Below are 115,343 nucleotides of genomic sequence, written 5' to 3'. Positions count from 1 at the left end.
GCCCAGAAGGCTTGTTCCGTTTCTTTTTCTTCGGAGCTTTGGGTTCCGCGGCCTTGACCGCCCCCCCCCCTTGCTTGCGCTTCGGCAGGACGAGCTTTCCGTCATCGAACAGCAGAACATGGCCTTGGGTGAGGAGCCAAAACAGATCCACCAGCCATTCTTTTGGCGGTTCAGGAGTTCCTTCGGGCAACAACGCTGCCCACAAGGCAGCCAATTTGGCATCCGGATTCTCGTCGAGATATCGAACCATGGCCGCCGGACGCTCCGAGAGCCCCTCGTAAGTTGAGAGCGGATGGGGCCGGGCGGGACCGCAGAACAGCTTGCCCTTCGTTTTGAAGATGGCCAGGTGATCCGACTCCAGCGCTCGGCACAGGGCAGGAATCATCATGGCCGGATGCTTCCGCGCGTGGCTGCCAGCGATGCGGACAGCGGCGAGAATCCCAATCGACAGCGCCTTGGCATCGATGTCTCCAGGTACTTCAGCTTTGAAGGTCTCTTGAAAAAACTCGTCGAAACGGTTCTGGGAAAAATCCCGATCCATCTCGGAACGGTCAAAGGTCCATGCGTCTTCATCGCTTCCCTTGACCCGCCAGCGAGTCCGTTTTTTCATGCTTTCGAGCCACTCGTTGACGGCTTCTTCGCCCCGCTCCGTCCTCACCCTCGAGGCATACCGATCAAAGGGCATGTTGGAAAAACGCTCCCGATGCAGTCGACGCAAGTTGGCCTGATAGGAGTGGAAGTTCGGCGGACCAAGCCACTCCCCGGAGAACCCGCAGCGGGCCACAACCTGGAAATTGCCAGCCGGTGCTTCGCATTCGATCTCCTCACTCTCGTAAATTTCATCAAATAGAGACGACGAGAGAAAATGAGCCACCGCCTCCTCCTTGGTCAGAAACAGCGATGCGTCCCGCTTCCCCCGGAACATCGGCGATTTCGACTCCTCCATGGCAACCTCCAAAACGTAGCTGCCCCGATGGTTCAAAAACAACTTCGCGACATCGAACAAGGAATAGACCCGGGCCCGATGCTGGATCTCCTTCACCATGCGATGGGCCGCTTCGATTGCCGGTTGCAGCGAAACCTTCACGCCAGGTGCTGGATCGGGGAGTTCGCGGCGGCCTTCCGTCGCATCCCGCCGTCCACCAAATCGACCGCCACGACGATCCTCTCCACGACGATCCTCTCCACGACGGTCATCGGATCGACGTTCGCCCCCGCGACCACCGCCGCCCCCGCCGCCTTGGCGACCTTGACCGCCTTCCCGACGACGACCTCCGGGCGCTCCCGGACCTTGGCCACCACGGCCCCGTCGGGAAAATTCCTCTTCGCCACGATGATTATCGTACTTCTTCGCCGGTGCGTTGTCCCGGGCCCATGCGGGTCCGAGCGAAAACGCTGACAGCAGGTCGTCCTGCTCCTTGGATGGGTCGCTCACGAGCGCGACTCTAGCGATCCCTGCGGGAATGACAAACTTGTCGTGAAAGGAATCTTAACTCTGTTTCTGCGGAATTCACCCGATCTCCAAGAGGTCGATGATCCGATCCACCGCCCCGGCGTGCTGCGCCAGGACCCGCTGGCCCGCTACGGCGCACCGAGATTGCAACCCCGGATCGTCCAACAAGCTCGCAAGCACCCCGATAAGCCCTTCTTCATCAACACGAAAAGCCCCTCCCGCATCCACCATCCGGCTGACCAAGGGTTCAAAATTCTCCATGTGAGGCCCGACCACCACGGGCTTGCCGGCTTCAATGGCCTCGGCAGGATTCTGCCCACCGATGGACCGAAAACTTTTTCCCATCACAACGACTTCCGCGGCTTGGATCCAGTCCCTCAGCTCACCGGTGCTATCGACCACCAGAACCCATTTGCCTGGTTCAACGGGAACTTGGAAACGACTGCGCAACACCCCCTGCCCTCCCGCTTTGGCCAAGTCCTGTAGGACTTCCTCCCTGCGCTCGGCATGCCGCGGCACCACCACGGGAAACCCTCCCGCTTCGAACACCGCATTCGCCAACACCACCTCTTCGCCGGCATGGGTGCTCGCCGCCAGCACGGGAGGTTTTCCCCCAGCCAGAGCCTCGATCATCTCCCCAAATTCCTCTCGGCCGGCTCTTCCCTGCTGGCGACCGGGATCAAATTTCAAACTCCCCGTGACCGAGACTCGATCTGCCGAAACCCCCAGATGCTGCCAGATTTCGGCATCGCTCGCCTCTTGGACAGCCACGGCATCAAGGTGCCGGAACACCGGGCGCACCCAATCCGCAAGCTTCCGAAAGCGGCGGCGCGATCGGGGCGACATCCGAGCATTCACCAATCGGACGGGAATGTTGCGACAAGCACAGGAGCGCATCAAATGAGGCCACATTTCGCCTTCCACCAAGACGACCTGCGACGGTTCAAAACGCTTCAAGTACCGTTCCACTAAGATCCGGAAATCGACCGGTTGATACACCACGCGCACCCCCTCCGGCGCCTGAGCCTCGGCCACTTGGCGACCGGTCGCCGTCGCTACCGCCAACACGAAGCGCTTTCCTGGCCGGCGATTTTGCCACGCTCGGATCAATTTCAATGCCAGCATGGTCTCCCCCACGCTCACGGCATGGACATGGACTTGGCCACAAGGCTCAAACTCCAAATCTTCGCGATACTTCCCGAAGCGTTCTCCCAGGCCACTCGTCCAACCCCCACGGCGGATCATTTTCAGCACCCATGCCGGTCCCGCCGCCAGCACATACACCGGCAACAAGCACCGGTAAATCATCAGCGGCCACTCCATTGGGGCGCGAACCTAAATTCCCGCTTTCCGCCCGTAAAGGAGGATGGCGCTACTTCCATAAACACGACGCTCCAACAGCTCCAATCCCTCGGAGACCGGAGGCTCAGAGTCCGCCGATTGCTCGACAACCCACCAACCTTCTTCAGAAATCAAGAATGGAGCAAAGGGCTTTCCCAGCAGCTCGGCGAGATGATCACGATCGAGCTTCGATTTGGCATACGGAGGATCGGCAAAAACCAAATCGAACCCTCCTGCGGACCGTTTCGCCCATGGATGCACATCCGAGGCCGTCACCAGACCACCTGAGAGACGGGTTTTCTCAAGGTTGCTGCGAATCACCCCCACCGCCTTGCGGTTCTGTTCCACAAATTCACAACTCGCCGCTCCACGACTCAAGGCCTCGAGACCGAGCGCCCCTGAGCCGGCAAACAAATCGGCCACCCGTGCTCCTTCGACTTTTTCCCCCAGAATGGAGAACAAAGCCTGACGAACAAAGTCCGTCGTCGGGCGGGTCACCTCGCCCGGCACCCGAATCGCCATCCTCCCTGCTGTTCCGGAGATAATTCTCATGGTTTCCTCACGAATCAGCGAGGGGCTTGAAGCTCCTCCTGCTTCAAGATTCCTGCCTCCCCGAGCGGGAAGCGGATCACGATGCTGTTATCATACAAAGGAGTTCCTTCGGCGGACACCTCTTGAATGCGATACACCAACATCCCATAGACTCCGTCGGCAGTCTGACCGATCGCGAAATTTTCCTTGGTTTTGCCCAAGCTCGTTTCCTCCTGAAAACGCCATTCATGGCCGGTCCACGCTCCCAGAATCGAATCTTTTTCCGCCGCCACATCCTCCAAACGCTCCAGCTCCCCATTGGGAGAGACCATCACATCCTTTTTCGGATCATACTTCAGCGTGGAAATCGGAAATGCCCCTCCTGCGGTGGTGATCTTCCACATCCCATCGTCCGTGGTGGTCAATCGCAGGACAATCGGCTCCACCGCCCGGAATTCGCGAGTCGCCCAAATCGCCAAATACTCTTCGTATTCCTTCTTCGTCAGGCCCAAATTTTCGTGATAGGGCAGCGGCACTCCCGGGGCTGACTTCTTTGAATGCTCGGCGAACCACTCTGGGTTCTTTCGGGCCGCGGTCTCCACGATGTCCAGGTACTTGTCGAGCTCCTTGGGAGGCACCACGGCAATCGTTGCTCCCTTCACCAATTTCCCTTCAGGGAGCACACGGAGAACTTCCGGCACCTCGGCGGCTTGAGCGAATGCGCTGGCGCAGAGAACGGCGAAAACGGCGGGAAACGATCGGTTCATGGGCAGGGGCGGGAAGCTGCGCTTTCCCGCTCGGAAACTCAAGGGTCAATCCCGGGACATGGTGGCGTTCTCACCCTTGCAGCGCGCCCCATGCGGTGCATGCTGCGGCCGGCCCATGGACATCAACGCGCTCGGTATCGCCATCCTTCTCATTCTGTTTCTGCTGTGGAATCTCGACTTCGTCGTGACCCTACTCAATCTCCGAGCCCTGCGCCCGGAAGTTCCGGCAGAGTTCGAAGGCATCATCCCTGCCTCCGAACACCAGAAATCCCTCGCCTACGCCCGCGCCAGCGCCCGATTCGGGCTGGTGGAGTCGCTCGTTTCCCTCTCCACCCTACTCGTTTTCTGGCTGATTGGAGGCTTTGGATGGCTTGATTCTCTGTGCCGGAGTTGGTTGGGCGATGGCATTCCTGCAGGTTTGCTGTTTCTTGCTCTGCTCTTCATCGGAAACCATCTGCTTCACCTGCCGCTTTCAATCTACTCCACTTTTGTTTTGGAGGAACGCTTCGGTTTCAATCGCACCACCCCTCGATTGTTCATCACCGATGAGATCAAGAACCTCCTTCTGAGTGCCGCTCTGGGTCTGCCTCTGCTTGCCGGATTGCTGTGGATCTTCCAAAATGTTCCCCAGGCTTGGCTCTGGGCTTGGCTCCTTTTCACCACCGTCCAGCTTCTGCTGACTTGGGCAGCCCCTACCTGGATCCTGCCCCTTTACAATCGCTTCACCCCCATGGAGGAAGGACCCACCCGTTCCGCCATCGAATCGATGGCCGAGAAATGCGGATTCCCTCTCGGCGAAATCTCGGTGATGGACGGGTCCAAGCGATCCACAAAAGCCAATGCCTATTTCACGGGTTTCGGCAAAACCAAGAAAATCGCACTCTACGACACCCTCGTTGAAGAACAAACCCGCGATGAATTGGTCGCCGTACTCGCTCACGAAATTGGCCATTTCAAATGCCGTCACATCATCAAACGGATCGCCATGGCAGTGATGCAAACCGCGGTTCTTTTCTTCCTCCTAGGACGCGTCATTGATTCTCAATCCCCCTTTGCTCGAGAGCTCTTCGACGCCTTCTTTGTTCCCGAAATCTCCGCGCACGTTGGACTCGTCCTCTTTGCCATCCTCTTCTCACCCGTCAGCCGCATTCTTTCAGTGCTCGGCAATCGATCCTCACGCCAACACGAGTTTGAAGCCGACGCCTATGCCGCCCAGGTGACCGGCCAACCGGAGGCTCTCATCTCTGCGTTGAAAAAGCTCTCCGTGAAGAACCTTTCCAACCTCACCCCCCACCCTGCGCGGGTCTTTCTCGATCACTCCCACCCACCCGTGCTCATTCGCATCGCCGCCCTCCGATCCCTCTGATACATCCTCATCATGTTCTCCGCTGATCCCTCTCGTTACGACGGTCGCATGCCCTACCGCCGCTGTGGCAAGTCCGGCCTGCTGCTTCCCGAAATCTCGCTCGGTTGCTGGCACAACTTTGGCCATTTCGACGATCAACACGAAGCACGCGCCATTCTTCGCCGGGCCTTCGATCGCGGCATCACCCACTTCGATCTCGCGAACAACTACGGTCCCCCATACGGCAGCGCCGAGGAAAACGTTGGCCGCTTCCTCGCGGAAGACTTCGCCTGCCATCGCGACGAACTCGTCATCTCTTCCAAAGCGGGCCACGACATGTGGCAGGGCCCCTATGGTGAATGGGGATCACGCAAGCACCTCCTGTCTTCTCTCGACCAATCCTTGCGCCGACTGCGACTCGATTACGTCGACATCTTCTACTCTCATCGGCCTGACCCCAAAACGCCCCTGGAGGAAACCATGTCCGCCCTTGCCACCGCCGTGCAACAAGGCAAAGCGCTCTACGTTGGACTTTCCAAATACCCACTCAAAAGACTCAAGCGCGCCGTCTCGATCCTCAAGGACATGGGCGTGCGTTGCCTGATCTATCAGCCCCCCTATTCCATCCTCAATCGATGGCCGGAAACCGAGGGAATTCACGAATGGCTTCACGACAAGGGTATCGGCTCCATCGTTTTCAGCCCGCTCGCCCAAGGCATGCTTACGGGCAAATACCTCGCCGGGATTCCTGAGGGATCCCGAGCCGCTCGGGAAGAAGGATTCCTCCAAACCGACCAGGTCGCACAGCAGCACGACAAACTGCACGCCTTGCACGCCGTTGCCACTGAGGCCGGCATGCCTCTTCACCATCTCGCCCTGCGTTGGGCCCTCCAACAACGGGGAGTGACCTCTGCCCTTATCGGAGCTCGCACGGTCGCGCAACTCGACGATTCTCTCGACGCCCTCCACACACCCGAAATCTCCGCCGACCTCCTGGCCCGCATCAACGAGATCTCGCCTGCTTGAGCGAAGCCCCCGAGCACCCGCCCGTAGGGAAGACCTTCCGCTTTCCCGACGGCTACTACGCCTGCCGGATCGATTGGGCTGGATCCCCGCCCAAATCCCCATTCGCCATCCTCACCGCCTGGAATCCTATGGACTCCAGGCGGAGCGATTCCTGGAACCGAATGGCGGACCGCCACCTGCACCACCTTCTCGTCCGTGCAGGAGCCGAACCGGTCCGCGCCACCACCTGCGCCATGGACGGCAGCCATGCAGAGCCCGGATGGGCTGTCGCCCTACCCCTCGACACCGTCCTGAGGATCGCGCGTCGATTTCACCAACGGGCCATTTGGTGGAGCGATGCCTGCCAACTTCACCTCGTTGCCTGCTCCGATGGCCATCGGGAAACCGTTGGCCCTGCACTCCCTGGCAACTGATTTCAGCCGACAAACCGCTGCACTATCGGCATTCGCCTTCCCATTCCAAAGGCTTTCGAAGTAACTCGAATCCCCGGCGCAGCCTGTTGGCGCTTCCACTCATTGAGGTCGACCCGGCGTTGAATCCATCGCACCAACGACTCTTCATATCCGGCCTCCACAATCTCGTCGACGGAGCACTGCCGCTCGACATACATCTCCAAAATCGCGTCCAGCACCTCATATTCCGGCAATGTGTCCTGGTCCTTTTGATCGGGTCTCAGCTCGGCGCTCGGCGGCTTGTCAATCGTGCTCCACGGGATCACCTCCCGCTCACGATTGAGCCACCGGCACACCTCATACACCCGGGTTTTCGGGAGATCTGAAATGACCGCCAAGCCTCCGCACATGTCTCCATAGATCGTGCAATATCCGACGGCCAGTTCGCTCTTGTTTCCCGTCGTTAGCAGCAAATGCCCCATTTTGTTGGAGAGTGCCATGAGCAACAATCCACGGATTCGCGCTTGCATGTTCTCCTCCGTCACATCCTCCGCCAAACCCTCAAACAACGGTGCCATCGTGGCCTTCACCTCCTTGAAAATCGCGGAGATTTCCACGCGGTCGCAACGAATCCCAAGGTTCTTCGCCAACACCATCGAATCCTCAACACTCCCTCCAGAAGAATAGGGGCTGGGAAGGGTCAGCCCATGAACCTGCTCCCCACCTAGAGCCTCCGCCGCGACGGCCGCCGTAAGTGCCGAGTCGATCCCGCCACTCAGTCCCAGACAAACGCTCGAGAAACCCGTCTTCCGAACGTAGTCTCGCAGTCCAAGCACCAAGGCACGCCACAACTCAGCGGCGCTTTCCCGGTCGACCTCCACCGGAGTCATCGGTGCCTCCAAATCGACCACCTGCGTCATTTCCTCGAACCCGCGCCCCTCGAACACCACCCCACGATCCGGCAAGGCCACCAAGGAATGACCGTCGAAAACCAACTGATCATTCGCGCCCACACTGTTGCAGTAAACCACAGGAACTCCCGCCGCGGTCGCCACCTCACGGATCATCCGGCTTCGCACTTCCGGTTTCCCAAGGTGAAACGGAGACGCTGAAAGATTCAAAAGAATGTCCACCCCACCATCCACCAACTCCCGGACCGGGTCGCGATCATACAGGGGGCGTTGCAGGTAGGCATCCGTCCAGATGTCCTCACAAATCGTCACCCCCAACCGTCGGCCTTTCCACTCGATCGCCTGACAACGCTCCGCCGGCTCAAAATACCGCCACTCATCGAACACATCATAGGTGGGCAGAAGCGTCTTCCAGATCCTCGCCTGAACCTCCCCATCGGAAAGCAGCGCCGCCGCATTGCGAAAGGGCTTCCCCGGATCGGCCGGATCGTTGTGGTCAATGTACCCCACCAACAACGGCACCTCCCCAATCTCGCTGGCAAGATAGTCGAGAGCCTGCAGGCACTTGGGGACAAAAGAAGATTTTAGAACCAAGTCGCGAGGAGGGTAGCCCACCAGACTCATCTCCGGGGTGATCACCAGTTCCGCGCCCTCGTCCAAACAGGCCCGGTAAGCCTCCAAAAGGCGCTTCGCGTTGCCGGGAAAGTCTCCGACCGTGGCGTTGATTTGGGCAATACCGATTTTCATAAGTCCAGGAGGCGCGAGATCCCACACCGCCAAGGCCCATCTGAAAAACCCAAAATCGGGCCGAATTCAAATGCCCCCAAGTGAATCGGACGTCTGCTCCCGTTGCGTGGTCGGAGAAACCTCCGAACTCCCGAAACTCACGACCGAACCAATTCCCGCCCCGTGTCCCCCCCCCAATCGGGACTCAAATGTCGCCACCGGAAACGTATGCACTTCCCGCCGGCGAATCAGCCATCGCGCGATGCCTCCGGCGAAGATCGCCAACACCAGGGTCACAGCAGGCACCCCATACTCCCGAATCCACGCCTCTGCATGCACGCGCCACATCGGAACCGCAGGCACCCCTTCAATCTTCGGCGGCTCGGGGGCTTCAGTGGACGATGACGGCATCGATTCGGTAGGGGCCGCCAAGCCGACCGCTTGCTCGACCCAAAAAATCCGGATCGCCGCTTGGACGCAGAAAGCTTCCAATTGTTCCGCCGCATTCCCTTTTCCTTCTGCAGCGCGAATGCATTGGACCAAAAGCCGGTTGGCGTCGGACGGCCTCACCTTTTCCGTGAGATCAGGGCTAAACTCCAGCATAGCCCGATTCGGGGCCCCATAGAAATACAAAGCCACCAATGCAGGTTTGCCTTTCGAGGCAAATCGCTCTCCAAGCTCCTCCAATCGCACCCCGTCAGGCAATGCCTGATCCTCTTGAAACAGCAGCACGTGGAAATCGATTTTTGAATCCTCCGCGTGATATCGCAGAAATTTCTCCCGTTCCGCCCGTTCGTCCGGTCGCAGAATCTCCTGAGGATCCAAAAGGAAATCCGGGCCCGGATCGCCAAAATAAGCGTCCTGCATCTCGGCCGGCACGGGCCGACTCCCTTCTTCCGCCTCCACCAATTGGTCTTGCGCGCAGGCGATGCCGACCATCACCCCCACCATCCACCACCAGCTCTTCATGCCACGCCTCCTTTCCTCACTCGGCTCAAACGCTTGGCCCGGCGAGCTCGCCGAATCAGCACCCGAGTGGTTTCTTCCATCACCCGAAGAATCCCCGCTTCATAAAGACCCTCCACCCAATAGGCGTGGGCCCGGCTCATCGCCATGAAGGTGTCCTCCTCCCCCAAATGCCCATCCAAACGGTACCCCCAAGTCATTCCGGCCTGACGGGTGTCGGGATCGATCGCTAACAAAATCCCCCCTTCACGCGGTCGGCCAGCCTGCAGATCCGTGACCTCCGCCCGATTCAAAACCCAAAACCCATATTGCCTAAAATCGCCGCCCCCTGGCGGACGACCGGTATGCACCGCAAACCAAAGCTGCGGGAACTTCCGCTCAAATCGATCCATCGCCCGCTGCACCTGATCCCTCGCCGCACGCGTCATCAGACCACCGCCATCATCCAGCCGCGCCATGCGAGGCCCCTCCGAACCATACCATTCATCCGCCACAGCGAGCGAAAACGCACAATGGGGACACACCTCCGCTCCCCGGTGAATGACCTGTACACAGCGCGGACACTTCATGAAAAATCTTTCCAAGCCATGCTATCGCTTGGCTTCGGAAAGGATCAAATCCCAATTGTCGCTGCCAGCCCTACAGCGCGATTTCACGCCGACCTTTCCTGCAATTTCGCCCTTTCGCAAATCCTCGACCTGAAGCACGCTCCCGGCGATGCCACGCGTCTTCGTCCTTCTCCTGAGCTTCCTTCTCGGCTCCCGAATCCCGGCCACCGCCGCGGCTCCCTCGGGCGACGACGGAGTCAGGGTTTCCGTCCTCGGTTATCATGATTTTTCCGAGACCGAACCGGAAACGGAAATGCGCATTCGGACCTCCAAATTCCGCCAGCAAATGCAGACACTTCAGGATCTCGGCATCCCCGTGATTCCGATGTCCGACTTCATCGCTTGGCGCCAAGGGGAGAAATCCATCCCCAAGCAGTGCGCCGTCATCACCATCGATGACGGCTGGAAAGCCGTCTACACCGACGCCTACCCCATCCTCAAAGAATTCCAGTATCCCTTCACCCTCTTCCTCTACAAAAACTACATCGATGGCGGCAGCAAAGCGCTGACCACCTCGATGGTCGAAGAGATGCAGAAAAACGGCGCGGAACTTGGCTCCCACTCCGTCACCCACCCCTACCCCGCCACCGTCAAATCCCATCGCAAAAAGGGACCTGCGGACTACGAGGCGTTCCTCCGCACGGAGTTCGGAGAATCCAAGCATTTCCTCGACGAACACTTCCACACCGAGGTCACCACCTACGCCTATCCGGGCGGCTTCCACACTCAGGAAATGTACCCGATCGCTCACGAACTGGGCTATCGCTACCTCTTCACGGTGCTCCCGGGTAAAGTCACTCGCGATAGCGATGACCTGCAACTTCCCCGCTACGTCGTTCTTGGAACTCACGATCCCATCTTCGATCTGGCCACCCGCTTTGGTGCCGGCGGGGTCGCCGGATCCTCGGTCAGTCTCGCCACGTCCAAGCCCCTCCCCTATCCCGTCAGCCCCGAACCCGGCGCCATGATCGAGGAGCGCTTGCCAACCATCGCCGCCGACCTCTCCGATGCTGGCGATATCGATCCCTCCAGCCTGCACATGGAAATCAGTGGTTTTGGAACGGTCCCCGCCGTTTTTGACCCCTCCACATCGAAGTTGAGCTGGAAAATCAATCGCCCCCTCCGCCGGGAAGCCTGCCAGGTCCATGTCTCGTGGAAGAGGAAAGATGGAACCACCCCGGAAGAACCCCTGCGTTGGGCCTTCCGCATCGATCCCGAAGGCTCTTACATGCCGCTCCACTGATATCGCGCCCCTTTCTTGTCACCCAACTTTCTCTCCTGACTCTTCATGTTCGCTTCGCTCTCCGATTCCCTCGACAAGACCTTCCGCAACCTCCGTGGGGTTGGGAAAATCTCTGAAAAGAACATCACCGATGCTCTCAAAGAAATTCGCCTGGCCCTGTTGGAGGCCGATGTCGAGTTCACCGTGGCCAAAACCTTCATCGAGCACGTCAAAGAAAAGGCCATGGGCACCGAGGTGCTCAAAGCCGTCAAACCCGGAGAACAAATCGTCAAAATCTTCCACGACGAACTTGCCGAACTTCTCGGGGGCGACCAAGTGCCGCTGAATCTTGAAGCACCTGCACGCATCCTTCTTTGCGGCCTGAATGGTGCCGGTAAAACCACCACCGCTGCCAAGCTCGCGGGACGCCTCAAGCGCGAAGGTCGCAAACCGCTTCTCGTCGCCTGTGACCTCTATCGGCCCGCCGCCATCGATCAGCTCGCCACCGTCGGCGGACAAGTCGGCGTCCCGGTCTATACCCCGGATACCAGCGAATCGGATGTCGTCAAAGTGGCTCAGGACGCCCTCTCCTGGGCCTCCAACCAAACCCACGACGTCCTGATCTTTGACACCGCTGGCCGCCAGGAGATCGACGAACGCCTCGTCCAAGAACTTCAGCGCCTCCACAGCTTCCTCACGCCCGGAGAAACCTTGTTGGTGGCCGACGCCGCCACCGGCCAAGGAGCCGTGTCTGTGGCCCGCCACTTCGATGAGGCCGTTTCCATCTCGGGAATCATCCTCACCAAGCTGGATTCCGACGCCCGAGGCGGAGCCGCGCTCTCCATGCGGGCCGTCACCGGAAAGCCCATCAAATACGTCGGCGAAGGCGAGAAACTGGATCAACTCTTCGAATTCCACCCCGACCGCATGGCAGACCGCATCCTCGGCATGGGGGACGTGGTCGGCATGGTCGAGCAAGTCGCTGCCCGCATCGACGAGAAAGATGCCATGAAATCGATGGAGCGACTGGCCTCCGGAAAATTCGATTTCTACGACTTCCTCGACCAGATGAAGATGATCTCCAAGCTGGGCGACATGAAAGGCCTGATGGGCCTCCTCCCCGGCTTCAACAAGATCAAGAAACAGCTTCCCGATGCGGCATTCGACCCCAAACGCATGAAGCGCACCGAGGCCATCGTTCTCTCGATGACTCCCGACGAACGTCGCCGTCCTGAAATCATCAAAGCCTCTCGCCGCCGTCGCATTGCCGCCGGATCCGGAGTCGACATCATCGAAGTCAATCGTCTCCTGAAACAGTTTGGGGAGATGCGCAAGATGATGCGCTCCCCAGGAAAAATGCAGAAAATGATGGGCGGCCTCGGAGGTGGCATGCCTGGAATGGGCAAAGGCAAAGCCGGCAAGGGTGGATTCCCGGGCATGGGTGGATTTCCCGGTCTCGGCAAAGGCGGCATGCCCGATATGAGCCAGCTCGGCGATCTCGGCGACATCGACAGCCTCCTCAAAGGTCTCCCTCCCAAGAAGCGCTAAGCCGATTCGGCCCAGACGCCCTCAGCGGCGCGCCCTCCGCTTCTGGCATCGACGATGAAGTCGACGCCATTTCGGACGAACACACCGTGACAAAAGCCATCGGAGCCGCCCTACCAGAAGGCGGCACCAGTCGGGTTTTTTCAAGGGTTTCAAAATCGATTCCCCGCAGAAAAAGAAATCCCTGTTCTCTGGGGAATCTTCTGAAAAACAAAAACCTACGGCGACGACGAGACTTTTCTTCTTCTCCCCCTCCCGCCACCCCGCTCTCTCCATCGGACACCGTCTCACCCGGGAAATCCCCACCTCGAAATCAACCCGACGGCTCGCCTAGTCCCAATGGGAGATCGCGAGCCTAAAAAAACGGGAGGCGCGGTGATCCCCCCTAGGTCTCACCGCGCCCCCCAACACACCAACCGAAGGCATCGAGGCGGCGCTCCCCCAAGCGCGATGTTGCCTCGGCTAAATTGGCGGTTATCTCCAAGGGTTGTCCCTCCCTTGTCGACAGGTAGGGGCTAGCATGCTTTCGGTGAGATTTACGTAACGTCATCACGTAATCCCCGCGCTCCCTTAGGGTCTCGTCTCCTTGACTGAAATTTTATGAAATCCTGACAATCAAACGCTCAGAGAAGCCTCCATACGATTTCCCCGCCTTTCAGTTTGAAAAAAATTTTCCATCGCGGCGTCCCGCGGCCTGCTTTTTCTCATCCCTGAACGGTTTCGTTCCACTTCGCCTATTCCGACCCGTTCATCAAAAGGTATCCGCCTCACCCGCAAGATACGCTTCCATGGACCGAGCGAGTTCCACCCCTTTGGGACTCAAACGGAACGAACAAAAGCGCCGATCCCCTTGAGGTTCGGTACGCGCGCCTAGCCCGAGCGCCTCCATCCGATTAGCAATATGCGTCACCAAGGTCTTCGAAACTTCGACCCGCCGAGCAAGGTCGCTAAGCGCTGAAATATGGCGATCCGTCTTGGCGAGGACCAGAAACACCTGAATCGCACTGACCGATAGCTCCAACCCGCGCAGAGCCTGCAGTACCCGTCCAAAACGCTCTAAAGAATGAAACGCCACCGTCGGCAATCTTGGTGTTTTTCTCGATCTTCTCATCCTCTCTTGAGATGGCTGAAGGCTTTGCAAAACTCTTGATCAAGCGAGCCATCCCTACCCTCACGGGCCGGTCCTTGAAATCGGCTTCGCCACCTGTCCGTCTTGGACGTTTCTCCGATCACCCATCTTGGGGAAAACATAACGATCGCATTTCGCATAAAACTCAACCGTCTCGAGTCCTGACCGATCACCTGCAATGCCCCCCTGTTTACACAAAGAACACCCATCCAACATAAGCAATCATCATGCCCAAAGACACCGAAAGAATGACAAACGCATCTCAAACCCACTCGATGATTTCCCCCCATCATCGACTCACCTCCTCGCCCTAACTCAAAGTCGTCAAAATGATCACATTCCCAATTGCACTTCGGTATCTTCAAAATTTCCAAAGCGCGATGAATTCGTCGACCGATCGGCCTTCGAGGAACAACCCCTGGGTTCTTGAGGCCATATCCTCCGTCCTTAGCGTGCCCGCTCAAAGAAGCCCACCTCGTCGGCCTGACGGGACCTCCGAAACCACCTCGACCTCTTCCTACGAAAAAGATCCCTCCCCACTCACCTCGCAAGCTTGCTCCACGCCGACCCCTGGCACCCCAGACCGTCCACAGTACGGTCCTCTTCACGGTCGGTTGGGTGAGTTCTAAAAATTCGTGGTTTTGGGTCGCCTGAAAATGTCGATCCCGGCTTCGCTGAGCCGACAAGACGATCAGTCACTCTTCGATCTGCGAACAAGGTGAGTCACAACTGGCATCTTCGCGTCCATAAAAAAGAAGCACCGACCAAAGAGCGCCTTCATTCCGAAATCGTCGAATCGATTGGGGCCGTCCGGAGTCATCAGCACCTCGTCCGTCGCCAAGGCATTCAGGTGATTCTGGCGAATGATCTCGAAGTGCTTTTGAGTGACCTCTTCCAACACAACAGAATACGCGGGATGATTGTAGGAAATCAGAAGGTTCCCATCATCCATGGGAAGAGGATTCATATCGGGATGAAACCCGAAGATCTCTGAAACAATCTCAAGCGCGGCTTTTGCAGCGGCATCCTCCGAAAGGCCCTCGGGAATCACCACGCAGGTTCCATGCTTCAACACAACAAAGTCCTGTTTGCCATCGGTGTAATATCGAAATCGATCCATGATGGTATCGATGGGGAGGACAATATCAGGCTCCCAAGAAGGGACCGGAGGCATCGGCTTCATTGATTTCTCTGAATGCGAAGTGAGCGGATAGGATTCCAAAAGTGGACTCCCATGTTGAAATGGGAGGCGCCATCGGGCCTTCACCCCATCAAAAGCGGAAAGGTTCGAGCTGGCAGAGGCTTTTTGGTGCTTTTGTCTTCGGACCCCCCGGCCCATTGACGCAGCGCCTCTGCCAGCCCTTCACCCTTACACCCACGCCGTCCCTGGCGCGGTGTAAATCTGTTGGAAAGGAGTTGGTACATCGGATCGATATCCCTCATCAGCAATGCTCCGAGTTCGGATATCACAGGAATCACCCCGGCGACCCTCCACCCCATCAAGACCCTTTCGATGCGGCAGCTCACGACCTCCAGTCCCGCTCAAAATCCCAAGAGATTCCTGGTGAGATCGAAGGAGAACTTTGTCTTCGATCGATCGAGGAAATTTCCCAAGAACGGGTTGAAGACACAAGCGGTCACACAACGCAACCGTGAAGCTGGCGCTAATCGACAATGGTAATAAGGGGGAGAATGTTGGGGAGAGAACCTCGGCATGGGTCACATTGACCGCCCCCGAAGGACTGCCCGGACCTTGTCTCCTACCCCGTTGCTGGTCAAGGGGAAAGACAGGTAAAAGTTCGAATACCCCCCAAATGGGGGGTGTTTTAGACGGCTGAGGAACCCTCGATTTTGGCGACTCCTTCCTCGGCACTTTGCTTGCCCAATCCTTCGAGATACGTTGATTCAGGCCCCGTTCCTATGCTTCTCGCATTCCACAAACCCTTCGATGTGCTGAGCCAATTCACCCCGGAGAATCCTGGTCAGCGCACCTTGGCAGAGTTCGGGTTTCCACGTGGGGTCTGGCCCATCGGCCGGTTGGATCGGGATTCCGAAGGGCTCCTGATTTTGAGCGACGAAAAACCCCTGGTGGATCGTCTTCTTCATCCCCGTTCCAAGCAGCCCAAAACGTACTTCGCCCAGGTGGAAGGCATCCCCGAACCGCTCGCATTGCAGCGTCTGACGGACGGCTCCCTGACCATTCAGGGCCATCGTTGTGCTCCGGCAAAAGCTCATCTGCTCGATCCGCAACCCGATATCGCTGCCCGAGTCCCTCCCATTCGTGTCCGTCGAGAAATCCCCGATTGCTGGATTTCCCTCACCCTGATCGAAGGCAAAAACCGGCAAGTCCGCCGCATGACCGCTGCCGTTGGACACCCCACCCTTCGCCTGATCCGCATGGCGATCGGATCACTCCATCTTCACAACCTCCCGCAAGGGCAATGGAGAGAAATCACGGGAGATGACCGATCTCGCCTGCTGCGCGGCCGCTAACTCCACCCATCACAGCTTCACCTTGAAAAAGTCCATCATCACCTGCCGGTAGACGGACCGCTTAAAGCCAGGCACCCAATCGAGATCAAATTCATCCGGCCAAATCCATCGATGGCGGCCAAACTCACGGGGCCTCTGCTGAGTATCCACCTCCGGCGCACCGGGATTCAGTTCGCAAAGGAAATAGGTTTGTTCCTGACCATCGAAGCCGTGCTTCTTCAGCTTCTTTTCCCGAACCTCCGGAGGATAGAGATAACGGTAGCCGCCCTTCGAATCGAGAATCCGATAGGTCTCCGGTTTCAGTCCGATTTCCTCGCGAATTTCCCGTCGAAAGCCATCGATCAAGGCCTCTCCATCATCCACTCCTCCTTGGGGAAATTGCCAGGCTCCAGGCATCTGCCAGCGTTCACAAATCAGCAGGTCCCCTTGGGAACGCACCATCAAACCGGCTACGTTGGGACGAAATCGCTTCATCGACAAACGATTGCGGAGACCGCTCCGAGCATCAACCCTTGATTGTTTTCACGAAAACTTGCGAAGAAGCTGGCCATCATTTCCCGTAAAGTATCGATCCCATCCATGAAAAAATTGCCACTCTTGCTGCTCTTTGGGTTTTTGCTCCAAGCTCTGTGCGCGCAAACGCCTAGCAATTCCGACACCAACGGCGACGAAACTACCGACTCGTCCTCAAGTGAGAATGCCAACGCGGTCGACGCGGTCGGGGACCAAGGATTCTGGGAAGCAAGCCTGCCGGGAGGCACCTACGTCGTGGCCCTCAACCGAATCTGCTCCGTCAGCATGCAGGAATACCTGCTCGACGGGAATCTGGTGGTCAACGAACTCAACATCGACACCACCGGAAGAGCCATCGCCCGATTCTATTTCATTCAACCGCTGGCCGAAGCCACTCAACTCAGCGGAGTCACCCGCGCCGTCGAACGAGGTCGCGAAATGATCGACCGCGCATCAGGAAAGGTCGGCATAGAAGCCCACAACATGGCCCAGAAAACCTACCCCTCCACCACGCATGCCGGCATGATCGAATACCGGGTACTCGACCGCGCCGACCTCGATGTAATATTCCAAAGCGCCCTGCGTGCTTGGAAATCGGGAAAGGGGCGAAAAGTCACCGTGCAGTGACTCATCGAGACGGCTTGGTCGCTTCCTGGCTCTCCTCCCGAATCCTCTCAAATAGGCTTTTCCCGACGTCAAAAAGATCGGCGCCGTCGCGGAGAATCTTCGTGGCTTCTTCAATCGGGTCTCCTTCCCCATCGATGGCCCGCTGGGCACGCTTGAGAAGATCGTTCCCCTGCTGCAGCAACTCGGGATGCTCCGCCAGACCTTGCAGCATTTCGGGCGACACAGCATCACGCGTGAACTTCAACACCCGCTCCCCAGTCTCTGGCAATTGCTCAAACATGCGCAGTCCCGCTGCCGCAATCAACCGAGCCGTGAGATCCTCGTGAGGATCATCGGTCGTTCCCGACAATTGCACGGTCGTCCACAATAGACCCCGCTCACCCGCTCGAAACACCTGTGTCTCAGCACCGGGGATCAAGGCCAAAGTTCCGGGGGTCAAGCCGAGCCGGATCTGCCCACGAAGCGCGCGATGGGGCCCGATCACCACATCGCCGGTCACCCGAATCAGGCCTTCGCTGGAGAGGACCAGATGCTTGAGGGATAAGGTTTCATCCATTTTGAGGAAATCGGTCGATGCTTCGCTGAGATTCAGCCTCCGGAACCGTGGATTTCCCCCATAGGCCCCGAGCGCATCCAGGATCGGAAGCCCAGTCAACACGCCGTTCTGCAAATTCACTCGCCCCTCCACAACCTCGCGTTCGGGCCCCCGCTTGAATTTCATATGAGCCTCAAACTCTCCGTCCAAACGCTTCTTCCAGTCCTCCGGAAGCACCTCCGATAGGTCGCCATCCCGCAGATCTCCATCAAAGGCATGCTCCCCAGTAGCGAGATTGGATTCGCCGCTCAACGTCAGCATCGCTCGCTGAAACAGACGAAAAACCGCCTCATTCAAATACACCCTGTCTTCCTGATAGCGCAGCTGTGCTTGCTCCAAATGCCAGCTCGGCACCTTTTCCCAAGGGAAACTCAGCACCCCTCCGGTTCCTGTTGCTTCGTAGGCCCCGCGGGACGAGGTGGGCTGAATCCGCCATCGGGTGCCCTCCAAAGTGAATGCGCCTTCCGGCCGAATCACGCGGAGGATCGACTCGTCCACGATCAACTCCGTCAAATCCACCTCATTCGGAGTCAGGCCATCATACCATCGGGGCGATTTTTTGGGAGTCTCCCCTCCCGGCACTCCGCCTTCACGAGAATGTTGAGCTTCCTTTTTGGCACCCGGCTCCACTTCTACGAGCAGCCTCCCCACTCGTCCGTCGCGCAATTCCACCACCCCATCGCGAAGCTTCGATAAGCCGATGTCCAGAGACATCCGGTCCGCCTCCACTCGCTTCACGATCTCACTCCCTGCAGCCGAAAACGACGGAGTCCGCACGGTCGTGCCCTCCCAGCGAAACGGTCCGAAGGTCGCCTCGGCCTTCAGACCCTTTCCCGCCTCTCGTTCCAACATATGGCGAAATTCCTCGCCGTGCAGCCAATGCCGCAGCCCGATCCAAGCCGCCAGCATGCCGACCAAAGCTACCGAACCCACCACCAACAAGGCTTTGATCCACCCGGGCTGTGCCCTCTCCGTTCGCTTTCTCGCCCGACGACTCATCCTCCGCAGCATGCCTGGAAACCGCCCTTCCGCAAGCCGCTTGCACCCGGCGAACGACTGCCTAAAGTCGCGCCATGCAAGAGGAAATCACGCTCCAACGCGAAGTCGACGCCATCCAGATCCCCAGCGGCGACACCATCACCCTTCCCGCCGGCACTCCGGTTTACATCACCCAACGGCTGGGCGGCACCTTCACGGTCGCCACTTCCGCAGGCCTCGCTCGGATTTCCTCGAAGGATGCGGATGCCATGGGCATCGATCTCGAAGCGGAGAAAGAAAAGGTCGCTGCGGCCGAAGCCCTCAAGGATGCCCCCATCGAGGATCAAGTCTGGGCCCAACTCAAGAGCGTCTACGACCCTGAGATTCCAGTCGATATCGTCAACCTCGGTCTGGTTTACGATTGCTCGATCACCGAAGAAGACGGTCAGACCGTCGTCGGCGTCAAAATGACGCTCACCGCTCCCGGTTGCGGCATGGGTCCCGTCATTGCCGCCGATGCCCAGGCGAAAATCATGACCATTGAAGGGGTCGATGATGCCCGCGTTGAACTCGTCTGGGATCCCGCCTGGAACCAGGACATGATTTCCGAAGAAGGGAAAATGAAGCTCGGGATGATTTGACCTCCTTGCAATTCGGCTGCGGGGCATCAGGCTGCCCGTCCGCATGAAGTCACCCCGCCGCGCAGCCGTTTCCATTCTCCGAGCCTGGGCCAAGGGCCACGTCTATGCCGAGAGCCTGATCGAAAGACACGCCTCTCGCAACAACCTATCGGCCTCGGATCGAGGACTCCTGAATGCCATCGTTCTCGGCGTCCTCCGCCACCGCAGGTTGCTCGACCATTGGATCGGTGAGCTGAGAAAAGGGAAACTCGACCACGAGACGCGCGACATCTTGCGCGTCGGGCTCTGCCAACTGCTCATCCTGCAACTTCCCGACCACGCCGCGGTGTTTGAAACCGTCAACCTCGGCAAATCTCCTGTCCGGGGCCTGATCAATGCGGTCATGCGCAAAGCAGCAGCGACCAAAAAATCGCTCCTCGATCTTTCCGAGCTGCCCCCAGCCATCGCGCACTCTCATCCCGATTGGCTCTACAACCGATGGCGCAAAGCCTTCGGCCCTGAGGCCACCCTCGAGTTGATGGCATTCAACAACCTGCCAGCGCCCACCGTTGCGCGCATCAACCCCCTCGCCCCGGAAGCGACAGACCCGCCCGCAGGCTCCAACGAGTCCCTCCCCGCAGGGTATTTTCAGATCGATGGACCGATCCCCACCGAATGGCTCACCAAGGGCACGATTTACATCACCGATCCCGCCACCCGCCACGGCATCGAGCTCCTCGCTCCGCAGCCCGGGGAACAGATTCTCGATGCCTGTGCCGCCCCCGGAGGCAAAGCCTTCCTGATCGCCGCGGCAGGGGGTTCCGGCCAGGGACTGACCTGCACCGACTCCAACGAAAAGCGATTGCCTCGTCTCCGAGAAAACCTTTCACGGCTCCACATCACTCCCGATTCCATTCAAGCCCACGACTGGACTCAACCTGCTCCAACAAAATGGCACGGTGCTTTTGACGCGATCCTTCTGGACGTCCCATGCTCGAATACCGGCGTGTTTCGCCGTCGTGTCGACGTGCGATGGCGGCTCCGTCCTCAGGACATCACCGACCTCACCCGGATCCAGCAATCCATTCTTGAGCAGGCTCTCCCTTGCCTGAAGCCCGGCGGTCGCCTCGTCTACTCGACCTGTTCCATCGAAGCGGAAGAAAATGACGAGCTTCTCCAGCAATTCGTCGAACTCCATCCCGATTGGCAGATCACAGAAACCCGGCAGGCCCTCCCTCAAATCGACGGCACCGATGGGGCTTTTGCCGCTGTCCTGCGCCGCCGTAGCTCGTTTGATTGAGGGATCGCTTGTCATCCCCGTCCCTGCTTTTGGAAACGTTCTCTGATAAAAAATCCCAGCTCCTGATGGGGACATTCGCGAAAATTTTTTGTCACTCGTCTCATCGAACTTTTCTCCAATTCCACTGATTTTCAGTGGATCGCTTCCCATCGTGGGCGCCTTCGCCCGATTCTCTGTGGCTTCCCGATTCTGACTTCTCCCATTCTGGCAGGAATGGCGTTATCACTGCTTGCAGATGGCGCAATTCGCCCAGGAAAATCAACATCGGGCGAAGGATCAACCCAATCACTTCAGCATGAAAACCCTTGGAATTTCGCTGCTCTTTGCAGCTTCTCTGCCCGCCTTTGCCCAAAAAATGGGCGATCCCGTCACCATCGATGCCTTTGGCAAATCCGACTGGGTGCAAGGAGAAGCTCCCGCCACCTGGGAACCCGGCAAACTTTACATCATCGAGTGCTGGGCCACTTGGTGCGGGCCCTGTGTCGCCGCGATCCCACACGTCGATGAACTCTACGACAAATACTACGATCAAGGCCTGCGAGTCATCGGCATGAACGTCTGGGAAGACGGAAAATCGAAGGTCGTCGACTTTGTCAAAGATAAGGGAGAGGGCATGTCCTATCCCGTCGCTTACGTGGGCAAAGGCGGCACCTTCGAAGAAACTTGGCTGAAACCCGCGGAAGTTCGCGGTATTCCTCACGCTTTTGTCGTGCAGGACGGAAAAGTCCTCTTCACCTGCCATCCCATGCAACTGAGCGAGGAAGTCATCGAGAACCTCCTCAAAGGAGGCGAGGTCGCTGAGACCACCGTCACCAACCTGATGGAATCTCGCCGCAAACAGGAAGCCACTGGCAAGGTCCTGCAAAGCATCATGCAAGCCTCCGCCCAAAAGGATGCCCCTGCCCTGCATGACGCCTTGGAAGAACTCCGGAAGATTGACCCCAATCATGGGTTCCTCGCCACTTTCGGTGTCGACTACCAACTGCTCACCGAGGACTGGGATGGCGCTGCTTCTGCCCTTTCCAAGGACGCGGAAAAGGAACAACCCGCCATTTCCATGATGTCGATCGCCAAGCGCTTGGTGGAACTCCCGGAGTCGCCGAATTCTCTCCGCTCCACCGTGGCCGAGCTGTTCACCAAGCAGCTGGAGGCCAAAACCGTCCACCCTCTCCAATACACCGTGCTTTCCAAACTGGAATGGGCGATGGGTGAAAAAGATGCCGCCAAGGCAAGCGCTCAAAAAGCACTCGACTGGACTCACACCCCGGAAGGCGCCGAGATTCCCTCCGAGCCCTTCGAAAAACTCACCAAGTCGCTGGATGAAGGGGTGATGCCGAGCGACGACCAGATGCAGGCTTGGTTCCAGGAAGCCACGGCCAAACGTCAGCCTACCGCCAACGGCTGAGTTCCCTCCCCTCAACTTCACCCCCATCCGGAATGTCCCATCGGCATTCCGGATTTTTTATGTCTGCGGGATGCATGCATCCCATCGAATCCAACATCCCTTCGCTTGCCCTAACGCATCGAACTTGTCATGAAATCAAGGGTGAAAGTCCCTTTTCAGGTCCTTGCCTTCCTTGTCTCGGTCTTGAACCTCCTTCTCCCGGCTCACGCCCAATCCGGTGGAAATCCTCGCACTTCGCCACCCGCCACCTTAGAATTCTGGAATCGAGAGCTGGTCACCTTTCGCGCCACTCTCGCAGGTCTCACCCCTGAGGAGCGCCTCGATACCACTCTCAAGAACCTTCGCGATCTCCCCGAATTCTCTCCCTACCAACCCATCATCCATCACCCCATTGAAGCAGGAAGTCTCAGGGGAGTGGCGTTCGAGATTGATGGCCATCGGCTCTTTGTCCTCGTCCCCGCAGACCTCGATCCTACGACCGGGCGCACCCTCGAGCAGGAGGCCGAACTCGTGCATGACCAGCTCGAGAGTCTCCGCCAAGCCTGGCTCGCCCAGCGCAGTCCGCAGGTCCTCCTGCGTGGCGTGCTCATCGCCATCCTTTCCACAGCGGTATTTGCAGGAGTGCTCATCCTCCTCCGAAAACTTGGCAAATGGCTGAAGCGACTCTTTGTCCAACGCGCCATCCGACTTCGTCAGCTCAAGCGGGCCCACCTCGATCTCCGCCCGGTGCTCTTGATTCTTGTCCGCCGATTGGTGGGCCTGATTGTGGCCTTCCTCGGCTTTTCCGCCACCTACCTGTGGATCACGGAAATTCTTAGCCTCTTCCCCTTCACCGCGCCCTGGTCCATCGTCTTGGGAAACCAGCTGGTGCTGCTCTTCGGATCGCTCGCCATGAAAACCGTGGGCGCACTTCCGTCCATCCTCGTGGTCATTGTGCTCTTCTTTCTGACCCGTGGAACCGTCCGCATCGTCGATCAAATGCTGGCCAGCTTCGAAGCCACCGAAGAAGAAGGCCAGTTCCTCGGCAAAGACACCGCCCGCGCCACCCGCCGCATCGCCGGACTCGCCATCTGGATCGCCGGACTGATCATCGCCTATCCCTACATTCCCGGATCGGATAGTCCTGCCTTCAAAGGCATTGGAGTTCTTCTCGGACTGATGATGTCCGTCGGTTCAAGCGGCTTCGTCAATCAACTCATGAGCGGCTTTGTCGTGCTCTATTCCGGGGCCGTTCGCTCCGGCGAATATGTTCGTATCAATGACCTCGAAGGTACCGTCATCGACATCGGTCTCCTCTCCACCAAACTCCTCACCCCGAAACGGGAATACATCACCGTTCCTAACGCTGTCATCATCTCCAAGGAGACGCATAACTATTCGCGAATCGAAGGAGAGTCCACCGATCGGTGCGAATACGCCACCAGTGTCACCATTGGCTACGACGCCCCCTGGCGCCAAATCCACCAACTCCTTCTCAACGCCGCGACCCACACCCCAGGCATCCGCCATTCCCCAGCACCACGGGTCTTTCAAACGGCGCTCTCCGACTATTACGTCGAATATGAACTGCGCTTCGTCCCCGCCGAACCCAGCCGGAAGGGATTGATTCTCTCCGACTTGCACCAACGCATTCAGGATCAGTTCAGCACCGCCGGAGTCCAAATCATGTCTCCGCACTTCGTCTCCCAACCGGCAGATCCCGTCCTTCCCCTACCGTGGCCTCCCAAATCCCCCGAAACCGCGGCACCGGCTTCCGACGACACCTGCCAACCTGATTCAACATCCGAAGTCCAACCCTCTTCATCTCTTAATGAGACTCATTCCAGCGATCCCGATGTTTGAGGTTTCATGAAAATATTTTGATGTGGGATATCCGACCCAGACTTCCCTTTATCCTTCATCGGCAACCCTTTACAAAACATCATTCCGCATGATTCCGGAATGAACTATCCGAATTGCATTGCGCCACCTCAAAATTTCTTAGATATTTTTAACGGATGTTTTGATTTCCATCCGATTCATTTGATTCTCAGAAACTAAGAAACTTCAAATATGAGAAAAATGGCTCAAAATTACCGTTGGTATGCCTACCTCGGATGTGCGCTCCTCGGAGTGGCCTCCGCTCAGGAAAAAACCCCGAACATTCTGGTGATTTGGGGAGACGACATCGGTTGGCAAAACGTGAGCGCCTATGGCATGGGGACCATGGGCTACACCACGCCTCGACTGGATTCGATCGGAATGGAAGGCATTCGCTTCACCGACCACTACGCTCAACCTTCTTGCACAGCGGGCCGTGCGGCCTTCATCACCGGGCAGTATCCGATCCGTTCCGGGATGACGACCGTGGGGCAACCGGGTGACGCTCTCGGTTTGCAGGCTGCTTCGCCTTGCCTCGCAGAAGTTCTCAAAGGCGCAGGCTACGCCACCGGCCACTTCGGGAAAAATCATTTGGGTGACCGCAACGAACACCTCCCCACCGCGCATGGTTTTGACGAGTTTTTCGGCAACCTCTACCACCTCAACACTCAGGAAGAAGCGGAACAGCGGGACTACCAGAACTTCGGCAAAACCTTCTCTGGATCACTCGAAGCCTACGAGGAACGCTTTGGAACCCGGGGAGTGATTCATTCCTTCGCAACCGATACCGAGGATCCCACCGATCAGCCAAGATTCGGCAAAGTCGGAAAACAGAAGATCGAAGACACAGGTCCTCTCACCCAGGAGCGCATGAAGAACTTCGACGCGGAGGAAGTGATTCCTAAAGCCGAAGATTTCATGCTCAAGGCCAAAGATGACGGAAAGCCGTTCTTCGTTTGGCTCAATACCACTCGCATGCACCTCTACACTCGTCTGGACGAGAAGTGGAAATACGCCGCCGAGAACGTCTCATCAGAAGCCGATATCCACGGCTCTGGCATGCTACAACACGACCATGACATCGGCCTGGTGCTCGATTTCCTCAAAGAGAACGGGCTCGATGAAAACACCATCGTGTGGTATTCCACCGACAATGGACCGGAGCACTCTTCCTGGCCCCACGGAGCGACCACGCCCTTCCGCGGAGAGAAAATGACCACCTATGAAGGTGGAGTCCGCGTCATCTCCATGCTGCGTTGGCCAGGAGTCATCAAGGCGGGCCAAGTTCTCAATGGCATCCAAGCGCATCAGGACATGTTCACCAGTCTGGCCGCGGCGGCCGGAGTGGAGGACGTGGCTGAAAAGATGAAAGAGGAAAAGCATCAGATGATCGATGGCCTCAACAACCTCCCCTGGTGGGAAGGAGAGGCCGAATCGTCTGCCCGCAACTCCCTCTTTTACTATTACGAGTCCAAGCTGACGGCGGTCCGCATGGGTCCCTGGAAGTTCCACTTTTCCACCAAAGAGAACTACTACGACAATCTGGTCCCCCGCACCGCGCCACTCGTCTTCAATCTGCGCATGGATCCATTCGAATCCTACTCCAGCACGGATGCCTACGGGCATCTCATGCAAAAGGTATCCTGGCTGATGCAACCCATGGGAGTGCTGATGCAGGAACACCTGAAATCACTGGCCGAATATCCCCCCGTCCAGGGCGGGAAGTCCTTCGACATGTCGAACGTCGTCCAGGAGTTCATCAACAAGAGCGCTCAGTAGCGCCCTTGGATCCGCCCAACCCCTCTTCGTTCCATAACACCGATGGGACGAAGAGCGAGTTTCCATCCAGGAGCGATGGTGGCCCGTGAACCCACCATTCGCACGGCCCCTCATTTCAACTTCCGGCCACACCATGATTCCTTCTGGACGCGAATCTTCGATCGTCCGCCCGCAGTCCTTTTCTTTGGAGTGCGACAATCTACCCGAATACTCCTACCGACTTCGCGGACCTTGGGAGCTGGTTCATGAGCAACTCAGCCCTGGGGATGCAGGAGCGCGAGCGAATGGCATCATCTGGGGCAAAAATGCCATCTATCACGAGTTTGTTGAAAGTGACATCCGATTCTTAGGACAACTTCACCCCGGATCTCTTGTGTTGGCGATTCCTGACGATGCGTCCCGATTGGGGAGCTACTGGGGAAAGCCCTGCCCGTCATCGTCTTTGGTGTATTTCGACTCACACAGAGAAATCGATATTTCATTGAAGAACTTATCCGGATCGATGGTCGTGCTCAACGAAGAAGAGTTCATGATTGCACTCGATCAAGCTGGGGGACTGGAATCCCTCAAACTTAAGGGCCACCATTATCTTCAGCTCCTGCCTCAACGGCTCAGCCACCTCAGGAATCTGTGGGCGGGCATGGCCGAAACCTCCCTGGCACCTTCCGATTTTTCGATCTCTCAATACGTCGCGGAAAGTCTGGCCCAATGCGCTCCGATCTCATCAGGGCGCACCATCCGCTCCCGCAAACGGACTTCTACGATCAAGGAACTCGTTGATCTTTGGGAAAGAGGCGAAATGCCCCTCTCCCTTCGCGAATCATCTCTCCAGTTGGGAATCAACCAACGAACCTTGAGCAATTGGTTCAAAATGGAAACAGGTCTCCCTCCCCACCAATACCTCCTTCGTCGTCGCCTCAACCTTGCCTATTCGCAACTTCTTCAGGCGACCCCTTTGGAGACTTCCGTCGCGGACATTGCCTTCTCTATCGGGTTCACCGAGTTGGGTCGATTTGCTGGCCGCTTTCGCCAGCTCTTCGGCTGCTTGCCCTCTCAGGTCCTTCGCCAAATCCCTCCGCCGGGCTCTCATTGGGTCCAACTCGGAAACGCTGCCTAAGCTCACGCTCATCGACGTCAACACCATGAAATCAAAACCCTTGCTTCACATCACCGGTTGGATCCTTCTTTCGCTGGCGGCTCAGGCACCGGCTCAGGACTCACTCCTGGATCGCCCCCAACTCGGAGGAAATCTCTTGGGTCTCCGGGACCTACTGGGGGCCCATGGCACGGAACTCCGCCTGGAATCCACCCAGTTTTATTACGGTGACCTCGCCGGCTCGGGTCCGGAGAAGTTGGAGCTTGGAGGAAAGACCGATGTGTTTTTTGCCATGGATGGCCAAAAGGCAGGCTTGTGGCCCGGATTGTTTCTCAATGTCCACGGGGAGTATCGCTACGGTGATGCTTCCGCCGCCGCCGGCACTCTCACCCCGGTGAATGCTGCCATGCTTTCTCCGCGGGACCAGGATGACGTTTTCGGCTTCACCCATGTCGTCCTCACTCAGGCCTTCAGTGAGTCGGTGCTACTTTCGGTCGGAAAATTCAACACGGTCGACCTTGCGGACCGGACTTTCCTCGGTGGCCGAGGAGTCGAAGGGTTCATGAACACCTCCTTCGTCGCTCCACCGATCGCTGGCCGCACCATTCCCGTATCGACCTTGGGCGCGATCCTGAGCGTGCTAGACGAAGGCAAACCGCTCTTCAACCTCGGGATCCTCGACTCTCGATCGTCTGGAACCGACTCCGGGCTCGATGGACTGGACGACGAGGAACTCACGATCATTGCAGATTACACCTTTTACACTCAATGGGGAGGACACACCGGCACGCATACCTTCTCCGGAAGCTATTCCACCCTCAATGCTTACTCGTTTGATGCGTCAGACTATCTCCGGCCACCCACCGGCGGCCCGATCATTGCCTTCCAACAAAGTGATTCCTGGCAACTCACCTATCTCTTCGAACAGTATCTCTGCGAGTGGGGGGACGAATCAAAAAACGGCTGGGGGATTTTCGGAATGCTCGCCTGGTCCGACGGCAATCCCAATCCATTCGAATACAGCGCCGTGCTGGGCCTCGGAGCCAATGGCGTTTGCGCCGCAAGACCTCATGACCGCTTTGGCGTCGGGCTTTTCTGGAACGGCGTAAGCCGGGCCTTAAAAAGCACCGTTCGCCCCCTCACCCGCATCGACGACGAATATGGAGTCGAGCTTTTCTACGACGCTGCCGTGACCCCATGGCTCCATTTCGGGGCCGATGTTCAGTTCGTCCACCCCGTCCTCTCGGGCAATGACGACGCGATTTTCGCAGGCCTCCGTAGCCGGGTGATTTTCTAACGTCATTCATCTCATCCTTCGCTCACACCTATGAAAACGTCCCTTATCCTTTCGCTTCCGTTGATCGTCGCTCCCTCGCTTCATGCGCAGGACGCCGATCTTGCCAAGCAACTCGCCAATCCGGTCAGCTCTCTGATCAGCCTCCCGTTCCAAGGCAATCTCGACTTCGGCATCGGCCCTGGAGCCGGACAGAAGTTCACCACCAACATCCAGCCGGTAATTCCATTCGCCCTCAACGATGATTGGAACCTCATCTCGCGGACCATCCTTCCCGTGGTCGACGTCGAGGGCACCCAGTTGGGCGGATTGGGAGATGAATTCGGTCTCGGCGACGTCGTTCAATCCTTCTTCGTCTCTCCCCAATCGAGCGACCCGATCTGGGGTCTGGGCCCCGTGCTTCTCCTGCCCACCGCAACCGATTCGGTTCTCGGGGGCGAAAAGTGGGGAGCGGGCCCCACCGGCGTCATGCTCAAGCAACAAGGCAGTTGGACCTACGGCACTTTGGTCAATCACCTTTGGGATTTCGCCGGAGACGATTCCCGATCCTCCGTCAATGCCACCTTCATCCAACCCTTCGTCAGCTACATCACTGACTCCAAGACCACCTACACGATCAACGTGGAATCCACCTACGACTGGACCTCTCATCAATGGTCCGTGCCCGTCAACTTCGTCGTCAACCAGCTCTTCACTGCCGGGGGGCAACCTTTTCAGCTCTTTGGCGGCGTCCGCTATTACGTGGAGAAACCCACCCAAGGCCCGGATTGGGGCCTCCGCTTCGGAGTGACTTTTCTTTTCCCGAAATAGACACGGGGCATTCCGGATTGATCCCGTGCCGGGAGTGGTTGAAACTCCCGCCCATGAAATCCTGTCTCGGCATGCTGATCTCGCTGGCGCTCCTGATCGCCATCCTCGGCACCTTGGGCGGCATCTTCTACCTGAGCTACAACATCGAATTCAGCCGCCAGGAATCACCCCGCTGAGTCGATACCCCGCCGCGCCCTCGTCGATTCTAGCCAGCACTTTGCACCGCTTGGCAAACCGCTGGAAAAATCTGCTTCTTCCGGCTCACCACCCCAGGGGCATCGTACAAGGTCGCGTCTACCCGCTCGAAGGGAAGACTACCGATCATCCGCTCATTCCCCGCCGCGAGAATCAGGCTATGATGCTTCGCAATGTCCGTCACCGCGAGCACCGCGAGATCGTAGTCATTTTCGTCCACCAAATCGCGAAGGCCCTTTTCCAACTCGTCGCGACGCCGCTTGAAGGCCTGCAAACCCAGCTCTTCAATCTGCGCAATCGTCACTTTCGCTCCGCTCTCGTCGAACTCCTTCCGGTCGGTATTCAGGACCTCATCCAGCGTTCCTGAACTCAAAAGGGAACCCACCGCAAAGAAGTCCTTCGTGAACTGTTCCGGATCGATCCCTGCGATGTTCCCCAGCCATTCGAGCATCTCCCGATCCAGCGATGTCGTCGTGGGAGACGTCAGGCACAATGTATCGGAAATGATCCCCGCACACAGACACATCGCCGTGCCGGGCTTCGGCTCAAGATCCCGGTGGACGAATTTCCGCGCCACCAGCGTGCAGGTCGACCCCACCGGCTCATTCAGGAATCGAATCGGCTCCCGAGACACCAGATCTCCCGCCAACCGGTGGTGATCCGTCACCTCCACCACATGGGCCTCATCGACACCGCGGACCGCCTGAGCAAACTCATTGTGATCGACCAATGCCACGCGGACGCGGGGAGGGTCGACCAGATCCGACTTCGAAATCACCCCCACCATGTCCCCGTCTTCACCAATCACGGGAAACAGCTCTTGGTCGAGCGCGGCCAGCGACTTCCTCAGGGGGGACACCGGCTCGCCTTCTCGGATGGTCGCAAACTGAGTCTCCATCACCTGAGTCACCGTCCGGGAGCACCGAATCAATGTCGTCGTACTGGCCGTATCCTGGGGGCAGCGAAGCACCACCACACCGCGGCTTTTGGCCAATTTCAGCAGCTCGGGGTCCACCGTATTTCCCCCGGTGACGATCAACATGCGCGCGCCGTGCTCGATCGCATAGTGCTGAACGACCGGTCGATCGCCGCAGATCACCAGAAACCGAGAAACCGTTCCCTCCTGGGTGGCAGTCTTGAGACGGGTATTGACCGTCGACTGCGACGACGCGCCGACCAACATGATCAAGTCTTCCCCCACACTGCTATCGGGAATCGGCGCACCCACTGACTCCGCTTGAAGCGTGGCGGCGATCTTTGAAATCGAAACATGGACCGTGCGCACCACCATATTGGAGCCATCTCCCGGCAGCAGCAATTCAAGCAAATCCAGATATCGAAGCATCCCCACGACTTCGTGACCTTTCTCGGCGTCCACCACCGGAACACAACGCACCCCATGCGACAACATGCTGCGATAAGCACGCAGGAAAGTATCATCTTCATGTGCCGCCACGACTTCCCGCCGGCAGATCATCCCGGCAGTGATTCTTACATCCGTGACCAGCTCCGGTTGCTCCACTCCGGCCTGCTCCAACACCCAGGCCGTCCGCTGAGGAACCACCCCGCAGCGAGCTGCCACCGCTTCCGGCGTCCCCGTCTCCCTCAACAACTCCGCCTGACCGATCGCCGAACAAATGGCGTCGGTGTCCGGATTGCGGTGACCGATGACGTAGAAGGGAATGCGTGGGGGTTCGTCCTGCATGAATGACAATGACAGTTAGATCTCGAAGGATGGCGGGCAAGCTCGCTGTGAGAAAAGATGATGTCTTATCAGCGCCTTTCTCACCCACCTCTGCAAGAAGCGCTCCTTACATGCGCTCGGGGCAACGGATGCCAAGCAGTCCCAATCCATGCTCCAAGACTCGTGAAGCCAGTTCGCAAAGAGCCAATCGACTATCGCGAACCGATGGCTCGGCCTTGAGCACCGGGCAGGCCTCGAAGAAAGAATGGAACGCACGTGCCAACTCCAGCAGATAGTTGGCCAGAAGGTTCGGACGATGGTCATCCAGAAGCGTCGGAACCACCTCACCATACCGGGCGAGCAGGCGGGCCAAATGAATCTCCGCCTCCTCTTTGAGTTGCAGAGATGCCGATTCCGCGGCGAACGGACCTTCCAGCTTGCGGAAAATCGAGCGAATCCGGACGAAGCTGTATTGCAGATACGGCGCGGTATCCCCCTGAAGGGCCAGCATTCGATCCCAAGAAAACACATAGTCCGTGAGACGATGCTGCGATAACTCGGCAAATTTCACGGCACCAATCCCCACAATTTCCGCCACTTCCTCACGAATGGCTTCGTCGAGTTCCGGATTTTTCTCGGCAATCACCCGCCCGGCTCTTTCGACCGCTTCTTCCAGCACATCCGCGAGCTGCACGTTGTCTCCCGACCGCGTCTTCATCAACTTGCGGTCTTCTCCGAGGATCGATCCAAAGGCGATATGATGAAATCCCGCAGATTTCCCCCAACGCCGGCAAATGTCAAAAATCTGGCGGAAGTGCAGCTGCTGAGGCGTTCCTACGACATACCAGATTTCGTCCGCCTTCCAGACGTTGATTCGGTGCTCGACGGTCGCCAGGTCCGTGGTGGCGTAGAGAAACCCTCCATCCGCCTTGCGAATGATCGCCGGGTTATCCTGCCAACCTTCCTTTTTCTGGATGCGAAAGGGGTCCTGCTCATCCGGCAGATCTCCGCCAGAAAACACACACACAGCCCCATCACTGACCCGCGCCAGATCCTGACTGAGGAAATCCTCCACAAGACCAGGCAGACGCTCGTTGTAGTAGCTCTCACCCAACCAGTGGTCGAAGCTGACGTCCAGCCGGCCATAGATTTTTTGAAGCCCTTGCTTCGATAGATCCACGCAACGATGCCAGATGGCCAGATTCTCCTCATCCCCTGCCTGAAGCTTCACCAGCTCGGCCTTGCAGACCTCCAAAACCTCAGGGACTTCCTTGGTCTCTGCATTCACCGAGCGATACACCCGCACCAGTTCCGTGACCGGATCTGCGGCCAACGCCGCCTCATCGAGCCGGGTCTTCCACCCATGCAGAATCATCCCGAACTGTGTCCCCCAATCGCCAATGTGATTGTCGGTGATCACCTCAAATCCGAGGAATCGAGCGATCCGCGAAAGAGCGTCGCCGAGAATCGTCGAGCGAATATGCCCCACGTGCATCGGCTTGGCCACATTGGGTGCCGAGAAGTCGATCACCACACGGCGACCTTCCCCCGTCGCAGGAACCCCCAAGCGGTCATCCTTCAACAGCACGGCGGAATGCGCAGAGAAGGTTTCCGGTGAAACCCGGATATTGATGAATCCAGGCCCCGCGATGTCGGCGGTTCCGATCGATCCGAGATCAAGAGCCTCAAGGACCTGAGTCGCCAGCGCACGGGGATTGGTGCGGCGATTCTTCGCCTGCATCATGGCGGCATTGCACTGGTAGTCGCCGAAGCGGAGATCTGCCGCCGCCACCACTGGGGTCGCGACTTTTTCCCCGAGGACGGACTCAAACGCATCCGCGAGCGCGGACTCGATCTGGCTCAACAAAGTCATGCGGAAAGTCACGCCGGGTTCCCGGACGGCTTTCCAGCCAAAATATCAAGAATCTCAGTTCGGCTCGGTGCCGCGGCCAGCTGCTTGCGGATCTCGCAGTTGGTGAACATCTTGGCAATGGCCGCCAAGGTCCGCAGATGGAGCTGGTAGTCCTTTTTCGGGACAATGAACAAAATCACGAAATGGACCGGCCCATTGTCGAGAGATTCGAAGTCGATTCCCTCCTTGGAGCGGCCGAACACCGCCACCACGTCGCTGACCTTTTCCGAAAACGCGTGAGGGATGGCCACCCCCGAGCCGATCCCGGTGCTGACCTGCTCTTCCCGCGCACACAAGGCGGCCAGCATCTCGTCGCGCAGTCCGCGATCCAGTTGCCCTAAGGAGACGAGGTGATCCACCAACTCAGCAATCGCCGGAAGGTGCTCGTCCGATTGCATATCCAGAATGACCAAATCGGGGGTCAGGAGAGAGGCGAGCTTCATGCGGGATTGCGGAATCTCCAAGGAAACGCGGAACCGACCGCGCTCGGGCCGGCGTGCTTACCCCCCTCTCCAAATCCTTGCAAGCGGGTTTTCCACGTAGGCGACCCCAACCTACGCCACACCATTGGCACTTGCGAGGGGCTTTCGGTCGCGCATAACCTCGCTCGCCGTATGATTCGCCTCTTCACCCGCCTCCCCCTCCTCGCAGCAGGGCTCTTGCTCTGTCAATGTGCCGGCACCATCGGCACCGGAAACATGGGTGGCCCCACCACAGAGGAGCGCCAAGCCGCCATTTCTTCGGAGGCCAAAGGGGACTACTTCGTGGGCCGTCGCTACTACGTTCAGAAAACTCGCTTCTGGGGTTACCTCCGTCGTCCCCGTGAATCCTGGGACCGCGCCCAGCTGGTGCTGCTGAGGGAAGACAAGAAACACGCTCCCGATCGACTCCCGGAAAATGGCCCCTCAGGGCAACGCTACGGCTTCGACCAAAACTACGAATACAAGATTCGTGGCTATTACACCGGCAAAAAAGCCTACGACCCCAACAGCAACCAGATTCTTCCGGAGTTCATGCTGACGGGTTACGAGCTCATCCAACGCCAGCCCGGGTGGCTCTTCCGACCCGATGACCGCTACGACTCGGCCCGCATCACTCTTTATCCTCGGTAAAGCTCTCCTGTGAAGCATGAGGTCGGCGCTCGCCGCCCCTCCCCTCTTCGGAGCCGTTCCGACATCCTGGTGACAGATTCACCGGATCCCTTGACGCCCCTTGGGCAAGCTCACCGCTCGGCCTACTCAGACGAAGGATGACCCATCTCCAAGCGAGGGAGCATCGAAACGTGAATTCGCTCCATCCGACTCCCCTTCCCGCCACCGACAAGTGGTCTTCACCAAAAAAGCCCGCCCTCCGTGGACCGAAGAGCGGGCGATGGAAAAGTGAACCGCCCTCAGGGAAGGCGGAATCAAAGAATCAACCGGAGTAGGACGATTCCACGCGCTCCGCGACGTCGCGATAGCCGTAGTCGACTTCGTAGATCTCCTTGAAGCAGGCAATCGCCTCGGTCTTGTTGCCCATTTCATCGTGGAGCAGGCCCTTTTCGTAGAGCACTTCCTTCTTGGTGTTGTCCATCTGGACAAGATCCTCGAGGGCCGATTCCAGCTGCTTGACACCCATGTCGAGCATGCCCTTGGCCTTGAAAGTACGCCCCAGCAGGAGCAACACCTTCGATTGAATGTGCGGGTTCCGCTTGGCTTGTTGGAGCTGCGGAATCGCACCACTGAAGTCTCCCGAATCGTAAAGCGCCTTGCCCAGTTCGTAGCGCAGAATCGGGTCGGTCGGGTTCTGCTCCACACGACGGGTCGCATCGGCAACCGCCTCGGCGATGCGCGCCTTGCGACGCTCTTCGAGGATGGCCTTCACTTCCGGATCGTCGGGGTTTTCCTGCACCCGGCGTTCCAAATCGGCCATCTCGAGCTCCTTGGTCTTGTCGCTCATCGCATCTGCCTTGGACCGCAAAGCCACGTCCCCGTTCGAAAGAGCAAAGGCCCACTCGTAGAAGCTTTGAGCATTGGCCCAGTCCTCAAGACGCTCGTAGACGCTCGCCAATTCCTTCACTACCGCCAGATTGTTCTGATCCGCGGCGTACTTCACTGCGAGGTCATCGCGGCGCTCTTCCAGCTGCTCGCGAGTCAAGCCCGTCCGGGATGCCTTTTCCATCTCCTCGAACTCGGCCTTGTTGCGCATGAGGTCCTTCATGCTCGTGCCCTCACCCCACTTTTGCTTCTCCATCGAAGCGCGGGCCGTCGCGTCCTTCTCGCCTTTGATCGCCACCGAATCCGTCGGGTCGTGCTTGATGATGTCCCGATACACCTCCGCGGCATTCATGCTCCGGCTGTGGCTCAAATAGAAATCCGCCAGCTTGTGAAGATACTTCGTCTGCTCGGGATAACCACGGCGGATCGTTTCCAGCGCGAAGGCCGCACTATCCACCCAACCCAGAGCCACAAACGCACTGAACAGCACATCGTTCACCTCCGGATTGTAGGGATCGTTCTCCAGTTCCCCTTCAATCACGGGAAGGGCCGACAGGGGGTCCTTCTTCACCGCCGAGGTGAGCTTCATGGTTCCCAGGCCGCCGCCTGACTTCATGCCGAATAGCCCGGCCTTCTTCTTCGCCCCACCCGTGGCTGCCGCCTCACACTTCCGGAGCAGTTGACGGCCTTCGAGGAATCCCGGGGCATCTTTGACCACCGAAAGCAGAAGCTTTACGGCATACCCGGGATTGCTCTTTTGCACGGCGGCCTGCGCCTTTTCGTAAAGGGATTTAACGGATGGATCGAGCTGCTCTACGGTGATTTCGGACATGGTGGGATTTTTGAAAAAGTGAGACTCCTCCCTCCCTCACGGGAGAGCGTGGACGGAAAATGCGAGTTGCAGGGCCGGTTGGCAAGCCCCCGGTTCGGCCCGGAACGGGAACCATCCCCCTGATTTCAGGGCCTCCCACCCCCCATTCTTACCGCCGTCCCCTCCCCACTCCCTCCGGAGAGCCCCTCGCAAATCGCCCCTTCCCCGCCGCCGCTCACCTTCCTCGCTCCTTGGTCTCGGCCTTCTGTCAGCTCCCCTGATCCCTTCAAACGGACACCTCATTCCAACGACTTTTCAACAAATTGTGAATAACTCGAAGCCTTCAAAACAACTGTTCTTCCCAACCAGGAATCTTCTTTAGTGCTCAAAAACTTCATTCAAACGAATGATCACAATCTTTCGCCACTCTCTTGATTTTCGTTTTTTATAAAAATTTTTACAGATTTCGCCATCACCAAGGTTCAAACTAGCAATTCCTTCAAACCAACCCTGGCTTGAGTGTGGATAATTTTTGTTTTCCTCAGGTTATTCACAGCGTTCTCTTTGAATGAATCCGTCGAACTCATCGGCCTTCCATCCCTTGAAACCAACGTTTCAACCGCTCCCAACTTTCCCTTGAAGGACCTCTCGCCAGGCCAACCTACGGCGATCAAAACCGATCGCCGTCGAAGGACAAAATAACCGATTCCCCGATCCAAGCTTGTCGGCCTGCCCCCCTCCCTGTCGGCATTCCCGTAATCGACTCCGTAGTCATTTTCGCGACACCGCGCCCCACCCCTCACCGTTTCCCGCGATTAGGCGACAGCGACTCTCCCCTTTCGACCACCTCGTTCCTCCTGAGAAGCTCCCTCGGACTCGTCGCTACGAACTCCTCCCTGCCCCTTTTCTTGAAGAGACGACCTCCCCAACCGTGCGCGCGGTCACGAACTTCAATTCAGCCACCCCTCGACCCACCTTGCTGCACGCCGGCAACCATTCGGATGATGCACCAAACTCCCTGCGAGAGCTCCCACCGCACTCCCCAAAATCGTCTCGATCAGCCGCGACCACAGCAACGCGTGAATCGGCAATCCTCCCGACGCGAACTCAGAAAATCCGATCGCCAGTGGAGTGATGAGCACCACTGCCAACCCGTAGTGGCGGGGAACCAGATACTCCACGATCATCATCAAGACGGTCACCATCACTGCGAGGGTCATCGGATCCCCGAAATGAGGGAGCCACCACCAAGACACACCCACTCCCACGACCGTGCCGAGAATCCGGTGAAAATGCCGATGCCAAACGGCTCGAAAAGTCGCTCCTTGGAGAATGGCGATGCAGGAAACAGCGGCCCAGTAGGGATTCCCGAATTTCAGAATCATGGCCAGCGCCACGGAAGACGCCACCGCTCCTCCCAAAATCGATGCCTCCACCATCAGGGCCGGAAGATTGGGGTCGGGGCCAGGAGTTCCCTCGGGAGCAGGCCGCTGCGGGGGGGCCCCATTTGACAAAACCCTCGCCAGCAACCATGCCCAAACAGCCCCAAGAGCCACCCATCCGGTTTTTATCGGAAGTGCCGCCCCATCCCATGGAATATGCCCCGCGACCGCAGTCGTGAGCACAAAGAAGAAACTGGCCGGTGGAGCCACCGCAAACCGCCTGCATATCACCACCGCCGCCAACGTGACCCCGCCGAGCACCGCCACACTCACCACCGGATGGATGGCCCCCAGAGCACCGAGTGCGAAGCACAAAACCAAGCCACCGCCACACGCCGCCAATCGCCTCAGCCGCTCCGACTTCGATCGATAGCTGCGTGGAAGATAGAGCAGGGACATGCCTCCACTCGCCACCAACATCCCCACCGGGGGATTTCTCAATAATGCCGCCACACAAAGCGGAACCCCCACCGCCATCCCTGCCAGCAGAGGAATCTGCCAAGGAGGAGCCGGACGAGGACTCGCGATATCATCCGATGCGGCCTGCGGGTTCATGCCGCGGAGGGATGTCCGATTTTTTCCCGTAGAACAAGACCCGGTTCCCTGCACCTTCCCCCTTGCCAGCCCCAACAAGCTTCGTAGCCTAACGTCCATGCCCGCGAGGTGTTTCGTTCTTCTCTCCGCCCTTCTCCTTTTTCCGGCCACACTCTTCGGCCAAGCAAGGATCCCCGACAAACCCGCTGGCGCCCCTTCGGAAATCTACCGCTCGGTCGTTCGCATTGAAGCTGCCGTTCAGGTTCCCGACTACTCGGCACCCTGGAACAGCGGGCGCTTCGGTGGCGGCATCGGCACCGGCTTCATCATTGGCAAAAACCAGATTCTCACCAACGCGCACGTCGTCTCGAATGCCCGCCGCCTTTTGGTAACCGTCCATGGCAGTCCGGAAAAATACCCCGCCAAAGTCGACTTCATCGCCCACGACTGCGACCTCGCCCTGCTCTCCGTCGAGGATTTCTCCGATTTCGACGACTTCCCCGTCTTCAAAATCGGCGGAGTTCCCGAACTGGAGAGCCAAGTGCGCGTCATCGGCTACCCCATCGGTGGAGATCGCCTCTCCGTGACTCGCGGCGTGGTTTCTCGAATCGACTACTCCTCTTACTCCCACTCCCGCGCCGACCAGCACCTCGTCATTCAAATTGACGCCGCGATCAACCCAGGCAACTCGGGCGGTCCCGTTCTGCAAGACGGACGCGTCATCGGTGTCGCCTTCCAAGGCCGTCGTGATGCCGACAATACCGGCTACATCATCCCGACTCCGGTCATCAATCGCTTCCTCACCGATATCAAGGACGGCTCTTACGATCACTACGTCGATCTCGCCATCTCAACCTTCCCCCTCTTCAACCCCGCCATGCGGAAGGCCCTGCAACTTCCCGCGGATGGACAGGGAGTTCTGATCAGCAACGTCATCTCGCACGGAACCTGCGACGGATTCCTCAAAGCAGGTGACCTCCTCGTTTCCATCGATGGCCACCCCATCGACAGTGCCGGGCAAATCCTCATTGATGGTGCCAAGGTCGAGTTTTCAGAGATCGTCGAGCGCAAGTTTGCAGGTGACACTGTCCAACTTCGCTACCGCTCCGATGGGGTTTGGCATGATCAGGATATCCCCCTGAAAAATCTGCCGCAGAACCAAATGTACGCCATCCAATACGAGAAGCAGCCCCGCTACATCGTCTTTGGAGGGCTGGTCTTCCAGCCTCTCGATACCAACCTTTTCGCTTCCGAAAGCTTCAATGACCTCCACGTGCGCGCCCTCTATCAGGACTACCTGTCGAAGGGGATTTTCCTCGAGCGTCCCGATATTGTGATCATGACCCGCCTTCTCGCCGATCCGATCAACAGCCGCCTCGATGAGTTCCAGGGCATGGCCGTCGACAAGATCAATGGCACGACCGTAACCACCCTTGACCAAGCTCAGGAGCTGCTGTCCCAGACTCCCGAAAAAGGCTTTCATGTCATCGAATTCCTCGGTGGCAAACGTCCGCTCGTGCTGCCTGCCGATCAGGTGGCCGATGCCAATGACCGCGTCCAACGGACCTACGAAATCGATCAACTTGTGAACCTCAAGGAATGAGAGCCCGCCACCTGATTTGCTATTCCCTCGCCGGCAGCTTTGTCTTCACCGGTTGCGATCGAACGGCCCCTGCCCCGAGCGAAACTCCACCTGTGGTGGTCATTCCGGAGGCCCCCGTGCCAGCGGCGGATCTCACCCACTCCGTGGTGCGGGTGAACACCACCTACCAGGCTTGGAATCCAGGCCAGCCATGGGAAAAGCTCGAGCCACGCCAACGCCGCTCCCTCGGTGCGGTCCTGAAGAACCATCAGGTTCTCACCACCGCAGAAATGGTCGCCGACTCGACCTTCATCGAGCTCGAGAGTTCAGACGGACGCAAACTCACCCCCGCCACCGTGACGGCCGTGGACTACGAGGCCAATCTTGCCCTGCTCGCGCTCGACGACGACGAGTTCTCGGCCGATTTGGAGCCGCTCGATCTCGCCGACGATTCGAAAATCGGCGATGAACTCGACATCGTGCAAATTGAGAACAGCGGACTTCCGCTGATCACCCATGGTTTGATCCAGAGCATGGATGTCGTTTCGAACTTCCTGCCCGGCCAGTATTTCCTGACCTATGAACTGAAGGCCTCGATGCAAACCGCGGCCAGCAGCTTCACATTGCCCGCGCTTAAGGATGGGAAGCTGGCAGGATTGCTCACGAGCTACAGCTCTTCCGATCAACTCAGCGACATCACCGCCACCGAAATCGTCCGCCATTTCCTCGCCGACGCGGCCGATGGAGACTATGTCGGCTTCCCCTCTCTCGGGATCAGCACCGCGGCCCTCGATGACGACAAATTTCGAGACTGGTTGGGCCTCGATCCCCAAACGGGAGGTATTTATATCTCTGGAGTGCTCAAAGGGGGCGCTGCCGAAGCTGCCGGCGTCCAAGTCGGCGACGTGGTCACCTCCATTGCCGGCTTCGAAGTCGACCCCACCGGATACATTCAACACCCGATATACGGTCGGCTTTTCTGGTCGCACCTCGTTCGCGGAGCTCAACCAGTCGGGGCGACACTCCCTCTGGAAGTCATCCGCAACGGCGAGAAGCAAACGCTTGAGGCCACATTGACCCGTCGTGAATCGTCTCTGGTCCCTCTCCACACCTTCGGTGAAGCACCTCGCTTCGTCGTCAAAGGCGGACTGGTCTTCCAAGAACTGACCCGAGACCTCCTTCGCTCCTTCGGAAAAGAGTGGCGCGACAATGCTCCGCTGAACCTGCTCGAGGCCTACGACAACCCCGAGGCGTTTGAGGATCGCATGGACCATGTCGTTTTCTTGGCCGGTGTCATTCCCACCCCTGCCACCATCGGCTATGAATCCCTCCGCAATCTGATCGTCACGGAAGTCAACGAACAGCCGATCCGGGACATGAAATCGCTCGCCCAGGCCTTCGAAACCGTTCCTGCAAACGGCCTCCATACGATCCGTTTCGACGACCAGGAAGTTCCCATCGAACTCGATGAGTCCGTCTCCACGGTGGTCGACGGCCAACTGTTGCAGCGCGGACTCAGCCGCCTTTCCCGATTGGAGTGAATCGGCTCTTCACCGGCTCAAGTCGCCTTGGCGGAGCAACTTGAAGCCGGCCTTATTCAGCAATTCCATGGCGAAGTCCGTGTCCTCAACGTGCATCGCCAGCAGTGTATTGCCCTTGTCAGACGGCATCAGAGCATAAGCGAAATCGATGTTGGTTTCTCCGACCATCATCGTATCAAGCACTTGCAGCAGACCCGGCCCACACTCTTTCAGAGCCACCACCACCAACGGGGAAGTCGTAAACGGAATCCCCTTTTCGATGAAGATCTGAGTCGCGGTGTCGGGATCCGTCACCACCAACCGCGCAATCGTCGCATCGCGGGAATCCTGAACGCTGATTCCCACGACCTCGATCGCATTGTTGCGCAGCAATTTCACCAAGGCAGCCAAGGCCCCGGCACGGTTTTGGAGCATCACCGAGAACTGGGTAACCAGCTCGTCGGGCTCTAACATCTCTGGATCCATGATTTTTTGATCGCTTCTACGTTGGCCTTAACCCCGCGGACCCACCAAGGGCACCGTCGTCATTTCACCCGTCTGAAGATTCTCTAGGATCAACTGATTCGGGCGGACGTCGTCCACCACGAATTCATCCCCCTGCTCGGTTTGAAACCGCTGTCCCCGGCGTGCGACGTAATAACGTCCCCCCGCAGCATCTTCCACCAAGGCGACCGGCTCATGAGACAGCGCCGGCAGCCCAACGATCAAGTCTCGCCGCATGCCATTCCCCCCATCCTCCACCTCCACCAGCGAAACCTCCATGGGCTGCCCCTGATGCTCCTTTCCACTCTGCATCCGACGCTCGATCTTCACCACCTTGAGACGTGTTCCAGGAATCCCGTCCCCTTCGCGAACTTCATGGCGTGACCCCCCGACGATTTGAATCTCTGCCTGCCCGTCCTTTACAGATTCCAACCTCATCGGCAATTCACGCTGCCGATAGGACCGCATCACCAACGGGGCTTCCTTTGCCTTCGGCTCTTCAGACGCAGCGGTCCTGACGGCTCCCTCTCCCCCAGGACCGGCAGCCAACCCGGATACGGAGCCTGACGTCGGGAATCGAACCACCGCACCCTCCAGCTCGACCACCTCAGAGGAACCGACCGGAGAGCCAGATGCCACCATCGCATCCCGGGCTTCCTCCCCGGTAGGTCCATCACCACGGATTCCACTGGCAATGGAGATTTCTTCCCCGTCGACCCGCGAACCCTGAGCGGCCGCTACATCGGGGGCCACGGCAGCCGCCAATTCCTCTGAAAGCTCTGCGGTATCGGTCAATTCAAAGTCCTCCTCCTGCGGAGCACCTTCCAAACGAGCCGCTACCTCTTCGTAGCCCGCTTCTCGCGCCAACTCTGCCGCGGTGAAACCATCGGTATTCATCGTCAGGCGATTGGCTCCAATCGAAAGCAACATATCCACCGCTTCGACGCGCCCATGCTGAGCGGCCAGCATCAACGGAGTCCTGCCATCCTCCAATCGGGCATAAACACTCGCACCATAATTGGTCAGCTCATCGATCACTTCAGCCTGCCCCATGATCGACGCCGCCAGCAAGGCATCGTCCAAATCTTCCCGGACATACGGCGCCAATAGCGAAACCAAATCTTTTCTCCCTTCCCTCACGGCTAACATCAACGGCTTGTACTGCTCAGCGTCCTTGGCTCGCGGATCGGCACCTTGCTGCAATAGATAGCGCACCATTTCCGGACTCGATTGGAGCACCGCTTCCATCAGAGGAGTTCGGCCTTTCTCGTCGACTGCATCCATCTCCAACCCCCGATTCAACAGCTCATTTGCCGCCTTGATCGCACCCGTTCCTGCTGCGGCATGCAGGGCAGTGCGCCCCGTCGAATCTCTCACCTGAGGATCCATCCCACCAGCGATCATCGAGCTCATCGCGCTGAGATCATCACTTTCCACTGCCCGGAAAAACGCCTCTTGAGACATTTCGTAGCCGGCGGCCTTCACCTGCTCCCGCTCCCCGGAACCCGGCTCTTGTTTGCATGCGGGAAGACCTAGGGTGCCGACCCCCACCATTCCCGCCATTAGCCATTGCTTCGGATTCATGGCGGCCCAGATACTACGGAAATCTTAGATTTTCAATCGCCAAGCTCTCCCGCGCGGAAATGCACCGGAAAAAAGCGAGAGGCGGCCCGCAATGGGCCGCCTCTGCGGGAATCAAAAAGGAGGAGGTCGGAATCTCTTAACGCCGGAATCCTGAGCCAGGACGCCCCAACAACCGGCGGGAGCGATCGCGGCTCGCATCTTCCTCAACGACGGGAACGACCACCGCCTGGCCACTGCCATTCTTCCCTTGGACTTCGACCACGGGCGCTTGCTGAATCACCGCCGGACCCGCGCTGAAATCCCGAGCTTCCTGAGCGACGTCGTAACGGGCGTCGTTGTCGGCCTGCAGGTCGTAGAGGTCATCCGAGTCCTTCACAATCTGAGGTTGGATGAACACCAAAAGCTCCGAGCGGGCTTCCGTCTTCGACGAAGACGAGAACAGGCGACCAATCCCTGGGATATCACTGAGCAGTGGAATGCCGCTCACCGAATCCCGAAGAGTGGAGCTGATCAATCCGCCCAACGCAATCGTCGATCCATTGGGAACCGTGACCGAGGTCAGCACCTGGCGGCTCAAAATATCTGGAATCTCCAAAACTTGCTCTCCCGAGGGAATTTGACGATTCTCTCCGACTTCTTCGTTCACCAAAGAGATTTCCAAGGTGATCTCGTTGTCCGAGTTCACCAACGGCACGACCTCAAGAGTGAGGTAGACGTTCTGGTATTCGATGTTCGTCGAAGTTCCCGTGGTGCCACTGTTGTAGGTGCTCGTGGGAATCGCGATGCGCTGACCCGAAGAAATCAAACCCTTGCGATTGTTGGCCGTGAAAATCGTCGGCCGTGAAATCACTTTGAAATTTGAGTCCGTTTGCAGGGCACTCAGCACGACGTTGAAGTTATTTCCGAAACGACCGTAAACACCCAATCCAGCGGACGACGCGAGGCTTCCAGGATCGAATCCAGTGCCGTCGAGAAGCAGCTCAGGAAAATCGCCACTTCCACCCCGTGCCGCAAAGTCCCCCTTACCGGAGAGATTCTGAAGATAATCGATCCCCAATTCGAAACCGTCGGTCAGCGTCAACTGGCCAAAGACGGCGGAGATCATCACCTGATCGGCCTTCACGTCGATCTCATCCAACAGATTGTTGATGATCTCCACGCTCGCTGGCGGACCCTGCACCAGCAGGGAGTTGGTGATGTTGTCGGCCACCAAAAGAGTCCGTCCCACCAAACGCGCTTCAGGGGCGCTATTGATATCCGGATCATCCAAGGCATTTCCACCGGCCATCGACGAACCCGTCGAGCCACCACCGAAGCTGCTACCGCTGCCACCCGTGCTGCTGCTGCCAAAGTTGCTGCGGCTATTTGAAGCAGAGGTGCTAGAGGAATTCCGGCTGGATCGAGACGAACCGCCACCGCCAAAATTGGCACCGCTCGCACTCGCACCACTCGCACTGCCATCAGAAGAGCCTGAGAAAGCCCGCATCAGAGCCGGTTCGGCAATGTTCAAGAAGTCCGAAACCGTCACAAAGCGCAGCTTCCGCCGGAGGTAGTTCCGTTCGTCCGTCTTGACGTCGAATTCAGCAATCAGTCCCTCAATGAAAACGATATCGACCGGACGCCCCATGGCAAAAATCCGGTTGGTCCGGCTGTCGGGAACAATCTGGATCGGTACCTCTTCAGCAGCGCTGCTCACACCACCAGCCGCAGCTGCGGCTGTCGGCGTATTGCCGGGAACAGCACCACCAGGCAAACCATTGGCTGCCGCATTATTGGCGGTATTGCCTCCCCCACTGCGGTTCACCCCCGTAGAGCGTTGCTGCTGCTGCTGGGTGTTGAGAATCTCATTCAGCGTCTCCGCCAATTCGGTGACATCCGCATACTGAACCGAAATGAATCGGGTAGCGACAGTGCTGGAAACGTCGATTTCCTTCTGCAACTCAATCAGTCGGCGAATGAGCGATGTTTTCTCAGTGATCACCACGGCTCCCGCATTCGGGATGGGAGTGATCGAACCGTAAGCCCCAAATTGTCCGACAATCGTCGTGAACACACGCTGAATCTCGTCTGGCTTGATCACCTTCAGATTCATCACGTAGGAAACCACCCGATCATCTTCCGGGAGATCCATCGGGTCCAAAACCACCTCCACGCCCTCGCCCTTGGCATTGACACCACCGGCAGCCGTCACCAGCACATCGTGATTCTCCAAGCCCGGATTCGGATCCGGCACAAAGACGAAACCACTTAACAAGGCCGCCTTCTTGAGCAGCAACGAAGCCTCCCGATACGTCATGGGGGCCCGCTGGATGAAGCGGAATTCTGCCGCTGCCGCTTCCGGGCTCACCGTGACGCGGCGACCCGTAAAGCGCCGGTAAAGCTCCGCCAAATCATCGCCATTCAATTTGGCCTGAATGATGTCCTCGTTGATCACCGTCTCCGGGTCGACGGGGCCGGGAGGAGGCGCCATATCGACCGTCAATTCTCCGGGAGCCGCGCTCTCGCCCGGCTGTGGGCGGTTGTTAGGATTCAAACCCGGTGGAAGCCCCGGGTTCTGAGCCAGAATGGGAGTCGCGCCAGCAAGAAGCAAAAGGGCGTAGCGATTTAGTTGCATGAATCAGGGAGATCGATCGGAGGATCGTTTGGGCAGGGATTTCGAAAGGAGAAGATAAGGGAGGCGATCACTTCTTGGGTGGAACGACCACTCGCGGCCGAGGCCGACGACGTTGCTCGTTGTTCGCGTTGTTATCGTTGTTCTGGGCCGCCGGGACGGGATTGTTGTTCTGAGCAGCAGGCTGCGGAGCCGCCGGTGCCGCTTTCAAAGAGAGCTGCGAATCATCGAACGAAATGCTCCCCGTCTGAGCTCCACGCTTCAACCGAACCGTGGTTTCTTTCCAACTGGTGTCCGACCATTTGACATCAAGCACTTCGAATTCGGACTTCACCCCAGGCCGGAGCAGTTGCTTCTTCTCGGGATCCTTGGAATTCAGGAGCACCACGAAATAACCATCCTCCAGCTTGGTCACTCCCCCCAAGGAATAGTCCTCGAATGGATTGACCGCCACCGGGCCCGCTTCAGGAGGGGGCTTGGAGGTGAATGGCGAATCCGTCCACAAGGTCCGGTAGCGATTGACGCTCGGTTCTTTCGGTGGCGCTGCCAACAGGGGCACAGCACTCAGGATTAGGAAAAAAATCGCTTTCATGGCACTTTCGGTTGGAACCATTCCTCCACTTGCACGACGGCATCGATGAGCGTGTCATCTTCGCGATTCGGGCTCAGACGGAGGGCGGTGATGGCACGGAAATCCTTGGGGCTCTGCAGCTCGGTCAACCAGCGATAGAGAGCCTCTTCTTTGCCCGAAACGCTGATCTGGAATCGGGCCCGTTCGAAAAAGGCCCCGTCAGTCCGATTGTCGAGGATCTTGGGGCGAGTCAAAGTCAGGCCCGCAGCCGCAGCGCGTCCCGTCACGAACTTCTCCAATTCGGAGGGCACCAACTCGGCTTCTTTGGGATCTTTTTGGTTCTTCTCGAGCCATTCGATCTCCCCTTGAACCGCATTCGATTGTTCGCGGGCGAACTGAGCAATTTCCAGCGTTTGCTCATGCTGCTGGATCTGCTTCACCACCTTCTTCTGCGTCGTTTCAAAATACTTGAACGCCCCTAAGTTGGCGACGCCGAACAGGGCGACACCCAAGCCAATGAGGAGTTTCTTTTCGCGGTCGTTCATGCTGCGGTCTGGAGGAGGAAAACCCGCTCAACACGGGAGTTGTCGGTCAAAAGGTTCACTCGGCGGTAGGAATGGCGGAGAAGCTGAAATCCCAGCTGCCATTCTTGTTGGCAGGCGGTTCCGTGCTCCATTCAAGCCAGCTGCGAAGCGTCGGATTGCGCTTCAAATTCAGGGAGAAGACATTGATCGGCGACGATTGGGGCGCAGAACCGATCAACCGGAACGAATCCTCGGCCAAATTCAGATCCGCCGTTTTGAGACGCAGGCCCGAGTTCGGAGGAATGGCCTGTTTGATCTCTAACATCACCTCCAGCAAACTGTGAGTATCGTCCACCAAGGGACCCAACTCGTCCCACCGAGACTGATGCTCCTGAAAAACTCCCGACTCGCCTGCCACTGCTGCTGCTTCCTGAGCTAGCTGGTTGCGCTTGCTCACACTTTGCCAGAGCTCAAAACCCTTCCAACCCACGAATCCGAGATAGGCGATCCCCAACACCGCGACCCCGGCCAGAATTTGATTTCGCTTTTGACGCTCACGCCGGGCAGCCCGCACGTCAGCAGGAAGCAACTTGCTGGGAGGTTCCGGAAAATCCGGATCGGGACGCCGCTCGACAATCGTTTGGGAGAAAATCCCCTCCAGGGCGCCCGCAACCCCCAGCTCCGCGGCCGGAGGCCACACTCGACAAACATCCGGCATCACCTTCAGCCCCTGAATGTTCAGCTGGCTCACCGCCAGCCGAATTTCCCGCAATACCGCCTCATTCGGTTCGTCTCCACTTGCTGAGGTGGCCTGGCAGTAAATCAACTTTCCGCCTTTGTACAAAGCGAACACCCACCGTCCCAATTCCTTCCACAAGCACACCTCATTGCCCGAGACGGCGTAAGCCCGCGGCGAAAGATCGAACTCCTTTGGAGTCCTTGCCGGAAGCTCCCCATCACGGGGATTCTGGATCACCACCTGCACGAGCACCGTGCTGTCGACCTCCCGCTCCACCACAAACGTGTCACTCAGTTGCCCCGCCATCGGGTCCGGGCGAATCCCCAGCCGCTCGGCGTGCATCACGGCGAGGTCCTCAAACAACTCATCCTCGGTACTGGCGGCGCGGAACGGCATCGCTTGCAGCTCGCGGACCGGAAACAGCATCGCCAGCTCACCGCTAGGGATGTTTTCCAGCTCTCCAGCCAACAGCGGACCATCATCGCCCGACGCCCGCTCATAGCGACCCTCGGCATTCTTTTTCCAAACTTCCCAGCCCTTGGAGCCAGGCAGCAGCAGTGAGTATTCGATCGGTTTGCTCAAGGGACTACTTCCTCAGTTCGTTCCAAAACCGCCGGTTGACCGGTACGGTTGCGGACAATGACAGTTATTTTGCGACGGGCACTGGTGGCCACGCCGATGCTTTCAATACGAGTGGTGGTGTCGTTGACAGTGAATCGCCCCGCGACTTCTGGCCGCAAGCTGCTGTCCACGCCAAGCAGCGACAGCGCTTGCTCCGCCGATTGAAATGGCTGGTCGTCGTCGGTATCCCGAATGCCATCGGGTCCACGAACCGTCTCAGGAATCAGCTCCGCTTCCGAGACCGTGACATCCGCTGCCACAGCGATCAATTCGGCGGACGCCTCGTTCAAATCCAGCGGTCCCCCGCTCCAAATGCAAAACCAATCCCGCCAATTCGGATTGTAGGCTTCGACCATCTCCATCCCCTTCACGAGGCGCATTTCGTCCAAATTGTAGAACAAGCGATTGAAAGGCTGATTGATTCGCCCCTCCGCCGAATACCACTGCTCTTCCGCCCCGTTCAGCGACATCTCATCGTTTTCGTCGATCCAATCTGTCAGGCAATCGACCAAAATTCCGGCATCTTCCACCGTGATTCCCCAGTCGATGAACATCGACTTGAGGAGATTCTCATCCTTCTGGGCAAGCAGGTAATTGATGTTGAATTTCCCGCCCTCTGACCGCAGTTGCACTTCAAAGCCCTCCTCCGTTTCTTCGGAATACTGGTGCAGAATCGGGTCCGTGCGCTCGATCGCCGGATTGCAACCCAAAGCAATCCCCATTTCCGCGAGTTGCTTCGCGCGGAATCCATGAATGCTCGAGTTGGAGACATCGAGATCGAATGCCACCACTCGAATCGCCGCCACGGTCGCAAATGAAAGCAAGGCGATGAGCCAGATCACCGCCAACAGCGCGACACCCCGTGGTTGAATACTGCGAGAATTCATCGGACTACGTTATTGTCACGGGATTGAGTCTGCTGCAGTTGTCGCATCACCACTTCAGGATTTTGCTTTGGGGTCACCCAGAAGATGTGGGTGATCGGTTCCGAAACCGAGCTGGCCATGAACGTCAACTTCATCTGCAGAGGTAAGCGCCCCTCCAAATCCCAATCATATCCCCACTCCATGGTGCGACCGTCGAGAACCTCCCATTCAAAAATGTAGACGTCCTCCAACAGAACGATCTCAGCAAAAGGCTCGTCGTCGCCTGGCAACGCCGTTTCGTCCTCTTCCGTCGTTTCCTCCAAAATCGGGTTCTCATAGTAGCGCAGCACGATGTCGAGCAACCCATCCCGGCGACGGACCGTTGACAACTGGATTGCCTTCGCTACCTGCTCTCCCCCACCCCAGGTGAAGGTCGAGGGAACATTCTGCAAGGTCAGATCCGAAAGGTACTGCGCCCCGGAATCCTGACTCACCAACTCCATCCGAGTGTTGCCCGGAAGTTGCGAAAATTGCCGGGAAAGCATCTCAAAAAATGCCGTTTCGACACTCACCTCGTTCTGGCGATCCACCACCGCCCGGCCCAATGCGATGTTCTGTGTGGCAACTGACATCACCATGCCGACCAAAATCGCCAAGAGCCCAATTGCCAACACCAGTTCCAACAAGGTGAAACCCGAACGATTCGATGGCGTGCGAGAAAAATGACGGTTCATGGCTGGTACATCCTCGAATAGCGCCAAGTGTCGGCCGATTCCTCCTGCCACTCGCCATTTTCAAACCAGTGCGCCGTCACCACGATGCGGTACATTTCCTGCAAAGATTGCCCGTCTTGGTTCACCAAATCCTCCAAGGGGATCACCACCGTATCCACCTCCACCTGCGCACCCCCAATTTCCTCGTCCAAAACCGCCGTTTCCGTACCTTCTTCCAAGGTCGGCAACGACAAGGTCGCGGTCAACGCGCTGTCGAGAATCCGATTGATCTGCATCCGCCGCTGGGAAAGCTGTGCCGCATCGGAAGTCCGGGCCAATGCCACCGCGAATGCCGTCGCCACCATCCCGAAAATACCCAGCGCCAGGACCACCTCGAGCATGAGGAAGCCTGATGGGCGTTTCGGTGGGCAGGGACGTTTCATCGGATTTCGCTTTCAGATTCCGCAACCGCGGCAGTCAGTGGATGGAAAAGGACGGCAATCCAATTCCCGTTCTGTGTTTCCAGGCGGACGCCCAGCGGCTCACAAATACCTTGAGGATCAAAGCGCCAGATCTGCCGATCCTGTCTTTCGACCGGTTGCCACGTCCCCGTCGCCCAACGGCGGACGAGAACCATCAGATCATCGTCCACCACGAAGCTCGAAGTCACTGGGGCGATCTCGCCTTCCCTTTCAACCGCGGCCTGAAGGTAATAGTCGCGGTCGTTGGGATCCATCAAGGCTTCAGCATAGGGCAGCAGATTCACCTGATGGGCCGTAAACTCCAGAGCATAAGGCTTCTGCTGAAGTGTCGCTAGCGATCGAGCCCGCTTGGCCAGCACTTCGACTTCGCCCACGGCGTTGTTCAGACGGGCCTCATCGCGGTTGAAATACATCATCCCTGCGGCCCCGCCGATGATCATCACCGACAGGGCGAGCACGATGATGATCTCCAGCAGCGTGAAACCGCCCGGGCGGCGATCACTCGTCCTTCTGACTGCTGATGTCATCCTCGGTGTCCTGCTGCATGTCCGGACCCTTGCTGATGATCTCGAACATCGTGTTGTCGACCGTGCCAGGGAACTTGTATCCATACGGCTCACCCCACGGATCCGTCGGCACGCGGTCCATCAGCTTGGTCCAGCGTTTCGGCACCGGAGTGCTCGAGGGCTTGTTGACCAAGGCATCAATGCCTTGTTGGGTGGTCGGAAAACGCCCGTTGTTCGTTTGATACATCCGCAGCGCGGAGCCCACGGCATTGAAGTCCGCGCTCACTTGGGTGCGCTTCGCACCATCACCCACCTTGCCCATGACCGTGATGGCGCCACCGATGATCACAGCGATGATGCCAAGAACGATGACCATTTCGAGGAGCGAGAAGCCGGCAGCCCGGCGATGGCGGGGAGTTTCGGGAAGTTTCATGAATTCTTAGAACGTGGAAGTCGCGAGGACCCTTATGTCGGAATCAAACCCGCGGGAATCCAAACTTGTCGCAAAAATGTTCCCAATTTTGGCGAAAAAATCCCCCTGCATTCGAACGATTTCCGTCGATTCCCTTGGCAGAAGCCCAATCCGCCGCTAACTCCCGCCATCATGAACAAGGTCCTGATCATCGGCGCCGGTGGCGTCGGCAATGTCGTCGCCCACAAATGCGCCATGGTTCCCGAGGTCTTCGGTGAAATCACGCTCGCCTCCCGCACGGTTTCCAAGTGCGAAGCGATCGCAGCCGACGTGAAAATGCGCACCGGCCGGGAAATTGCCACGGCTCAGGTCGATGCCGATAACGTCGCCGAAACCGCCGAACTGATTCGCCGGACTGGAGCACGGCTCCTGATCAATGTCGCCCTGCCCTATCAGGATCTCACCCTGATGGAAGCCTGCTTGGAAGCGGGTTGCGACTACCTTGACACTGCCAACTACGAACCCAAGGACGTCGCCAAGTTCGAATACTCCTGGCAATGGAATCTTCAGGAGCGGTTCCTCTCGGCAGGTCGCTCCGCCCTGCTTGGCTCCGGCTTCGACCCCGGCGTCACCAATGTTTTCACCGCCTGGGCCCTGAAGCACCATTTCGATGAAATTCACACACTGGACATCATCGACGTCAATGGCGGCAACCACGGCCACGCTTTCGCCACCAACTTCAACCCGGAAATCAACATCCGTGAAGTCACCGCCGAATGCCGCCACTGGGAAAACGGAACGTTTGTCGAAACCTCCCCCATGTCCCTGCATCAGTCGTTCACCTGCCCGGAAGAAGTTGGCACCTACGAAATCTACCGGATGTACCACGAGGAACTCGAATCCCTCGTGAAACACATCCCTACCCTGCGCCGGGCTCAATTCTGGATGAGCTTCTCCCCCAACTACCTCAAGCACCTGGAAGTCTTGCAGAATGTGGGCATGACCCGCATCGACCCCGTCATCTATCAGGGGCAGGAAATCATTCCTCTTCAGTTCCTCAAAGCCGTGCTCCCCAACCCTGGCGACCTCGGAGAGCGCACCAAGGGCCGCACCTGCATCGGCAACGTGATCACCGGCGTCAAAGACGGCCAACCGAAAGCCGTCTATATCTACAACATCTGCGATCACGAGAAGTGCTTCGAAGAAGTCGGGAGCCAGGCCATCTCTTACACCACCGGAGTCCCTGCAATGATCGGTGCCAAGCAAATGCTCGAAGGCTCGTGGCGCAAAGATGGCGTTTGGAACATGGAGCAGCACGACCCGGACGCCTTCATGGCGGACCTGAATGCCCACGGGCTCCCCTGGACCTGCGTCGAGTTGACCCCCGATCAAGCGGCCGCATTCCAAGTGGCCTGAGTCGATCCCCCACTCCGCCCCAAAGCCCCTCGAATCTCCTCAAGCGTCAGCATCTCCGGGTGCTGACGCTTCTTTTGTGACCCGTCGGTCGCTCGGGAGTCCCTCTTCCGAGCCTTACCCCACTGCCTCAATTACCTGCCGGACCACCTTCGCCGCCTCGCGAAAGGATTCCTGCTCCAGCTCATTGAGATCCGGACGGATGACTCTCTCGATCCCCTGTTTCCCCACCACCACCGGCAGACTCAAACACACCCCTTCCACTCCGAGGAAACCATCGATCTTCACACTCAAGGGCATCGTCCTCCGCTCGTTCATCAACATCGACTCCAAAACATACGCCGCGGCCAGGGCAATCGCATAGCAGGTGTTGCCCTTCTTCCGGAAAACCTCGATTCCAAGCCCCTTCGCTCTTTCGCACAGCGCTCGACGTTCTGCCGTGTCCTCGATCCGCTCTCCGCCGGATTGCGCGACGCTCATCGCGGGAAACTGACGCTCGCCATGTTCCCCGAGAATATAGGCACGCAAGTCGTCGGGATGAATCGACAACATCCCTGAAAGCAACTCACGGAACCGAATGGAATCCACCAAAGTGCCGGTGCCCATCACTCGCTCCGGCGGAAAACCGGTCAATTCCATTGCCAACCACGTCAGCGGATCCACCGGATTGGTCACCATCAATAGCTTCGCCTCCGGAGCGACCTCGGCGACACGCGGAAGCAACTCCTTCATCAGAAGGACATTGCCACGCGCCATTTCATTGCGATCCGTGATCCCAGGTGGCACCGGAACCGAGGCGCACATCACCACAACTTCGCTGCCTGCGACATCCTCCACGTCACCGGCATCCACACGCACTGGCACCTGCAAAAATGCCTGGGCATGCATCATGTCGAGGGCCTCTCCCTCTGCTTTCTCACGGTTTCTTCCCACCAACACGATCTCGCGAGCAATCCTCCGCAACATCAGGGTATAGGCCAACGTCATCCCGACCGCACCGGGACCTATGATCGACACTTTCATTCGTCAGCGCTGCAGCTCCCGCTCCCTCGGCAAAAACAAATACACGAGGCTTCCAAGCAGGCTGAGTGCCACGATCAGCACGATCCCGATCAGTCGATTCTGATCCGACAAATAACGATTCCGGATGCAGTGAATCAGCGACCACAGCCAAAGTCCCCAACCGACAACACCGACCAGCAGCAAGATCACCACCAAAAATATCGGAGCCCCCTCCATCGAAGAACTAGCATTCATGGTGAAAGGCTTAACTTTTGCTCACTCCATCGTCGATTCCATTTCGAGACCCAATTTCTCATCAACCTCGATCCGTCACCCTTCCGCGGAAACGCTCAACCCAATGACCGAGCGAGCCTCTCCATCAACTTTGGGTAGTTCACTTTCGATTGATGCCGCCGATCCATTGGTAACTCAGGGAACGAGAGGACCCGGTCACATCCCAACTCACGAGCTCGCACCTCCATGGCCGAATCAACCTCCCCTTCCACCACCAAAATCACCTGATTCTGCCACGCCACCGCGGCCGTTCTCTTCCGCGGATAGACTTCCCTCAACGCTGCCTCAATCTCTAACGGATACCGATTCCCCATCCGTGCGGCGCAACGGCCCACGAGCCAAAGACAGCCCCTCTCGTCCAACCAACCGGCATCCCCCGTTCGATGCCAAATGGTTTCGCCCACTCGAACCTTGGTCTCTTCATCACCCCTGCCATCCAAGTAGCCTTTCAAAACCTGCGGGCCTGTCACCAGAATCTCGCCACGCTCTCCGAGTTTTAATTTCATTGCTGAAAATGCCTCAGGGCACAGCGCGTGGAGGGACTCTCCCCATCGATCCGGTAAAATCGCCACCTCCAACACCGGTCGCCCGACCGGTAGCCCGCCTCCACCAGCCACCTGTTCCCGACAGGCTTCCGTCCATCCCCCACACGTCCACTCTGCAACCGGCTCGGCTTCCGTCGAACCATAGATCGCCGTGACGCCCATTTCGGAACGAGCCGCCTTCAGGCGATCGACCAAGTCAGAAAACACCGGACCTCCCCCGGTAAATATCTTCTCCAACTCCGGAAAGCCTGGCCCTCGCAACAATGCCTCAAAAAACGCAGGCGACCCCGTCGCCCGAGTCACCCTCCATTGCTGACACTGCCGTCGAATCCGCCGCGCATTCGCCTCCCCTGGCCTCCCCAAGTCCGCATCTGCCACGACGCTCGTCACTCCGCTCGCCAAATTCGCCAACGCAAATACCGGCAAGGTGACCAAATCCCTTTCGCCCGACCTCAGTTGCAACGCCTCACTCAGCGCCGCGTGCTGTGCCAACAGAAACCCGTGGGTGCGCACCGCCCCTTTTGGCAGCCCCGTGCTGCCACTGGTAAACGTGATCAACGCAGGATGCTCAGCACCCACATCCAAGATCTCGGCTTCCCCGCCAACCCTCATCGCCTCGACCGATCGCGGCCACCAACCTTCTGGATGAAATGCTTTAGGGATGCTTCGAAGAAGCCGCGAACGCCAACGCAACGCATGTCCTTTGCGGCTGCCAAAGAATCCGACCGGCTCCACCCGACGAGCCACTTGATCAAGAAACTCTCGCCCTCCGGACGGATCTGCGAAAACCACCACCACGCCAGCTCGAAAGCACCCCAGTAAAAAAGCATACAAGGAAATGGAAACCGGATGAAACACCATCACCCGGTCTCCCGGCTTCAAACCATTCATAACGAGCCTCGCGGCCACCCCCTCGCTCAATCGGCGAAGTTCACCAAAGCTCACCCACTTCCCAGATCCTTCCACCAAGGCAGGAGCCTCCGGCTGAAGAGAACCCTGCAGCTCCAAATGATCGACGAGATTCATAGCACTTTCGACATCAGCACGTAGCCACGCATCCTCTGTCCCCCAAACCGATCGGTGATTCTCAGGGACGGGTTAGTCTCTCGTTGGAGAGCATGAATCCCATGCCGGAACCCTGCATCCATCGCCGATTGTTGAACTCGATCCACGAGAAGGCTGCCCAAACCTGCCCATCTCTTGTCAGGCAAAACCGCCAGAGTTTTCACAATGAAATCGGCTTCCTCCCCTCGTTGCTGGGCTGCCACATCAGGAACCCCAAAAACAAACCCACAGAGCTCGTCTCCATTCCCCGCCACCCAAACAAACTCCGACTGGATGACCTCACGCAGCGGAGCATACATCCCCACAAACGATTCCCGATCCAACGGTGTGTAGAGAAAATTTTTCGAGAACGAACTGATGCACACCTGATAGATCCCTCCCAACTCTTCTTCAAACCGAGCCATCGCTAGGGGGCGAAGTTGCACCCCCTCTGCAGTCAATCGCCTCTCCAGTGCTTTCAGATTCGGACGCATTTCGCCGAGCTGAATTCGCGACGACGAATAGCGCGAAAGCACGTCAAAACCTGCCTTGGCCCACCACACCGGCCATTCAGGAGGATTGCATGGCTCCATGAAAAACGCGGGGCGCTCCCTCCGATCTGTCACCCAGCGATGCCGACGCCAGGTATTCCCATCCATCGGCCCTACAGCCATCGCACATCCCATTTCTCTCAACCGAGCGCAGCCTTTCTCCAGCACCCATCCCGCCGCCGCTTCATCCCTCGCCTCAAAGCCCCCCAAACATCCGACCCGCCCTCCCATGCCTTCCGGCGCCTGCTCATACCAGAGCCCCACGCGAGCCCGCCCACCCTCCACCGCCCAAATCTCGTCAGCGGTCGTTCCCCGTGTCTCCATTGGTTCAATTTTCATGATAAAACTAGACTCCTAGTATTATAGCAGAAGACCCCAAAGCCATCACTCCACGAGCGATGGCCCACCCGGGGGCATCCCACCCACATTCCTTCGTCGATTGCGCACAGATCCACGCGCCCATCGCACCGCCCGCCAAGCCGATGGCCACCGCCGTCAGCGACAAGAATCCATCACTGCAAACAACAGGAACCCCCAGAACCACCAGCACTTTCAGCAATCCCGCCAAGGGAGCCACTCCCTTTCGGCCCAAATGCCGCCGTGTTCCCACATGCATCATCACCAAATAAGCCGCAGCGCCTGCACCGCATCCCAGCCACGCCACCTCTCGCCCGATCCACGGCTTTGCAGCAGCCCAGGGCAGCATCGCCAAGGCAGCGCCAAACACCGATTCACGCCCATGTCTGAGCACCCCTCCAAGTTGACGATGCCCTGTCGTGAACAGGTGAATCGCAAAAAGGCCCATCGCCACTCCGAGAAAGCCCATCCCTCCCAACAACGCCAATCCATACCCCAATAGGGCACTCGCCATCAGGGCTCCTCCATCCAGCGTCGAGAAACGCCCTACCAACAAGATCACCAATAGCATCAGCACCACAACACCACAGCGAACCATCACTTCATTCACTTCCAATCCCAGAAAGCGCTGCATGAGGAAGAAGACCCACAGAGGCAACACTGCGTTGTCCAATCCTCGATCTGACAATCCCTCGGCCATGGTGGCCAACAAACCCACCGCCACCGCCATCCACACCACTTGATCCAATCCGGCGGATCTCGCCATCATCGCAGGAACACCCACGCACCCGATCGACAGCACCCAGAAAACGGCAGAACCTTCGACGCTCTTCCAGCCCCGACCCACTCCGTAGCGGCTCCTCCCCCAACGGCTCCCCGCCACCGCTCCCGCCGCATCAGCCAAAGTCAACACCAGCACCGGTGCCGCAAAGAGCTCCACCCGATCCCCAGCCAAAACAAACACCAACGCCACCGCAGGAGCGAAACACAACTCCCCCCACGACGCACGAGTCACACCATGCAGAGCGCCGCCCACCTCCTTCCGAAAACGTGGCACCCATCTCACCACGGCCAAACCCAAGGTCGCCCCACAAGCCAGCGCCCCAACCGGCCAGGCCTCACGAAATAGCAGGGGAAAAGTGAGGCATACCAACCCCATCACCATGTGAATGGACTTTCTCGCCACCTCCGCATCCCACCCCCATCTCCGTGCCTGCTTAGACACCATCCACATGCCCCCCGCCAAGATCCCGGTCACCACCGCCATCCCCACCCAAGGATTCATCCCCGCACCTCCTCCACGATCAGACGATTGTAAAAAAACGCACGATCCTCCCTCCATAAAGTTTCGCCGAGCGCTTCACAGGTTTCAACTCGGTGCATCAACGCCTCTGGACAGGACCTTGGAACCAGCATGTTCCAATAGGCGATCCTCGCCCCGGGTGCCGCCACCCCAAGCAAGCCTTCGTATAACTTCGCGGAGTTGGCCTCGCTCATGTACTCGAAAATATCGCTCAGATTGAAGGCATCCCACCGGTCCTCATTTCGCTCCAACCAGGACTCCAAGCTTCCTTCGTGAATCTCCATTCTTCCCTCACGCAGAGCTCCTCCGATCCGTTCGAAATTTCCCTCCTCCAACGCGATCGGCCATGCACCTTCAAACTCCCCGGTGAGAATCCACCGCAGATACGGATTCACCGCCGGATCCAATTCAACCAACGCATGACGGGTTCTCTCTAGAATTCGGGCCGCTACCGATCCTTCCACATATTTGAAAAACTCGGGATCCCGGCCGAGGAAGCCCATCAACCGCCGCGAAAAAAACAGTTGGAAGATCCAACGCCAACGCCGGTTGTTCCAAATCTCTTGGTAGAACACCTCCCTCTCTTTCCGATCTCGAGATTGCAACAATGCCAACACTCTCCCCCGAGAGTGCGCGAGTGGGAGGACCCGATCCCGGAAAACCTTGAAGTAGTTCTCAAATCTTCCAACCCCCACCGCTCCCACCTCCCACCAATCGCTCTGCCGCTCCCAGAATTGGACGACCGCAGGTGAAAGCTCCCCGCGAATTTTCCTCCAAATTTCTCGACGTCGGCGAGACCTGCGCACCCCGAGCAACTCGCCAAATGCCTCGTAGTCCAAATGCAAATACCCCGCCTTCCGTAGTTCAATGGCTGCCACTTGGGCCGGATTCATTTCCACCACATCCACCCTCTCTGCACCGGCAGCCAACAGGGCAAAACTATTGTCACCCGCCGAGCCAATGCTCACACAACGTCGCCCGCGGGGATCCAGAGCCTTCACCAACACCGCGGCATCTTCCCAACACTGCCCATACCGCAACCGCTCGAAGGCAGCTCTTTGCTCGATTTCGCTCTTCATGACTCCTTCCTAATCTTGGTGACCAGCCCCGTACCTCCGTCCATTTCGACCACATCACCCGTCTCGATCCAGCCCATCACTCCCGACAAACCGACGACACAGGGCAGCCCTAACTCTCGAGAAACGATGGCCGAATGGGAAAGAACGCTGCCCCTTTCCACCAGCAACCCTGCCGCCTGGGGAAAAAGCACCACCCAACCCGGATCCGTCTGACGTGCCACCAAAATCTCCCCCTCCTCCAATCGAGCATTTCTGGGCTCATCCACCACCCGAACCCGCCCCTGCACGCGCCCCGCACAGGCGCCCGTTCCTTGCAAGCTGGTTCCCTCCGGACTCTGCAAGAGACGTCGACTTTCGTAGTTCACATAGCGATGGAGGGGACCTCTCGTTTCAAATCGGTCCGGAGGAGCTTCACCCCGTAGGCACCGTTCATACTCCGATTTCCTCGCAGCGACCCATTCGGACAAACACCCCATGCTCCGCGTGCCCTCCCACACCGCCATCAACTCCTCGATCTCCAAGTGGAACACATCGGTCGGCTCGCCCAACTGCCCATCCGCATGCAAGCGCTTGCCGAGCTCTCTCACGATCTTCCTGACCCGGCCGAACAAGCGGGTCCGCTCGAAACGCAGATTCTCCCGATCACGAACTCTCGCACGCGTCTCACCCACCACCTGGTTCCACCACCAGCCACCCCCTTCCAGCTTGAGCCCATCCTTCTCAACCTCCCCACCACCGTTCTGATAGCGCTGTGCCATGGCGCCGATCGAAGCCAGCAAGCTCCCAGGATCATCCTCAAGTGTCGGGCTCTCCAGCTTCAACTCTTCCAGGCACCGATCCCCAAAATCGACTTCATAGGCATCCCACATCCGCCGCAATGGCGGATGCTTCCGAAGCCAGGATCGCTTTTCTCTCCAGTCACGCTCTGGATCGACCAAACACTCGGTCAACCCTTCCACCTTGGCCGCCATTTCCCCCATCTCCCGAATCCTTCTCGGGGGCTCAGCCGAAATGATCTCCCCACAGTCAGCGATCCATCGATTCGCCACTTCAACTCCCCCTCGGCTCTCCGCCATCTTTCGCAACACACCATTGGCCAACATTGCGAGAAAATCATTCACGAGCGGCGCATCCCACCGCTTCAGCAAACTCCCCTCCAGCTTGCGATAAGCTGCAACCAATTCCTCGCCACTCATCCTTTCGAACGGAACCGGAGGAGGCAGCAGCGCCTCATCCAGGCGTTGACGGAATTCCGCCACCCGACGCTTCAAGGTCATGCGGCTCTTCACCAAACCCGCCAAGGTCCTCACCAACGCCATCGCATCCCGCCATTTCCCTTCTCGTCCCTCGTCGGCAATTCGGGCCGTCACCTCCTCCGGCAACGCCTCTTTCACCCCCATCATCTGCTCCATGAAGGATCGGTTGAGCGAAAAACCAGGCAACATCGCCAGCACTCGATACCAACTAAGCAACTGATAGTACACCCGCCCTTCCACCATCCCAAGCATCTGAGGAAAAACTTCATCCGCTCGACTCATCCGTCTTCGCGGCACACGCATCAGGCCGCAGAATTCTCGATAGACATGCTCGTAGATCTTGCGTGCAAACGAAAAGGTAAGGGCGGTCGTGACCCCGCCATAGCTCTCCGCAATGTTACTATTGTCCCAGATCCGCAAGGAATCGCCGGGGTCCGGCAATGCGGACAGGGTGGTGATCGCTCGCGACTGCAACAACCAGAGCTTCCCATCCCCATCGATGGCCCATTCGATATCCTGTGGGCGCCCTGCCCACGCTTCGCATTTTTGCACCAGGTCCAAAATCCGATCGGCTTCCCCTTCGGAAATCAAACTCCCACCCGGCTCCCAGTGCCCTCGCCATTTCCAAAACTCGCCATCGACCACTCCCGAGACAAGGGCTTCCGCCGTTCCCTCAACAGCCGAAACGACCACCGTATCCCGTCGGCCCGACACGGGGTCGGCACTGAACGCCACGCCAGCCACTCGAGCATCAATCATCCTTTGCACCAGCACGGTCGCCTCCAAAGCGCCTTCGAAGCCCCGCTCTGCTTGATAACTTCGCACGTGCTCTCTCCCCGCCGACGCACGAACCGCTTCCACCTTGGAAGGCACGTCCTCAAGTTCGACTCGCAAATAGCTTTCCAGCTGCCCGGCAAAGGAACTCGACTCACCATCTTCCCCCCAAGCGGACGAGCGAACGGCATACTGCGAACCGTTGAGTTCTCGAACTTCAGCCAAATGGACTCGTTCTCCTGGTAGGACTGCCAGCCACGCGGGCACAGGAAATCCAGACTTCTCCAGACTCCACAATGCCGCCCCCTTGCCTCCTAACATGCGTATTTCCCTGGATTCCTTCATCTTCCAACTCCTACCTTCAACCACCATGGCACCACTCCCATCACCAGATAGAGAACCAGAGTCCAAAGGGCAGAAACCCTCTCAATCCAGCTCCCATTCAAAGACCTGTTTTGAAACCTCCAGCCGACCCCATACGACAGAACACCCACGCTTCCCAGTGCCAGCCACGTCGGTCCTGCAAAACCAATTTTCGCCGCAGCCCAACCCGCAAAGATCGCCGTCATTCCTTGGCTCACCCACCAGGCTCTCACCCCCCACCGCATTCCCCAAAGTCGCGAGTAGGTTTCGACTCCCTCCTCTTCTGCCGCCGGTTGGCGAAGCTTGCGTCCCAGCTCAATGACCAAGCCGTTGCAAAAGCTCGCTGCCAAAAATGGCCCCAGTCCTCCGGGCTTCTCACCAGCCGGAATCCAATCACAGGCCGTGGCAAAGAAATCCACCAGCGGCATGATCCCCATATGAGTCAACAAATACACCACGGGACGTGCCTTCAGCCACTTTCGAGCAAAGAACTCCACACTCATCCCTCCCAGATAAGCCCAACCCCCACCTAACACCCAAAGCAGCCCTGGTTCCCAAGCCACCGCCAGCCCGCATTGCACCACCGCTGCCGCCGCAAATCCCCACCCCAATTCCCTCAGTGTGATCAGCCCCCTGGGAACCGGGCGGTAGGGCCGCCATCGAGCATCCTCCTCCGCGTCCTTGAACTCGTCCGCAATCCTTAGCTGCAAGAAGAATAGGAAACACACACCAAATGCGACCCCAAATGATGGCGCACGGGGCACCCCGTCCCTCAGCAATGCCGAGTACGAGACCGCACAGGCACTGAACACCGCAATCAGCAGACCATGCGCCACCACGGGAAAGCGCTCTTTCTGATAGGTCCACCAACGCATGGGCCCAGAAATAACCCAACTCAAAGCATTCTGGTAATTGTTGTTTTTTCTTAAATCATCGATTTCATCAATCATCAATTCATCGCTCTCGCGCCAGCTTCTGGTGGGCTCTTGAAAAATGGCCGGCAGCCAGCGCTCCAATGATCGATAGCTCGCCTGCCAACATCAGCCCAGCGGCCACCTCAGCCAGGGCGCGGGCTTTTCCCGCTCCCGCCAATCCCATCAGCTCCAAGCAAGCTTTCTGCGTCGGCAGGCCAGTTCCGCCTCCCACCGTTCCCACCATCAATCCCGGCAAAGTCACTGAGGCATAAAGCGAGCCGTCGTCCTCCTTTCGTTCAAATCGCGTCACCCCCGTCGCCGATTCTGCCACGCAGGCCACATCTTGTCCGGTCGCCAAATACAAGGCTGCCAGCCCGTTGGCGAAATGTCCCTGCACGCCAAAGCTCCCACTCAGAACACCCCCCATCGCTGAGACCCTCCAATAATGCTCCATTTCCTCTGGCGTGGTGTGCAAACGCTTTTCGATCAGCTCCGCAGACAGCCTCACCTCGGCCGTCACTTTTTTCCCCCGGGTCGTGGTGAACGACTTTGCCGAAGCCTTTTTGTCCCCGGACAAATTTCCTTCCACCCACATCCGCTCCGGCCTCACAGGACTTTCCCTCTTGATCATCTCGCAGATCGCCTGCGTCGCCAAGGTCACCATGTTTTGGCCGGAGGCGTCTCCAGTCGAGAACTCAAAAGTGAGATAGACGTGGTTCCCCTCGAAGTTCACCCCCATATCCAACAGTTCCCCATGCCGCGTTGTCCCCCCAGCGATGTGCTTGAAGCGATCCACCTGCTCCACGGCCCAAGCCACAAACCGTCCAGCCAAAGCCATGGTTTCGAAAGCAAAGGCAGGGGACCGCCCCACCGACTCATAAATGACCATCGCCGTGCATCCCCCTGCTTCACTCATGAGGGCGCACCCCCGATGATACGACGCCACCAAGGCGGCTTCGGTCGTGGCTAAAGGAATGATGTAGTCCCCTTCGGCGGACAAACCCCGCACCCTCAGAGGACCGGCATAGCCCAACGGCAATCGGATCTCTCCCAAGCAGTTCTCGATGTTTCCCTGATAGATCGAGGGATCCCCATCACCCAAAAGGATCTCACGAACCGCTTCAGGATTGCCGAGTTTTCGCCACAACTTCAGCGCCCGATCTCGATCCACTTTGGCACTTGCAGGAGCCAATCGGAGAGATGCTTCAGGATTCGCCGACAACTTTCGCTCCAAAGCCTCAGGGTCCCGACCCGCCATCAAGATTTCGATCTGCCGCTTCGACAGCGAATACTTCCCAGACATGCCCTACCCTCGAAGATCTCCCTTCGATTGACCACGTTTTCCTTTGGGCTTTTCGGTGAGTCAGTCGATGAGAGATCCGCTCGAGTTGATGAAGAAGAGAGAACATGACGCCCCTCTTCGGACTGCGGGGGCACGACCCCGCTTTCACACCCGCGCACGCACCGCCCCCACACCTCGCCCAGAGCCGACATGTCGGCTCCCAAGCCAATCCTCGAGCGCTCCCCACCTCTCCCCAAAAGCGCCGACATGTCGGCGCACTCCTCTACTCCCTCTTCGGACTGCGGGGGCATGACCCCGCTTTCACACCCGCGCGCGAACCGCCGCCACACCTCGCCCGGAGCCGACATGTCGGCTCCCAAGCCAATCCTCGAGCGCTCCCCACCTCTCCCAAAAAGCGCCGACATGTCGGCGCACTCCTTTCCTCCCTCTTCGGACTGCGGGGGCATGACCCCGCTTTCACGACTGCGCACGAACCGCCCCCACACCTCGCCCGGAGCCGACATGTCGGCTCCCAAGCCAATCCTCGAGCGCTCCCCACCTCTCCCCAAAAGCGCCGACATGTCGGCGCTCTCCTCTACTCCCTCTTCGGACTACGGCGACACAACCCCACTTTCACCCAGATCGAGTAGGATCCGCAGGCAAATACTCCGATTTCTCCACTTCCAACCCATTGGCGCGGAGCACCGCCTTCAATTGATCCAGCGAATACTGAGTCGGATCAAAGCGAACATCGAGCACGCCCTCTTTCCAATCCATCTCCTCGACCTTTCGAGCAGGATCACGACTGAGAAAATCTCGGAGCCAATCCGCATTTTCCGAAGTCAGCCCAGAAACTTCAAACCGCACCAAAGTCGCGAGCTGGGCGCTCGATTTCTCGTTTGAAGCCACTTCCTCAACCCTGACCGAATCCAGCACTGGAGGAGATTTCTCCCGACATCCCCAACCCGTGCCAGCGATCGCGCTCAGAAGCGCCACTTCCCATCGATGCCCCTGCTTCATTTTCATTTCTTGCCGCAAGTCCATCGTTGAGGCATGTGACAACTTTGAAACGATTTTCATCCGCTGCAAAGATTCCTGAATTCGCATCGTTTCAAATCCCTGAAACCCAGTTCGCCGACGCCCCAACCCAGGCGCCTCGGCGAAAACTCAACCCATCCCCATGCCCAGAAACCCGCAATGTTTGGTGGCCACGACGCTGCTTGCCCTGGTGTCGGCGACCTCCGCCGCGAGCTTGTACCACCGTTACTCCTTCGCCGAAGACGCATCCGATGCGGTCGGCGATGCCCACGGCACTCTTCAGGGAGGTGTGAACGTGGCGGAGGGAAAAGCCCATTTTTCCGGCACCCGCGGAGAAACCATCGACCTCATAGGACAGATCGACATTGGAAGCCGTTTCGGCACCACCGGTGTTTCTCTGGAAGCTTGGTTCACCGATCAGAATTCAGCACGCTATGCGAAACTGTTCGGTTTTGGCGACACATCCGAGGGCGGATTTCTCGGCTACACCTTCTCGCACGCTCCGATCAGCGACACCAAAATCGAGACTCCTTCCACCACGGCCGAGGCGAACGTGACATTTCTCCGTCCTGCACTCGATGTCCCCCATCATGCGGTAGTCACGGTCTCTCCGAGCGGCGAGGTGAATGCATGGATCGATGGAGAAAAAGTCGTGGATCAGCACACCCCGACGGAGCGATTGCCTCTCACAAGCGTCGCTGCAGGAAGCGACCAGTTGGGCAACTCCATCTGGCCTGACCGAAGTCTCAATGGAAGTTTGGATGAATTCCGAATTTGGTCGGGAGAACTCACCGGAGCAGAGGTGTTGGCCCACCTTGAAGCAGGTCCCGATGATTCATCGCTGGTGACCGACCAGGATGAAGATGGACTCCCTGACGTGTGGGAAGCCCGCCATGGTCTCGATCCAAGCCGAACCGACGATCCCGATGGAGCGACCGGCGACCCCGATGGCGATGGGCTCAACAATGCCGGTGAGCTTCAATGGCAGACCGATCCTCAGAACCCTGATACCGACAACGATGGTCAGTCCGATGGCGAAGAGGTGGCAGCAGGAAGTGATCCGCTCGATCCCGACAGTCTCCCCCCCAGTCCTCTCGACCTCCGCTATCGGTTCTCCTTCGACGACACCCTCGATTCTGTGGGCCATGCCCAAGGATTGCTGATCGGGAATGCCGAAATCAGCGGTGGCCAGTTGCACCTTCATGGAGAACCGGGCGAGTTCTTCGACCTGGGGAATCAGATCCAACCAGGGATCCAATTCGCCGAGACTGGCCTGACAGTGGAAGCATGGTACGTGGATGAGCAATCTCCTCTCTATGCCAAAATCTTCGGTTTTGGGGGCGCGGGCGAAAATCAATTTTTCGGGTTCACCCATGCCCACGGATCGGCCGACAGCACTCTCGTCGACCTCCCCAGCATCAACGGCACCGGCAACGCCCGGATCGATCGCGCGCTCACCGGAGTCACCCATCATCTGGTTGTCTCCCTGGCCCCCTCCGGACTCACCCGAGTCTGGATCGACGGCGAACCCAGGGTGGCCGACCATTTCAATGATGCCACCCTCCCGATCTCAAGTATCGGACAAGGATTCGACCGAATCGGCAACTCCGCTTGGCCCGACCCCAGCCACCGAGGCACCATCGATGAAGTTCGCATCTGGTCGGGAGAGTTCACCGAAGATGATGTCGCCGCGAGCTATCAAGCGGGACCCAAGCGGGTGGGTGCGCTGCCTGACGAAGACCAGGACGGAATGCCCGATGCTTGGGAAATCGCTCATGAACTTGATCCGCAAGACGCCACCGGGGACAACGGAGCGGATGCGGATCTCGACGAAGATCAGCTCACCAACTACCAGGAATACCTCTATCAAACGGATCCTCGAAATCCTGACTCAGATGAGGATGGCCTCCCCGATGGGATGGAAATCCTCATCGGCACCCACCCCCTCCATCCTGACAGCGACGGAGACTCGCTACCGGACGGTGTCGAGACCCGCACAGGAGAGTTTGTAAGCCCCGAAGATCGCGGCACGGATCCACTCAAAACCGATACCGACGGCGATGGATTTTCGGACGCGGACGAAGACCCAAGCCAAGGAGGCACGGACCCCAACAGAGCGGACAGCGATGACGATGGCTACGACGACCTCGTCGAGATTCGCGGTGGATCAATCCCCACCGATCCTACCAGCCAACCTTCGTCTGGACTGGGTCGCTCCGAAGCCTTTGCAGCCTTCGCCGGCGGTCGCTTCCCGGAAAGCGCCCCCGGGACCGGCTCGACATTCACGGTGGAAGAGGCCTTTCCCGAGCTGCCGAATTTGACGGACCCGATGTTCATGACGCCCCTCCCGGGCACGGATCGATTGCTGGTCATTCAGAAACGAGGCGACATTCGAGTTCTCGACGCCTCCCCCACTGCCAACAGCTTCGAGACCTTCCTCGATATCCGTTCCCGGGTTTTCACGGTTTCCGACTGTGGCATGACCGGGATGGCCTTTCACCCTCAGTTCTCCGATCCGGATCACCCACAACGTTATGTCTATATCACCTACAAATGGAATCCGCGGGCGGCAGTGGTCGACGGAGGTGCGGGCGTAAGTGGAGGCAACAACAACTGGGCTTATTGGAGACTCTCCCGCTTCGAAGTGCCCCCCGGCTCCGAGGCTGCCAACCCCGAGTCGGAGCTTGTGCTCGTGCAACAATTCGATCGCCAAATGTATCACGACTCCGGCTGCCTCCTCTTTGGGCAAGATGGCTATCTGTATTTCGCAATCGGCGATGAAGGGGGAGCCGACGATGAGTTCAATGTAACTCAGAAGATCGATGAGCGATTGTTCTCCGGAATCTTCCGGATCGATGTGGACCCCGAATCAGCCCTTTCCCATCCCATCCGTCGCCAGCCACTTCAGCACAATGACCAACCCTCCGGATGGCCGGACAGCTTCACCGCCCACTATTCGATTCCGAATGATAATCCTTTTGTCGACCCGGCACCCATCGACGGAGTGGCCAACGTCCTGGAAGAATATTTCGCACTCGGATTGCGCCAGCCCTACCGCTTTTCCCAAGACCAGGAAACGGGGCTGATTTGGATTGGCGAATCGGGTCAGAATGCCCGCGAAGAAATCGACTTATTGGCTCCTGGTGCCAACTACCAATGGCCCTTCCGAGAAGGCAACATTGCCGGCCCCAAAGCCCGCCCCGATACCATCGTGGGTATCGAGAAAGAGCCCATCATCGCCTACGACCGGACACAGGGAGGCTGTCTCATCGGCGGTTATGTGTATCATGGTGATCGCCTTCCCGAATTGCGGGGGAAATACTTAGCGGTCGACAACGTCAGTGCTGCCATTTGGGCAGTCGATCCTCCCAGCGAGTCCGCTGCCGCAGAAATCACCTCATTGGGTGTGATGCGTCCGGGCTCTGTCTACAGTGGCTCTTCATCCTGCGCACTGGATGCTCAGGGAGAATTCTATTTCCTCAAACTTCAAGGCGATGGAGGCGGCCGCATCTGGCAATTGGCCGTCGAAGACACCACTCCTGAACCACCCGCACTGCTTTCACAAACGGGCCTCTTCAGCGACCTCGCCACCCTCACCCCTGCACCCGGGTTTCTACCCTACGATTTGGTAGCTCCGCTGTGGTCCGACGGTGCCCACAAACGCCGCTGGATTGCCGTGCCGAACGATGGGATCCACGACTCCCCTACGGAGCGAATCACCTTCAACGCCCACGGGAATTGGCAATTCCCAGCTGGAACCATCACCATCAAACACTTCGAGCTGCCCATCGACGAAAGCCATCCGGATCTCACCATCCGCCTGGAGACCCGGGTGATCGTCGCAACGGAAGACGGGGGCAAATATGCCGTCACCTACCGCTGGAATGCAGAACAAACCGACGCGGAACTCCTGACCGAATCCCAAACGCACACCTTCCTGATCCAGGAAGCGGAAGGAGGATCACACGAACAAACCTGGTACTATCCGAGCCGTACCGATTGCCTAGCCTGCCACACCGAGCCCGCGGGACAAGCGCTCGGCATCCGCACCCAGCATTTCAATCACGACATCGTCTACCCAGGCAGCACCCGGCCAGCCAATCAACTGGCCACCTTCAGCGCGCTCGGCATTCTCGATCAAACCCTGACGACCGAAGAAATCGCTCAATATGTTCAATCCCGTGCTCTGGACGATTCCACGGCACCCCTTGCACTCCGCGTGCGCTCTTATCTCGATTCGAATTGCTCGCACTGCCACCAACCGAACGGAGGCATTCCGGGTTTTGACGCCCGCCTGACCACTCCGCTCTCTGAGCAGGGCTTGATCCATGGGGAACCAGGGCAGTTTGGAGCCCTTGGTCCCGATTCACGTTACATCGTCCCGGGAGACGTGCCGCTTTCCATCATTCACCACCGCATGAATGCCGTTGGGAATGGAGCCGCCATGCCGCCTCTTGCCAAAGGATTGCGAGACGATCCCGCCGTGCAGTGGGTCGCCTCGTGGATTCAGGGTCTCGATCCCGCCGATTTCATCGAAACCGAGGGCCAACGGCCCATCCGGACAGAGCTCGCAGGACCATCTGGTTTGATCAACGGTCCCTTTGACATCACTCTCGCCACCGATCAGGAAATCACGGGCCTCCAAACCGAGAATTTTGAAGCCGTCGGAGCCCCCTTGAGCGACTTGCGGGGCGAGAGGGATCACTACCGAGTCCGTGTGGTCCCCCAAGAAGAAGGCCACATCAGCATCCGGCTCCCCGCCAATGCGCTCATCCCACCGGGAGACCCCGGCCTTGGCAGCCTCGAGTCTGAAACCGTCGAAGTCACCTACCTGCGCGCCGACGACGGCTACCTTGAGTGGGCCCGTCAGCAGTCTCTTTCAGGGGAAGCCGCGCTTCCCGAAACCGCTTCCATCGGACAGCTCGCCAACCTGCTCCGCTACCAATTCAATTTGCCAGCTGACCGACCGGATCTCCCCACCTACATCCCGGGCAGCACCAACTCGGGGACAGGTCCGTCGGGGCTTCCCTCATTCCGTCGGCTGGGTCCCGAAGAAGGGGGACGGCTCGAAGTCACCTATCTGAGGCGACGCGATGCCCGCGACGCTGGATATCAGTTCGACGTTCAATTCACCGATTCCCTCGAAGGTTCGTGGCTGAATTCGACCTCCACTGAGCAAGTCACCTTCCTCGATTCCATATGGGAACAAGTGGTGGTCCAAGACACCGGCAGTGCCTCCAGCCACCGGTTTGGTCGACTCCGCATCCTCTATTCCCCCTCAGATTGATCCTCTTGCCCTCCAGCATGACCCAAAAAAGAGCCTCTTCCCGGCCAAGGGAAGAGGCCCCCGGTTTCCCGAGTGGAAATCCACATCGAAAACCGGCCATGTTCTGAATCAACCGGGCCGAGAAACCCGCCAAGTTCCCGCAGGGCACCTGATCCCTGACGGCCAACCTCGGCCATCCTGGAAGGATCTGGTCCGATGCAAATCCAGGCTTGGCGACCTTCTCGTCACAGTTTGACTCCGGCAACGCTCTGCCGTTTCGTTCATTCGGGTCGTCCCTTCCCTCACGGAGTCCATCTTCGGTGTTGGATGAGCCGCCAAGCCCGTTCAACCTCGCGCCGTGGCCAGCTACGTCATCTCCATCGCAGCCCTGAAACGCAACTCCGCCCTGCTTCGTGAAGTCAAGGAGGCTGCCGGTTGCCGGCTGGTCATTGCGCTCAAAGGCTTTTCCTGTTGGAAAGCATTTCCTTACCTCCGCGACGATCTCGATGGCTGCTGCGCTTCCGGTCTTTGGGAGGCCCAACTTGCGCACGATCACTTTGGCAAAGCCGTCGTCACCTATTCCCCCGGCTATACCCCTGAGGAGATCGCAGCACTGCTGGAATTCACCACTCATCTGGACTTCAACTCCCTGTCCCAGTGGTTCCGGTTTCGAGAAATGGTCATGGCGCACCCCCGCTTTCGATCAGGCGAACTTCATTGCGGCCTGCGCGTGAACCCGCAGCATTCGACGGGCTCCACCCCACTCTACGACCCCTGCGTGGCAGGCTCCCGACTGGGAACAACGGCCGATCAGTTGGCGGGCGCGGATCTCACGGGGCTTAGCGGCCTCCATTTTCACACCCTCTGCGAACAGGGATCCGAGGACCTCGAAACGACGCTTGCCGCGGTCGATGAAAAATTTGGCCACCTCCTGCGCTCACCCCAATTCACCTACCTTAACATGGGGGGCGGGCACTGGATCACCAAGCCATTCTACGACCGCGACCGCCTCATTCGTCTCGTTCGCGAAGCTCGCGAGAAATATCAAGTCGAGGTCTGGCTTGAACCCGGAGAAGCCATTGCGATCCACACGGGCGTGCTCCGCGCAGAGGTGATCGATGATTTCGAAAGTGCCGGGCATCGACTGGCCATCCTTGATGTTTCAGGCACCGCGCACATGCCCGACGTCCTAGAAATGCCCTATCGTCCCGAGGTCTACCTCGTCGAACCGTCGGACACCGCTGTCGAGCCTCCGGCCGAAGGCTCTCTTCCCGCAGTCACCCAGGAAGGGGAGACCTACCTCCTTGCGCAGGAATCCGGCCCCCATCTCTACCGCCTTGGGGGCCCCACCTGCTTGGCGGGAGATGTGATTGGCGACTACGCTTTCCCTCGGCCCTTGGTTCCGGGAGACCGTCTCGTCTTCGACGACATGGCTCACTACACCATGGTCAAGACCACGACCTTCAACGGCGTACCGCATCCCTCCATCGTCCTCCAACACGAGGACGGATCGCTGGAGACCCTCCGCGAATTCTCCTACCAAGACTTCCGCGATCGTCTCGCCTGATCCGCTCGGTCAAATCGCTTTCCCCTCGACCCACAACACGGCACTCGCCAGCTCTCCGACCCGCAAGGCGCGCCCTTGGATTTCCAGCTCAATCACACCCGCCAGCGGCTCCCGCCGCAGCAATCTGAATTCCGCACCTGGCTTTAAGCCAGCCTCACGCAGCCAGTTGAGAAACTCCGCGTCGTCACGACCCACTCGCTTCAAGACGTAGTCGCCCGCCGAGCATTCGTCGAGACGCCGAGTCGCATCCTCGCGCATCCGCCCCTGCGCATCTGGAATCGGATCTCCGTGGGGATCCACTGCCGGCCGTCCCAACATCTCATCGATCCGTTCTACCAAGCGATCCGACAGCACATGCTCCAACACCTCCGCCTCCTCGTGGACATGCGCCCAATCAAGGTGCAGCACTTCCACCAAAAAGAGCTCAGTGAGCCGATGCCTGCGCAGCACCTGCAACGCTGAACGGCGCCCCGATTCCGTGAGATGAACACCTTTGCGGGGGATATACTCAATCCATCCATCCCGCTTCAACTGCTTCATCATCGTGGTGATGGTTCCAGGCGTCACCGCCAGGGCTTCGGCAATCTTGCCGGCCGGCACGGGGGCATCGGGCTCCCCTTCTTCGGACAGGCGTAAGATGGCTTTGAGATAGTTTTCGACCGTGCTGCTGAGCATTCGATGGAGGGGGAGGTAAGAAATCCAGAGTTCACGGCATCCGTGAACTCACCACAAGAGCGATTCCCACAAACATCGCCACACCACGCTTCGTTCGACTTTGACACCACGCTCCAGAGCTTCGGCATCTGCTTGATCGAGCCGCTTCAGGGTCTCCCACCCAATTCGAGCCGGCAGCCCACTGGCTGCCCTCAATCGCCGCGATTTCAATGCCGTCGCGTAGCGGTCCCCATCCTGCAGCCATTCCGCCGCCTGATCTCGCCACTTCCGGGCAACCATCGCGACCTCCCTTGGATCGAGGGGGTTCTCCACGGGCAGGTAACATCGCCCCAACGACCGGTCCTTCGGAAGATCCCTGAGGATATTGATCAACTGGAGACCCTTGCCGTAGCGAGTGCCCAATGCCTCTAGCGTCTCCGGACTTTCATCGGAGTAGCCAGCACCAAGAGTCGAAAACCCCACGCGGGTCCAAAATCGCCCGACACAGCCCGCCACCCGCCAACAATAGTCTTCCAACTCAGCGTCACTCTCCGCAACCCAGGTCCCTGAGATGCCCCGATCGAGGTCTTGGCTCTGCCCTGATAAAATCACCTCCAGCACCTCTCTTACGTGCCCGCGGCAATCGCTGCTCAACTGACGATAGGCCCTTAGGCACTCTGGCAGGCTTTGCAGGAGACAGCGCTCCCCTGCGTGATCCAACTGCTTTGAAAATCGAGCCACCTCCGCTTCAGGGAAGTTCCCTTTCTCCAAAACCTCGCCAAATGTCACAAGCGCTTCCTTTCGCTCCGCAATGGAAACGCCCGAGGTGTCCGCCAACGTATCACTCGCCCGTGCCAAGAGGTAACCGACACTGACAGGATCGCGCATCGGTCCCGGCAAGAGTGCCATCGACAAATCAAACGAGCGCGAGACTGCCTTTCGCAATCGCGAGAGTTCCGAATTCATGGTCCGTGTGGCCGAAACTCGGCGAGGCGCTGTCGATTCCAAGCAAGGGCTTCCTCGTACTCCTCGCTATCCGGGCGCTCCCGATGCAACTCCTCCCAAAGCCTCACCGCCTCCGTGAAGGTCTCGGACGAAAGTTGCTTGTCGCCACTCATCTCCGCCGCATGCCCCAGGTCTCCGAGGATATAGCCCCGCGAACGCTGAATTTGCTCGGCGCGGGTGACTCCATACGGGGTTTCCAACAAGTCCGCCAACATCCCTAGGGCATTCTGCTCGAAGCCAATTTCTGCTTTGCGATCCCCGCCAAAACCCACCATGCGACCCTTTTCCCAAGTCAGGAGAGCATATCGAAACACCGCTCCCGGTTGGGCGTTTTCACCCACCGTCAGCCCTTCCAGCAGCCGCAGCCCCTCATTGTAGTGATCCATGGCGCCATCTGAATCTCCGCGATCTCGAAGAATGCCAGCCAACAACCCATTCTGCGCTGCGAGACGAACCTTCGTCAGGACATTATCAGGCCGCATCGGCAGGAGATCCGTCAGCAATTTGGTCGCTCCCAAGGCCATCGACTCCGCCCGCTTGATATCGCCCGCAATCAACGAAGACTCCGCCACAGCACCGTAGCAACCCGCCAATTCAAGGCGCAGTTGAAAATCATCAGGACGCTCGGCGATCAACTTCAGCAACTTCGAAGACGCGAGCTCGCGCAAATCTCGGGCGTCCCCCAGCTCACCCATCCCATCGAGGAGATTGGCGGAGGCGAGGTAACAAGCAACCAGTTCGGATCCCAGAATGGGAGCTTCCGGTCGCTGATCCGCCAGCCGATTGAGTTCCTCCGTCGCACGCAACAACCGCGCCAACGCCTCTTCCTCACTCCCGTGAGCCGCGAGCCACTCCGATTGCTTCAACTCCAAGGTCGCGAGAAGATAATCGACTCGATCAGCATCCACTTGCGACTTCGGCACCTTTTTCAAGGCATTCCGCGCGGAATCAAAAGCTTCCAGAGTGCGTGGATCTTCCTTCTCCTGCAAAAGCATGGCGAGGCTCAATCGATCCGTTGCCAACCGCAGATCGAGCCCGGCATTCGCCTCCCATTCCGTCGCCTCACTCAGCGCCCGTTGAAAACGCTCTTCCGCCACCTCCGGCTCGCCCATCGCCAACGAAATCTCGGCAAGTTGCAGCAACGCCCTCGACCGCTCGTCCGAGAGCTCGGAAATCTCCGCAGTCCGATCCACAAAGCTTTGATAAAATCGCTCCAACCTTTGGAGACGAAGCATTCTCCCCTGCAACGGCGGCAAGCGAGGATCCCCCTCCTCCACCGCCCAACCAAAGAGTCGATCCCCAATATCTCGCGATGCTTCCAAGCGCGCCAACCAAGTCGACTCTCCTGAGCGCAACTGCGCCGTCGCCTCCTGCGCCACCGTGTTCAATCGTCCCAATTCTCGAGTCGCCGCTTCCAACTTGCGTTGCTTCGACTCCATCTCGCGAGTGTGACTGGCCGTCAATCGATCCGCACCCGAAACTGCGCTTCGCCACAGCACGAAACCCAACGCCGCCGCGGCCAGCGTCACCCCTGCCATCACCTTGTAGCGAAAAGCCGCCTTGCGGGCACGTCGACGCTGATCCAGCGCATCCTCCATCGCCTGCAGCCCTGTCGCTTCACTTTCGACTTCCTGAAACAGCCGCTCGACCTCCATCGCATTGGCCGGCCGAGAGAGAGGATCCAACGCCAAGCAACGTTCCACGATTTCACGATCCCGACGCTCTCGGTCGGTCACCGGAGACTCGGGCCAATGCAATTCCGCCTGGGCCTCCACCGTGGATGCGATTTTCCCCAAATCCGCAGCAATACCGTCGCGATGCGTGGTGCCCGGTTCAGGGGCCACCTGGCTGAAAGTCGAGTGGCAGCGGGGGAACTGTCCCGTCACCAACCGAAATGCCATGGCTCCCAAGGCATACACATCCCAACGATACCCCCGCTGATCCTCATAGCCTTCAGGCGACCTCAGTTGCTCAGGTGACTGATAAAGGATCGCATCGGTGAACTGGTGGTTCGCGATCCCCGGCATGTGTCCAAGACACCAGTCGATCAATGCCACCTCCCCGGAGTCGTCAAAAAATACATTCCCCGGCTTCAAGTTCCCGTGTGCGACCTGCCGCGCATGCAGCGCAGCGAGTGCCCGGGTGAGCCGCCTCACCATTTCCCACGATCCCTCGCCCGGAAAATCGTCCAGCCGATGCTGCAAACTGCGGGGTCTCCATGTTCCATCTTCCTGCCGATCTGCCAGGCATGCTGTCACTCGTACCGCGGGTCGTGTACGAAAGTCGGCTTCCAAAACAGGCACCACCCCAGCCGGCCATCCTCCTTCTTCCAATCGAGCGCAGGCCGCTTCGAGCAGGGGTCGATTGATGGCCATGCCATCCAGAAGCTTCACCGCCGTGACCACCCCATCCGTACGCACCGCACGGAACACCGTTCCACACGGGCCCGAATCGAGCAGCTCCCTTTCTCCAAAGGCATCGAGTTGAGGGGGGGTCATGCCGGCAATGTGGCGAATCTGGCCCATTCCGCCAACCTTCAATCCTGATCCTCTCGCCAACCGTGCATCGAGACCCCCAACACAAAAAAAGCCGCCCCGAAGGGCGGCTTAATCACTCAAGAGAGTGGCGGAGCGGACGGGACTCGAACCCGCGACCTCTGCCGTGACAGGGCAGCGTTCTAACCAACTGAACTACCGCTCCGTAGGTCGGTCGCCTTGCGGCGTGCGCGGACGCTAGGGGGACACCCGGACTGACGCAACATCATTTTGAACCTTTTTTCACTTTTTCCCACCGACCTCGGAGAACTCCCGTAATTCCAACCATCCCCTCGCTTCCATGCCCCTCGATTCCCCCTCAACCGTCGACTCCGAATCCCCATCCTGACTCCATACTAGGTCTCGGTTTCGCTTGCCGCTCCGGCCCGGGCTGACAGATTCGCGCCCATGGATTACAATCTCCTCAAAGCCCTTCACATCCTTGCCGCGTTCGGGGTTTTCTCCGCCGTTGGAGCTGCCTGCCTCGGTGGATCCCGCAAAGCTGCCGGGATTCTTCACGGCATTTCATTGATCCTATTGATTCTCGTTGGCTTCGCCCTGCTGCAAAAACCACCCGCAGGACAATACTGGTGGATGGCCAAGATGGGCTTGTGGCTGATTTTGGGGGCCGCGCCTGCCCTCACCAAGCGGCTGCCAAAGGCCGCCGTGCTCGGCATCATGCTCGCCTGCGGGCTCGCCGCGGCCTACCTCGGCCTCCAAAAACCGTTCTGATCCGCCGGGATTGCCGGAATCGCCGCAATTTCCGCCACCGGGGGACTCTCCCCTTGCACCCCCTCTCCTCAATTTCTAATCGTCGTCCAACTCCAATTCCGATCCGGATTTTCCGAACATGAGCAGCCAAGCTTCCTGTTTTCCCATCGTCGGCCGCATCTGGTCATCCACCATCGGCAGGAAACTCCTCGTCGCCCTTACCGGGGCGGTGTTGACGCTTTTCCTCGCCGGCCACCTCGCGGGTAACCTCCTCGTCTTCGTCGGCCGAGAGGCATTCAATGATTACGCAGAGTTCCTCCACCACATGATTCACGGTGCAGGTGTGTGGATCGCCCGAGCGGTGCTCCTAACCTGCCTCGTCATTCACGTGGCCGCCACCATTTCGCTGACGCGGCAAAATAAGGCGGCCCGGCAGGCCTACGAAAACAAGGCCACCATTCAGGCGTCGAAGTCGTCCCTGGTCATGATCTGGTCCGGTTTGACGATTCTGGCCTTCATCATCTTCCACCTGCTCCATTTCACCGTGCGGGTCAGCTATCCCGCCGCGGATTTCCAAGATCCGCTCAATCCTGAGCGCTTCGACGCATGGGGCATGGTGATCAAAGGGTTCACCCATCCTTTGACCGTCCTCTTCTACGTCATCGCCATGGGCCTGCTCTGCTCCCACATCAGCCACGGTGTCCAATCGATGTTCCAAACCCTTGGCCTTCGTTCGAAGAAAAGTGCGCCTCTTCTGCGTGCCCTCAGCATCGGCTACGCCGTTGTGATCTTCTTCGGCTTCATCTCGATTCCCATCTCCATCCTTGTCTTCGGCTACGGCCGCTAACCGCCATGTCCAGCATCCTCGACAGCAAAGTTCCTTCGGGCCCGATCGACCAAAAATGGTCGAAGCACAAACAGGACTCGAAGCTGATCAACCCGGCCAACAAGCGGAAGTACACGATCATCGTCGTCGGCTCCGGTCTCGCCGGCGGTGCCGCCGCCGCAACCCTCTCAGAGCTGGGATACAAGGTGAAGTGCTTCTGTTACCAAGACAGCGCTCGCCGTGCCCACTCGATCGCCGCCCAAGGCGGCATCAACGCCGCGAAAAATTACCAAAACGACGGCGACTCGATTTACCGGTTGTTTTACGACACCATCAAAGGGGGCGATTTCCGCTCACGGGAAGCGAACGTGTATCGCCTGGCCGAAGTTTCCAACAACATCATCGACCAATGCGTCGCGCAAGGCGTGCCGTTTGCCCGTGAATACGGTGGCCTTCTCGACAACCGCTCATTCGGCGGTGCGCAGGTCAAACGCACCTTCTATGCAGCCGGCCAAACCGGCCAACAGCTGCTCATCGGCTGCTATCAAGCTCTCAACAAGGAAATCGCCAATGGGGGCGTCGAGATGTTTCCCCGCACGGAGATGCTCGATCTTGTCACGGTCGATGGTCACGCCAAAGGCATCGTCGTTCGCGACATGGTGACCGGTGAGATTTCGTCCCACGCTGGAGACACCGTTCTGCTCGCCACCGGAGGCTACGGCAACGTCTTCTTCCTTTCCACCAATGCGATGGGCTGCAATGTCACCGCCGCTTGGCGGGCCGCCAAAAAGGGAGCCTTCTTCGCCAACCCCTGCTACACGCAGATCCACCCGACCTGCATTCCGGTCAGCGGCGACTACCAGTCGAAGCTCACCCTGATGTCCGAGTCGCTGCGCAATGATGGCCGCATCTGGGTTCCGAAGTCTCAGGAAACCGCTGAGAAAATCCGCACCGGTCAACTCGACCCCAATCAGGTTCCGGATGAACAGCGCGACTACTACCTTGAGCGGAAATATCCGTCCTTTGGCAATCTCTCGCCACGCGACATCTCCTCCCGTTCGGCCAAAGAAGTTTGCGACGAAGGTCGCGGCGTAGCGCCCACCGGCCTCGGGGTCTTCCTCGACTTCCGTGATTCCATCAAGCGCTTGGGCGAGGACAAAATCCGCGCCAGCTACGGCAACCTCTTCACGATGTATGAGAAGATCGCCGGCACCAACCCCTACAAGTTGCCAATGCAAATCTATCCTGCCGTGCACTACACGATGGGCGGTCTGTGGGTGGACTACAACCTGATGTCCAATCTCCCCGGCCTTCACGTTCTCGGTGAAGCAAACTTTTCCGACCACGGAGCCAACCGCCTCGGAGCGTCCGCGCTCATGCAGGGTTTGGCCGATGGCTACTTCGTCATCCCTTCGACCGTGGCGGTTTACCTCGCCACCCAAAAACCGGGCTCCGTCACGACCGAACACCCGGAATTCAAGAAGGCGCTCGAGGAAGTTTCCTCCCGCACCAAGACCCTGCTCACCATTCAAGGGAAACGCTCCGTCGATTCCTTCCACCGCGAACTCGGTCTCACCATGTGGGACAAATGCGGCATGGCTCGCAACCGCGCGGGCCTCACCGAAGCCATCGAGAAAATCCCTCAGATTCGTGAGGAATTCTGGCAAAACGTCCGCGTCACCGGTCAGGGCAATGCCCTCAACATGGAATTGGAAAAGGCAGGTCGCGTCGCCGACTTCCTCGAATTCGCCGAAATGATGTGCCTCGATGCCCGCGAACGGGAGGAATCCTGCGGCGGCCACTTCCGCGAGGAGCACCAGTACACCGATGCTGACCCCGAAGTGCAGTCCGGCTACCTATCGCCTGGCGAAGCAAAACGCCACGACGACCAGTTCTGCCACGTATCCGCTTGGGAATTCAAAGGCGTCGACCAAGCCCCGGTCCTTCACAAAGAAGAACTTCAGTGGGAGACCGTCCACCCATCGGTGCGCTCCTACAAATAACTCAAGAGCCGGCCTCCGTTTCGGACGAGCCGGCGACTGAATCCTTCCTTCAAATGAAGCGGCTCCTGGATTTGCCAGGAGCCGCTTTGAATTTCCTTACTCCATTTCCTCTGCGGGAGGAGGAGGCATTTCCTCACCACCGCCCTCATCCATGGGCGGCGTTGGCGCATCGGGACCTCCATGCGGACCAGCAGGAGGCCCCATTGGGCGCCCCTTGCCTCCACGTTTCATCCGGCCTTGGCCTCCTTTTTTCAGCTCTTCCAAGTCGATCTTCAGATCGCCATTGGTGTCGAGCTTCTCGAATTCATCCTCCCGGGCATCTTCTCCCATTCGGGCAAGCCACGGCAGTTTCGAAAATTCCTCAAAATCAAGGACCCCATCGTGGTTCTCGTCGATCTTCCCAAAGAGCCAACGCAATCCTTCCTCCGGATCGTGATCCTTGGGCGTCAGCAATCCATCCTGATCGCGATCCAAGCGCTCGAAAAACTTCTTCCTTTTCTCCTCAGGAAGCCGGGCGATGAATCTCCCCTTGGAAAATTCCTCGTAGCTGATCGCACCATCCTGATTCTCATCCAGTTCTTTCAGATCAGGCATCGGCCCCCTGCCGCGAAAGCCATGGGGTGGCAGATTCAATTCCTCCCCTTCGATCACACCGTCTCCATTGCGGTCCAAACGCCCAAACAGCTTCTCCCGCTTGTCTTCAGGCAGACTGGCAATGCGGTCGAGTTGATCGAATTCCTCACGGGAAACTTTCCCGTCGCCATTGATATCCGCCTTACGAATGAATTCTCCCAGCGGAGCCATCGGTGGACGGTTTCCGCCACCCGGGGCCTCCGCCTCTCCCGGCGGGCCCTGGGCCACCAGCGGAGCGGTCGAAAGGAGGATCCATCCCAGAATAGGTTGCGGCTTCATCATCGGATTCGAACTAAAGGTTTCACCAAAAGACGACAATTCCCAAACCCAATCCCTCACCGAGGGTTGCGGGTGAACGGGCTTTTTTGTTGGCGACTTCCTCCCGACCTCCAACATTCTCCCGCTCCGAAGCCCATGCACATCCAGGACATCCTCCAGCAGCGACGCCCTTCCTTCTCATTTGAGTTCTTCCCACCCAAGTCCAATGGAGCTTGGGAAGAGCTCTATCGAACGATTGTCGAGTTGGAGCCCTACGCCCCTTCGTTCGTCTCTGTGACCTACGGCGCTGGCGGCAGTACCCGCGATGCCACTCATGATCTCGTCGTTCGGATCAAGGAAACCACCGGGATTCCTCCCATTCCGCACCTCACCTGCGTGGGCCACGACGAAGCGGAGGTCGACGCTATCCTTTCCCGCTACGCCGAAGCAGGGGTGTCCAACATTCTTGCCCTGCGCGGCGATCCGCCACGCAATTGGCCGGATTACGATTGGACGGACTCCGCCTTCCCCCACGCCGCAGACCTGGTACGCTTCATCCGAAAATTCAACGAGAGCGGTCGCCATCCCGATCCACGAGGCTTCGGCATCGGCGTCGCCGGATTCCCCGAGGGTCACCCCTCGACTCCCAATCGCCTCAGTGAGCTTGAGCACCTCAAGGCCAAGGTGGATGCAGGCGCCGACTACATCTGCACCCAATTGTTCTTCGACAATCACGACTTCCTCGACTTTCGCGAACGCTGCCGCCTCGCAGGCATCGAAGTTCCCATCATCGCCGGCATCATGCCCGTCTCTACCCTCGGCGGCATGAAACGCATGGCCGAATTGGCAGCGGGAGCCCGCTTCCCTGCAAAACTCCTGCGCTCTCTGGAACGCGCCGGCAATGACGCCGCCGCCGTCGAACGGGTCGGCATTCACTATGCCGCCCAGCAATGCTCGGAGCTTCTCGACCAAGGGGTCGACGGCATTCACTTCTACACGCTCAACAAGAGCGCGGCGACTCGCGAAATCTACGCCAGCCTCGGCTTCAAACCCAACACGGAAGCCGCCTCTTCCTAAGCGGCTCCACCCCCGCCTCCCACGTGAGGCAACCCCTTCAGCGGATGGAATCGAGGATTTCATCCGCCAGATCGACGCCAATCTCCGACAATCCCCCCTTCAATTCCACGGGAATCACGGTGCGCTGAGTTTCTGGATCAACAGGGAAGCGTTCCTTCAAGGCCGCCGAGCGTTCGAACGCATCCGCAGCGACGATCAGATCCACCTTCCCATCGAAGAAATACAAGTTGAGGGCCCGATTCATGTCCTCCTCGCGCAGCTTCCGCACCATGGCCAGTTCGTCGTAGAACTCGGTGTTTTCCCCTTCGACCCTCTTGGTCTCCGGTTCCTCTTCTTCTTGGCTCACTTTTCCGGCATTTTTCAGGCTGAATCCTTCCGAGCTGCCTTCGCTTGAGAAATCTCTGCCAAAGCCGTTGGCTCCCACAGCCATTCCCGGCTCGGTGCCGAAAGAACGCTCCTTTATCTCGTCGTCGGTGGGACGCCTTACCGAAAACTCACCGCTGACCGTCATCAGGTTCTCCGCCTGCAAATCGATGCCTTCCACCGAAAGCTTTCCTCCTCCCGTCGAAAGGTGGAATCGTCCAGTCTGGAAAACCACACGCTTGTAGGTGCGATAGTAGTCCGCGACGGAAAGGGCTTCGAACACGCGGAAATCGTCCCGAATCGCCAATTGATCGCCCTCCTCGATCGACAAAGTTCCATCAAGCGTGATGCCGCCCGAGGAATTCGTCGATCCACCCAAAGTCAGCGCCCCGGAGATCGAACCGGCCAAATAACTGCGCGCATTTCGGGGCAGCAGCTTTTCCACCGGAACGTTCACAAATTTCAAGGTCCCACTCGGTGCCGGAAGTTCCGCCCCTTGAACCATCACGGCTTGGAATTCGATCCGCCCGTCACCGACGAAAAGCACTCCGCGCTCGATCGTGACGCCCTTGGGAGAGATCGAAACCACCATCTCTTCGATCGGGCACTCACGGATCCAATTCTGCGTAAAGGTTCCTCCCTTGAACACACAACGCCAGCCTTCAGCACTGCGGGTGGCGGTCATTTGACTGTTCGCGATATTTCCGAAAGCCCGTTGGTAGTATCCCCAGCTGATGTTGGTGCTGGCTGAGCGCAGACCTCCCAATTCGATCTTCGCCGGCAGCCCAAAAAGCTCCTTCTCCGCGGCTTCTACCTCATCCTGAGAGCTCAAGCCTGAGCGCACTTCCAGATCCAGCGAGTTTGCGTCCAGGGTCCCCAAATTCCAAACCCCTGCCACCCCATCAAGGAGCTTCATCTTGAAACGCAGGTTCTTGATTTCGAACGAGCGGAAGAAGCTATTCGAAGTCCCAACACCCCCCACCCGATGAATCGAAGCTTCGCCACCGCTTTTGGAAAAGACAGAGACATCCACCTTCTCGGCTTGAAAATACTTGGCCATGCTGGCCTCCAGCCCTTCCTCGAAGCCTTCGGTATCGACCCGCTTCACGATGAAATAGCCCACCACCAGCACCAGAACCACCAAGGCAATGACCAACCGGACGGCTAATCCAAAAAGGTGATAAAGGGTGTTTGACCAATTTCCCCCGCCCGATAGCGAGTGCCTCAGTTGGAACCAGAATCCTTGGTTCGCAATCCATTGATTGAGCTTCTGTTGAAAAGCGTTGGCTTCTTCCGCGTCCATGAGTGGGGGCTGACCTAAAATCCAGGGCCGGGCGGATTACAAACCGCCCGTCACGGTTCATGCGAGGCCAAATTTCCCTCGCCCGCTGCTTCTCATTTGCCTACGGAAGCGCGCGTGGACGGCGATGACTATAAAGTGCGGCTGGAAATCTTCGAAGGACCGCTCGATCTCCTACTCTATCTCATCAAAAAAGATGAGGTGGACATCCAGGATATTTCCATCGCTCGGATTACCCGCCAGTATCTTCAATACATTGAGACCTTTCGTCTCCTGAACATCGACTTGGCGGCCGAATTCATCGTCATGGCGGCCAACTTGATGTATTTGAAGAGCCGGACCCTGCTCCCCCGTCAGGACCAACCTCCTGAAGAGGATGCCGAGGAGGACGATCCACGATGGGATCTGATTCGGCAGCTTATCGAATACAAAAAATTCAAGGATGCCGCCTCATTCCTCACCCATCGTGAGGTTGAACAGGAGGGCCGATTCGCGCTCCAACCGGAAAAGCCTGAAGTTGATCCCGAGCCGCCTCCTTTGGCAGAGGTCTCCATCTTTGACCTGATCCGCGCCTTCCAGAACGTCCTGAAGCGTTTCGAGGAAAGCCATGATCTCGGCGATATTGTCGACGATCGCTACACCGTGGCCGACAAGATCGAGATGCTGCTCACCCGATTCGCTCCCGGCCAGGCCGAGCGCTTCGATCGCCTATTTGCCGATGCCGCCACCAAGGCCGAGGTCATCGTGACTTTCCTCGCCGTCCTGGAGCTCATGAAAATGAACCAGTTTCTCATCCGCCAGACCGGCGTTTTCGGAGAAATCGAGGTTGAGCGACGCAGCCAGGCCAGCGTGCCCGTCGATTTCGAAATCACCGCCGACGGCTCCGAATAATCCCCCACCTTCCACCTTGTGGGGCAGGCGGGATAGGAACACGAAATACCGGGACACGAAAAAACCGCGCCCGCAGGGAAGCAGGACGCGGCTGGAAAACCTTTTCGGTTACCCGAGTCGGAAAGTGATTCTCGCTTTGGTCACGTCGTAAGGAGACATCTCCATCTTGACCCGGTCACCCACCACCAACCGGATGAAACGCTTCCGCATCTTTCCGGAAATGTGGGCGAGCACTTCGTGTCCGCTCGGAAGCTGCACGCGGAATTGGGTTCCGGCCAAAACGGAAGTGATCACGCCTTCGACCTCGACAGCCTTTTCTTCACTGTTTTCGTCGGTGGTCCGATTCCGTCCGCGGGGACCGCCGCCCCTTCTCCGACCCTGGCCTCCGCGACGCCTACCGCCGCCTGATCTTTGTCGATTGCCGTTACTCATGAATGGTACTTGCGATGCCGGAGTCACCGGCGCCGCGCCGGGAGACTCCCCGAATCATCCGGGGCATTCAATGGCAAAAACCGAAGGTCGCCCCCGACGGGGCGATCTGCCCAGGAATTGAGAGTTGGTGCGCACGAGAGGACTCGAACCTCCACGGCCGTGAAGCCACTAGAACCTGAATCTAGCGCGTCTACCAATTCCGCCACGTGCGCATTTAGGTAGAAGGGGCGGCGAAATGAGCACGCGACCGTGCCTTTGGCAATACGAATTCGACAAGAATTCTACAAATTCGATGCCAGCCCATGCAGATTCTCGATTGCCAGCTCAAGTGGCCGGCAACAGGTTAGGCCCATGCGCAATCCGGCCCCTTTGGTCCTGTCCCTCGCCCTCGCCGCAGCCGCGGTTTTCCTGATGGTCCGAAAGCCGGACCCTGCCCCCTCGCCCTCCGAAGAGAGCCCCACCGCAGAGGCAGCGGTTGCCGAAGCTCCTGCCGCCGCCGATCCGGCAGATCGAATTCCTTCCCCTTGGCCCCAGTCCGTCAGCGATATCCCCGCCGATTCGGACATCCAATTCGGAACTCTGGAAAATGGCATGCGCTTCATCATCCTGCCAAACGATGAACCGCCCAAACGCCTCAGCGTGCGTCTGCACATCGCCGCGGGTTCCCTGATGGAGGCCGACGACCAACAAGGCCTTGCCCACTTCCTTGAGCACATGGTCTTCAACGGCACGAAGCATTTCACGCCCGCGGAACTCATCCCTCGGATGCAGCGACTCGGAATTGCCTTCGGAGCGCACGCGAATGCTTACACCTCCTTCGATGAAACGGTTTACATGCTCGACCTTCCCGACCTGAGCGAACCGACCCTTGATCTTGCTTTCACCGTCATGCGCGACTTCGCCGATGGCGCCCTTCTTTCCCAGGAGGAAATCGACAAAGAACGTGGAGTGATTCTTTCCGAGATGAATAGCCGGGATTCCATCGGCTACCGCATCATGAAGAAGCAATTCCAAGCTCTCTTGCCCGACTCCCTGATCACCCGTCGTTTCCCCATCGGCCAAGCCGACGTCATCGAAAACGCCCAGCGCGATCGTTTTGTCGATTTCTACCATCGTTACTACACACCTTCCCGAATGACTTTCGTCGTCGTCGGTGATCTCTCCACCGATGACGTTCGCCAGCGCATCGAAAAATCCTTTGGCAACTTTGCGGAGCCGGAAAATCCCGGGGGCAATCCGGACCTCGGAAAGGTCGAAACCACCCCCAGCACGGAACCCCTGGTGTTCAGCGATGCCGAATTGCCTGCCACCAGTTTGAGCATGATGTGGATCAAGCCTTTTGAGGATCGCATCGATAACCGCGAGAATCGGGCCGAAGCCATGCGCCTGGCGCTTGCCAACGCGATGATCGGACGGCGCTTCGACCGCCTCTCCAAAGAAAGCGACGCCGCCATCCTCGAAGGGTCCGCTTCCTCGCAAGACCTGTTTCGGGCGGTCACCATCGGCAGTGTCGATGTCACCGTGACCGAAGGCCGGCTCGATGATGCAGTCACCATTCTGGAACATGAATACCGCCGCGCCTTGGAACATGGTTTCACTGAGGCCGAGCTGGCGGAAGCCAAGGCCAACGTGCTCAACTACTATGAGCAGCAGGTCGCCAACCGGGAAAGCCGTCGCTCGGACTCGCTCGCTACCTGGATCGCTCGCACCATCAACGAACGCAGCGTGCTTAGCTCCCCGGAAACCGATCTTGAAGTGGCCAAGTCCATCCTTGAGGAAGTCACCCCCAAGGATTGCCATGCTGCTTTCCTCGAATTCTGGAAGGACAGCCAGCCGCGCTTGGTGATGACCGCCAAGGAAGCCCCCGAAGATATCGCCCAGCAGCTTTCCACCCGCTTCGCGGAAGCGGCAACCCAGCCGGTGGAAGCCCCAGAAGAAGCCGAGGTGAAGACCTTTGCCTACACGGATTTCGGACCCTCCGGCATGGTTGCGGATCGTTCCACGGCTGAAGATCTCGGGATCACCCGGCTGACTCTCTCGAATGGGATTACGGTCAATCTCAAACCCACCGACTTCGACAAGAATCGCATCTCCTTGCTCGCTCGGATCGGCCACGGCCGCCTCGGCATGGATCCCGGCAAACCCGGCCTCGCCGAATTTACCGACGCCGTCGTCAATGAGGGCGGCATCGGCGAACACTCTGCCGAAGAACTTCGCCGCATCCTCGCGGGACGCAATGTGGGCTCTGGCTTCGGCGTCGGCGAAGACTCTTTCGCGCTTTCCGGCACCACCACTCCGGACGATCTCGCCCTCCAGCTTCAATTGATGACCGCCCAGTTGCTCCACCCGGGCACCCGGCAAGAAGCCATCGATCAATTCCGCCGCTCCGTGCCAATGATTTACCAACAACTCCGCCACAATGCCGGCGGAGCCCAACAGAAGATGTCGGCTTGGTTGAGAAACGATGATCCACGGTTCTCCTTCCCCGAGGAACCCGACACCCTCCTCGCCTATACGGCCGACGATATCCTACCTTGGCTTGCTGAGGATTTCACTTCCGCTGCCATCGAATTGAATGTGGTGGGCGACTTCGACCCCGAAACCCTGGAACCGCTCATTCTATCCACCTTTGGCGCGCTCCCCCAACGGCCAGCCGCCACGGAATTGCCCGAGGCCCAACGCACCGTCACCTTCCCCAAGGCGCCTCAGGAAAAAGAATTCACCTATCAAAGCCGCATCGAACGCGGCCAATCGATGGTGATCTGGAAAGTCCCGGGCCCGAGAGGAAATGAAGAACAATTCCGGCGCTTCAACCTCGTCGCCGACATCCTGGCCGATCGCCTTCGCGAGGAAATTCGTGAAAAGCTTGGTGCCTCCTACAGCCCCTCGGCACAGGCCGCAGGGTCCTTGGGACTCGACGACTTTGGTTTCTTGCTGACCGCCAGCATTGGCAAACCCAATGACATTCCCACCCTCAATGAGGCCAGCCGTCGCATCGCTGCCGACCTCGCCGAGAACGGTGCCGATGAAGACGAACTGACTCGCGCCCGCACTCCGATGCTCGCCGAGCTTGAGAAAAGCCTCCGCGACAATGGCTACTGGCTCGGCACCGTGCTCAATGGCAGCACTCAGGATCCCCGCCGATTCGATCTGGCGCGCCATCGCATCGAAGACGTTCGGTCGATCACGCTCGACGAAATCAATGCTCTGGCGAAAAAGTATCTCAATTCCGAGAGCGCCCTTTCCGTTTCGATTCTCCCGGTTCCTTGATTTCATGGAATGCCCCTACTGCCATCGCCCGGTTCCCGATGGTGCCGAGACCTGCCCATCCTGTCAGCTCAGCTACGAGCGATTGAGCTCGGTTCTCGGCCCGGTCCCCGTGCTTGAACAGCCGGTGGGCGACACCACCGGCGAGCTCACACCACGGAACCGAAAAGCCCTGGCGGCTCGCATTGAAGGCATCGAGCGGCGCTTCCCGCAGGTACGCGTTCGCATCGTCCTCCGGTATTTTGCCGAGGAACATCCCCTCACCCTATCGGCATTCTGGCTGTTCAACAGCGGGCAATTCTGTCGCGCCGCAGAGTCCGATGGAGACAACCGCACCTTACTCCTGATCCTCGATCCCCAGTCCCAGCGGGCGGCTTTAGCTCCTGGCTACGGGCTCGAGGTTTTTTTCGGTCCTCGGACCCTCGATACTGCCCTCGCCGCCGGCAAAGCAGCTTGGTCCGCTGGAAAGTGGCAGCAAGGGTGCCTCGCCATTCTCGACCAGCTCGAGCAACAACTCGCCACCATTGCCCGCCAGATTGAGGCAGGCTTTGGGATCCTCCCCACGGAGGAAGCCCGCGAGGCGAATTTCTAATCAACAGACTTTCAGCGATCTCAGGCAAATGCCTTGAGGAAGCCCACTTCCAACGCCAGCTGCTCCTGCGCATTGGTATCCAAGGTTGCTCGCAATTCTCGCAAGGCGTCAACCCGCCGCATCAACAAGGGCAAATCCTCACGTTCCGCCACGGCCGAAGTCGCGACCCGCGATTCCGGTAATTCAAGCCCCCCAGCCGCGACCTTGATCCGCAGCACATCCGCCATCCACGATTGGAGCAAATCGAACAGACGGGCGCGATCGCTGAGGTAATCGGCTTCCGCCACGGCTTTGAGGGCCTCTTCGCGTCGTTTCAACCAGTCTCCTTCGACAGCTTGTTTCAAGGCCTTCTCTTCCTCCTTCAACAGCTCCTTGACCGCGGCTTCCGCCTGCACCTTCACGGCGCCTAGGATCTCGCTGAAACATGCCTTCAACCCCAAAGCTACTTCTGGCGAACCAAGCCCACTTTCAGCCACTCCATCCAGGGCCTCCAGCAACATCAGGCCCCCTTCGTCGTGATCCCGGCTCCCCCCCATCAGCGGAAGTCTCACACAACGAGAAAGAACCGTCGGCAACAGCCCACCGGCATTTTCAGTCAAAAGCAGGAGCAGCGTTTGCTGGGGCGGCTCCTCCAAGGTTTTCAAAAACGCATTTTCTGCCGCCGGCATCATCCGATCGGCATCACAGACCACTCCTACCTTCCAGGTCCCCTCTCCCGAAACCACATGCAGGGATTTCTCCAACTCACGAATCGAATCCACCGTGATCCGTCGTGACTTGGATTGAGGCCTGACGATGCGCACCCACTCTCCCGCCATTTCATCAAGTGGTGGCACTTCCACCGGCACGGCCTCACCAAAGAGATCGATTCCCCCGCCACCCCCTTGACCTTGCAACAATTGGATCACCCGAGCGGCAAGCGCTTCCTTGCCCGATTCCCGTGAGCCACTGATCAGAAATGCATGGGCCAATCGCTGGCGGCGGTGGGCCGACTCGATCAGTTCGTAGGCGCGATCTTCCGTGAATGCCATCGGCCGAGGATGCTGGCGCGGGCAGTCTCGACCGGCAACGGCAAACGAAAGCCAAGTTGCCGCCTAACGCCTCTCTTCTTCCATCCATCGCTCCAAGTCGGGGATTCGAATCCCCGTCGCGCCAAATGCCAGCGCCGTCGTCAGCACCATTCGATCATTGCTCGCCACCCGCACCTCATCCCCTTTCATCGCAAATCGGGCCGCGATCCTCTCCACCACCGCGTCCGCCGTCTCCGTGCCCTTCGAATACACCACCATGATCCCCTCTTCCCGGCCGCCTTCGAAATTACGCTCGCTGCGCCGACCGTCGAAAACCACCACCACCGCCCACCCCGACCGATCCCCCAAATCTCTCAATCGGCGGGTCAGCTCCAGCCGCGCTAAATGCCGGGTTGGCCCTTGGTGAAGGCTCCTCAGCTCATCCATGGCGAAAATCGCACTATGCCCATCCACCACCAGCAACCGCTCCATGACCACCAACAAAAACGGGCCGGCTGCTTTTGGCAACCGACCCGGAGAAAAGATTCGTGGACTCCATGCCTTGCGGCATCACTCCTCGGAGTCGTCCGCAGGAGTCTCTTGCTCAGGAGCCTTCTTGGCGGCCTTCTTCGCAGGTGCTTTCTTGGCAACGGTCTTCTTGGCAGCCGTTTTCTTGGCGGCAGCCTTCTTGGCAGGACTGTCCGCCTTCTTCGTTGCCGGACGTTTTTTGACGACGCCGCTGAGCTTCGATTGTTCCTTTTTCCGCTTCAGATAGTTCTTCCGGCGGACTCGCTTGATGACTTTTCGGTTCTGCTGTCCCATGATTTTGGTGGCGAGCGGTTTAAAACGACCCGTCGGCCCCTAGCAAGGGGAATCTCCCGTCGCCACGGTCGACAAGGCCGTCTGTCTTCACGCGCCCCACCCTGCAGGAAAACCGAAAGATGGAAAATAACTTGTTGAACATCGGCGCATCCCATTCCGAACTTCCCGCCCATGCCCGGCATTGTCATCGCTCCCCGAGCCCGCTTGTTCCACGGTCACGAATGGATCTACGCAGGTGAAATTCGCAAAACCTTCGGTGACCCCCAACCGGGAGAAGTCATCACACTCAAAGATTTCCGCGATCGCCCACTCGGATCCGCTATCTACAATCCCCATTCCCTCATTGTCGCCCGACGATTTTCGCGGCGCCGCCAGGAGCTCGACCTCGACTTTTTCCGCCGTCGCATCGATCGCGCCCTCCAATTCCGCCAACGACTGGCTCTGGGCGACAGTCCCGTCCGACTTGTCTGGAGCGAATCCGATGGGCTTCCCGGTCTGATTGTCGATCGCTATGGCAACCATCTGGTCGTTCAGGCCCTCACCCTCGGCATGCACCAACGCCTCGATCTTATCACCGAGGCACTCGTCGAGCTACTGACCCCCGTTTCAATCATCCTCCGCAACGATTCCCCAGTCCTCAAAGCGGAAGGCCTTGAAACCGAGATTCGAGCTCTCCACGGCAGCGAACCCGGGGCTTTCGAGGTCACCGCCAACGGACTCATTTTTGAAGTGGATCTCATCGATGGTCAGAAAACGGGGCTCTATCTCGACCAACTCGGTAGCCATGCCGAAGTGGCCTCCATGGCCAAAGGCTTGCGAGTTCTCGATTGCTTCACCAACCAAGGTGGATTCGCCCTTGCCTGCGCCCGAGCTGGCGCCGCGAAAGTCACCGCCGTCGACATCTCGGGACCGGCCTGCGAAGCCACCCGCCGCAACGCCAACCGCAATGGTTTGGACATGGAGGTCGTGGAACACAACGTCTTCGACTTTCTCAAACATGCCGAGGCCGAATACGATCTGATCATTCTCGATCCCCCGAGTTTCACCCGGAACAAAAAGTCACTCAACGATGCCATGCGCGGCTACAAAGAGATCCACCTTCGGGCGCTCAAATTGCTGGAAAAGGGCGGTTTGCTTTCGACCTACTGCTGTTCCCACCACGCCAGCCGTGAGGCCTTCCTCGACAATCTTGTCTCCGCCTCCGTCGATGCGAAAAAATCGCTGCGTCTGCTCACCGAGCACCGCCAACGTGGGGATCACCCCATCCTTCCCGCTCTGCCAGAAACCAGCTACCTCAAAGGCTTCACCGTCGAGGTCATCCCGAGCATCTGACGCCCCCCCGAAGGGCACAACACGGGAGTGCCGCCCGCACTCCTGTGGAAAGGCTCAACGGACGCCCTGCCTTTTCACCACGGCATCTCCGACAGCCTCCTCCGGCGGGCTCTTTTCCATCTCGGTCGGTGCTTCGGTTTCCTCCATCTCTGGCACCCGGAAATACTTTTTCTCTTCGATGGGGAAATCGGGATCCTGCACCAAGGTCATCTTCGGAATTCCCCGAACATCCACCACCTTGCCGGAGAACGGACTGAATACATATCCTGGACGACCCTCGACCGCTTTCGCCACCGGGACTGGCTTCGGCTCCCCCTCTTTGCTCGGTTCCGGAGGGGACGTCCCCTCCGAAGACTCGGAGACAACGGCCTCCCCCGTAGAGGTCTCTTCCTTGGCTTCCGCCGTTGGAACCACCGCTTCTCCCGATTTGGTGATCCTTTCTCCGATTTCATCGAGAGATCGCCCCACTTCCTTCAATACCTCCACTGCCGGGGCATCGGTCTTTTTGGGCGCGTCGGACTGAGGCGGGACATCGCCCGGCCGATCACATCCTACCACCAGCCATCCACTGGCGATCATGAGCCCTGCCCATCTCATTCGAAGAAACACTCGTCGAAGGAATAGCGACGGGTCAAGAACCTCTCGTCCAAAGATTTCCTTCAAAAATGCCGACACCCTTTCCATGGCAATCTTCCGAGGCACCTCTGCGCTTCGATGCCTTCATGCAGGCGGCGCTTCACGACCCGGAGCGTGGATACTACGGCCGCCATATTCGAACCGTCGGAAACCGAGGTGACTTCGCCACCAGTGCCTCCCTCAGCGACCTCCTCGGTCGGAGCATCGCCGCATGGGCACGCCACGCACTCTGCGAAACCCGCTGCCGCGATCTGATCGAAGTTGGCCCCGGTCATGGCCGGCTCGCTCAATCCGTGCTGGCTTCGTTTCCTCGATTTCGACGGCCCCGACTGCACCTCGTCGAAAGTTCCTCACCACTCCGCGAGCAACAGCAAACTCTTCTCGGCAAATCGGTGCGCTGGCATTCCTCACTCACCGACGCCATCGATGCTTGTCACGGCCGCGCGTGCATCTACTCCAACGAACTCGTCGACGCATTTCCCGTCCGCCGTTTTCGAAAGGAATCCGAGGGCTGGTCCGAGCACTATGTCCTTCCAGAGGACTCCCTCTGGAAACCCGTTTCCTCACTTCCTGATTCCTCAATATTCTCCATCCCCCACCCCTCTGGGCAAGTCGTCGAGGTTCACCAAAGCTATCACCTCTGGCTCCCTCACCAATTAGAGAACTGGCAAGCCGGCCGCATGCTCACCATCGACTACGGAGCTCAAGCGGGAGACCTCTACCGTCGCCAACCGGGGGGGAGCCTGCGCGCCTACTTCCACCACCAATGCTTCACTGGCCCGGAAGCCCTGATCCGCCCGGGTCACCAGGATCTCACCGCCGACGTCAATTTCACCGATCTGATCCAGCTCGCCGGGAACGGATTTCGATCCCTACAGACCCAGGCCGAATTTCTCCGCCCCTGGGCAGACGCGACATCGACCGACTCATTCCTCATCGACACCCACGGGGCAGGAGCAGCCTTCCTCGTTCTTGAAACCCAACCCGCCTGATGGCATGGCTAAATCCGAATCGATGCTACTTTGTACCATGCGTTTTTTCCTCCTGCTTCTCGCCACCGCCGGGATCGCCCTCGGCTTCGAACTTCCCGGCCCTTCCCGTCAATGCATCGTCGGCATTGCCAAGGATTGGAATGACTCCCATGTCACCCTCACCGCGTATGAAAAACGGGGCGGCCAATGGGTGCGAGCCTTCGAACCCTGGACAGGGCGACTCGGCAAAAACGGGCTCGTTTGGGGCCGCGGACTCCATCCCCTTCCCGAAGGCCGACTTAAAAAAGAGGGCGATGGCCGGGCCCCAGCGGGAGTCTTCCGGATTGGCGGAGCCTGGGGCTACGACGCACGCATCCAGAAGAACCCCCGCCTTTTCTATCGTCAGGTCACCTCACGCGATCTCTGGGTCGAGGATCCGAAATCTCCCAGCTACAACCGCCACCTTGTCATCGATCACGAACCGACGACCGCTTGGGAAAAGAAACAGCAAATGCGGCAGGACGATTATCCACATTCCCTCAAGCTCTTCATCGCCCACAATGCGCCTCCCCAGGCCGTTTCGGGTGCCGGCAGTGCCATCTTTTTTCACATCTGGCGTGGCGGTGGATCCAAACCCACCGCTGGGTGCACCACCATGCCAGAACCCCGATTGCGCCAGATCATCTCCTGGATCGATCCCGAGCAACAGCCTCTCTACGTCCTCCTTCCTCAGGCCGACTACGATCGCTTTCGCGCCGAGTGGAAACTCCCCTAACCGCCGGCGGTGGGTTGATCTCTCGAAGCGGCAACCCCTCGATACGCAACGACAAAAATCACCGTCAGCCCGAAAAGAAAGCCCCCCAAAGCCCCCCAAAAACTGGCCCATCCCCCATGTCCCGCACCCACGGTGTGGTCATACCAGGCACGCACCGCAAAAGTCCCCACAAGGCTCCCGATGCCATTGGAAAAAAGGGAGATGAGCCCCTGCGCCTGACTGCGCAACCCCGCCTCCACCCGGCGATCCAGAAACAGCTGCGCTGTGATGAAATACAAGGTGTAACAAAGGCCATGAAGCGTCACCCCAGCGATCAGGCCGATCCGGAGTCCGCTCTCCCCACTCCAGGCAAACAATCCGTAGCGCAACGCTGTCAGCGACAAAGACGCCACCAAAAGAGTCTTCACCCGGAATTTCCGAATCAACAGTGACATCAACAGCATCGCTACCACTTCGCTGATCTGACCCAACGCCATCGTCGCCACCGCGTGGGAGTCCCCTAGATCCGCAAGATGCTTCGGAGTCCACATGTAGAACGCCGTGAGGGGCATCGACAGCAAAGCCGTCACCAGGAAAAATACGCAATGGTCCCGCTCCTTGAGCAAGGCAAACGCATCAATCCCCAACAAGGACCTCAGCGAACGTGATTTCCCCAACGGAGGCGTCGACGGCAACGAAAACGCGCACAATCCAGCTAGCACCTTCGCCCCAGCTCCGAGGTAACCTGCCATCGGAGAAGTATCGGCGTGAAATACAAAACTGAGGATCAGGCCGCCAGCCACCCACCCCAAGGTCCCCCCCATGCGAACCAGAGGGAATTCGCGTTCACCTGACCGGAGGTGAAACAAACTGAGGCTCGCCATCATGCTCCACTGCGGTGCACCGACAATCGCACTCGCAAATTGAAAGACCAAAAACCAAATCGGTGAAACCTCCGAGTCCAACAACCGAAAGGCGATCGCCAACAGGACCGCACTCAGAAGACTCAACCACCCGAGCACCTTCTGCCCAGAAAACCGATTGTCGGCTAACGCCCCGACGAAGACCGGCGAAATCAATGCGGCAATGGGGCTGGCCAGCCAGGTCCATTGAATGAAATGACTATCGAGACCGCGCGCCGTCAGCAAATTCGTCAAAGCCGGGTAGTAGAACCCGGGCGACATCCCAATCACGAAAAATACCCAGCCCAGACGGCCAATGGTCGCCGCCGGGGTTCGTTCACTGCGTTCCGGCTCGGCCACCACGCCGGCAAGCTAGTAAGCCCCCTTCCGGTTTCGAGGCAAATCACCCGCGAAGGCGAGGAATCCTCCAACCCCATGGGGCGGACTCACGCCTCCCTCCGCTTGCCACCCAGTTCGGGCGTCTCACGCTGTTGGCCACGACGCGCAGCAGCCGTCTTTTCCCGATCCCACCATGCCATGGCCAAACCAAACAAAATCAACAGCCCCACCACACTGTACACCAACATGATGTAGCTCGCACCCTTAGTGAATCCGTAGTTGTGCAACCCGGTGTCGAGCATGTTGACGTGCCACCAAGAGAAGGTCACCACCGCAGAAAGAGCGATACCAGAAAGGTGCAGACCCCACTCCTTGATGTAGCCCCCCAAGCGCGCATGAAGAATCGCCAAATTCGCCAGCACAATCATCAGCGCGCCGTTCTCCTTCGGATCCCAACCCCAGAAACGGCCCCAAGAATCGTTAGCCCAAATGCCACCCAACACCGTGCCCACCAAAGACAGAAACAATGTCACGCACACCATTCCATAAGCCGCACGTGTCAGCGATCGACGCATCGAGGCATCTCCCCCGTCCAACCCCAAGCCTCGCAGCAGCACATAGACGATTCCGATCACCGCCACCACCAACCCACTGGCGTAGCCAAGGGTGATCGTGATCACGTGAATCGTCAGCCAATAGTTCGAACGCAACACCGCCACCAAGGGGTCCATGTGATCGCGCGCATCTCCCACCTCAAACAATCGAGCCAATAAAATCAGCAACACACAGGCAATCGGCATCGCCCCCAGCAACAACCGCCGGCGCATAAAGGCCTCTGCAATCGAGCCAAACAGAACGATTGCCGCAGCAATGAAAATGATCGTATCGTAAAGATTTCCCACCGGGGGACGCCCCATGATCAAACAACGCTTCACGATCGGAACGATTACCATGCCCCACGCGACGAAGGTTGTTCCCCAGACGCCCCACGAAAGCCATTGACTGGCACGCCCCGCGGTCATCCACATTCCCATCGCCAACAAAGTCGCGATAAGGAAAAACGACAACGCATAGAGCAGCCAATTTTTGCGGTAGTATTCCGCCTCCAGCTCGATCTTCTCATACTCGCCCCGCTCTTGGGCCCGCTCGACGACATCTGCCTTCAACTTGGCGAGTTCCGTCCGAAACGCCTCCTCGGAATCAAAGATGGAGCGCGATAATGTTTCGATCGCCTTGATGTCCTTCACCGAGCCTTCGACGTCCCGGGTTTTCATCTCCATGACGTTCATCACCCGCTCCCCGGGGCTCAACCAACCCTCGTCATCCTTTCCGGCAGGAGGAAAGAGAAACAACCCAGCGTTCGAAGCATTCGCTCCGTCCAACAATTGCTGCAGCAAGCTGGACAAATGCGGGGGAATCTTCCCGCCCTTCGCCTGAGATTCTTGCAGCACTTGGCGAATCACAGGTGCGGTAGCCATCACTTCCGCCACCCCTGCCACCTTCGGAGCGTCGTCCGCCGCCTCCGGAAGTCCTTCCACCGGCATCATCCTCAAGCCCCCCCGCACCATCGAAAACGCACCCAGCAATTGCTCGTAGCTGTGGTAGTTCTCAGCAAGATCCAACACTTGCTGCTCCAGGCCTGTCCGCTCCTTCTTCGGGATGTTGTTGTAGCCCTGAGCCATCTCGAAAAGCCGATCCCTCCCAGGCTCAATTTCTTGGTAACTGTAATGGTCGCGCCGATCCCGTGGAGTCACTCCAATCGCCGTCAGCACGGCTGAATCATCCACCCGGAAAGTCGGCTCCTGCATGGCCAACTGCGGCCGGAAGAAGATGTCCAGCATCCAAGCCAACGGTTGAATGCGAATGGGTTCACCATTTTCCGTTGCACTCACAGTGAGCGACCGAGCTCCATGCAGGCGCAACATCGTGAAGCCCGCATACGTTGTCAGGGGCTTGATCCGCCCACCGTCCTGAACCGGAAACGATTCGGCCAAATCCAAAGTTTCCTGACTCCATGCCTGATAACCTTCCACCACCCGGTTGTTGGCAGGTGGCTTGGCATCCATGGCTGCGGTCAGCAGCACCCCTCCAAACAGGAGGAGACCGAAAAAAAACAAAATCCAACGAACCGTGCGCTTCATGCTTGCTTGGGTTGGCGACGCCGGGAGGCACCTTTGATGGAGGTCACCAACTTGGTGACAAAATGAATGAATAGCCCGAGTGTCACCATATAGAGGCTCCACTCCGGCCACTTGTCTGCAGGATTCGAAACCACCTCAAATCCGGAAAATTCCGGTCCACCTTGGGTCTGCGGACCGCTGCTCATCGTGCGCTGGAAAAACGTGAATCCGCCAAATCGCATCGGCTCATTCATGGAAATCTCCACCGGCACCGCCCTCTCGCCTATCCGTTCGATCGAGCTGCTGAACGACTTGGGACGCATCGAGTTCGGATAATACTCCGCGACGGCATCCTCGAGCTTCACCGTGTAGGGAACCGGGATGGTTTCCTTCACTAGGCGTATTCCAAAGGTCCGCCCATCGACCTCAATTTGTCGCAATGGGTAGTGTTCCTCGCCTGTGCTCACGGGCGGCACTGCCAAGAGAAACGATTCTCCAACTTTTCCGTCCCGAGAAATCACCCGCACGCCACAGCCCGGAGCATTCATCTCCCCTTCGATTTGCACCGGCAATGGCTTCAACGTCCATTGATCACCCTCCTTCCGGACCATCGCATTCTTCTGCCATCCACCCACCTCCAGATCAAAAGGGAGATCCTCAAAATGGATCACGCGTTGATCCTCAGACGACAAACCTCGCAACGCCGATTCCCCTGCCACGTGAACTTCGCCCAGCGGCTTCCCATCCTTCAGCTCCATCACCTCGATCGTCGGATCCGTCAGGGACACCGCGTAATCCGCTTGTTCACCCTCAATGAGGAACATCACTCCGCGCTTTTCGAAAAGCTGAGCCACCCCCCCAGCCGCGACCATGAACACGATGGAAAAGTGGGCCAGCAACACCCCGGCCGTCTTCCAGCCCTTGCGTGCCCGGATCAACCCACCCAGCACCATATTGACCAAGAGCAGAGCACACACCCAATAGCCTCCAGGCAATGGGAGGATCATCGACTTCCCATTGTAATAGGGAATCAAGTACCAAGAGCTCCAGTGGAAGTACTTCTGCAGAGTGGCCAACAACCCGGCATCCACCATTTCCAGAGTGGCCAACCACGTCTCCACCCCGAGCAAAACCAGCAAAAAGGTCGCCAGACCGTAACCGGAAAAGAACTTCCAGAGAGAAACCAAAAACGAGGGACGCGTCATCATCGAGAGCAATTTCGTGCAGGAGCTCCTTTAGGGAGCGGGCTGGAGAGCTGAGACAAAGGCACGCAACTTGGTCTCCTGTTCCGGCATCGCTGCCGCCGGGCCCATGAGCTTTACGGTCAGAATTTCCCCATTCTTTTCCATGACCACTCCACGCAGTGCCCAATCGCTCTTCGCAGCGGCTCCCATGGCCCCACCAAAACTTCCATCTGCCTTCACCCACACCCCATGGTATCCGGCCGCCTCCACCTTCTCCCATCCCTCAAGGTCCGTCATCGGGGAGGCCCCAAATTGCCCCAGCCACCGATTCACGTTCTCCAATACCCCACCTTGGCTGACGGAGACGTAAGCCTCCCCTCCGTCATCAAAAGTATAGTTCAGCAGCCGGAACATGCTCGACGGCGCTTCCGTCCACCCCTCCGGCACGACCCCGGCGACCACAGGCGAGGCACCCGCCGGCATTCCCGCTCCCCCCCCCATCATCCCGCCACCGCCAGCACCCATAGCACTGGCAAATCGGACATCGTCGCTCGATGTCGGTTGCAGGTGCTCATCCCGCATCGTCAGCGGGCGAGTTCCCTTCGCCGTCGCTTCCTTCCTCCCACCGCAACTGACCAGCGGGAAGACTAGGGTCAAAAGGATCGCCATGCGCCTCATCGCGTGGGCGATACCCGCGGTTGCCTCCTCGTGCAAGTCCTACCGGACGTCGTGACTTTTCGTAATGAGCTTTCCCGACCACCAACTTCGCCTTTCCGTCCGGTCCACCCTACCGTATGGGCAGGGCGACGTGGACGATATCCGATTCTTCAACCGCCATACCGGGCAACTTGAAACCGAGCAGGTTTACGGCGAGGCCTTTCTGCGCTTTGTCTATGAACACCCCCTCGGCGCCCTACCCCTTCAGGCTTTGATTCGACGTGCGGCCTTCTCCCAATGGTATGGCCGCCGCATGGACGCCCCGCAGAGCCGGGAGAAAATCGCGCCATTCATCGCCGACTATGGACTCGATGCCGATGACTTCGCCGATCCGATCGACTCCTTTGCCAGCTTCAATGCCTTCTTCTATCGCAAGTTGAAGCCCCAAGCCCGCCCGATCGCCCCCGAGGTTCCGGTGGTTTTCCCCGCCGATGGGCGCCACTTGGGTTTCCCAAAAATCTCTGAAATCGATCGCTTCTTCGTCAAAGGCCAACGCTTCGATCTCCCAGGACTGTTAGGCGACGACACGCTCGCTCGCCGTTTCAGCGAAGGATCTCTCGTCCTCTCCCGGCTGTGCCCGGTCGACTACCATCGCTTCCACTTCCCCTGCGCCGGTACTCCCGGGACCACCCGCTTGATCGACGGCCCCCTCTACTCCGTGTCGCCAATCGCCCTTCGGCGCCACCTGCACTATCTCTGGGAAAACAAACGCACCGTCACCACCCTGGAAACGGATCACCTCGGGCAAGTTCTCATCGTCGAAATTGGAGCCACCTGCGTCGGATCCATCCATCAGACCTTCAATCCGGGCGAACCCGTCACCAAGGGTCAGGAAAAAGGCTACTTTGCCTTCGGAGGATCCTCCACCATCACTCTCTTCGAACCCGGCGTAGTCACTCTGGCACCGGACCTCTTGGAGCACAGCGCCCGCCAAACAGAACTCTACGCCCGCGTCGGATCACCCATGGCCACCTGATGGGTCGGCCCGGGATCAAGGTGCAACCGCCAGCCGCTCAGGGCTGCCCATATCCTCCATGAGAAATCCGTTTTCCTTGTAGGTCTTGAGCCGGAAATGAGTCGCCGTCGAAAGCACGCCGTCCATCGTACTGAGCTTTTCGGAAACAAATCGCGCCACTTCGCGCAGATCCCGGCCTTCGACCACCACCATCAAATCATACCCCCCGCTCGCCAGATAGCAGCTCACCACCTGATCGAATCGGGCAATGCGCAGGGCAAGACGGTCAAATCCGCCGCCCCGTTCAGGCGTCAGCTTCACCTCGATGAAGGCCGAAACATCCTGATCGCCCGCGCGCTCGGGATCGATCACTGCCTGGTAGCCGGCAATCGTGCCATCCTTCTCCCATTCCGCCACCCGCGCCTTGACCTCCTCTTCGGTCAACGAAAGCAGCTCGGCAAGTTCGCGGTGAGTGTGGCGCGCTTTATGGCGCAGCAAGTCCAGCAAGGGGTCGATCGACATGACGGAAGGGGCTTAAAAAGAAAAACCGCGGGAAGCAAGAGCCTCCCGCGGCTTGCAAAAAATCCTCATCAATCCCCAAGGCAAATGCCCACAGCCTTGGCGGCTTTGACCATTTCACCATCGGGCGTGACCAGACGAAGTTGATGAACCGCATCCTCGATCGGCACCGAATCCACGTGATAGGCCTGATAGCTGACCATCCGCCCAAAATTGCCTTCCGAAGCCAATTTCACCGCCATCACCCCGAAACGGGTTCCCAAAATCCGGTCAAGTGAGGTCGGTGCACCACCTCGCTGCAAGTGCCCCAGAGTGCACGAGCGGGTTTCCTTGCCCGTCAACTGCTCCAAACGTTTGGCAACCACGTCACCCACACCGCCAAGTCGCACCTCACCGCCGGCATTTTCCGCCACGGTCACGATGTCGCCATCGGGCAATTTGGCCCCTTCGGCGACCACGATCAGCGAACTATGGCGCCCTTGCGCATCGCGCTGCTTGATGTGCTCAGCAACCTTATCAAGGCTGAACGGAATTTCCGGCAGAAGAATGGCGTCCGCACCACCGGCGATGCCACCCCACAGGGCGATCCAGCCAGCGTGGCGGCCCATCACTTCAAGCACCATGACTCGCTTGTGACTGTCCGCCGTCGTGTGCAGGCGATCCAAACCATCCACCACCGTGCTCACGGCGCTATCAAATCCGAAGGTCATCGCCGTCGCCTGAAGATCATTGTCGATCGTCTTCGGCACCCCGATCACCGGCCAGCCTTCGCGGTAAAGTTGCAATGCCGTCGTCAACGAACCGTCACCACCGACAATCACCAACGCGCCAATTTCCAATTGGTCGAGGGTCTTCTTGGCCTTGGCCACAATTTCGGCAGGCACCTCGGCGATATCACCCTTGCCCACCTTGGCTGCAAAGTGACCTTTATTCGTCGTCCCGAGGATCGTGCCCCCGAGCTTCAGGATCCCCGCGGTGTCTTCCGGATTGAGAATCCGGAAGTCGCCCGGAGGCAACAGGCCCTCGAAGCCATCTTTGAAGCCAATGACTTCCCAGCCGAGCTGGGTCGCGGCCCCGACCACCCCATGGATCACCGCATTGAGACCCGGGCAATCGCCACCACTGTTCAGAATTCCGATACGCATCGGCAGTGGCTCTGTCGAATTTTGCGACGTTTGATAAGGAAAAAAAGTGACACCATCAGCCCCGCGGATCCGGAACCGTCAGGATTTCCCGCTCGCGATCGTTCACCGGTGCTCCGTGCGCCACCCAACCATCGTAGAGACCCCACCCTTGCTGAACCAAACCCTTGGCGCGCCCAAAGCGATCCTGAGTGTTCAGCAAAACCACAATCAATCGGCGGGGCGTCACTCCCTTGCTCCCATCGGCCTTGGCCCGGACCATCGGCTCCCGCTCCGACGAAATGGCGAGGCACTCGCCCGCTCCCGCCGTCGTCCCCGTCTTCACCCCAATGATGTGCTCCGAGACCAATTCATTGGTATTCTTCACCGTGAATGCCCGTTCACCCGCTGCTCCCCGCACCTTGACCTGCCGACTTGACTGGCGCGTCACGAAGGTCACTCCCGGCCGCCGCATGGCATAGATCGAGAGTTTTGCGATGTCGGCAGCGGTCGATAGCCCAACGGAGCCCTGCGCTTCCAACCCATGCGGATTGACGAAATGAGTTTTGCGCATCGTGAGCGCCTCCGCCAAGTGATTCATCTGGGCAACAAAGGCCGCCACGGGATCCCCTTGGCGACCCTCCCGCCGCAGAAACTCAATCCCCACATCATGGGCTAAAGTCTGCGCGGCCGCATTGTCGCTTCCCAGCATGGCAGAAAACAACGCGTCCAGCGCCGTCAATCGATCTCCCGGCACCAATCGCATCGGATTCGATCCACCCAGCCCTGCCACCGAGTTCGGCACCACCACCTCCCGCGTCGCAAGGTCCACCCCTGCCGCCTCAGCCCAATCAACCACCAGGACGGCCGTCGCCACCTTCGTCAAACTGGCCACCGGACGCTTCACGGTCGAATTCTTGCCAATCAATACCTTTCCAGAATGCGCCTCCACCACCATCACCGCCTCTTGGGCGTTGGCTGAAATCAGGGGGGCAAGGACAGCCATCAGAACCACGAGGAGTCGCTTCATCATACCGGCGCCATGGTAGCGCCCCGGCCATCCGCCTCAACCCCAATCCCCCACGCCCTCGAATTCGCGCCTTGCCTTGGCCCCGGCAATCCGTAGCCTCGCCGCGCAGCGCTGCCGGGCGTGAACCCTTGCCCGCGCACCGCCATCCAATGAATGGACTCGGATCTCATCCGCCTGTCCGGAGACTCTGAAGACCGTCCTTTCCGCTTCGCCACGGACGGATCCTTCCCGGCAACACAAAGCCGGTGGAACCCGGCAGGTCGAATTCCGGCCACCGATGCCTGACGCCACGGCTCCAGCGCCCAAGGCCGGCCGAACGTCCGCACCCAACGAAATAGCACGACATGTCGAACACCCCATCCGAAGCCCGCGGCAACGGCCAAAAGCGCCGTCGCTCCCGCGGAGGACGCAACCGTAACCGCAATCGCAACCGCGAAAACGAAGGATATTCCAGCCAAAGCCAACCGCAGGCTGAAACCTTCTCACCCTCCGAGCACGCCGGCCAAGGCCAACGCCGCCGCAGGAATCGAGGTCGCGATCGGCAACCCGCCCCCAAGCCCAAGCCCCTCACCTGGTGGCAAAAGCTCCTGAAAGCCATCGGCCTCTACACGCCGCCGGCCCCCACTCCCCGGCCTCCACGGGAACGCGAAAAAAAGGAGATCAAACAAAACACCCGCGTCGCCAAGACCCGCACCCGCAAGGAGCCTGAAAGCCCCGAAAAACGCAGGGAACGGGCCGAAGCTCGCGCTCGTGACGTCGACTCGCGCCGCCTCTACCTCGGCAACCTCTCCTACGAGGCCACCGAGAGCGACCTCGAGGAACTCTTCCGTGGCGTCGGTTCCGTCCGTCGCGTGGAAGTCGTCTACAATCGCCGTACCCATCGCTCGAAAGGCTACGGCTTCATCGAAATGCTCGACACCGACGAGGCCAAGAAAGCCGTGGAAGTCCTCCACGACCAATTCTTCATGGGCCGCAAGCTCGTCGTCAGCGCAGCCAAGTCCGACGGCCCCGCCGATACCGATGATCGCCCACAGGACGACGAAACGGAGGCAACTCCGAGGCGTCCGGCTGCGGCAGTGGCGGCCCCTGAAGTGACAGAAGCCATCGCCGCCGAGGCCCCAGCCGCAGAAACCGAAACTCCCGCCGCACCTGCTGCGGAGACCTCGGAAATCGCCGATGCTGCTGAAATCGCCGAAGTCACCCCGGCCGAGGAGCCCGCAACGGAGTCGACCCTCCCGGAAGCCGAAAAGCCCCAGGCCTAATCACCTCGACTTCACTCTTTCCACCCCGCCGGGTCTCACCCGCGCGGGGTCTTTTTTTGCTCGCCCCCAGACGCATCGTGCCACAGGTCGATGACGTTGAACGCCGTTGGCTCACCCTCCCCGATCTTCCTCTGTGGCCCCACCGCCTCGGGCAAATCCGCCCTCGCGGCAGAGCTGGCCCAGCAATGCGAGGGCGAAGTCGTCAATGCCGACGCCTTCCAGCTCTACCACGGACTCGAAACCTTGGTCGCGGCACCCTCTCCCTCAGAGCGCTCCATCGCACCTCACCACCTCTACGGCGTCCTTTCGCCGGAGGAAACCTGCGACGCCATGCGCTACCGTGAAATGGCCCTTTCGGTCATCCAGGAAATCCAATCCCGAGGTCGCATCCCCATCGTGACTGGCGGTTCCGGCCTCTACCTCAAGTTCCTCACCCACGGACCGGATCCCCTGCCTCCCGGGGACCCTGAACTCCGCCGGCAACTCGACACTCGAAGCTTGCCCGACCTCATCCAGGAGCTCACCCGTCTCGATCCCCTGGAGGCCTCCCGCACCCCCCTCGCCAACCGCCGCTACGTTTCACGCGCCCTGGAAATCTGCCTTCTGAGCGGCCGACCCTGCTCGGAACTCAGGGACCGATGGACGCGAAAAACTCAGGAAATCGACCTCACCCTCACCGGCCTCGTCCTGCGCCGAGAACGCAGCGATCTTCACCGTCGCATCGAGCTTCGGACCCGCCAAATGCTCGCCGGCGGCGCCCTCCAAGAAGTCCGCACCACCCCTCTCTCACCTACCCTCTCCAAGGCCATTGGAGTTCCCCAAATCCGCCAATTTCTGGAGGGGACCATCGACCTCGATCGCTGCCACGAGCACATCGCCGCTGCTACCCGCCAGTATGCCAAGCGCCAAGAAACCTGGTTCCGGCGGGAAAAATGGCTCCTTCCCCTGCCGTGGAGTCCGGGAGCCGACCTTCCCATCTCGGCCGCACTTTCCCTGCTCGGATCATAAAATCGCCCGTTCCACCGCATTTTTCCCATCTCCTGACCCTTCGAAGGCCATCAGGTTTTGACCTCACGCCGGGAAAACCTCATGGTGCGGCCCATGCAGCCCGCCCAGTTCGAGAGCGCCGTGGAAAACATTTACCGCCGCGACTCGCGCTTTGACCCCCAGGCCTACCTCTTTCTGAAAGAGTCCCTCGACTTTACCCTCAAGCGGGCAGCTGAGACCAATTCCGGGCGGGCCCGCCACGTCAGCGGCGTCGAGCTTCTCGGTGGTTTCCGTGATCTTGCCCTTCAAGAGTTCGGACCCATGGCTTCCACCCTCATGGAAGACTGGGGCCTCTCCCAAACCCGACATGTGGGGGAAATGGTGTTTCACCTCATTGAGGAGCAGATGTTCGGCAAGCAGGACTCCGACAAGCTTGAGGACTTCGAACATGTCTTCGATTTTCACGAAGCATTCGAAGTCCCCTACATCCCTAAGAGCCGGCTCGCCTCAAAGACGCACTGAGCTCCGCTACTGCATCACGGCAATCAACAGCTTGGCAAACACGGTCATCACGATCAGTGCCACTGGGTACGCCGTGGCGTAGCTCAACACCGGCAATTGGGAATCCGTGCGAGCCGTCAAGGCTCCCAAAGCGGGCGTCGACGTCATCCCGCCACAAATCCCACCAAGCGCCTGAAGATTGTTCACCTTAAACAGCCGCTTCGCGAACACATAGGTCAGTACCATCGGCACCAAGGTGATGAGAACCCCGGCCAAAAACAAAATCGGCCCGTATTTCATCAACGTCTCCACCATCGAGGCGCCGCCTTTCACCCCCGCATTCGCGAGGAAAAATACCAGACCCAACTCCTGCAGCAATTGACGCGTCGGCCGCGGAATGTGCCCCACCACCCGGCCAATTTTGCCCACATGCCCGAGCAACAACGCCACGAATAACGGCCCTCCGGCCATCCCCAGAGTGATGCCCTCCGTCCCCGGGAGTGCGAACGGAATCATCCCCACCATCACCCCCAAGGCGATGCCCACCGACAACGACAGGAGATCGGTCTCGTCGAAAGCCTGCGAGCGGTGCCCAATCGCCTTCGCAAAGCGATCCAAGTCCTCCGGATTGCCCACCGTGGTGAACAAGTCCCGCCGCTGAATCCGCGTATCCGGAGTCGGCACAAAGGTCACATCCATCCGGGTCACCCGACTGATCATCACCCCGTATTCACGCAACGCCTGCAACTGCTGCAATTCCAACCCAACGATCGCCGCATTCGTGACCACCAAACGCCGCTGCTGATTCTCCACATCCTTGATGAATGGCCGGTCGCTCTTGTGACCGAGGAAATCGATCGCCAAATCCATGTCCTTCTGGCGCCCGATCACAAACAGGTGCTGCCCTTCGGCAAACACATCATCGTAGCGCAACGGAACCAGCCGCTCCCCCTCTAACTTGCGCGAAATCTGCACTGCCCCCATCACCCGGGTCACCACATCGGAAATCGATTTTCCGTACAAATTCGGATTGTTCACCTCGACGAGGGAAGTCAGCACCGAGTTGTAGTGTTCGTTCTCCTGCTTGTAGTCCTCAGCCTCCTTGTCGAGGTCCTGCCGCATCAACCTCGGCATCAACTGCACGAATAGCACCACCCCGATGACCCCAAAGGGATAGGCAATGCCGTAGCCAATGATCACGTTGGATCCTGCATCCCCCAATCCTTCCGTCCCCGCCGCCAATGCCGGAGTGCTGGTCAATGCCCCAGCAAAAATCCCCACCGCCAAATCCACCGGGATCTTCATCCAAGTGTGACACCCCCAAGTGACCAGCGCACCCAGCGCCACGATCACGATCGCCATCTTGGCCAATGTCGCCCCTTCCCGCGCCAATGCCCCAAAGAACCGGCCGCCCGCAGAAATCCCCACACAATAGACAAATAACACCAACCCGATGGTCCCCACAATGTCGGGCAGGGTGAATCCGAGGTGTCCACACAACAGCCCGGTGAACAACACCCCTGAGCTCCCCAAGCTCAAACCTTTGATTTTCACCGAGCCTAACAACAGACCGGCACCGATGACGATGAACAACGCGAAAAGCGGATTTCCGAGAAGAATCTGGATGGAATTCATGGATCGAAAGGCAGCGGACAGGAAACTAACAACCGATCCGTTGCGCGTCGAGCATGGCCGGTTCATGAACTGCTTTCTCACCACCTCATGGGATTTCCCCCGCGTCCACTGCCATCTTCCCTTTCCCCTTCCCAAGCAGGCCGATTCCCGACGCTCAGCAAATCGGGTGAAGCAATGCTCGTCCTTTGCTTCGATGTCGCCGCAGCGAGGAGAAGGGCCTATCGCGGGGTCGCCATGACACGACGCCTTAGCCGTTGGATGGGGGGAAGCCTTGCTGCTTGTTTGTCCACCACCATCGCATTCGGAGCTCCCAATGCCTCCTCGCCCGACTGGATTCCTTCCGGAACTCTCTACCACTCCGACACTCCCGCTTTTCTCCAAGATCTGACCGTCTTTGCTCGATTCCACTATCAACAGGCGTGGGTCGACGGCGATGCTCGAGGCCGGGAATTTTGGTACGATACTCAGGGCGAAATCCGACGCTTCTGGCCGGGCTTCAAAGCCCGCTTCGCCGAGGGTGCCTTGACTCTGCACCACGAGATGATGCTGGAGGACGATGCCCATCCTCGAGGAGGCGATCGCGATCTTTCCTACAAGGCCAATTGGATGTCCTTTGCAGAATGGCAGCTCGATCAAACCTTTCCACAAATCCCCGGCGGCTCCTGGTGGATGGGCTACGGGAAACGCTACTTGCCTCTGGATGAGGAAGTTCTCGATTCTTCCAAATTCATGCCCGTCGTCGAGCGATCTGCCCTTAGCAATCGGGCCCTGATCACAACCGATGGCGGCTCCGCTCCCCTGGGGGCATGGGTTCGCCACCAAAGTGGACCGTGGGAGAGCTTTCTCGGAGTTTATTCCACCGACTCGGCAGCCTACTGGGGCAATTGGGACGACGGCATCGCCTGGATCGCCCAGACCCAACGCGACCTCGCCGAATGGACGGGCACCGACTCCGCCCTCGCCGCCCTCGCCTTCTATTATCAAGACACCCAAGACCGCGAGGAGACCCTGAGTGGTCAATGGAACTGGGTGGCTTCAGCCTGGGCAACTCTGCAGGAAGGCCCCTGGACACTTCGTGGAAACCTCCTTTTCGGCGAAGCCGATTCCACCTCTTCACTTCAGGATGGTCACGTCTGGGGAGCGGTCACAACGGTCCAACGTTGGCTGATTCCCGGCAAACTGGAAGCTGTAGGCAGACTCCACTATCAATCTTCATCCGCCTCGCAGGGGATCACGCCCTACAGCCGCTACATTCCGATCGCCGTTTCGCGCGAACTCAGTGCCCCGACTCCCTCGGTTCGCGGGGATGAGCAACAGAGCCTCTACCTCGGACTCAACGCCTTCATTCACGGCCAGAACCTCAAACTCATGGGAGCAGTCGAATGGGATCGCATTTCCTCCCAATCAACCGCCGTCTTTCACGGCCATACCTACTGGCTGGCACTGCGATCCTACTTCTGAGGGCTTCCTGACCAGTCCGATCTCTATCGGAGATCGCCACCCTTGAGGTCGCGAGAGGCTTCCTGAGAGTTCCCTACCATCGGAAGGGGCGTAAAATGGGGAGAAACCGACTTCACGTCACCCGCCCAGACCGATCGCCCCTACCGCACATCGGGGATTCGACAAGTGCCCTCGGCCACGCTCCCATTCTCGCATGCTCGCCCCTTCCATGCGCTGGTTCGGACCGTCCGACCCCGTTTCGCCAGCCTTCATCCGCCAGGCAGGTGCCACCTCCGTCTTCACCGCTCTCCACGAGATCCCTTACGGAGCTCCCTGGCCCCTTGCTGACATCCAAGAGCGCAAGCAGTCATTGGCCACCGCCGGCCTGAGCTGGAAGGTTGTCGAATCCGTCCCCGTCCACGAAGATATCAAAACAGGAAAAGGCGATCTCACGACACGATTCGATCACTACGCCACCACCCTGCGGCATCTCGCGTCCGAGGGCATCGAGACCGTCATCTACAACTTCATGCCAGTGCTCGACTGGGTCCGCACCGACATGCATTTCCTCATGCCGGATGGATCGAGGTCGATGCGCTACGATCCGGTTCAATTTGCCGCCTTCGACCTCTTCGCTCTGCGTCGACACGGAGCCGAAGACGACCATTCTCCGGAAATCCAGGAGCAGGCCGCAGCCTGGTGGCAACGCCTCGACTCCCCCACCCAACAGAGTTTCATTCGCAGCATCATCGATGTGTTCCCCGGCGTGAAGTGGAACCTCCGTCTCGACGATATCCACGCCATGCTTTCCCGTTACCAGGGCATCGGGGAGCCTGAGCTGCGCCAACACCTTGGGCGCTTCCTCGATGCCATCGTCCCTGTCGCCGAATCTTGTGGCATCCGACTTGCCATTCACCCCGACGATCCCCCATTCCCCATCCTCGGACTCCCACGCATCGTTTCGACAGGTTCACAACTTGAGGACCTTCTCGCCCTGGCACCCTCGCCCTCCCACGGGCTCTGCTTCTGCACAGGGTCCCTGGGTGCTCGCTCTGACAATGCTCTGCCCGAACTGGCGGGCCGTTTCGCCGATCGCATTCACGCTCTCCACCTGCGCAGCACCTCATTGGAATCTCAGGGCGCGTTCCATGAAGCTCCCCATCTCGAAGGATCCACCTCTCTCGCCGAAGTTCTCATATCTTTCCTCCGCCACCGTCGTCGACCCGAAGAAGTGCCCTTCCGCCCGGATCACGGACTCGTCATCATGGATGACCTCGCCAAACCCGAAGGCATCACTCCCGGCTATTCCGCCCTTGGACGCATGAAAGGCCTCGCCGAAATCCGGGGACTCATTCTCGGGCTTGAACTCGGCGCCCACTTGTAGGACAAGTTTGAAAAGATCTGCCGATCCGCACCGTAGCAGGCAGGCCAACCGCTTCACTCATGATTTTCAAAACTCTGCTCTTCACCGGGCTCCTTGCCCTCTCCGCCTCCGCGCTCGAGGAAGGATTTACGGCCCTATTCAATGGCTCCAATCTCGACGGCTGGACCCGCGTCAATGGCTCCGGGGAGTATTCTGTGGTCGACGGAGAAATCGTCGGATCTGGAGAAAAGGTCGCAAACAACACCTTCCTTCGCACCACCAAGACCTACGGCAACTTTGATTTCCGCTTCGAGATCAAGTTCGACGACCTCACTGGCAACTCCGGCATGATGTTCCGAGGTCTCCAAAAACCCGGTGAAGACGGCCGCGTGTTTGGCTATCAGTGCGAACACGACAACCGCAAGGACCGTGCTTGGACCGCAGGTCTCTACGATGAGGCCCGACGCGGTTGGCTCGTCCCTGCCGCGGGAGATGCCAAGGCTGAAAAGGCCTTCACCCAACAAGGGAAGAAAATCTTCAAGTGGACGGATTGGAATGAAATCCGCATCGTCTGCCAAGATCGCCACTTGCAAATCTGGCTCAATGACGAACTCCGTGTCGATTACACGGACGAAGGCGATGATTTCACCCCAGAAGGCTTCTTTGCCCTTCAGGTTCACGCCGGTGACTCCTGTCATGTGCGCTGGCGCAACCTTCGCATCAAGGAACTCTGAGCCTCCGCCGCGCTTCGCATGAGCGACGGAAAATTTGCCATCTGCAACGAGACCTACGGCACGGTGCCGTGGCTTGAGTCGATCCGCCTTGCTGCCAAGCACGGTTACTCCGGTCTTGAGGTCGCACCGTACACGCTTTCCGACGAGGTCAGGAAGTTCACATTGTCGGAGGCCGCCGAACGAGGGCGCCAAGCTCGCGATCTGGGAATCGAAGTCATTGGTCTTCACTGGCTTCTTGCCCACACTTCCGGCCTCCACCTCACCACCCCTGACACGGCGGTTCGCCAGGCCACTCTGGACTACGCGCGCCACCTCGCGGATCTTTGTCATGCCCTCGGCGGCACCGTCATGGTCTGGGGCAGCCCCCAACAACGCTCCTTGGAATCCGACTGGGACCCGACATCGGCTTTCCACCGAGCCGCCGACTTGCTACGCGAAGTCGCCCATCATGCCGGACCTCTCGGTGTGACCTTGGCCATCGAGCCTCTCGGACCGAACGAAACCAACTTCCTCAACACCGCCGAGCAAGGCATTCAGCTCTGCCAACTCGTCGATCATCCCTCTTGTCGTCTCCACCTCGACGTCAAAGCCATGAGTTCGGAGCCCACTCCGATCCCAGAGATCATTCGCCAAAGCCGCGATTGGACCGCGCACTTTCACGCCAACGACCCCAACCTCTACGGGCCCGGCATGGGTGAAGTGGACTACCCTCCGATCGTCGACGCCCTTCGCGAAACTCACTACGACGGCTGGATCTCCGTCGAGGTCTTCCGCTACGACCCCAGCCCCGAACAGGTCGCCATCGCCAGCCGCGACCACCTCCGACGGTTCTTTGGCAGTTAGTCGCTGCCCCATCGATTCCCAAACCCAAACCCATGTCCGACCGCGAAACCCAGCTGCTCGACGAGGCTGCCCAAAAGGGCCCCCTTGGTCGCTTTTTCATCTACGCCCGTCTCTCCGGCCCAGGATGGCTCCAAGGCGCCATCACCCTCGGCGGAGGCTCGCTCACCGGAGCCCTCTACCTCGGCGTCATTGCCGGCTTTGGACTGATGTGGCTCCAGCCTCTCGCCATGGTCTGCGGGATCATCATGCTGTCGGCCATCGCCTATGTGACGCTCACAACGGGACAGCGCCCCTTCCATGCCATCCAGCGCCACCTTCACCCTCTTCTTGGTTGGTCTTGGCTCGGCGCCACCGTCCTCGCCAACATGGTGTGGATCATGCCCCAGTTCTCTCTCGCGACTGCAGCGATCCAACAAAATCTGCTCTCGGAGAAAATCCCCCAAACCGCCATCATTGTCGTCCTCTTTCTGATCGGAATGGGAGTCAATGCCCTCTACCAAGCTGGTGGAGGAGCGGCGAAAGCATTCGACCTCATCATCAAGATCATGGTCGGCACGATCGTCGTTTCTTTCTTTGCCGTGGTGGTCGCCCTGACTCGTTCCGGACAACTGGAATGGAGTTCGGTTTTTCGCGGCTTTGTCCCGGACTTTTCCCTTCTTTTCAAACCCGCGAGCGGCTTTAGCGATCTCATTGAGCGCTCGTCATCGCCCTCGTGGTGGGGCAAGCGCATCTCCAGTGACCAGCGGGATATCATCATCACGGCCTTCGGCACCGCGGTGGGCATCAACATGACCTTTCTGCTGCCCTACACCTTGCTCAAAAAGAAATGGGGAAAACGCCATCGGGGTCTCTCGATCACCGACCTTTCCGTGGGCCTGTTCATCCCCTTCTTCCTCGCCACCTCCTGCGTCGTCATCGCTTCCGCGTCGTCCTTTCACACTCGGACTCACGATGTCGCTCCAGGAGCGGGCGCTCCCCTCATCGAGTCTCTCTCCGCTGCCCATCCAACGATCACCCCGAACGAGGCCGATCGAGAACTCGCCGACATGCTCGTCAAACGCGATGCCAACGCGCTGGCGATCACCCTTGAGCCCTTCGCCGGCCCCGTCATCTCCCAGAAGATTTTCGGCATTGGCGTTCTCGGGATGGCGCTATCCACGATCGTCATCCTCATGCTCATGAACGGCACCGCCTTCATGGAGGCCTTTTCGTCTCCCCACGACGCGCCGTCCCTGGAAACCGAGCCCGCCCGTGAGCGCGCCATCTTTTTCCTCGGGTGTGCCCTTTCCGGCATCTCCGGCTGCCTGTTCCCCTTGTTCTGGAATGGAGCTTCCAAGGCCGCTCTCGCGGTTCCGACGTCGGTGATCGGAGGCTCACTCATCCCGATCGCCTACTTCACCTTCCTTCTCATGATGAACTCCCGGCAGATCCTCGGTCATGAGCGCCCTACTGGCCGCCGACGCTGGGTTTGGAATGCCCTCATGATTCCAGCCACCGCCATCGCCACGGGGGGCTCGGTGTGGGTCCTATGGGGCAAAACGCAAGCCACCAACTGGGAGCGTTACTTTGGCTGGGGAGGTCTGCTGTTCCTCGGGCTTCTCTTCCTCATCGGTACCCTTGGTTTCCTTCGCAACGAACGACGCACTCTCCCATGAAATTCGGAATCATCGGGGCCGGCATGATCGGCCAATTCCACGCCCGCGCCCTCCAGGCCATGTCGGGCGGCACCTTGCACTCGGTCTTTGCCAAACGCCCGGAGGCTGCGGAAGCCTTTGGCCGCGAATTCAACGTCCCGGCATTTTCCCATCTCGATGCGTTTCTCGACGATCCCGAACTCGATATCGTCACCATCGCAACCCCTTCTGGGGCCCATCTTGAGCCGACCCTTGCCGCTCTCGCCGCGGGCAAGCACGTCATCTGCGAAAAACCTCTCGAGATCACGCCCGATCGCATCGACACCATGATCGAGGCCGCCCAGACCGCGGGAAAAACCCTCGCAGCCATCCTCAATCGTCGATTCCACCCCGCCATGGACGCTTTCAAGGCTGCCGTCGATGAGGGAAGGTTCGGCCGCCTGACTTCGGCATCCGCCTACATCAAATGGTTTCGCGACCAGGCCTACTACGACTCCGCAGCATGGCGGGGCACCTGGGCCCTCGACGGAGGTGGCGCCTTGATGAACCAGTCCATCCACACCATCGACGCGCTGCTTCATCTCGCCGGCCCTGTTCGAGCAGTTCACGCCCATACCGCCTGCTTGGCCCACGAGCGCATCGAAGTCGAAGACATCGCCGTGGCTCTCCTCGAATTTGAAAATGGAGCCCGTGGCGTCATCGAGGGCTCCACCTGCACCTGGTCGAAAGACGGCCATCCAGCTCGAGTCCAACTTTGTGGGACAGATGGCTCGGTGTTTCTCGCGGACGAGACTTTCGAACTTTGGGACTTTCGGACCGAACGACCGGGAGATGCCACCTTGCGAGCCACCCTCATGAAAGGGGCCGAAGCCGGCCTGGGCGCCAACGACCCGAAAGCCATCGGTTATCTTCAACACCAACGGAATTTCGAAGAGGTCGTGCTCGCGCTGCGCGAAGGCCGCCAACCGACGACCTCCGCCACCGAAGCCCGCAAATCCGTCGCCCTGATCCACGCCATCTACGAGAGCGCTCGGACCGGGAAAAGCGTTTCACTCTAACCCATCGCCATTTCACCAAGGCCGGACCCTCGATTGCGCCATTCCGAGCTCACCCTACCGCTGCATCCTCCGCACCCTGCGAGACGATACCCACTCCATCACCCTTCTCTCGATCATGACGCCCCATTTCAAACTGACTGGCTTCGCCGACGAAGCATCTCGGGATCTCGAGACCCAGATTCAAGCGACACGCGAATTGGGTTGGACGGCCCTCTCCGCCCGAATGGTCGGAAATGCCAACCTTCACGAATTGCCACAAGACACCTTCGATCAAGTCGCCGACCGCTTGGATGAGGCCGAGATTGAAGTCCCTGAATTTGGATCCTTGATTGCCAACTGGGGCAAAAAAATCGACTCCGATTTCGACGTCACCCTGGCCGAGATCCAGCGCTGCATTCCACGCATGCAGCGCCTCAGAACTTCCCTCGTCCGGATCATGTCCTATGCTCAGGAACCCTGGGGGACCGATCAACACGAACAAGAGCGCTTTCGTCGACTGCGCGAAATCGTTTCCCGCTTCGCCGATGCCGGCCTCACCCCCATCCACGAAAACTGCATGAACTGGGGAGGTTTTTCCGCGGAACATACCCTTCGCCTCGTCGATGAAGTCCCCGGCATGAAGCTGGTCTTCGACACCGGTAATCCCGTCTTTCAGCTCGATCGTTCCAAGCCGAGGGCCGATGGTTCCTTCCCCTGGCAGGATCCCTTCGAATTCTGGGAAAAGGTGCGCGATCACGTCGCCCACATCCATATCAAAGATTGCCTCAACCCAAGCTCTCCCGACGTCGAACCCGTCTATACCATGCCGGGAGAGGGACAGGCGAAACTCCGTGAAATTCTCGCGGATGCCAAAGCCCGTGGCTACCAAGGCTGGATCGCCATCGAACCCCATGTCGCCACCGTGTTCCATGCGCCCGATCCGTCTGCCGTTGATTGGCAGCAATGCTATCAATCTTATGTCAACTACGGCCGACAATTCCAAGAGTTGCTTGCCGACATCTAACGAACGATCGAGAGTGATGACATTCCCGTCATGTCACTTCACTCCTATCCTCGAAGAGTTCCTCATGGAGTTGCCTACGGGCTGATGGGAGCGATCCTGCTCACTTTGCCCGCTCATGCCGGCATGACGGTGATCACGCTGACCGATGCCGCTCGCGCCCGACTCGATGTCCTTTCGTTTTTTCTCTTCGCCTATCTCGTTCTGGGATTGGCGGTGAAAGGCTTGTGGAATTCACTATCCAGAAGCCATCCCCGGTTACCGAGGCTCAGCTACCGAAATGCGCTCGCCCTGTTGCTACTCTCAGGGCTGTTCCTCTACGTGATCCTTACGATGATCTCCGGGGCTCGAGAGCTGCTCACCCCCGGCGCATGGGAAAAACAGGGCATCGGCTACCGCCTTCGCCAGAACGAGGGGAAAATGGAAAGCAAAGAGCTGCGTCGCAGCCGCTTCGAGACCCTACGCGATCAAATTTGGGAGTATGCCGAGGACCATCAGGGCGAGGCGCCCTTGAGCCCCTTTTCCGGGGAAGTCCCACGCGCCCTGTGGCGGCTCCACGATGGCCACTACTTGGGCTACTCGCGTCCGCAGAAAATCGGCACTGGCCGTGACATTGTTGCCTATGAGCCCACATCCGCAGGTCCCCGGCGCTATGTGCTTCTCAACGACGGCTCGATCGAAGACTGGTCGGAAGGCCGTCTTGATTCGGCCCTCAGCCAGCAAGAAAAGCCATGAGTCCGGAGCGTCCGCGCCGTCGCT

Annotated in this window: 101 protein-coding genes and 2 tRNA genes (2 of these 103 cut by a window edge); 45 read left to right on the top strand and 58 right to left on the bottom strand. The window is 58.7% G+C overall.

The window, feature by feature from the left end:
- The 5 genes from HNR46_RS12295 to HNR46_RS12275 all read right to left on the bottom strand — a co-directional run.
- Positions 1–1,087, bottom strand: the 5' portion of a protein-coding gene (locus HNR46_RS12295) for a hypothetical protein (RefSeq protein WP_184019206.1). 158 nt of this gene lie to the left of the window's left edge; the window shows 1,087 of its 1,245 coding nt (coding positions 1–1,087); it begins with the start codon at positions 1,085–1,087; its stop codon lies beyond the left edge, outside the window.
- Positions 1,084–1,332: a hypothetical protein gene (locus tag HNR46_RS12290; RefSeq protein ID WP_184019204.1), complete on the bottom strand. Its 249-nt coding sequence runs from the start codon at positions 1,330–1,332 to the stop codon at positions 1,084–1,086. The genes HNR46_RS12295 and HNR46_RS12290 overlap by 4 nt, the downstream gene beginning before the upstream one ends.
- A gap of 178 nt (positions 1,333–1,510) precedes the next feature.
- Entirely contained in the window at positions 1,511–2,776 is a 1,266-nt protein-coding gene (locus tag HNR46_RS12285) for a 3-deoxy-D-manno-octulosonic acid transferase (RefSeq protein ID WP_184019202.1), read from the bottom strand.
- Positions 2,777–2,788: 12 nt separating this feature from the next.
- Positions 2,789–3,346, bottom strand: coding sequence for a 16S rRNA (guanine(966)-N(2))-methyltransferase RsmD (rsmD, locus tag HNR46_RS12280; RefSeq protein WP_184019200.1), 558 nt, complete (start codon positions 3,344–3,346; stop codon positions 2,789–2,791).
- 14 nt (positions 3,347–3,360) lie between these two features.
- Positions 3,361–4,092: a hypothetical protein gene (locus HNR46_RS12275; protein ID WP_184019198.1), complete on the bottom strand. Its 732-nt coding sequence runs from the start codon at positions 4,090–4,092 to the stop codon at positions 3,361–3,363.
- Positions 4,093–4,207: 115 nt separating this feature from the next.
- Between HNR46_RS12275 and HNR46_RS12270 the strand changes: the two genes are divergently transcribed.
- From HNR46_RS12270 to HNR46_RS12260, 3 genes are read left to right on the top strand one after another with little or no spacing between them, the layout of a single operon-like run.
- Complete coding sequence (locus HNR46_RS12270) at positions 4,208–5,458, top strand: M48 family metallopeptidase (protein ID WP_184019196.1); 1,251 nt, start codon at positions 4,208–4,210, stop codon at positions 5,456–5,458.
- Between the two features lie 12 nt (positions 5,459–5,470).
- Positions 5,471–6,463 carry an aldo/keto reductase gene (locus HNR46_RS12265; protein WP_221285145.1) on the top strand — a complete coding sequence of 331 codons (993 nt, stop codon included), beginning with the start codon at positions 5,471–5,473 and terminating at the stop codon, positions 6,461–6,463.
- The gene (locus HNR46_RS12260; RefSeq protein ID WP_184019194.1) at positions 6,460–6,876 is read left to right on the top strand and encodes a DUF3293 domain-containing protein; all 417 of its coding nucleotides are present in this window, start codon (positions 6,460–6,462) and stop codon (positions 6,874–6,876) included. Before HNR46_RS12265 ends, HNR46_RS12260 begins: the two co-directional genes overlap by 4 nt.
- Positions 6,877–6,878: 2 nt before the next feature.
- On the opposite strand, the gene HNR46_RS12255 is transcribed toward HNR46_RS12260, so the two are convergent.
- The 3 genes from HNR46_RS12255 to HNR46_RS12245 form a co-directional block, all read right to left on the bottom strand.
- A complete protein-coding gene (locus HNR46_RS12255; protein WP_184019192.1) occupies positions 6,879–8,513 on the bottom strand; it encodes an NAD+ synthase in 1,635 nt (544 codons plus the stop codon).
- A 66-nt stretch (positions 8,514–8,579) separates the two neighbouring features.
- Positions 8,580–9,461 carry a hypothetical protein gene (locus HNR46_RS12250; protein WP_184019190.1) on the bottom strand — a complete coding sequence of 294 codons (882 nt, stop codon included), beginning with the start codon at positions 9,459–9,461 and terminating at the stop codon, positions 8,580–8,582.
- On the bottom strand, positions 9,458–10,027 hold the full coding sequence (locus HNR46_RS12245; RefSeq protein ID WP_184019188.1) for a TPM domain-containing protein: 570 nt from the start codon (positions 10,025–10,027) through the stop codon (positions 9,458–9,460). Before HNR46_RS12245 ends, HNR46_RS12250 begins: the two co-directional genes overlap by 4 nt.
- A gap of 148 nt (positions 10,028–10,175) precedes the next feature.
- On the opposite strand from HNR46_RS12245, the gene HNR46_RS12240 reads away from it, so the two are divergent.
- Both HNR46_RS12240 and ffh read left to right on the top strand, forming a co-directional pair.
- Positions 10,176–11,309: a polysaccharide deacetylase family protein gene (locus tag HNR46_RS12240; protein ID WP_184019186.1), complete on the top strand. Its 1,134-nt coding sequence runs from the start codon at positions 10,176–10,178 to the stop codon at positions 11,307–11,309.
- 45 nt (positions 11,310–11,354) lie between these two features.
- Positions 11,355–12,836 carry a signal recognition particle protein gene (gene ffh, locus HNR46_RS12235; protein WP_184019184.1) on the top strand — a complete coding sequence of 494 codons (1,482 nt, stop codon included), beginning with the start codon at positions 11,355–11,357 and terminating at the stop codon, positions 12,834–12,836.
- Positions 12,837–13,584: 748 nt separating this feature from the next.
- On the opposite strand, the gene HNR46_RS12230 is transcribed toward ffh, so the two are convergent.
- Positions 13,585–13,908, bottom strand: a complete 324-nt coding sequence (locus HNR46_RS12230; protein WP_184019182.1) for a helix-turn-helix domain-containing protein — start codon at positions 13,906–13,908, stop codon at positions 13,585–13,587.
- 745 nt (positions 13,909–14,653) lie between these two features.
- Complete coding sequence (locus tag HNR46_RS12225) at positions 14,654–15,082, bottom strand: hypothetical protein (protein ID WP_184019180.1); 429 nt, start codon at positions 15,080–15,082, stop codon at positions 14,654–14,656.
- A gap of 800 nt (positions 15,083–15,882) precedes the next feature.
- Between HNR46_RS12225 and HNR46_RS12220 the strand changes: the two genes are divergently transcribed.
- Positions 15,883–16,455, top strand: a complete 573-nt coding sequence (locus tag HNR46_RS12220; RefSeq protein WP_184019178.1) for a pseudouridine synthase — start codon at positions 15,883–15,885, stop codon at positions 16,453–16,455.
- Positions 16,456–16,464: 9 nt separating this feature from the next.
- Here HNR46_RS12220 and HNR46_RS12215 read toward each other — a convergent pair whose 3' ends face one another.
- Positions 16,465–16,929, bottom strand: coding sequence for an NUDIX domain-containing protein (locus HNR46_RS12215; protein ID WP_184019176.1), 465 nt, complete (start codon positions 16,927–16,929; stop codon positions 16,465–16,467).
- Positions 16,930–17,034: 105 nt separating this feature from the next.
- Between HNR46_RS12215 and HNR46_RS12210 the strand changes: the two genes are divergently transcribed.
- Positions 17,035–17,595, top strand: coding sequence for a hypothetical protein (locus HNR46_RS12210; RefSeq protein ID WP_184019174.1), 561 nt, complete (start codon positions 17,035–17,037; stop codon positions 17,593–17,595).
- Position 17,596: 1 nt separating this feature from the next.
- Here HNR46_RS12210 and HNR46_RS12205 read toward each other — a convergent pair whose 3' ends face one another.
- Positions 17,597–19,201, bottom strand: coding sequence for an AsmA family protein (locus HNR46_RS12205; RefSeq protein WP_184019173.1), 1,605 nt, complete (start codon positions 19,199–19,201; stop codon positions 17,597–17,599).
- Positions 19,202–19,263: 62 nt separating this feature from the next.
- On the opposite strand from HNR46_RS12205, the gene sufT reads away from it, so the two are divergent.
- The 9 genes from sufT to HNR46_RS21210 all read left to right on the top strand — a co-directional run bounded on the left by sufT (position 19,264) and on the right by HNR46_RS21210 (position 29,508).
- On the top strand, positions 19,264–19,809 hold the full coding sequence (sufT, locus tag HNR46_RS12200; protein WP_184019171.1) for a putative Fe-S cluster assembly protein SufT: 546 nt from the start codon (positions 19,264–19,266) through the stop codon (positions 19,807–19,809).
- 43 nt (positions 19,810–19,852) lie between these two features.
- Positions 19,853–21,088, top strand: a complete 1,236-nt coding sequence (locus tag HNR46_RS12195) for an RsmB/NOP family class I SAM-dependent RNA methyltransferase (RefSeq protein ID WP_184019169.1) — start codon at positions 19,853–19,855, stop codon at positions 21,086–21,088.
- A gap of 295 nt (positions 21,089–21,383) precedes the next feature.
- Positions 21,384–22,493, top strand: a complete 1,110-nt coding sequence (locus tag HNR46_RS12190) for a TlpA disulfide reductase family protein (RefSeq protein ID WP_184019167.1) — start codon at positions 21,384–21,386, stop codon at positions 22,491–22,493.
- A gap of 129 nt (positions 22,494–22,622) precedes the next feature.
- Positions 22,623–24,335 carry a mechanosensitive ion channel family protein gene (locus HNR46_RS12185; RefSeq protein WP_184019166.1) on the top strand — a complete coding sequence of 571 codons (1,713 nt, stop codon included), beginning with the start codon at positions 22,623–22,625 and terminating at the stop codon, positions 24,333–24,335.
- A gap of 219 nt (positions 24,336–24,554) precedes the next feature.
- Entirely contained in the window at positions 24,555–26,132 is a 1,578-nt protein-coding gene (locus HNR46_RS12180) for an arylsulfatase (RefSeq protein WP_184019165.1), read from the top strand.
- Positions 26,133–26,265: 133 nt separating this feature from the next.
- Positions 26,266–27,249, top strand: a complete 984-nt coding sequence (locus HNR46_RS12175) for an AraC family transcriptional regulator (protein ID WP_184019164.1) — start codon at positions 26,266–26,268, stop codon at positions 27,247–27,249.
- Positions 27,250–27,274: 25 nt separating this feature from the next.
- Positions 27,275–28,525, top strand: coding sequence for a carbohydrate porin (locus HNR46_RS12170; RefSeq protein WP_184019163.1), 1,251 nt, complete (start codon positions 27,275–27,277; stop codon positions 28,523–28,525).
- A 30-nt stretch (positions 28,526–28,555) separates the two neighbouring features.
- Entirely contained in the window at positions 28,556–29,332 is a 777-nt protein-coding gene (locus HNR46_RS12165) for a transporter (RefSeq protein WP_184019162.1), read from the top strand.
- A 53-nt stretch (positions 29,333–29,385) separates the two neighbouring features.
- Positions 29,386–29,508: a hypothetical protein gene (locus tag HNR46_RS21210; RefSeq protein WP_281375578.1), complete on the top strand. Its 123-nt coding sequence runs from the start codon at positions 29,386–29,388 to the stop codon at positions 29,506–29,508.
- 29 nt (positions 29,509–29,537) lie between these two features.
- Here HNR46_RS21210 and HNR46_RS12160 read toward each other — a convergent pair whose 3' ends face one another.
- The 3 genes from HNR46_RS12160 to HNR46_RS12150 form a co-directional block, all read right to left on the bottom strand.
- A complete protein-coding gene (locus tag HNR46_RS12160) occupies positions 29,538–31,232 on the bottom strand; it encodes a putative manganese-dependent inorganic diphosphatase (RefSeq protein WP_184019161.1) in 1,695 nt (564 codons plus the stop codon).
- A 106-nt stretch (positions 31,233–31,338) separates the two neighbouring features.
- Entirely contained in the window at positions 31,339–33,084 is a 1,746-nt protein-coding gene (gene argS, locus HNR46_RS12155; RefSeq protein ID WP_184019159.1) for an arginine--tRNA ligase, read from the bottom strand.
- A gap of 8 nt (positions 33,085–33,092) precedes the next feature.
- Entirely contained in the window at positions 33,093–33,566 is a 474-nt protein-coding gene (locus HNR46_RS12150; RefSeq protein WP_184019157.1) for a PTS sugar transporter subunit IIA, read from the bottom strand.
- A 171-nt stretch (positions 33,567–33,737) separates the two neighbouring features.
- Here HNR46_RS12150 and HNR46_RS12145 point away from each other — a divergent pair, with 171 nt between their 5' ends.
- On the top strand, positions 33,738–34,235 hold the full coding sequence (locus HNR46_RS12145; RefSeq protein ID WP_246418063.1) for a hypothetical protein: 498 nt from the start codon (positions 33,738–33,740) through the stop codon (positions 34,233–34,235).
- 301 nt (positions 34,236–34,536) lie between these two features.
- Here the strand turns inward: HNR46_RS12145 and HNR46_RS12140 are convergent, their stop codons facing one another.
- Both HNR46_RS12140 and HNR46_RS12135 read right to left on the bottom strand, forming a co-directional pair.
- Positions 34,537–35,931, bottom strand: a complete 1,395-nt coding sequence (locus tag HNR46_RS12140) for a tetratricopeptide repeat protein (RefSeq protein WP_184019155.1) — start codon at positions 35,929–35,931, stop codon at positions 34,537–34,539.
- A gap of 929 nt (positions 35,932–36,860) precedes the next feature.
- Entirely contained in the window at positions 36,861–37,907 is a 1,047-nt protein-coding gene (locus tag HNR46_RS12135; RefSeq protein ID WP_184019153.1) for an FUSC family protein, read from the bottom strand.
- A 97-nt stretch (positions 37,908–38,004) separates the two neighbouring features.
- Between HNR46_RS12135 and HNR46_RS12130 the strand changes: the two genes are divergently transcribed.
- On the top strand, positions 38,005–39,489 hold the full coding sequence (locus HNR46_RS12130; RefSeq protein ID WP_184019151.1) for a S1C family serine protease: 1,485 nt from the start codon (positions 38,005–38,007) through the stop codon (positions 39,487–39,489).
- Positions 39,486–41,009 carry a S1C family serine protease gene (locus HNR46_RS12125; RefSeq protein ID WP_184019149.1) on the top strand — a complete coding sequence of 508 codons (1,524 nt, stop codon included), beginning with the start codon at positions 39,486–39,488 and terminating at the stop codon, positions 41,007–41,009. Before HNR46_RS12130 ends, HNR46_RS12125 begins: the two co-directional genes overlap by 4 nt.
- A 9-nt stretch (positions 41,010–41,018) precedes the next feature.
- Here HNR46_RS12125 and HNR46_RS12120 read toward each other — a convergent pair whose 3' ends face one another.
- From HNR46_RS12120 to gspG, 11 genes are all read right to left on the bottom strand, one after another.
- On the bottom strand, positions 41,019–41,462 hold the full coding sequence (locus tag HNR46_RS12120) for an acetolactate synthase (protein WP_184019147.1): 444 nt from the start codon (positions 41,460–41,462) through the stop codon (positions 41,019–41,021).
- Positions 41,463–41,501: 39 nt separating this feature from the next.
- A complete protein-coding gene (locus HNR46_RS12115; RefSeq protein ID WP_184019146.1) occupies positions 41,502–43,076 on the bottom strand; it encodes an ankyrin repeat domain-containing protein in 1,575 nt (524 codons plus the stop codon).
- 136 nt (positions 43,077–43,212) lie between these two features.
- Positions 43,213–45,690 carry a type II secretion system protein GspD gene (locus tag HNR46_RS12110; RefSeq protein WP_184019144.1) on the bottom strand — a complete coding sequence of 826 codons (2,478 nt, stop codon included), beginning with the start codon at positions 45,688–45,690 and terminating at the stop codon, positions 43,213–43,215.
- Between the two features lie 67 nt (positions 45,691–45,757).
- A complete protein-coding gene (locus HNR46_RS12105) occupies positions 45,758–46,279 on the bottom strand; it encodes a hypothetical protein (RefSeq protein ID WP_184019142.1) in 522 nt (173 codons plus the stop codon).
- A complete protein-coding gene (locus HNR46_RS12100; protein WP_184019140.1) occupies positions 46,276–46,803 on the bottom strand; it encodes a hypothetical protein in 528 nt (175 codons plus the stop codon). Before HNR46_RS12100 ends, HNR46_RS12105 begins: the two co-directional genes overlap by 4 nt.
- Positions 46,804–46,858: 55 nt before the next feature.
- The gene (locus HNR46_RS12095; protein ID WP_184019138.1) at positions 46,859–48,103 is read right to left on the bottom strand and encodes a hypothetical protein; all 1,245 of its coding nucleotides are present in this window, start codon (positions 48,101–48,103) and stop codon (positions 46,859–46,861) included.
- Positions 48,100–49,029, bottom strand: coding sequence for a type II secretion system minor pseudopilin (locus HNR46_RS12090; RefSeq protein ID WP_184019136.1), 930 nt, complete (start codon positions 49,027–49,029; stop codon positions 48,100–48,102). Before HNR46_RS12090 ends, HNR46_RS12095 begins: the two co-directional genes overlap by 4 nt.
- On the bottom strand, positions 49,026–49,742 hold the full coding sequence (locus tag HNR46_RS12085; protein ID WP_184019134.1) for a type II secretion system protein: 717 nt from the start codon (positions 49,740–49,742) through the stop codon (positions 49,026–49,028). The genes HNR46_RS12090 and HNR46_RS12085 overlap by 4 nt, the downstream gene beginning before the upstream one ends.
- Positions 49,739–50,164 carry a type II secretion system protein gene (locus tag HNR46_RS12080; RefSeq protein WP_184019132.1) on the bottom strand — a complete coding sequence of 142 codons (426 nt, stop codon included), beginning with the start codon at positions 50,162–50,164 and terminating at the stop codon, positions 49,739–49,741. Before HNR46_RS12080 ends, HNR46_RS12085 begins: the two co-directional genes overlap by 4 nt.
- Positions 50,161–50,730 carry a prepilin-type N-terminal cleavage/methylation domain-containing protein gene (locus HNR46_RS12075; protein WP_184019130.1) on the bottom strand — a complete coding sequence of 190 codons (570 nt, stop codon included), beginning with the start codon at positions 50,728–50,730 and terminating at the stop codon, positions 50,161–50,163. The genes HNR46_RS12080 and HNR46_RS12075 overlap by 4 nt, the downstream gene beginning before the upstream one ends.
- Positions 50,702–51,142 (bottom strand): type II secretion system major pseudopilin GspG, encoded by a 441-nt coding sequence (gene gspG, locus HNR46_RS12070; protein ID WP_184019128.1) that lies wholly within the window; start codon positions 51,140–51,142, stop codon positions 50,702–50,704. The genes HNR46_RS12075 and gspG overlap by 29 nt, the downstream gene beginning before the upstream one ends.
- A 171-nt stretch (positions 51,143–51,313) precedes the next feature.
- On the opposite strand from gspG, the gene HNR46_RS12065 reads away from it, so the two are divergent.
- Positions 51,314–52,537, top strand: a complete 1,224-nt coding sequence (locus HNR46_RS12065) for a saccharopine dehydrogenase family protein (protein ID WP_184019126.1) — start codon at positions 51,314–51,316, stop codon at positions 52,535–52,537.
- Positions 52,538–52,651: 114 nt separating this feature from the next.
- Here HNR46_RS12065 and HNR46_RS12060 read toward each other — a convergent pair whose 3' ends face one another.
- From HNR46_RS12060 to HNR46_RS12015, 10 genes are all read right to left on the bottom strand, one after another.
- Positions 52,652–53,557 carry a malate dehydrogenase gene (locus tag HNR46_RS12060; RefSeq protein ID WP_184019124.1) on the bottom strand — a complete coding sequence of 302 codons (906 nt, stop codon included), beginning with the start codon at positions 53,555–53,557 and terminating at the stop codon, positions 52,652–52,654.
- Between the two features lie 3 nt (positions 53,558–53,560).
- The gene (locus tag HNR46_RS12055) at positions 53,561–53,791 is read right to left on the bottom strand and encodes a PLDc N-terminal domain-containing protein (RefSeq protein ID WP_184019122.1); all 231 of its coding nucleotides are present in this window, start codon (positions 53,789–53,791) and stop codon (positions 53,561–53,563) included.
- Between the two features lie 95 nt (positions 53,792–53,886).
- Positions 53,887–55,401, bottom strand: coding sequence for an AMP-binding protein (locus HNR46_RS12050; protein WP_184019120.1), 1,515 nt, complete (start codon positions 55,399–55,401; stop codon positions 53,887–53,889).
- Complete coding sequence (locus HNR46_RS12045; protein ID WP_184019117.1) at positions 55,398–56,309, bottom strand: GNAT family N-acetyltransferase; 912 nt, start codon at positions 56,307–56,309, stop codon at positions 55,398–55,400. The genes HNR46_RS12050 and HNR46_RS12045 overlap by 4 nt, the downstream gene beginning before the upstream one ends.
- A gap of 7 nt (positions 56,310–56,316) precedes the next feature.
- Positions 56,317–57,612, bottom strand: coding sequence for a diacylglycerol/polyprenol kinase family protein (locus tag HNR46_RS12040; protein WP_184019115.1), 1,296 nt, complete (start codon positions 57,610–57,612; stop codon positions 56,317–56,319).
- Positions 57,609–58,709: a DUF3419 family protein gene (locus HNR46_RS12035; protein WP_184019113.1), complete on the bottom strand. Its 1,101-nt coding sequence runs from the start codon at positions 58,707–58,709 to the stop codon at positions 57,609–57,611. The genes HNR46_RS12040 and HNR46_RS12035 overlap by 4 nt, the downstream gene beginning before the upstream one ends.
- Complete coding sequence (locus HNR46_RS12030; RefSeq protein WP_221285144.1) at positions 58,706–61,084, bottom strand: PEP/pyruvate-binding domain-containing protein; 2,379 nt, start codon at positions 61,082–61,084, stop codon at positions 58,706–58,708. Before HNR46_RS12030 ends, HNR46_RS12035 begins: the two co-directional genes overlap by 4 nt.
- Positions 61,081–61,977: a UbiA family prenyltransferase gene (locus tag HNR46_RS12025; protein WP_184019109.1), complete on the bottom strand. Its 897-nt coding sequence runs from the start codon at positions 61,975–61,977 to the stop codon at positions 61,081–61,083. Before HNR46_RS12025 ends, HNR46_RS12030 begins: the two co-directional genes overlap by 4 nt.
- Before the next feature lie 79 nt (positions 61,978–62,056).
- Complete coding sequence (locus HNR46_RS12020) at positions 62,057–63,319, bottom strand: hydroxymethylglutaryl-CoA reductase (protein ID WP_221285143.1); 1,263 nt, start codon at positions 63,317–63,319, stop codon at positions 62,057–62,059.
- A 612-nt stretch (positions 63,320–63,931) separates the two neighbouring features.
- The gene (locus tag HNR46_RS12015) at positions 63,932–64,378 is read right to left on the bottom strand and encodes a hypothetical protein (protein ID WP_184019107.1); all 447 of its coding nucleotides are present in this window, start codon (positions 64,376–64,378) and stop codon (positions 63,932–63,934) included.
- A gap of 100 nt (positions 64,379–64,478) precedes the next feature.
- Here HNR46_RS12015 and HNR46_RS12010 point away from each other — a divergent pair, with 100 nt between their 5' ends.
- Positions 64,479–69,623, top strand: a complete 5,145-nt coding sequence (locus HNR46_RS12010) for a LamG-like jellyroll fold domain-containing protein (protein ID WP_184019105.1) — start codon at positions 64,479–64,481, stop codon at positions 69,621–69,623.
- A gap of 337 nt (positions 69,624–69,960) precedes the next feature.
- Entirely contained in the window at positions 69,961–71,169 is a 1,209-nt protein-coding gene (gene nspC / locus HNR46_RS12005; protein ID WP_184019103.1) for a carboxynorspermidine decarboxylase, read from the top strand.
- Between the two features lie 9 nt (positions 71,170–71,178).
- Here nspC and HNR46_RS12000 read toward each other — a convergent pair whose 3' ends face one another.
- The 4 genes from HNR46_RS12000 to HNR46_RS11985 form a co-directional block, all read right to left on the bottom strand.
- Complete coding sequence (locus HNR46_RS12000) at positions 71,179–71,844, bottom strand: metal-dependent transcriptional regulator (protein WP_184019101.1); 666 nt, start codon at positions 71,842–71,844, stop codon at positions 71,179–71,181.
- 48 nt (positions 71,845–71,892) lie between these two features.
- The gene (locus HNR46_RS11995) at positions 71,893–72,789 is read right to left on the bottom strand and encodes a phytoene/squalene synthase family protein (RefSeq protein WP_184019099.1); all 897 of its coding nucleotides are present in this window, start codon (positions 72,787–72,789) and stop codon (positions 71,893–71,895) included.
- Entirely contained in the window at positions 72,786–75,326 is a 2,541-nt protein-coding gene (locus HNR46_RS11990) for a protein kinase domain-containing protein (RefSeq protein ID WP_184019097.1), read from the bottom strand. The genes HNR46_RS11995 and HNR46_RS11990 overlap by 4 nt, the downstream gene beginning before the upstream one ends.
- 125 nt (positions 75,327–75,451) lie before the next feature.
- Positions 75,452–75,528: transfer RNA gene (locus HNR46_RS11985), tRNA-Asp, on the bottom strand.
- A 242-nt stretch (positions 75,529–75,770) separates the two neighbouring features.
- On the opposite strand from HNR46_RS11985, the gene HNR46_RS11980 reads away from it, so the two are divergent.
- From HNR46_RS11980 to HNR46_RS11970, 3 genes are all read left to right on the top strand, one after another.
- Positions 75,771–76,094, top strand: coding sequence for a hypothetical protein (locus tag HNR46_RS11980; protein ID WP_184019095.1), 324 nt, complete (start codon positions 75,771–75,773; stop codon positions 76,092–76,094).
- Between the two features lie 118 nt (positions 76,095–76,212).
- A complete protein-coding gene (locus HNR46_RS11975) occupies positions 76,213–76,920 on the top strand; it encodes a succinate dehydrogenase cytochrome b subunit (RefSeq protein WP_184019093.1) in 708 nt (235 codons plus the stop codon).
- Positions 76,921–76,925: 5 nt separating this feature from the next.
- Entirely contained in the window at positions 76,926–78,902 is a 1,977-nt protein-coding gene (locus HNR46_RS11970) for a fumarate reductase/succinate dehydrogenase flavoprotein subunit (protein WP_184019091.1), read from the top strand.
- Between the two features lie 96 nt (positions 78,903–78,998).
- Here the strand turns inward: HNR46_RS11970 and HNR46_RS11965 are convergent, their stop codons facing one another.
- The gene (locus tag HNR46_RS11965) at positions 78,999–79,817 is read right to left on the bottom strand and encodes an EF-hand domain-containing protein (RefSeq protein WP_246418062.1); all 819 of its coding nucleotides are present in this window, start codon (positions 79,815–79,817) and stop codon (positions 78,999–79,001) included.
- A 132-nt stretch (positions 79,818–79,949) separates the two neighbouring features.
- Between HNR46_RS11965 and metF the strand changes: the two genes are divergently transcribed.
- Positions 79,950–80,870, top strand: a complete 921-nt coding sequence (metF, locus tag HNR46_RS11960) for a methylenetetrahydrofolate reductase [NAD(P)H] (RefSeq protein WP_184019087.1) — start codon at positions 79,950–79,952, stop codon at positions 80,868–80,870.
- Positions 80,871–80,907: 37 nt separating this feature from the next.
- On the opposite strand, the gene HNR46_RS11955 is transcribed toward metF, so the two are convergent.
- On the bottom strand, positions 80,908–82,536 hold the full coding sequence (locus tag HNR46_RS11955; protein WP_184019085.1) for a hypothetical protein: 1,629 nt from the start codon (positions 82,534–82,536) through the stop codon (positions 80,908–80,910).
- Between the two features lie 114 nt (positions 82,537–82,650).
- Between HNR46_RS11955 and HNR46_RS11950 the strand changes: the two genes are divergently transcribed.
- Positions 82,651–83,424: a segregation/condensation protein A gene (locus HNR46_RS11950; RefSeq protein WP_184019084.1), complete on the top strand. Its 774-nt coding sequence runs from the start codon at positions 82,651–82,653 to the stop codon at positions 83,422–83,424.
- A gap of 108 nt (positions 83,425–83,532) precedes the next feature.
- Here HNR46_RS11950 and infA read toward each other — a convergent pair whose 3' ends face one another.
- Positions 83,533–83,856, bottom strand: coding sequence for a translation initiation factor IF-1 (gene infA, locus HNR46_RS20945; protein ID WP_221285140.1), 324 nt, complete (start codon positions 83,854–83,856; stop codon positions 83,533–83,535).
- 125 nt (positions 83,857–83,981) lie between these two features.
- Positions 83,982–84,068: transfer RNA gene (locus HNR46_RS11940), tRNA-Leu, on the bottom strand.
- Positions 84,069–84,207: 139 nt separating this feature from the next.
- On the opposite strand from HNR46_RS11940, the gene HNR46_RS11935 reads away from it, so the two are divergent.
- Positions 84,208–87,126 (top strand): M16 family metallopeptidase, encoded by a 2,919-nt coding sequence (locus HNR46_RS11935; protein ID WP_184019080.1) that lies wholly within the window; start codon positions 84,208–84,210, stop codon positions 87,124–87,126.
- A gap of 4 nt (positions 87,127–87,130) precedes the next feature.
- A complete protein-coding gene (locus tag HNR46_RS11930; RefSeq protein ID WP_184019078.1) occupies positions 87,131–87,715 on the top strand; it encodes a TPM domain-containing protein in 585 nt (194 codons plus the stop codon).
- A 20-nt stretch (positions 87,716–87,735) separates the two neighbouring features.
- Here the strand turns inward: HNR46_RS11930 and HNR46_RS11925 are convergent, their stop codons facing one another.
- The 3 genes from HNR46_RS11925 to HNR46_RS11915 form a co-directional block, all read right to left on the bottom strand.
- Complete coding sequence (locus tag HNR46_RS11925; RefSeq protein WP_184019076.1) at positions 87,736–88,746, bottom strand: hypothetical protein; 1,011 nt, start codon at positions 88,744–88,746, stop codon at positions 87,736–87,738.
- Positions 88,747–88,809: 63 nt separating this feature from the next.
- Positions 88,810–89,217: an NYN domain-containing protein gene (locus tag HNR46_RS11920; RefSeq protein ID WP_221285139.1), complete on the bottom strand. Its 408-nt coding sequence runs from the start codon at positions 89,215–89,217 to the stop codon at positions 88,810–88,812.
- A 78-nt stretch (positions 89,218–89,295) separates the two neighbouring features.
- Complete coding sequence (locus HNR46_RS11915; RefSeq protein ID WP_184019072.1) at positions 89,296–89,547, bottom strand: hypothetical protein; 252 nt, start codon at positions 89,545–89,547, stop codon at positions 89,296–89,298.
- A gap of 171 nt (positions 89,548–89,718) precedes the next feature.
- Here HNR46_RS11915 and HNR46_RS11910 point away from each other — a divergent pair, with 171 nt between their 5' ends.
- A complete protein-coding gene (locus tag HNR46_RS11910) occupies positions 89,719–90,879 on the top strand; it encodes a class I SAM-dependent rRNA methyltransferase (protein WP_184019070.1) in 1,161 nt (386 codons plus the stop codon).
- Between the two features lie 54 nt (positions 90,880–90,933).
- Here HNR46_RS11910 and HNR46_RS11905 read toward each other — a convergent pair whose 3' ends face one another.
- Entirely contained in the window at positions 90,934–91,476 is a 543-nt protein-coding gene (locus HNR46_RS11905; RefSeq protein WP_184019068.1) for a hypothetical protein, read from the bottom strand.
- A gap of 68 nt (positions 91,477–91,544) precedes the next feature.
- Between HNR46_RS11905 and HNR46_RS11900 the strand changes: the two genes are divergently transcribed.
- Both HNR46_RS11900 and HNR46_RS11895 read left to right on the top strand, forming a co-directional pair.
- The gene (locus HNR46_RS11900) at positions 91,545–92,507 is read left to right on the top strand and encodes an SAM-dependent methyltransferase (protein ID WP_184019066.1); all 963 of its coding nucleotides are present in this window, start codon (positions 91,545–91,547) and stop codon (positions 92,505–92,507) included.
- A 4-nt stretch (positions 92,508–92,511) separates the two neighbouring features.
- The gene (locus HNR46_RS11895; protein WP_184019064.1) at positions 92,512–93,261 is read left to right on the top strand and encodes a L,D-transpeptidase family protein; all 750 of its coding nucleotides are present in this window, start codon (positions 92,512–92,514) and stop codon (positions 93,259–93,261) included.
- On the opposite strand, the gene HNR46_RS11890 is transcribed toward HNR46_RS11895, so the two are convergent.
- The 4 genes from HNR46_RS11890 to HNR46_RS11875 all read right to left on the bottom strand — a co-directional run bounded on the left by HNR46_RS11890 (position 93,258) and on the right by HNR46_RS11875 (position 98,454).
- Complete coding sequence (locus HNR46_RS11890) at positions 93,258–94,505, bottom strand: MFS transporter (protein ID WP_184019062.1); 1,248 nt, start codon at positions 94,503–94,505, stop codon at positions 93,258–93,260. The two genes, HNR46_RS11895 and HNR46_RS11890, sit on opposite strands and share 4 nt — an antisense overlap.
- A gap of 83 nt (positions 94,506–94,588) precedes the next feature.
- The gene (locus HNR46_RS11885) at positions 94,589–96,622 is read right to left on the bottom strand and encodes a cytochrome c biogenesis protein (RefSeq protein WP_184019060.1); all 2,034 of its coding nucleotides are present in this window, start codon (positions 96,620–96,622) and stop codon (positions 94,589–94,591) included.
- Positions 96,619–97,809 (bottom strand): cytochrome c biogenesis ResB family protein, encoded by a 1,191-nt coding sequence (locus HNR46_RS11880; protein ID WP_184019058.1) that lies wholly within the window; start codon positions 97,807–97,809, stop codon positions 96,619–96,621. The genes HNR46_RS11885 and HNR46_RS11880 overlap by 4 nt, the downstream gene beginning before the upstream one ends.
- A 27-nt stretch (positions 97,810–97,836) precedes the next feature.
- Positions 97,837–98,454 carry a hypothetical protein gene (locus tag HNR46_RS11875; RefSeq protein WP_184019056.1) on the bottom strand — a complete coding sequence of 206 codons (618 nt, stop codon included), beginning with the start codon at positions 98,452–98,454 and terminating at the stop codon, positions 97,837–97,839.
- Positions 98,455–98,593: 139 nt separating this feature from the next.
- On the opposite strand from HNR46_RS11875, the gene HNR46_RS11870 reads away from it, so the two are divergent.
- A complete protein-coding gene (locus tag HNR46_RS11870) occupies positions 98,594–99,478 on the top strand; it encodes a phosphatidylserine decarboxylase (RefSeq protein ID WP_184019226.1) in 885 nt (294 codons plus the stop codon).
- Between the two features lie 15 nt (positions 99,479–99,493).
- Here the strand turns inward: HNR46_RS11870 and HNR46_RS11865 are convergent, their stop codons facing one another.
- The 3 genes from HNR46_RS11865 to HNR46_RS11855 all read right to left on the bottom strand — a co-directional run bounded on the left by HNR46_RS11865 (position 99,494) and on the right by HNR46_RS11855 (position 102,130).
- Positions 99,494–99,979 (bottom strand): Lrp/AsnC family transcriptional regulator, encoded by a 486-nt coding sequence (locus tag HNR46_RS11865; protein ID WP_184019054.1) that lies wholly within the window; start codon positions 99,977–99,979, stop codon positions 99,494–99,496.
- A 68-nt stretch (positions 99,980–100,047) separates the two neighbouring features.
- Complete coding sequence (locus HNR46_RS11860) at positions 100,048–101,121, bottom strand: 6-phosphofructokinase (RefSeq protein ID WP_184019052.1); 1,074 nt, start codon at positions 101,119–101,121, stop codon at positions 100,048–100,050.
- 55 nt (positions 101,122–101,176) lie between these two features.
- Positions 101,177–102,130, bottom strand: coding sequence for a D-alanyl-D-alanine carboxypeptidase family protein (locus HNR46_RS11855; protein ID WP_221285137.1), 954 nt, complete (start codon positions 102,128–102,130; stop codon positions 101,177–101,179).
- 341 nt (positions 102,131–102,471) lie between these two features.
- Here HNR46_RS11855 and HNR46_RS11850 point away from each other — a divergent pair, with 341 nt between their 5' ends.
- The 3 genes from HNR46_RS11850 to HNR46_RS11840 all read left to right on the top strand — a co-directional run bounded on the left by HNR46_RS11850 (position 102,472) and on the right by HNR46_RS11840 (position 104,898).
- A complete protein-coding gene (locus HNR46_RS11850) occupies positions 102,472–103,389 on the top strand; it encodes an RNA recognition motif domain-containing protein (RefSeq protein WP_184019048.1) in 918 nt (305 codons plus the stop codon).
- A gap of 90 nt (positions 103,390–103,479) precedes the next feature.
- The gene (miaA, locus tag HNR46_RS11845) at positions 103,480–104,397 is read left to right on the top strand and encodes a tRNA (adenosine(37)-N6)-dimethylallyltransferase MiaA (RefSeq protein WP_184019046.1); all 918 of its coding nucleotides are present in this window, start codon (positions 103,480–103,482) and stop codon (positions 104,395–104,397) included.
- A 93-nt stretch (positions 104,398–104,490) separates the two neighbouring features.
- Positions 104,491–104,898, top strand: a complete 408-nt coding sequence (locus tag HNR46_RS11840) for a Minf_1886 family protein (RefSeq protein ID WP_184019044.1) — start codon at positions 104,491–104,493, stop codon at positions 104,896–104,898.
- Positions 104,899–104,904: 6 nt separating this feature from the next.
- Here the strand turns inward: HNR46_RS11840 and HNR46_RS11835 are convergent, their stop codons facing one another.
- A complete protein-coding gene (locus HNR46_RS11835) occupies positions 104,905–106,512 on the bottom strand; it encodes an aspartate:alanine exchanger family transporter (RefSeq protein WP_184019042.1) in 1,608 nt (535 codons plus the stop codon).
- Between the two features lie 234 nt (positions 106,513–106,746).
- On the opposite strand from HNR46_RS11835, the gene HNR46_RS11830 reads away from it, so the two are divergent.
- From HNR46_RS11830 to HNR46_RS11790, 9 genes are all read left to right on the top strand, one after another.
- Positions 106,747–107,973, top strand: coding sequence for a hypothetical protein (locus HNR46_RS11830; protein ID WP_184019040.1), 1,227 nt, complete (start codon positions 106,747–106,749; stop codon positions 107,971–107,973).
- Between the two features lie 193 nt (positions 107,974–108,166).
- Positions 108,167–109,336, top strand: coding sequence for a mannonate dehydratase (gene uxuA, locus HNR46_RS11825; RefSeq protein ID WP_221285136.1), 1,170 nt, complete (start codon positions 108,167–108,169; stop codon positions 109,334–109,336).
- Positions 109,337–109,395: 59 nt separating this feature from the next.
- Positions 109,396–110,049: a 3-keto-disaccharide hydrolase gene (locus HNR46_RS11820; protein WP_184019038.1), complete on the top strand. Its 654-nt coding sequence runs from the start codon at positions 109,396–109,398 to the stop codon at positions 110,047–110,049.
- A gap of 18 nt (positions 110,050–110,067) precedes the next feature.
- Entirely contained in the window at positions 110,068–110,892 is an 825-nt protein-coding gene (locus HNR46_RS11815; protein WP_184019036.1) for a sugar phosphate isomerase/epimerase family protein, read from the top strand.
- A gap of 32 nt (positions 110,893–110,924) precedes the next feature.
- On the top strand, positions 110,925–112,547 hold the full coding sequence (locus HNR46_RS11810; protein ID WP_184019034.1) for a divalent metal cation transporter: 1,623 nt from the start codon (positions 110,925–110,927) through the stop codon (positions 112,545–112,547).
- Positions 112,544–113,584 (top strand): Gfo/Idh/MocA family protein, encoded by a 1,041-nt coding sequence (locus HNR46_RS11805; RefSeq protein WP_184019032.1) that lies wholly within the window; start codon positions 112,544–112,546, stop codon positions 113,582–113,584. Before HNR46_RS11810 ends, HNR46_RS11805 begins: the two co-directional genes overlap by 4 nt.
- Before the next feature lie 115 nt (positions 113,585–113,699).
- Positions 113,700–114,587, top strand: a complete 888-nt coding sequence (locus HNR46_RS11800; protein WP_184019030.1) for a sugar phosphate isomerase/epimerase family protein — start codon at positions 113,700–113,702, stop codon at positions 114,585–114,587.
- 30 nt (positions 114,588–114,617) lie between these two features.
- Positions 114,618–115,319 (top strand): hypothetical protein, encoded by a 702-nt coding sequence (locus HNR46_RS11795; protein WP_184019028.1) that lies wholly within the window; start codon positions 114,618–114,620, stop codon positions 115,317–115,319.
- A protein-coding gene (locus HNR46_RS11790; RefSeq protein ID WP_184019026.1) for a hypothetical protein crosses the window boundary here: on the top strand, positions 115,316–115,343 show its start. The gene runs 704 nt beyond the window's last position; only the first 28 of its 732 coding nucleotides appear in the window; the start codon lies at positions 115,316–115,318; the stop codon falls past the right edge of the window. The genes HNR46_RS11795 and HNR46_RS11790 overlap by 4 nt, the downstream gene beginning before the upstream one ends.

Source organism: Haloferula luteola (assembly GCF_014201715.1).
Classification (GTDB): domain Bacteria; phylum Verrucomicrobiota; class Verrucomicrobiia; order Verrucomicrobiales; family Akkermansiaceae; genus Haloferula; species Haloferula luteola.
The sequence above is the reverse complement of the archived record's forward strand: the minus strand, read 5'-3'. Positions and strand labels throughout refer to the sequence as shown.

Coding starts and splice junctions, on each gene's coding strand:
- HNR46_RS12285 (WP_184019202.1), bottom strand. CDS start 2,776: ATGGAGTGGCCGCTGATGATTTACCGGTGCTTGTTGCCGGTGTATGTG.
- rsmD (WP_184019200.1), bottom strand. CDS start 3,346: ATGAGAATTATCTCCGGAACAGCAGGGAGGATGGCGATTCGGGTGCCG.
- HNR46_RS12275 (WP_184019198.1), bottom strand. CDS start 4,092: ATGAACCGATCGTTTCCCGCCGTTTTCGCCGTTCTCTGCGCCAGCGCA.
- HNR46_RS12270 (WP_184019196.1), top strand. CDS start 4,208: ATGGACATCAACGCGCTCGGTATCGCCATCCTTCTCATTCTGTTTCTG.
- HNR46_RS12265 (WP_221285145.1), top strand. CDS start 5,471: ATGTTCTCCGCTGATCCCTCTCGTTACGACGGTCGCATGCCCTACCGC.
- HNR46_RS12255 (WP_184019192.1), bottom strand. CDS start 8,513: ATGAAAATCGGTATTGCCCAAATCAACGCCACGGTCGGAGACTTTCCC.
- HNR46_RS12250 (WP_184019190.1), bottom strand. CDS start 9,461: ATGAAGAGCTGGTGGTGGATGGTGGGGGTGATGGTCGGCATCGCCTGC.
- HNR46_RS12245 (WP_184019188.1), bottom strand. CDS start 10,027: ATGAAGTGTCCGCGCTGTGTACAGGTCATTCACCGGGGAGCGGAGGTG.
- HNR46_RS12240 (WP_184019186.1), top strand. CDS start 10,176: ATGCCACGCGTCTTCGTCCTTCTCCTGAGCTTCCTTCTCGGCTCCCGA.
- ffh (WP_184019184.1), top strand. CDS start 11,355: ATGTTCGCTTCGCTCTCCGATTCCCTCGACAAGACCTTCCGCAACCTC.
- HNR46_RS12225 (WP_184019180.1), bottom strand. CDS start 15,082: ATGGATCGATTTCGATATTACACCGATGGCAAACAGGACTTTGTTGTG.
- HNR46_RS12220 (WP_184019178.1), top strand. CDS start 15,883: ATGCTTCTCGCATTCCACAAACCCTTCGATGTGCTGAGCCAATTCACC.
- HNR46_RS12215 (WP_184019176.1), bottom strand. CDS start 16,929: ATGAAGCGATTTCGTCCCAACGTAGCCGGTTTGATGGTGCGTTCCCAA.
- HNR46_RS12210 (WP_184019174.1), top strand. CDS start 17,035: ATGAAAAAATTGCCACTCTTGCTGCTCTTTGGGTTTTTGCTCCAAGCT.
- HNR46_RS12205 (WP_184019173.1), bottom strand. CDS start 19,201: ATGCTGCGGAGGATGAGTCGTCGGGCGAGAAAGCGAACGGAGAGGGCA.
- sufT (WP_184019171.1), top strand. CDS start 19,264: ATGCAAGAGGAAATCACGCTCCAACGCGAAGTCGACGCCATCCAGATC.
- HNR46_RS12195 (WP_184019169.1), top strand. CDS start 19,853: ATGAAGTCACCCCGCCGCGCAGCCGTTTCCATTCTCCGAGCCTGGGCC.
- HNR46_RS12190 (WP_184019167.1), top strand. CDS start 21,384: ATGAAAACCCTTGGAATTTCGCTGCTCTTTGCAGCTTCTCTGCCCGCC.
- HNR46_RS12185 (WP_184019166.1), top strand. CDS start 22,623: ATGAAATCAAGGGTGAAAGTCCCTTTTCAGGTCCTTGCCTTCCTTGTC.
- HNR46_RS12180 (WP_184019165.1), top strand. CDS start 24,555: ATGGCTCAAAATTACCGTTGGTATGCCTACCTCGGATGTGCGCTCCTC.
- HNR46_RS12175 (WP_184019164.1), top strand. CDS start 26,266: ATGATTCCTTCTGGACGCGAATCTTCGATCGTCCGCCCGCAGTCCTTT.
- HNR46_RS12170 (WP_184019163.1), top strand. CDS start 27,275: ATGAAATCAAAACCCTTGCTTCACATCACCGGTTGGATCCTTCTTTCG.
- HNR46_RS12165 (WP_184019162.1), top strand. CDS start 28,556: ATGAAAACGTCCCTTATCCTTTCGCTTCCGTTGATCGTCGCTCCCTCG.
- HNR46_RS21210 (WP_281375578.1), top strand. CDS start 29,386: ATGAAATCCTGTCTCGGCATGCTGATCTCGCTGGCGCTCCTGATCGCC.
- HNR46_RS12160 (WP_184019161.1), bottom strand. CDS start 31,232: ATGCAGGACGAACCCCCACGCATTCCCTTCTACGTCATCGGTCACCGC.
- argS (WP_184019159.1), bottom strand. CDS start 33,084: ATGACTTTGTTGAGCCAGATCGAGTCCGCGCTCGCGGATGCGTTTGAG.
- HNR46_RS12150 (WP_184019157.1), bottom strand. CDS start 33,566: ATGAAGCTCGCCTCTCTCCTGACCCCCGATTTGGTCATTCTGGATATG.
- HNR46_RS12145 (WP_246418063.1), top strand. CDS start 33,738: ATGATTCGCCTCTTCACCCGCCTCCCCCTCCTCGCAGCAGGGCTCTTG.
- HNR46_RS12140 (WP_184019155.1), bottom strand. CDS start 35,931: ATGTCCGAAATCACCGTAGAGCAGCTCGATCCATCCGTTAAATCCCTT.
- HNR46_RS12135 (WP_184019153.1), bottom strand. CDS start 37,907: ATGAACCCGCAGGCCGCATCGGATGATATCGCGAGTCCTCGTCCGGCT.
- HNR46_RS12130 (WP_184019151.1), top strand. CDS start 38,005: ATGCCCGCGAGGTGTTTCGTTCTTCTCTCCGCCCTTCTCCTTTTTCCG.
- HNR46_RS12125 (WP_184019149.1), top strand. CDS start 39,486: ATGAGAGCCCGCCACCTGATTTGCTATTCCCTCGCCGGCAGCTTTGTC.
- HNR46_RS12120 (WP_184019147.1), bottom strand. CDS start 41,462: ATGTTAGAGCCCGACGAGCTGGTTACCCAGTTCTCGGTGATGCTCCAA.
- HNR46_RS12115 (WP_184019146.1), bottom strand. CDS start 43,076: ATGAATCCGAAGCAATGGCTAATGGCGGGAATGGTGGGGGTCGGCACC.
- HNR46_RS12110 (WP_184019144.1), bottom strand. CDS start 45,690: ATGCAACTAAATCGCTACGCCCTTTTGCTTCTTGCTGGCGCGACTCCC.
- HNR46_RS12105 (WP_184019142.1), bottom strand. CDS start 46,279: ATGAAAGCGATTTTTTTCCTAATCCTGAGTGCTGTGCCCCTGTTGGCA.
- HNR46_RS12100 (WP_184019140.1), bottom strand. CDS start 46,803: ATGAACGACCGCGAAAAGAAACTCCTCATTGGCTTGGGTGTCGCCCTG.
- HNR46_RS12090 (WP_184019136.1), bottom strand. CDS start 49,029: ATGAATTCTCGCAGTATTCAACCACGGGGTGTCGCGCTGTTGGCGGTG.
- HNR46_RS12085 (WP_184019134.1), bottom strand. CDS start 49,742: ATGAACCGTCATTTTTCTCGCACGCCATCGAATCGTTCGGGTTTCACC.
- HNR46_RS12080 (WP_184019132.1), bottom strand. CDS start 50,164: ATGAAACGTCCCTGCCCACCGAAACGCCCATCAGGCTTCCTCATGCTC.
- HNR46_RS12075 (WP_184019130.1), bottom strand. CDS start 50,730: ATGACATCAGCAGTCAGAAGGACGAGTGATCGCCGCCCGGGCGGTTTC.
- gspG (WP_184019128.1), bottom strand. CDS start 51,142: ATGAAACTTCCCGAAACTCCCCGCCATCGCCGGGCTGCCGGCTTCTCG.
- HNR46_RS12065 (WP_184019126.1), top strand. CDS start 51,314: ATGAACAAGGTCCTGATCATCGGCGCCGGTGGCGTCGGCAATGTCGTC.
- HNR46_RS12060 (WP_184019124.1), bottom strand. CDS start 53,557: ATGAAAGTGTCGATCATAGGTCCCGGTGCGGTCGGGATGACGTTGGCC.
- HNR46_RS12055 (WP_184019122.1), bottom strand. CDS start 53,791: ATGAATGCTAGTTCTTCGATGGAGGGGGCTCCGATATTTTTGGTGGTG.
- HNR46_RS12050 (WP_184019120.1), bottom strand. CDS start 55,401: ATGAATCTCGTCGATCATTTGGAGCTGCAGGGTTCTCTTCAGCCGGAG.
- HNR46_RS12045 (WP_184019117.1), bottom strand. CDS start 56,309: ATGAAAATTGAACCAATGGAGACACGGGGAACGACCGCTGACGAGATT.
- HNR46_RS12040 (WP_184019115.1), bottom strand. CDS start 57,612: ATGAATCCTTGGGTGGGGATGGCGGTGGTGACCGGGATCTTGGCGGGG.
- HNR46_RS12035 (WP_184019113.1), bottom strand. CDS start 58,709: ATGAAGAGCGAAATCGAGCAAAGAGCTGCCTTCGAGCGGTTGCGGTAT.
- HNR46_RS12030 (WP_221285144.1), bottom strand. CDS start 61,084: ATGAAGGAATCCAGGGAAATACGCATGTTAGGAGGCAAGGGGGCGGCA.
- HNR46_RS12025 (WP_184019109.1), bottom strand. CDS start 61,977: ATGCGTTGGTGGACCTATCAGAAAGAGCGCTTTCCCGTGGTGGCGCAT.
- HNR46_RS12020 (WP_221285143.1), bottom strand. CDS start 63,319: ATGTCTGGGAAGTATTCGCTGTCGAAGCGGCAGATCGAAATCTTGATG.
- HNR46_RS12015 (WP_184019107.1), bottom strand. CDS start 64,378: ATGAAAATCGTTTCAAAGTTGTCACATGCCTCAACGATGGACTTGCGG.
- HNR46_RS12010 (WP_184019105.1), top strand. CDS start 64,479: ATGCCCAGAAACCCGCAATGTTTGGTGGCCACGACGCTGCTTGCCCTG.
- HNR46_RS12000 (WP_184019101.1), bottom strand. CDS start 71,844: ATGCTCAGCAGCACGGTCGAAAACTATCTCAAAGCCATCTTACGCCTG.
- HNR46_RS11995 (WP_184019099.1), bottom strand. CDS start 72,789: ATGAATTCGGAACTCTCGCGATTGCGAAAGGCAGTCTCGCGCTCGTTT.
- HNR46_RS11990 (WP_184019097.1), bottom strand. CDS start 75,326: ATGACCCCCCCTCAACTCGATGCCTTTGGAGAAAGGGAGCTGCTCGAT.
- HNR46_RS11980 (WP_184019095.1), top strand. CDS start 75,771: ATGGATTACAATCTCCTCAAAGCCCTTCACATCCTTGCCGCGTTCGGG.
- HNR46_RS11975 (WP_184019093.1), top strand. CDS start 76,213: ATGAGCAGCCAAGCTTCCTGTTTTCCCATCGTCGGCCGCATCTGGTCA.
- HNR46_RS11970 (WP_184019091.1), top strand. CDS start 76,926: ATGTCCAGCATCCTCGACAGCAAAGTTCCTTCGGGCCCGATCGACCAA.
- HNR46_RS11965 (WP_246418062.1), bottom strand. CDS start 79,817: ATGATGAAGCCGCAACCTATTCTGGGATGGATCCTCCTTTCGACCGCT.
- metF (WP_184019087.1), top strand. CDS start 79,950: ATGCACATCCAGGACATCCTCCAGCAGCGACGCCCTTCCTTCTCATTT.
- HNR46_RS11955 (WP_184019085.1), bottom strand. CDS start 82,536: ATGGACGCGGAAGAAGCCAACGCTTTTCAACAGAAGCTCAATCAATGG.
- infA (WP_221285140.1), bottom strand. CDS start 83,856: ATGAGTAACGGCAATCGACAAAGATCAGGCGGCGGTAGGCGTCGCGGA.
- HNR46_RS11935 (WP_184019080.1), top strand. CDS start 84,208: ATGCGCAATCCGGCCCCTTTGGTCCTGTCCCTCGCCCTCGCCGCAGCC.
- HNR46_RS11930 (WP_184019078.1), top strand. CDS start 87,131: ATGGAATGCCCCTACTGCCATCGCCCGGTTCCCGATGGTGCCGAGACC.
- HNR46_RS11925 (WP_184019076.1), bottom strand. CDS start 88,746: ATGGCATTCACGGAAGATCGCGCCTACGAACTGATCGAGTCGGCCCAC.
- HNR46_RS11920 (WP_221285139.1), bottom strand. CDS start 89,217: ATGGAGCGGTTGCTGGTGGTGGATGGGCATAGTGCGATTTTCGCCATG.
- HNR46_RS11915 (WP_184019072.1), bottom strand. CDS start 89,547: ATGGGACAGCAGAACCGAAAAGTCATCAAGCGAGTCCGCCGGAAGAAC.
- HNR46_RS11910 (WP_184019070.1), top strand. CDS start 89,719: ATGCCCGGCATTGTCATCGCTCCCCGAGCCCGCTTGTTCCACGGTCAC.
- HNR46_RS11905 (WP_184019068.1), bottom strand. CDS start 91,476: ATGAGATGGGCAGGGCTCATGATCGCCAGTGGATGGCTGGTGGTAGGA.
- HNR46_RS11900 (WP_184019066.1), top strand. CDS start 91,545: ATGCCGACACCCTTTCCATGGCAATCTTCCGAGGCACCTCTGCGCTTC.
- HNR46_RS11895 (WP_184019064.1), top strand. CDS start 92,512: ATGGCTAAATCCGAATCGATGCTACTTTGTACCATGCGTTTTTTCCTC.
- HNR46_RS11885 (WP_184019060.1), bottom strand. CDS start 96,622: ATGAAGCGCACGGTTCGTTGGATTTTGTTTTTTTTCGGTCTCCTCCTG.
- HNR46_RS11880 (WP_184019058.1), bottom strand. CDS start 97,809: ATGATGACGCGTCCCTCGTTTTTGGTTTCTCTCTGGAAGTTCTTTTCC.
- HNR46_RS11875 (WP_184019056.1), bottom strand. CDS start 98,454: ATGGCGATCCTTTTGACCCTAGTCTTCCCGCTGGTCAGTTGCGGTGGG.
- HNR46_RS11865 (WP_184019054.1), bottom strand. CDS start 99,979: ATGTCGATCGACCCCTTGCTGGACTTGCTGCGCCATAAAGCGCGCCAC.
- HNR46_RS11860 (WP_184019052.1), bottom strand. CDS start 101,121: ATGCGTATCGGAATTCTGAACAGTGGTGGCGATTGCCCGGGTCTCAAT.
- HNR46_RS11855 (WP_221285137.1), bottom strand. CDS start 102,130: ATGATGAAGCGACTCCTCGTGGTTCTGATGGCTGTCCTTGCCCCCCTG.
- HNR46_RS11850 (WP_184019048.1), top strand. CDS start 102,472: ATGTCGAACACCCCATCCGAAGCCCGCGGCAACGGCCAAAAGCGCCGT.
- miaA (WP_184019046.1), top strand. CDS start 103,480: ATGACGTTGAACGCCGTTGGCTCACCCTCCCCGATCTTCCTCTGTGGC.
- HNR46_RS11840 (WP_184019044.1), top strand. CDS start 104,491: ATGCAGCCCGCCCAGTTCGAGAGCGCCGTGGAAAACATTTACCGCCGC.
- HNR46_RS11835 (WP_184019042.1), bottom strand. CDS start 106,512: ATGAATTCCATCCAGATTCTTCTCGGAAATCCGCTTTTCGCGTTGTTC.
- HNR46_RS11830 (WP_184019040.1), top strand. CDS start 106,747: ATGACACGACGCCTTAGCCGTTGGATGGGGGGAAGCCTTGCTGCTTGT.
- uxuA (WP_221285136.1), top strand. CDS start 108,167: ATGCTCGCCCCTTCCATGCGCTGGTTCGGACCGTCCGACCCCGTTTCG.
- HNR46_RS11820 (WP_184019038.1), top strand. CDS start 109,396: ATGATTTTCAAAACTCTGCTCTTCACCGGGCTCCTTGCCCTCTCCGCC.
- HNR46_RS11815 (WP_184019036.1), top strand. CDS start 110,068: ATGAGCGACGGAAAATTTGCCATCTGCAACGAGACCTACGGCACGGTG.
- HNR46_RS11810 (WP_184019034.1), top strand. CDS start 110,925: ATGTCCGACCGCGAAACCCAGCTGCTCGACGAGGCTGCCCAAAAGGGC.
- HNR46_RS11805 (WP_184019032.1), top strand. CDS start 112,544: ATGAAATTCGGAATCATCGGGGCCGGCATGATCGGCCAATTCCACGCC.
- HNR46_RS11800 (WP_184019030.1), top strand. CDS start 113,700: ATGACGCCCCATTTCAAACTGACTGGCTTCGCCGACGAAGCATCTCGG.
- HNR46_RS11795 (WP_184019028.1), top strand. CDS start 114,618: ATGTCACTTCACTCCTATCCTCGAAGAGTTCCTCATGGAGTTGCCTAC.